This is a genomic window from Pseudomonas sp. LBUM1641, assembly GCF_059716235.1.
Map to the genome: position 1 here is coordinate 3,938,224 of NZ_CP166815.1, position 115,343 is coordinate 4,053,566.

Below are 115,343 nucleotides of genomic sequence, written 5' to 3' on the forward strand. Positions count from 1 at the left end.
ATGACACAGATCCAGACGCCCCTTCATCCTTGCCCATGCGCAATTCGCCCCAGGGCATCCTCTGGACACTGGCTGTGTGTGTGTTCGGCGAAAGCGGAATTGCTCCCTCGGATAGGTCATTCGGCTTATCCAACACTGCTCCAGCGCTCACCAAAAACCAATCATCCTCTTGCTGCCGCAGACAGTAGCGAAACACGCCGACACCCACCTGATCACCATACAACGCGAGCTTGCCCACGCAGTCCTTACCACCCACTAACCGCCTCCCCCCCCCTCCCCCCCGCAGGCTCGTGCCCGGCGCCTTCCACAATCAGGGTATGGCGGCATTCAATCTGGCCACCGATCCGCAACAGGTCGCCTTGCAAACTAGCTAGGTCAGCGCTCATCAAAAAGCTCCCGGTGCCACTGAGATTTCCGTCAATGTTAAGGTGCTGAAAGGGCTATCGGTGTAGCTCAGTTGCCCGCTCGCCATATATAAATTGCCGATCTGCGAGTCACCGGGCATCTGCAACACGCTTTCATCCTGGCTCAGTTTGTCCAGCCCCTGAACCGCGCCCATCAGGCTGGAGTGGTCCTGCAAGAATACCGCGGAGTTCAGCGCGTCGATCCAACCCTTGCAGGCACTGAGGGAAATGCTGCTGACAATGCTCGATCAACTGCTGTGCAAGACGCTGCCGCTTGGCTTCGCTCAAGTGATACAGTTGTTCTGGGGTCAGGCATAACCAAGGCCTTCCGTATATTGCGCGATGGGCTGCTCAGGGTTTTCCTGACGAATAAATCCGGAGCTGTGAGCGAATTTCGGCAGCACAATAAGTCGGATTGGCCCCATCAATCGATCACGCGCCTGAGGTTCCAGGCCAGTCAGCCACAAACGCGTGATTCGGGGGGCGTAGTAACGAAAAAGGACCGTGGCATCGCCCTCGACCCGGGTGTGAATCAGGCTGCGCAGGCGCTGAAATACAAAGTCTTCATCGGCCTCTGACTGCAGCCAAATACCCGCCGTTGCACTCCACTCCACTCCAGTACAAAGATGTGGGCCAACGGGCTGCTGGGGGAAACCGGCACCAGTATCGGGCAGATATCCGCCAGCTCGCTGTAGCAAGTGTGCTGATACAGCGACTGAAACTTAGTGTTTTCTCTCTGATCCCGCAGGCGCTCGGACAGGTTGTCGATCTGAGCATTATTCAGCAGCAGATAAGCCTGACTCATGCATTCAACTCCACGAGTTTTGACACACCGCACAGACTGTCACGGCGTGACGTGCGGCCTGAATCAACGCAGATGTTTGCGTGGCCAGTGACGGTGCAGCCAACGCCTCGGCGACCATCGGTATGACCGAAAGGGCCGGCGGCGCAGGAACCCTCGAAACCGGTGCACCGCCCTGAACGATGGGCACGCTGCTGAAAATTCCACCGGAGGTGATGAGAATATGTTGACCGCCGGCCTGAAGCATCAGGTTCATTCCGGCGTTGATAACCACATTAGCGGCGGTATCGTGCTGCTGTTACCGGTGATGCTGACCAGTTCGTTACCACCAATCACCGTGTTACGCAGACCTTGGGGGGGGGTGCAGTTCGTCACATTTGATCAAGCTGGAACTGTTATTGCCCACCTGCTCAAAACGGTCATGACAGATCAGGCTGTGACTGTCACGAGTAATTTGCTCGTGGCGGTCGTTACGGATCTTGGTATCGCTATCGTTGAGGATTACCTGTTCGATAGGTGTGTTGGCTAGACGCTTACTGTGCCCCGCCAATCAGCAACGTTTAATTGAGCGGCCCAATCAGGCCGTGAATCAAAACTATTCGGGTTAAATTAGGTGTCTATTTTTCCGGTGGTTTGCTTGAGTTCCTAATCAAGCAAGCACTGAATGCATTTTGCTTGATCTTCTGCTCTGGCTCTTTGTCAGAGCCGCCCACGTCTGGTCTGTAGCGGGCGGTCCCAAGTATCTCACTACCTCCTGCGAGGAAGAGACTACTAGAACCGGCGAAACATATACGTAGTCGCATGCCTTGCTTTTCCATCTGGATCCCATGCGAAATCCGGGATGACTCCTGCAATCTCGAATCCTAAAGACGCATAAAGCGGTTCGGCAACATCGCCTGCACGTGTATCGAGGGTTACAAGTGTTTTCCCCAACTCGCGAGCGTGCTCAAGGGCCTGGCTCATAAGGCCGCGGCCAATGCCAAGTCGGCGGGCTCGTGGATGAACGATCATCTTCGCCACTTCGCAGCGGTGGGGCTGATTGGGCGGCATGGCCGTCAGAAGCTGTACTGTTCCGAGTAGCTCGTCCCCACGTACAGCACCAAAAACAACCCTCCGTCCAGCGGCGACCTCAGGCTGAACATTTCTCGACCAGAACAGACTAGCATCATGGTAGGACAGTGGAGCCATGAAGCTTATTGACGCTCCTGCAGCCACGCTGTCGGCGAGGATGCATGAAAGAGCCTCCAACCTTTGCTCGATTGCTGCGCCATCAAGTTCGATAATACGTATTTCCATGGGTTAACACCTTAGGCCATTGTGAGGATGTAGTGTGCGGGCTGGTCGCCGGTTTCAAACGACGATGCTCCTCGCAGCCGATACCGCAAGCAGTCGCCCACGTTCATGTTGTACTGAATACCATCAACCATCAGGGAGAGCGTTCCCGAAAGCAGCACCAAGTGATGCTCGTGGTCAGGCAGCGCGGGACGATCGTACGCAATACGTTGATGGGGTTCGATGACACACTCGATCACTTCGAGTTTCAGTTGCCCACTCGAAGGGGAGATCGAACGTCGAGAAAAACCGTGTGAACGATCAAGCCAGACGCTCTGATCAGCATATCGAACTAGCGGTGGAAAGTCGGGCTCAAGCGGCGCCAGAAGCTGTGAAAGAGGCAGCGCCAAGGCTGATGCCAAGCGACCTAAGGTTTCGGCCGTAGGGCTAACGTCGCCATTTTCGATCCGCGAAAGGGTAGCTCGGCTGACACCACTGTTTTCTGCCAGATCCTGCAACCTAAGTCCACGATCAGACCGCAGCTTACGAAGGTGCCTGGCAAGGATTTGGTTTTGGTCTATCAGATGAGCTTCCATATGCGGGAAAATATCTCATATATGGAATTAATCAAGCTATTTTAATTTTTTTCGCGGCTACAGCGGTACCCGAGGCAGTAGTTCCGCGCTTATCGGTCTGTGTGGGAGCAGCAACGTCAGGGTCGTACCTAACACGATCGTTTTTAATTCAAATCAGCCGCCGAAACAACGCGACAGCTTTATCGAAACGCTAAAACTCTCGAGTTACAAGCCAACGCAAACACTCACGCCGCTCTACTTTCCGGATCCGAGTGCCAAACGTATCCGTCCGGCCAACACACCTTTCTGACCCCAACGCCAAAGGGCGATGGTGTGCACTTAAATTTAAGTGCACACCACTTTTAGCCTTTTTAAGCGGACGCCCATGCCACAAGAACGCCGTTCCTACTCCAAGTCTTTCAAGGCCCAAGTCATTGCCGAATGCGCGCAGTCTGAAAGAGTCGATTGCCAATGTCGCCCTGACTCACAACCTCAACGCTAACCTCGTCCATAAATGGATTCGGGCGCATGCGCAGAAAACTCTGACGCTGCAAACCGCCTTCATCCCCATCAAGGCATCGCCACAGATAGCGACGCATCAAACTCTTCCCGCTACGATCCAAATCGAAGTGCCTCATTCAAAAGGCATAGTCGTGGTGAGTTGGCTGGCAGAAAATGCAGCGGCGTGTTCCGCTTTCTTACGAGACCTGCTGCGATGATCCGCATAGACTCGATCTGGCTCCCGAGCCCATGGACATGCGGGCCGGCACTGAAACCGCGCTCGCGCGAGCTATCGCGGTGTTCGGTGCGGCGAAGCCGCACTGTGCCTATCTGTTCGCCAACCGTCGCGCCAATCGCATGAAAGTGCTGGTGCATGACGGTGTGGAGATTTGGCTTGCAGCCCGGCGTTTGAATCAAGGGCGCTTCTTTTGGCCTGGTGTGCGACACGGCTCCGAAGTTGAGTTGGATGCCGAGCAACTTCAGGCCCTGGTACTCGGCTTAGCTTGGCAACGCGTCGGTGCAGGCGAAATTATCTCGATGATTTAAAACCCGCCATGGAGCGCTTTCCAGTGCAATTGGCCCATCAGTCTATCGCCGCCATTAGCCCTCTCTGGCAAAATCGGCGGCATGACTTTGCATCCGAATCTCGATCAATTAAACCCTAAAGAACTGACTGCATTGGCGGCGCAGTTGATCCAGCGCGTCCAGAGGATGGACAAGCCAATCACTTATCACAAGTCGGTCAACGAGAAGCGGGCCCACGAGATCGCTCTGCTCAAACGCTTCAAGTTTGCCAAGCGCAGCGAGCAGCTAAGTCCGGATCAAGCCAGCTTGCTCGACGACTTGATCGACACCGATATCGCGGCTATCGAAGCCGAACTTGAGGCTCGGCAACCGGTAGCAGTCGAAGCCAAAGTTCGCCAGCAACCCAAGCCCGCTGCGCTGCCATCGCAGTTCCCTCGCACGTTGATCCATCACGAACAGGAAAACAGCCACTGCCGGTGCGGCTGTGCCTTAAAACGCATCGGCGAAGATGCCAGCGAAAAGCTCGAATACACGCCCGGCGTGTTCACGGTCGAGCGCCACATTCGTGGGAAATGGGCCTGCGAACAATGCGAAACGCTGATCCAGGCGCCGGTACAGGCGCATGTTATCGACAAAGGCATACCGACAGCGGGCCTACTCGCCCACGTCATGGTTAGTTCGCCGACCATCTGCCGCTGTATCGCCAAGAGAAAGTCCTCGGACATGCCGGGTTGCCCATCGCCCGTTCGACCCTGGCGCAATGGGTTGGCGCTTGTGGCGTGCAGCTACAGCCGCTGGTGGATGCATTGGGCGAAGCGGTGATGCCTGGCGCGAAGAAAACTCATCGCTTACGTCTGGGCCTACGCCACGAGTCAGTTCCTCGAGCTGGCGTCGGTTGTTTACGACTTCAGCCCCAGCCATGCGGGTGAACACGCTCGAAACTTCCTCGGCCACTGGAGCGGCAAGCTGGTCTGCGATGACTTCGCTGGCTACAAGGCAGGATTTGAGCTAGGGCGACCGCAACGGATCTTTGGAATGGATGATCCTCCAGAGTAATTACACGTAACGTGTAAATAGGCATTTGAAGGGATCTCTTAACGCTTTTTTTCTAATAGGCGGCTAAAGGCATCCTTAGCCGCCTAATCGAACTATCGCGCCTTAACGGCTGATAAACCATTTGAAATAATCACTTCCACTCGACGATTAAGTTGCCGCGAGCTTGCAGTGCCATTCCCGGCTACCGGGAATTCCTTCGCCGTAACCTTGGGTAGAGATCCGGGCGGTTTCAACGCCTTTCTGGGTCAAGGCAGACGCGACAGAATTGGCACGCTGCTCGGACAATGCTTGGTTCAGGCTTTCGCTTCCTACGGTACCGGTAAACCTTCGACGCGAACTTTACGTTCAAGGTTATTCTCTAGAAAATCGGCCAACTGCTGAATATCACGACGCGAACCCGATTTGAGGTCAGACCTGCCCGTATCAAACAGTACGTCGCCCAAGGCGATAACTTCGCCACGTTGGGTCGATTTTCTATTAAGTGCCTGCAACGCCTTGAGCTGTTCGGTGCGAACATTCAGCTGAACTTGGGTGCGCTCAACGTCGATATTGGCAAGGCCGTCGCTGGCCTCACGCCCCAAGATGGCCTGTTCAGCAAAGGTAACTTTCTGGGTGGCAAGGTATGCCAATTGATTAATACCTGCTGCCTTATGATCTGAGTTGGACAGTACATCGGACTTGCTCAGCGCTGTGAACGCCGCCTGGGTTTCGATTGGCGCGAGCGTGCTCGCTTTAGCGTTGCTCTGGACATCCGAGAACTGTTTGCGTGCTTCAACCAGTTGAGCGTTTTCAGGAGTGTCTGTACAGCCCGCCAGAACCAACGCAACATCAGCTGCTAGCGGTAGTACGCATGATAAATCCTCAGCGGGTTGGGGGAGAAGCGGGAGCAATACCTGCTGCCGGCGCTTGTAGCATTTCTTGTTTAAGAACTTGAATGCCAGCTTGAGCATCTTTGAGGTCTTTCTGTGCCTTCACGGTGATGGCTGTGCGTTTCGCTAAATTGGCGTCCACCTGATTCTGTTCTGCCAGCTACTTGACCTTCACATAGTGCTTTTCCCTGATTTTCTGTTCCATCAGGAACATCTTGTCTTGCGCAGTTTTGATTTGAAGTGGCGCGAACTCTGTTGCCCTAGCAGATACAGCGCGGGCGACAGCGTCTTTGGAGAGTGAAATTTGATCATTTGGAATTGGGGCGCTAGCACAGGCGATTAATGTTGCTGCGGTGATCAGCAACATTAACGAGGCGGATGCTCGGGTACAGTGGTTTCGATGATTCATTCAATTCTCCAACCACTTTAATTTAACGACTTCCGGGCGAAACCCAGTCAAATATTTTGCACAAGTAAATTGTTGAAATAACGACGAACCGGCCTGCGACTTTGTAGGAACATCCCCAGTGACAACGAAGCGAAATTCGGCCGTTCAAATTGCGAAAAAAAGACCCGGCATTAAGCCGGGCCAAACGAGCGAGGTTTCTTACCAGAGATAGCGATAACCGAGCGTCATACCCCATGGCTGCTCAATGTCATCGCCTTTAGCATATTCAGCGTCTAGGGAAATCTTGCTCTTGGCACTGATTTGAACAATGGCGCCAAACCCAACTTCGCCCCGGTCACCGGCCAGTTCGGTCTTGAACCGGTTTCCGTTGACCTTTACGTGGCTGTTGCCGGCATGCTCATTGATATACGACGCCTTGACGTACGGCTGAATATTCAAGCCATTGTCCAGAGTCAGGTTGCGCCCCAGCAAAGAGCCGACCCGGCTTTGCAACGAGTCCACTCGCTGGGCATCCACCTGAAGCCCGTTGCTGGCGGTGAATTGCGCGCCTTGGGTACGGGTCGCCGTGAGTTCCAGTTGTGGTTCGACAAACCAGCCATCCTTAAGCGCGATGTGCTTGCCTACCTCAACGTCCATACCTATCCCATGGCTGCCATAGGAAGATTTGACCGACGACCCGAGATTGGTGGGCGTCTTGATATCAGTGTCGAAATGGCTGAACTTCAAGACAGTGTCAACATAGATGCCGTTGTCATTTAGGTACGTTGCATAAGCGCCGATCATTTTGCTGTCGATCGACCCCAAGGCCCCCTCACCGAAGTTCAGATCTGAGCGCCCTGCCCCGACCATGCCGCCGACGTACACCTTGCCACTGACCAGGGGAATTGCCTTGTCAGCACCGACTTCCACACCGGTATTGTTCTGCGTGAATACGCGGCTGGCGTTTTCGCCAACATTAAAACGGCCACCAATCGCACGCATCCATACACCACCATCATCCTGGCCCATACGCAGCTCGCCCAAACGCTTGACCAGCACGCCCATCTGCGAGTTCCACAATGTCGCTACAGCAGTCTGGGACGCGATAGCTGCGTTACTACCCTTGGACAGGTCATCAGGGCTACCCGGTACCGCCCCGCTATTCACCAAAAACCAATCATCGCCTTGCTGTTCCAGCGAATAGCGAAACGCGCCAGCATCCACATGGCCGCCGTACAACCCGAACTGCCTGGCGCCGCCATTGCCATCTACCAGGCGCAATTCGCCACCTGCAGCAGCCGGCTCATGTCCGGTGTCTTCCACAATCAGGGTATGGCTACCTTCAATCTGCCCACCTACCCGCAGAAGGTCACCTTGAAGACTCGCCAAGTCAGAGTTCATCAAAAAACTGCCAGTGCCGCTGAGGTTACCGTCAACTGTCAGCGTGCTGAAGGGGCTGCCAGCAAAACTCACCTGCCCGCCCGCCATGTTCAATTGGCCGACCTGCGAGTCGCCAGTCATCTGCCAAATACTTTGATCCAGGGTCAGGCTATCTAGCCCATGAACCGTCCCCTTCAGGCTTGAGTTATCGTGCAACGACAGTGCGGAGCTGAGTGCGTCGACCCGAATATCCCCAAACAGGTTTGAGCGCCGTGCGTTGATCTGCACATCTTGCGTGTCCACATAAGAACCGTCAGCGAGCCGACGCTGCTCCACTACCAGCAGGTCTTTGCCACTGATCTGCGAATCGCTCAGGTCGATGGTGGCGGTGCCGCCCTGCACGCTGATACCACGTCCATTGGCGGCGCTGATCGTGCTGCCATCCAGCACGAAGGTGTTGGTCACGCCTACCGTTGCAAGGGATTGCAAGCCGATGGAGTTATCGCGATCGGCGCTCAAACCGACGTTATCCATGCGTACGGTGCCGCCATTGGAGGCTTGAACGCCTCGGGCAAACTCGCCGGTCAAGTTGACGACGGAGTTGCTGATATCGGTGCTTGAACCGCTGGATGTCACCAACCCGATTGCATTGTTGCTGCCGCGAATATCCATGCCTTCCAGGGTGATCTGCGAGTTGTCGCAGGCAAACGCACCGACGCTGTTGCCGCCGAATTGCAGCTGCATATTGCGAGCGTCAATCGACGAGGTATTGCCAGCATACAACGCGTATGAATTGCTGCCGGCGGTGCGGATCTGGCCGCCGTCCAACGTGGCCGTGCCGCCCAACTGGGTAAACACGCCAATGGCGCCGTCGCCTTGAGTATCGATGGTCACGTCACGGGCGATCAACTCGCTGTCAGCGTCCGGCACCCAGATACCAAACGCATTGGCGCCGGTTGTGGAGACCTGCACGTTATCGAGGGTCGCCGTGGCATTGCGGTTAACGTTGATCCCGATCGCGTTGGCGTCAGAGGTGCGTACCGATACGGTGTCCAGCGTCGCCACTGTTCGGTCGGTGGCGTCAGTGCCACGTAGATAAACACCATGGGCCGTGGCGCCGGAGGTCGCGATCGTAGTGTTTTTCGCATCGAACGTTCTGGCACCCAGCACGTTGATCGCCGAGGAGAACTGACCCTGGGTGGTCAGCGCCAGGCCGTCCACCTGGATTTGGCCGCCCTGGGTCATATTCAACGCAAACGCGTTGTCGCCCAGGGTACTGATCTGGGTGTCGGCGACCACACCGTTGTTGCGTGTCCCGGAAAAGCTCAAGCCATGGCTGGCATTACCCAGAGTCGAGGGCGTTGAGCCGCTAACTTGCACGGTATTGTCATTGCCACGAATCAGCACAGCATGGCTGGCCTGCCCATCGGTGGTCACCGAGCTGTCAATGATTTGCAGGCTGAAGTTACTGTCGGGAACGCTGATGCCCGGCTTGTTATCGCCGGTATCGTCAATGATCACTCCATCGTAAACCGGATCAGCCAGCGTGGAAGCTTGGGCCACGCAGAGGCTTGAACGTCGAAGGTGATGATAACTGCCGCACCAACCATGCTCAGTGCGACTTTCGGTAGAGGAGTCATAAGAATTCCTTACTCTTTTTCGATATGTGCAAGCCCGCATCACCAGGATTTCCTAGGCGACGGTGTTATGGAACAAACTACGGGAAGTCAGCCCCAGTTGGCGTTTCAAGCGATTGCAAACATTGAGCTAAAGTTGGTATTTATTAAAAGCACTGCATACCAGTCGTATAGCTAACTGAACCCCAACATCTCAATTCAGACGATTTATATCAAAGCTCCCACCGCCTTCCCATGTTTCTTCTGAACGGGCGCGCGTGTCCTTGGAGTCGACGTAAGTTTCCACTTCTACCTGAAGACTCAATCGCTCGCCTGAAGCAACTTTTGAGCCCTCATAGGGAATAAGACCGACACCAGGACGTAAAAGCGAGCTCGCGCTCCCTCTGGAAGTACCTACTGCGGATGAAGAGACCATTCGTACTGGCCTTCCATCAAGCTGAGCACTTAAAACTCTTAAGCTAAATGTGCCATGTTGACCAAACCGAAATCTGGAATCGTCTACTGCTTCACCTCGAAATACAATTTCTCTTTCAGCCTTCGTCTCACATACGGCATTAAGTGTAAACGTACGTTTCCCCAAAAGTACCTGCCGCTGATGAAGCGCGCCTTTTAATAATTGATCGCGGGTAGTCCTTCCGTAGTCGACAAGAGGTTCGCTTACACTAAGAGCACACGTATCATCTGCACCTAGGGCATGACGCGAAGAAAAAACTGATGTTATAAAAGCGCACAACAACACACAAGCAATAAGAACCGCTGAGCTTCTTACCTTTAGTCTAATCATTTTATACACCCGCACGAGTATTCAGCCTTGATGAATTACACACCGCATCGATTGACTCAAAATATGAGGTACTGTCGGCTTTGCCTGGCAATGTGTAATCGAGTACGCAACTGGTGCCGTTAGCCAACTCAACGGAAAGACGGATTCCTGGCTCAATATTAGGAAGAAAAATTTGACCGTTATTCACGACCGTAGACAGATATTGTTTTTTTCCATCCAGAACTGCTAAGCCTTTCTCCAGTAATTTTCCGTCGACCGTTTTAGCCGTGAGTAATACTCGACGGCTCGACACCACGCCAAAGTCAATACTACTGACGGAACCTCTACCCGCCTGGACTTCTTTGAAGCCGTTTACAATATCAACGTTACGGGGCAAGCTTTTAGCTGAAATTTCAAGTCGGTTGTTGCTGTAAGGCCGCAAGCTCGGAGCAACTGCTTTACCGCGATAATCAGTCCATACCGGCCCTTGAGGCGTAGATATTTTCACACCTGATACATCACCCACGGTCAATACACTAAATGTATCGTCAATCGCGTAAGGAGAAAAGGTTACGCCTTCGCCGTGCGCAACGATTCCGCCGCTCAAGCTGCCATTGATGGTAGTTGTGTCGGCGCCGCTACGTGAATAGCCCAAGGTGGTTTGAGCGTAACGAGGCAACACATTTGTCATAACCGAAAAATCAGTTTGATTATTTGTAAGGTCTTTTTCGGTTTGTAGTCGGTAGCCTATATTATCGCTGATCTTTTCATTCAACGTGACCCCCATACGGGTACGATCACTGTCAGCGTTTACATAAGTTTTAACAGTTCGGCCGCCAATCGGGAAACTCACCGACACGTAGGCTGAGTCTCTACCTCCGAAGCGACCGGTTTCTCCCAACGTCTTTTGTACGTTTACAGAGACATTGGCATGTTTGAAATTTTTCGACCAAGACCCGATTAAGCGCTGAGTTTTCTCATCATCAAAATTACTGGAGTAAGAGTGCGAAAGACGAAATCCACCCAAGGTCTTGTCAGACCACCCGGCCGATACCGTATATTGGTTACGATAACGGCCACTATAACGCTTATCATTATAGTCTTGAAAATAATCGTCATCAAAGTTTTGACGACCTTGTTCTTGCGCAAGATAGGTCGTGTCCACCAAGTCTCGATACCCAGTAGTTTGCTGAGTCGCACTCAAACCTAATGTAATTTTATCTGTCAATGAAGAATCTAAAGTAGCACTAATCTGGGTACCCTTGACATTATCGTCACGAGCGTTTGACACAAGCTGACGTACACCCAAACGAGTCGTCGGGGTCAAGGCACGATCTGCCGCCCACCCAGCTGCTTGATAACCAGTAGCGCCCATCAGCCCTGCCGAGGCATTTGTATCTTTATCCAGCTTCCAGGTGCCTGTCCCTGTTAATAGGGTAGGTTTTTTGCTTTCAATACCCCCGTAAGGGCGATACCGACCTGCCGCGAAGGAATATCCAGGAGCCGCGCCGAGCGTCCCGCCACCCAAACTGGCTGCCGAAATCGAAAAGGTCTGTCGGGAACCATTGTCCTCGATAACCGTGACGTCAAGGTCACTATTGCTGCTGAGCAAACGAAGCCCCGTCAATGTAAACGGGCCGGCAGGAACGACGGACGTATGAATGAGTGCGTTATTCTGACGGACTTCTACCCGTGAAGTTGAATTGGCGATACCCTCTACCACTGCGCCACTTGCCTGAGGATCACCACGTAAACCGGCCTCAGGCACAATTTGCACACCAGTAATTGCATCGCCAGCAAATAGTGAATTGGCGATGTTGATTTCACCACCTTGCACTATGGATTTGAGCTCTGTGAAGGTTTTTTGGCCATATGTATAAAGGTGTTCGACCCGACTCTTATCGTTTTGAATTGTGTAGGTCTGACGACTGCGAACAATCCAGTCTCCCGCATTGAATCCAACGACGGTGTCTGCAGATCTATATTTGCTGGATCCACTCGAAAAACTGCTGTTAAGCCCCAGCAAATTATAATTAAAAATAGCCGCCGTGCCGCCACTGTTGAAACTATCGGAGTTGACCTCTAGACTGCGCAATGCGTCGGTCGGCACGACAAGATACACCTCTTCCTTACCTGGCTTAAGCGTGACAACCGTGTTTGGGTAAACGTCCAAAAAACGATAAACTATTTTCGAGTTATCTTTTTCACCTAACAAAGAGTAAGCAAATGATTTTTTTATGATTTTCAATCCGGCTTTTTCAAGGAGATCGATATCAAAAACCAACTCGCCATCAGAATCAAAACTAGCATTGAGCTGGCCTTTTTTAACACCATTAACAAATAAAGTTACAGGATGAACCCCCTCCCGAAATCGAGGTGCTTGGGCAAAATACTCAGCGACTTTAGGGTCGATACCGCGCTTGCGTAGCATGTCCTCATCGAACGAAACAGATGCGAGCATATTCTGCTGATCGCGGGGAGCTATACGCTTTTTCGATTCCGATGTCCCTGCTTGTAAAGAGGTGCTAATAGAAAAGCAGGAGAAGATGGTCAACGCGTAGAAATTGGCCTTACCAAATACTGAATCAGACAGAGCAATCATATTGTGTTACCCAGGCATGGAGTCGAAGCAAGAGACAAGCCCTTATTCGTAGGCTTCATGTCGGAAAGCTTGCAGCAAAAAAGATATTACTTAGTCAATGGCGCGTCATAACTCTCAACCGCGTAGCCATAGACTGTGGCAGGATACAGCCGTACAGTTGTAGTATTGCTTACAGCATCATCTGGGGCATTGATTGAAAATGTTTGGCCCGGAAGAATATAAAGCCTTGGCAACTCCACTACTTTATTAGAGGGCAGTAAATTGATAGTCCTGGCCAACCGAACAACGTAAGAGCTTGGATTGTTGACGATTAACTTTCCGTCTTGTAGCGACCATTTCAAACGAAGCCATGGTGCGCGATCTTTGTCCAACCCCTTAGGGTTTATGATTACAGGGATATTCTGACGAACATTCAATCCGATCTTAACCCCGCCAGTAGTATCTTTGGGAACGATCCCCTCAAAAGTAGCCCGTCGCAGTCGTTGAACATCAATCGGTTTTTTTGACTGCAATAGGAACCTGATTGATTGACTTTCACCCGCTTCGACACGGGCTACCGGGGGTGTTAATACGAGCAGATCCTCATCATCACCCTCTATATTTTGAATCGAGCTGTAAAGTAGGGATGGCTGGGCGTCTGAATTTTTTACGTTGATGGTCGCTTCACCATCGCTTTCCTGAATGATTACAACGGAAGTTTCAGGGATCATTCCTGCAGCATTAGCCGACTGAAATAAAATTAAAGAAACCATCGGAAAAATCAAAATAGCCGATAGCATTATTGAAAATTTATATCTCATAACTTACTTCACCTCTCAACCTGAGCGCGACACTGAAGAAACACAGTTCAAAACCTATGACGGCTATAAAGATAAGCGTGTTTATTTTACATGCACTATAGATAAATCTGACTCAGCCTCGACCAACCAAGCGCTATCGAGGCCAAGTCATTACAACAATTTAAGGATAGGTAACTTCAATAGTCGCCAAGCCGTCAATAGTGATGTCGCCGGTGATAGGCAGGTTTTCGGACTTATCCAAAGCAGCAACAATGTTCATGCCTACGTCGACTGAAGTATGAGGCGCTGGAACACTGCCTGTACCATCGGTAAACCCGACGAGGTAACTACCATCGGCAGTTACAACACCACCAGAAACTCCCCAAGTAACACCGTTATCGAGGCTACGAACACGACTGGATGTCCCGGTATCGGGAGTAACGGTTGTAATCTGCAAAGTCCACGCGCCAATATTAGTCCCCCCAGAGGCCCCCAAACCGTTCTTTTGAGTCGGGCCTGCACCAGTGATAGTATTGAGAGTAGTGATCGCAGTCGCAGCGCGCTCATCTGTTGTGGACAGGTAGAAAGTTGCAGGAGCGTTACAAGTAACATTCAACACAGTTGACTTTGCCGGTAACATGGTCTGCGTGGCCACATTCAAAGAGCCGGCAGGGATATTACCGTAGTCGATGGTGCCACCACCGGTAAAGTTTGGAACACAGGCCGCAGGAGTAATGGTGCCGATCAATCTCAAATCAGCAGTTGCAGCGTGCGCTGCAATAGGCGAGAAAATAGCAGCGCACAACAAGCTTACAGCTAGAAATTTTTTCATGATAGCTCTCGGGTTTGGATATAGTTTTGCCATGAAGTTAAGCTCGAACATTTGTTAACCAGAAGCAAATCTATTATCGTTGTTCTGCCTAACAAGCAAGCGATAATTATAAGTCTTTCTGCGGAAGGAAAAATCGGCCGTTTCTCAAGTGATTGTAGGGAATTTCCTATCGGGATCAATATACTTAAAACCAAGACATCCATATTCAGATGCATCGACCAACGCGAATGACAAATATAAGTTAAACCCTCGCCCAATCCGCTCTCAAGAAAAGCACCTACTTAATTCAGGGCTACGCTTGTTGAAATAACTTAGCACATCTTTTCTTCTTATTTCGCTTCACAAACTCGTGACAGATAGTCAGAAATATTTCTTTCCGAGAATCCGAGGTTACTGGTGAGACACTAGGCAGGAGACTTTACCAGTCAAAATTTAATAATTGATTATGAGTTTGAGCTCGTGCGAATAGCCGTTCCACGCCAATCTCATAAAGGACGCGCCTCTTGTACCTAAAATAGTTATTTTATATCCTTTACCAAACCACCACCTAACAATTACCACTCACTTATCTCTTAGGTAATCATCGATAATTACTCCGAGCTCTCTCATATCCTTGTCCAAGCCTGCGACCGCTATTTCTAGCGCCTCATCATTTGCAGCCCCCTCACATACCATTTCCAGTTGCTCGCAAGCTGCAATGAGTCCATGAGCCTTGATGATCCGCGCCCCACCTTTGATCTTGTGCGCGAGGTCGATAAGTCCCTGAAAATCCTCTTCAAAGAAAATCGCCGGCAGCCGGGCAAGATCCTCAGTATTACTTCGAGCCGGGTCGCTCAATAAGCCTTTTATTGCTTCAACATCGCCACCTACCAGTTGCTCAAGATTGCTGAAGTCGAAAGCGGCGGATAGGTTAGGCTCCCCCTCCTCCATGACTTGAGATACATGTGCAGCGTTGGCCAGGGATAACCTGTTGCTGAAAGCCTTGAGACTGATTGGTTTGAATAAGCAGTCGTCCATGCCTGCGTCCAAGCACCGGCCTTTTTCATCTGGCTGCGCATTGGCTGTAAAGCCGATGATCAAACAACGCGACATATCGCGCTCTTGTTCCTCCACCCGAATAGCTCTGGCCAAAGCGTAACCATTCATAATCGGCATGTTGCAATCGGCAATGACCACATCAACCCGACCGTTACGCCAAGCGCGCAGACCGTGCGCACCGTCTTCGCACTCGATGACCTGGTGACCCAGATAGGCAAGCTGCTTGGACAGCAACTGACAATTGGCGGGATAGTCATCGACGATCAAAATGCTCAATACCTGATGAGTCTTGTTCGGCTCGATGTCAGTCACCTTCTGCTCAGGTAATGCCTGGAGAATGGGCAACTCAAGTAGCATTTCAATCTCTGTACCCACACCCAACTCGCTACTCAAGCGCAACGCCCCGCCCATCATTTCACACAGAGTTTTGCTGATGACCAAACCAAGTCCGGAACCAGCTCGCGCCGACTGAGTGTTATTGCTGGCCTGAGTGAATGGGCTGAACCGACGCTCCTGATCTTGCGCTCTTACTCCCATCCCGGAGTCCTCGACCCGCAGGCAACAAGATAAATATCCTGTGGCGCTTGATGGCAGCACTTGAAGGTTCAGCCGGACATGGCCCTCCGTAGTGAATTTGATGGCATTGCTTAGCAAATTGGAAACGATCTGTTTGAAGCGAAGTGGATCGATCAACACTTCTCAATTTATACGAACGTCTAAATCCAGTAGCAACTGAAGGTGCTTCTGACGTGCCACCCCATCAAAAATCCGCACCTGGGATTCAATCAGCTCTCGCAGATTGGCTCTTTCCGGGGCCAGCGAAAGCTTGCCTGATTCGATCCGCATGATGTCCAAGATGTCGCCAATCAGATCCTGTAATCTTAGCGCAACACCAGAAGCGACTTCGATTGCAAAGCGATCCCGCACACCTTGATCTGCCTTTTCAAGAGCAAGTTCCAGCATGCCGATCACGGCGTTCATTGGCGTCCGAATCTCATGGCTCATGGTGGCGAGAAATGTCGTCTTCGCGCGGTTGGCGTCGTCAGCGATATTCCTGGCCTCATCGGCTGCTTCTCGTGCCTCCTCAACAAGCACAGGTAAACGCTGACGCTCACCGATATCCATCCATCCTGCAATGAGGCCAATCACGGAGCCTCCGACATCTCGATACGGAAGCATCCAGTGATAGATGTTCAGGACTTTCCCGTCAGGCAGCGTCAGTACGCGGTCACTACGCCGTTTCAGGTCATACCCCCCCAGACCATCCAAGACCCCTTGAAGGAACTCCACCCAGAGCTCCGGGTGACCCAAGTGCGCTAAAGGCGTGCCCGCTAAAAGAGAGAAAGTACTCGGACATTGACGTCGCAAACATTGAAAAGTCGGTCGAGGCCGACTTTTCTCAACAAGTCGGGTATTCGTCGAGCCGCAGTTTGGGCAAGTTGCCGTTTGGATCGTCAGCATGCTTTTGAGCCAGCCAATGACCGCTTGCCGCTGATTTTCTATTTGCTCAGCCGGTTGCAGATTTTGGCGATCCTGCCGGGCCGACCACCACTGATGCAACTCGGGGAAGTCCTGCGCCATAACCTCCCTGGCCGCACGTACCCAGCGATAAAACGCGTTACAGGAAATGCCAATGAGCGGTGCTGCGGTTGTGCCAGGCCAACCGCCAGCAGGTACACCGCAAAGGTTGACCACAGGTGCATATGTTCCAGTCGGGCAAACGGCGTTCCGTTCAAACTGTTATAGCCCTTGCGGCAGGAACTGCATCTAAAAGTCGGCAGGCGAAATCCTGGTTGCACACCTTTTGAGAAATGCACATTGGAACTGTCGCAGTGCGGGCAGCATCGATACTGCTGGTAGGGCAGCTCATGCAAATGGCGGATGAACATATCCGCCACAGGACGCAGATTGACCGGCAAACAAACATCATAGTCGGGCAACCCATTTTTCCCCGACGAGGGCGATATCGAGCGTATTGGCATCATGGTTTCTTCTGGTCCACAGAAACACGGACACCGCGCTGCCAGTGGCCATGGGGTTAGGAATAGAAAATCAACTTTTCAGTATGAAGGCTGCAAAAGTCCGGCAGCTCACCATCAAGCTAGCTCTCGTACCATCTGCGCCGCTAATTCTGCCTCACACGTGGCGATGGCTACTTCCAACTCCGGGGATCGCTTGGCCCATTGCTCTGGAGGCAATGGCTTTGACCATTCGACGATGGCGGCATAGTCGAGGTCTGGTGGCGGTGATAACTTCCATGTTTGCAGCATCATTGCGACCGGGGCACCAAGGAGTAAGGCACCGATCACCAACCAAATTGCTTGACCAATTTCTTGAGCCATTAAGTGTTGCCTGATTCCATCAAGGTACTCAGAGCAAACGCCCCAAAAAACACTGCTACCGCGCAGTTTTTCTCTCCCCCCCTCAAAATCATTGGTAATCGGCATAACCTCTGGCCCAATCTCCATGTAGCTGCGCACGCACTCCCACAACGCCATGGCGGTGGTGCCGCCACCACAGTTAAACCCGAACCAAAAATGCTTGTTATCGTCCTTGGCCTGCGGATCAGGATTCTCAAAGCCAATGATCAATAAGCCCATTGTAGCTTTACCCGCCTGACTCACCGACGACTGCTGCGCGGCCGCCGCCGTCACGCTTTCCCATGGGACAATCCAGTACTCGCCATCCTCTCGTGGCACGCACACCTCACGGCGTTGCCGATTAAAGCGCACGGGCAAGGGGACATCGCGAAATAGGCCCTGAATTAGAAAAAGCGTGGGAATCCCAATGATGAAGGTAGTCATGATCGCAAATATGTGCATATCGTCATGATCATTTCTGAACAGATATCCCATGAATGCAAACAGCATCACCATCGGCCACAGCACCATCACCGCCGAGCCGATACTGTAGTTACCAATGTCGAGGAACACCTCGTTCTTGCGCCAAATGATGTTGAGCACATCCGACGGTTTTTCACCGGTGGGAATGGGCAACGGCGCTAAGTAGTCATTGCGCGAAAACATCCTTTTTTTTGTGGTGCCTGCCGGTGGCGTACTCATGCGCGGTCCTTGGGTTGCAGGTAAGTAGAGCCTGAACGCTCACTGTCGAGCGGGTAGCTTGGCACGCGATCCAGTTCCGGTGTCGGATCGTCCCGCAGGGCAATCACGTCCCCGCTGCTACTCACGGTAAAGGCCACACCGAGTTCGCCGCCGATAAAGTTGCGGGCGCCCAGCAGCGCAGTCAATGGCGTGCGATACCGCAAGCGCAAGGATACCGTGCTGGGTGGTTCGCTGAGGACACCCTGCACCGAGCTGAAGGGGCCGCTCAGGCGTAAACCTTGGCCTTCGTTAGCGGGTATCCAGCAACAGGTACTGCCGGGCAGCCAATGAGGTGCCATATCCCGCCATGGGCGAGGTGGTTTATAGGCGGAGTACGGGCTGTTTTTGATCAGGTCGCGAGACGCCTGAGTGTCGACCGGATCGCCGATTAGGCTCAGCTCCAGATAGACACTGCCAGGTTCGGCGCCGGGCAAGTCGATGGTCAGGGCATTGATGACGCTCTGGGAGGCTAGCCCGGAAGGACCACTGGAACCGACCATCACCGAGCTGCTTTCTGCACTGACGCGGGGGGTATACAGGATGCCGTACAGTTGGTTGAGTTCGTCTTGTTGGGCCTTGGCCGCGATAGGCTCTAGATTGCCAGCTCGGGCTTTTGACCAGCAGCAATAGTTGAGGAAGTTTTGCAGTGGGGTTTGCTGAAAGAACCAGGTGATCAAGTACAGCACGCCCAGCGCGAACATGATCCAGTTGAGCGGGCCCATGCATAGCGAGTAGCGCATGATGGCGGTTTCGACTTCCACCAGTCCAGCTAAGGTTCTCATCGTGTAGGTAGCCCCCAACAGAGCCTGACTACCATAAGCCGCTATTTGTCCACCAACCACAGCCTGGCGCATCTCCAGCCACGGATCGATATGTGATTGCGCGCTTTCCATCTGTTTTTGCAGCGATCTGAACTCCTGGTACGCAGCACCCGCTGACAATCCACCAATCACCCCGCCAAACAGGGTGAGAGTCGGAGCGTTCCCCACCCAGCCATTAGGTAGCTTGACAGAAAAGGTTGTGAGCCTAAGCCCCTGCCGCACCTGATTATCAATCACCGCCACCAACGCAGCAGCGGCATACAACGAAGCGGAAGCGGTATCGTTAACTCGCTGGCGGTCGATCCCCTCCACGGCTCCGGCTTGACTCAAGTAGTTATCCGCATTAAGCGTATTCAGCAGCAAGGCCGCCAACGGCACCACGCCACCGCTGTTGGTCACAAAGGATGAGTTCACGATGCTTTTCACATGCCCGGCACCGATGGCATCCCCCGTGGAGCGCGCCCATTGCGTCAGCCCCTCGGCTTTTTGCCCCACCAATTTCCACACCGCTTGGCCGCCCTCAATCACAGACTGCAAACGGGCCTCGCTGCCCAGGCGAGCAGCAACGAAGACGCCCAGCCAGGCACTGCTGAAGGTTTTACCGCCTTTGAGCAACAGCAACGACGCAGACAGACGGTTGACCAGCACGCTCCATGCGCCATGGGCGTCTCGGCCCATGCTCGCGAGGTCGTCCAGAATCGGCATGGCCAGTGGCGCAAGTGCCTGATGGGTAGCCGCGATATTCTCAGAGGCCAGTGCGGCCATTAGCTCGCCCAGGCGAGTGCTGTTGTTAATGCCCGCATCGAGCGAGGGCGTCCAGGCGCGGAACAGTTGTGTCAGTGCGCCGCCATCGGCGGCCCGCACGTAGTCGGCGTATTGTTCGGCACCTTGGGCACGAATGCATTGGGCGGTCAGGCAACCGGTGGCCAGTTCGGTTAACCAGTGCCGAGTATCCAGGTCATAGTAATCCACAAACCAGGTGCCGTTGACTGAACGTTTGAGGTATACCTCGCGGTCGGCAAACAGTGCCTGGTGACGTTGTTCGACATGCTGGAAATGCGCTGGCGCGGTGGTATCGAGCCAGCTGTTCATCGCTGTCAGATCGATATACTTGCCGACCTTGGCACTGAGGAAATCGTTGTCGAGGTTGGCCTGCTTTTCGGCACGGTACTCACGCACCACGAACTCTGCCTCGTTGTACAAATCGGCCGGAATAAAGGCCTTTACGGACGCAACGATACTGGCGATTCGCGCATCACGGGCGGAGGCTTCGCTCGCGCTCGGCTGACCGCCGTATTGACGGGCCTGGGTTTCATCCTTGAGCGCATCATCCAGCTGGTGCTGAGCATCCAGCATGACCTTACCCTGCTCAGGCGTAAGGGTGATGTCACGGCTCTTGTAGCGATAGCTGAGAGTGCCCGCCAGTTCAGCCCCATCTTCGCTGACCAGACTGCGAATAAACCCGCCGATGCTTAGGCGCAGGTTGTTATCACCGATCCACTGTTCGTGGCGCGCTTCCACCCATTCCTGCTCATGGTTGATATCGCGCAGTACACCCAAGTCATCATCCAGGCACGCGAAGACAGGGAACAAATTTTTGGCCTGTGCTTTGGCGATCTCCAGCCAATCCTGAGTGCTCTGACCCTCCCACCGTTCGGCACTCCACTCGCCCGGAGGCTCATCGCTGGCGTCGGGGTGTTGGGCGATGACTTTCTCCCGCTCACGAGCACAGTGCATCGCTTCGGTGTAGGCATTGATATTCGGGGTCGTCGGGTCTTTCATCGCGGTCGCACCCAGTGCATCCGTATCCTCACCGCCGTGTTTTTGATCGGCTTTCATCGACCGGGCATAGATGGCCGGGATGAGTTCGGCCATGACCTGATCGGCTTTGACCAGCGGTGGGCAATGAGGCGCCTGTAGCTCGTTGGCCACCGTGCGCAAGGCAACGTGACGCATGTGCGCACTGCGTTTGGTGCTGCTGTCGCTCAGCACCTTGCAGTGTTCTGGATTCAGTGGGAACTCGCTGTAGAGCATCCAGGCGTCATAGATTTTCTTCAGGGCCAGACCTGTCAGGGTGCCATCCAGCACGACGGTGGCATCGGCCTCCAGCGCTTGTTCACTCAGCAAACCAGTCGGCCCGATGGCATAGCGCTTGAGAGGCCCTTGGTCCTGCCACAGATAAAGAAAACCTCCCCGCAGGCGGCGTGCCGCCATAGGGTGGCTTTGGGTAGCTACGCCAGGCCCGCAGCAAGGATGGGCGGCTTTTTCTTCCGCCAGGGCATACCGCACGGGCACTACGAATATGTCGGGTTGGTGGGCTGGGCAGGGCGTAATTGAACTGTTGATATCTTCGTGGGGCATCGCCTTGGCGGCTCGGTCAGCCTGAGCCAACTGGTCAACCATGGCCAGTTTTTCAGCACTCATACGGATAGTTCCTTATCGGTGAGTTGCTGACGCTTTAGTTCAGCACTTAGGTTGTCCAGGCGTTGCTCAGGTAAAATCCCTGGTTCGGTGAGAATCTGTCGGTAAACGGCATGGCCGGGAGCGTCCGGAAAGTCATTGCCTAGTAAGGCGTGAAAGCCGGCCCAGCGGGTGACTTCATCGGCGGCACCGAAGCCTTGCCGTTCAGCGCTGAGCTGACAGGTCGTGACCCACTGCTGCTGTGCGGCGTGATCCAATCCTTGCAGGCACTGAGGGAAGTGCTGCTGACAATGTTCGATCAAGTGCTGGGTAAGGCGCTGCCGCTTGGCTTCGCTCAAGTGATCCAGTTGTTCTGAGGTCAGGCATAACCAAGGCTTATCCGTATACTGCGCGATGGGCTGCTCAGGGTTTTCCTGACGAATAAATCCGGAGCTGTGAGTCAATTCTGGCAGCAAGATAAGTCGGATTGGCCCCATCAATCGATCACGCTCCTGGGGTGTCAAGCCAGACAGCCACAAGCGCGTGATACGGGGGTCGTAGTAACGAAAAAGGACCCTGGCATCGCCCTCGACGCGGGCATGAATCAGGCTGCGCAGGTGCTGAAATACAACGTCTTCACCGGCCTCTGACTCCAACCAGATACCCGCCGTTGCACGCCACTCCAGTGCAAAGGTGTGGGCCAACGGGCTGCTGGGGAAAACCGGCACCAGTATCGGGCCAATATCCGCTAGCTCGCTGTAGGCAGTGTGCTGATACAGCGACTGAAACCTAGTGTTTTCCCCCTGCTCCAGCAGGCGCTCGGACAGGTTGTCGATCTGAGCACCATCCAGAAGTAGATAAACCTGATTCATGCATTCAACTCCGCTAGTTTTTGACACACCGCACAGACCGGTGCGGCGTGACGTGCGGCCTGAATCAACGCAGATGTTTGCGTGGCCAATGACGGCGCGACCACCGGTATGACCGAAAGGGCCTGCTGTGCAGGAACCCCCGCCATAGGTGCACCACCCTGAACGATGGGCACGCTGCTGAAAATCCCACCGGAGGTGATGAAAATATGTTGACCGCCGGCCTGAAGCGTCAGGCTCATTCCGGCGTTGATCACCACTTTAGCGGCGGTAACATGCGCTTGGGTACCGGCCTGAATCACCAGCGTACCGTCTGCTATCGTGCTGCTGTTACCGGTGATGCTGATCAGTTCGTTACCACCAATCACCGTGTTACGCAGACCTTGGGTGGTGTGCAGCTCGTCACCGTTGATCAAGCTGGAACTGTTGTTGTCCACCTGCTCAAAGCGGTCATGACTGATCAGGCTGTGACTGTCCCGGGTAATCTGCTCGCGGCGATCGTTACCGATCTTGGTATCGCTATCGTTGAGGATCACCTGTTCGATATCGCGCTGAGCACGCAGGTAGATCAGCTCCTGCCCAGCGCGGTCTTCAATCGACAGCTCGTTGTAACCACCACTGTGGGGGGAGCTTTCACTGCGCAGCACAGTTTTGGTTTTGTTCGCGGGTAACGGGTACGGCACGGGCGTGCCCTTGTTAGGTACGCAACCGGTAATCAAAGGATTGTCGGGATTACCTTCCAGGTAGGTAACCACCACTTCCATACCAATACGCGGAATGGTCACCGAACCGAAACTTTCTCCCGCCCAGCTGGATGACGCTCGAAGCCAACAACTGCTCTTGTCGCTGCCAAATTCGGCGCGGTCCCAATGGAACTCGACCTTAACGCGCCCGTACTCATCGCAATAGATTTCTTCCCCTTCAGGACCAGTGACACGGGCGGTCTGGCTGACCAACACCGATCTGCGCGAGGCCAACGGAGGACGGTAGAACACGCCCCAGGGAATCGCGCTGAAGCTGTTGCGGTAACCTTGGGTAAAGCCCTCGTCGGGTTTAACGTCGCGGGTGATCGCTTCCTCAAGTGACTGAGGTTGCTTTCCTGAGTGAGTCACACTGACCAACAACCACAACGCGTTGCACCGTTGACGCGGATGTTCAGTCAGGTTGAAGAAGTGGCCGCTGCGCAGGGTGGGCTGGTCGCTTTTACCCTCGGCTAACTGGTAGTCGGTACGGTGCCGCTCCAGGGCCTGGCGGGCAAGCTGCTGACCGAGCTTTTCATTTTCGATCAGCACCGGGTAGCGGTAGTCTTCGAGTGCAGGACTGAACTCGGCAGTGAATTGGCTTTCCCGCAACTGGCTTGGGCTTTTTAAATCATAGCCCCTGCGCGTGACCATGCTGGTTCGGGTGTCGAAACGCATGGAGAACTGGCTGACCACTGGATGCTCCGCCGCCAGGCCGGTAGCTTGTTGATACGGCGTGTCGCCCAGCTTAGGAAAATAGGTTTGGTCGTCGGTAAAGACCAGGTGGTGGCCGTCCGCTGAATGCTGGTGGTGCCAGGCAATCCCGTCTTCACTGCACAAGCGCTGGATAAACTCGAAGTCGCTTTCCCCGTACTGCGTGCAGTATTCACGCTCAGCGCTCGTGCTGACGTTGAAAGTAAACGCGTCGCCCTGAATCCCGTGCTCGTACAGCACTTGAGTCACGATCTGCGGCGCGGTCAGGTGCTGGAAAATCCGTTGGTTATGGCTGAACTGCAAGTAATGCAGGGCCGACACCAAGTGAACCTCGTAGCACGTCAGGCGTTTTCCGACCTCACCGACGGCCACATTCTCAATACGGCCGTGAATTCCTTCGCCATTGAGGCCAAACTGGAGAAAGGCCGACTGATTGAGCAGACTCTCCAGATCGACGTCGGGGTTCTCGCTGACCAGTTTCACCTGTATGGCGTACAGACTGCTGATAGCTTCCGTGCCCTCGAAGGCCAGCACCTTAAAATCGTTACGGAACGAAGGAATAGCGAGCGCGAAGTGCGCCGTATTTGCAGAGGCGAACATATCCATGTCCTTAAAAACTAAAGCGCGGTGCAACAAGCCTGGAACGGCTCAAGCGTGGCGCACAGCCAACCAATGATGGTAATTAGTGCACGCTACCAACTGACGTCATGCCCAGTCTGTAGGACGCTTCTGAAAATGGCATACGCACGCGATGCCAGCACGAGGGAGGACGCGGAGAGAGAGGCGATGGGAAAGTGTTGAAAAACCACCTTGTTCTGAATATCCGGCAGTTACAACACCTTGTATCCGAGCATCAGTGCACTTGCGGCTCCGTAGCGCCACAACCGCCACATTGTGGGCTTCCACACTTACCGTTCGCGATAATCCCACTAGGATGAAAGCTTCCCCCTAGGCAAAACACCGAACCGCTCACCCAACGCCTGAACCTAGGTCTCGCACAGCATGCCTTCAACTAGGAGCCGGAGTTTGCATGCCGTTTGCTCCTGACAGCAAAGCGTCCATAGAATGGGCTTCAATTCTAATGTCCAAGGAATGAGCGATGCGCTGCGAAATCAGATTGATGGATAGCAACGGCGACCCATGGTTCGTGGGATCCCGAGAAATGCCAGGTGAATACATTCTGAAATTAGCCGCCGAACGGAAGCCTTTCCATATGCAGAAAGGTCTTGAATTCGCGCAAGGCGCAATCACCGTTTTTGCTGGCGAGCTTGTCAAGGCAGTCAAGGCTGGTAGAAGAGAAGAAACGATTGATAAGGCGATGATTGAATTGGTGCTGGCCACCGTTACGGCTGAAAGCTGTTTAGGGGTCGAGGACAGGGTATTGCTCAATCACAATTTCAACCTGGAGGTCTATGATAACGGCGCTGTTAGGTACGACCGCCTGGATGAACGACAAGACTAACGTTCCATGTATCGCGTATCGGGCTTTCCTCGATGCGAACTTGAAAGCCCCTGCCCCTCGCTACCCACGTTAGTGCAGAACATCAAAGGTGCGAATCACCATCGGGTGCCTGAAGGTTCGGCTGAAACCCGTGTGCTGGATGACCACTTGAATAGCAGGGTCTAGCCCGGCTTACAAAGCTCCCATGGCCCCGCTATTCGACTTTGATCTCAAACGCGTGTCATGCCAGCATTACATCACTGGAAGGCTGCGATCAATTTCCCACGCCCTGGAAGCACTTCGGATGGATGGCGTTTCTTCTCGTATTTTGATCGAAAATCTGGCGTTACGAAGGTGTCGTTAGGCGCAGGTGGAAGCTTGCCTCTGCACGCAATAGCGCTTCTGACGCTCCACGCAATACCGAGTAACAGAAGGAGACGGATGTTGAGTTTCTTGAAAAGACTACAGTGCGCAGGCACGTTCAGGTGTTCGACTCAAGGAGCGTCAATGCAGAGCAATCTAGATTTTTTCACCTTAGAGCAAGGCGACATCGAAGGCCAGGACTTGGCGGATCTCGTCGCGTCTCTAGCCGGGCCGTTTTCGTTCAGCGGTATAGATTTCTCCGAACAGAATCTAGCGCGGCTCGACCTACGTGGGGCACGCTTCGAGCGCTGCCTGTTGGCGAACTGTGATTTCACTGCCGCCAAGCTGGAAACCACCCAGTGGCTCAACTGTCGAGCCGCTCAGGCTGTTTTTGTCTCGGCTACGTTGACCGATGCGAAATTTTTTAGCTGCGATCTGAACAACACTAAATGGAGCCGAAGCAAGCTGGCTCATTCCCGCTTTGATGGCTGTAAGCTCACTGGGGCCAACGTTGCCGACATCTCCAGCCTAGGCCTCCATTTCGATGACTGTGTGCTGCGGAGCGCCTGTCTTTCAGGCATTTCGTTTTATAAAACTGAGCTAAACAACCTAGACTTCGCGGAAGCAGATTTGAGCTACTGCGATTTCCGCAACGCGATATTTGTTAATGGCGGTAGCCTGTCGTTAGCACGGGTTAACAACGCTCGCTTTTACCAAGCCGACCTACGTGAAGCGAGCCTGGATGGATTGCGCTTGGTCGACGCTAAATTGTTCAAAGGCGCAATCATCTCCAGGGCTCAGGCCTCAATGCTGCTATCGGGGCTTGGTTTGACCGTGCATTAAACATCTCCGCCCCTTAAAAAGGGACTCAGATTCAACTGCTCTAGTGTACCAGCAGCATAGTGAGTCACTGGCCTGCTTATCGGTGACGATGATATGGAGGTCATCACTGCCGAGCATGGTCACGCCAGTGCGCCGGCAGAGCTCGCCTGAGCGGCTAGGTACAACGGGGCGCGGTAGGGACGGCAGTTGCCTGCCGCCCCCGCACAGATCCGTACGTGCGGAACTACCGCATACGGCTCCTGCCTTGGGTACGTGACGCGAAGCGATCCTCAGGATACGGGTGTGCATTCTTTGGGCTCGGTATGTAGTGATCTGTGAGCAACCCGAAGCGAGACCATTGCAGCCGATTTCGCTGGCTGCGTCGCCCGAGAGCCTGACGCCAATATCGGCATATGGCCTTCCTGAAGCCACTCAATAGCTTCAAGTTTCCTGGCACCGCGTGGTAATTGAAGTAACCACTCACCACCCGAGTGAGCCACTGCCCTTGAACCCGGATGGGCTCATGACGTCGGCGCTTCAGCTCATCCCGAATAGCCAGCAGCGTCGCACGCATTCGCTTCTTGACCGTCAGTCGCAGTATTTGAAAGCCACCGCTTCTGTTGGTACTACTACAGTGCGTGAAGCCCAGGAAGTCAAACGTCTCCGGTTTACCTAAGCCTCGCTTCCTACGATTTCTCGCAGCAAAACGACCAAACTCAATCAGCCGTGTCTTCGAAGCGTTGAGTGATAAATCGAACCTGACCAGCCGTTCCTGCAACTGCACCAGAAACTGCTGAGCCTGCCATTGCGTCCTGAAACCCACCACGCTGTCGTCCGCGTAGCGCACAACAATCACATCGCCACGGGCATGCCGTTGGCGCCACTGCCTTGCCCACAGATCCAGCACGTAGTGAAGAAAGATATTCGCCAGCAACGGCGATATCACTGCACCTTGGGGAGTCCCCTTGGTCGCAGCCACCCTACGGCCATCCTCCATAACACCCGCCTGAAGCCACTTGCAGATAAGCCCGAGCAGGCGCCGGTCTGCAATCCGGTGCCCCAGAAACATCAGCATCCATTCATGGCCGATCTCATCAAAGAACGACGTGATATCCGCATCTAATATCCAGTTCACTTTCTGGCCCTTGAGCGCGATCGTTAATGCATCCAGCGCGTCGTGCTGGCTGCGTCCCGGCCGAAACCCGTACGAGAATCCCAGAAAGTCCTCTTCATAGATCGCATTCAAAACGGTAACGACCGCCTGCTGTACGATCTTGTCCTCCAGAGAGGCAATGCCCAGCGGGCGGTGGCTTTGGGGATATAGACCCGCCGCGGTGGGGTTGCACGGAAGGCTCCACTGTGGAGCCTTCCGTGCAAATCGGTCACCCGCCGGAGAAGACCTTCCTCATATTCTCGCCACGACATGCCGTCTACACCCACCGCAGCATCGCGGCGAAGCGCATAAAAGCTCTGCGCCAATAAGTGCGGTGTGATGTGGTGCAGCAATGCCGTGAACTGTATGCCCTTGTTCCTTCGGGCGGCTTCACGTACACCTTCAAGTCCCATCGACGCGCAACTGATCCGGCTCTGTGTCCGGGACGCGGGGGGGGGGGGGCGTGTCGGTGTTTCCCTTGGCTACGTCCCTTTCCTCCACCCTCTCCGCAGGGCTTGGCCCCATGTTCGATGGCTTCTCAGATACTACGGACGTATCCGACTTCTCAGCGGCGTAGACAGCAGGGTTACGGCTTTTGGCCTTTCCTGCTCCGCCTGGTGCTTGCGCACCGGACGCCGCTGAGATCTCCCAGTTTCTGCGCAAAGGACTTTCCGACGTGCACAGGGTCTCCGACCGCGCGGGATCAGAGCATGACTGGCGTATAACGCCATGCTCCGTATTACCTTCTGCTTCGCTTAACAGCATCAGCATCCAGAATTCCTGATTACGCGGCTCAATGGCTGGCCCATCGGTTTCTCCTGTCAACGCTTCACCCTGCACCTCACGGTGCAACATGCATGACTCGGGGTCTGGTTGATTCGCCATTTCTTACCAGTATCGAACTTTCATCGACTATCCCATGCCAGCTTTAACTGGCGCACTAAGCGTACGGGCATCCCCCCCCTTGTTCGTTCAGGCAGTAATGCCACCAGTGCAAAGACTTAGTTCACTTTTCCGGTTCACAATTAAACGCTAGCGAGCCCTACTCCTTGGCTGCACGCCCGCCGGGCGGTATCGTTGGGCCGCTGCTACTGATTTGGTTTGACTAGGAAAATTCGTGAACTCACGAGCCATTCTGTTCGATAGATAACCCCCTTACACACCGAACCTCAAGTATCCTGGGGTACGCCGAACTGTTCCTGACCGATTTCGGCCATCACATCAAACCAACGACGTTAGTCGACATCACAAATATTATTCTCCGTGAAGACAACGGCGGCTATCTTTCCCCTCAATCTGAATTTTCCTCCATCCGCGAAGCCGTTGGCCAAACGCTTGCCTGCCACCTAGAGTGGTTAGTGAGCAATTTTCCGGCCGCTACCGTCCAGATGCCGGGTGCTACGGGGTTGATCCAAGAGCTGGAACGTAGAGGTTTCAAAGTTGGGATTGTTTCCAATGGTACTGAACGCTCTCGAAGGGAAACCATCGCGGCATTGCCATTCGCTCAGTCGGTTAACGTCGCTATCAGCTCGGAAGCGTTTGGGATGGCTAAACCGGCGTCCGATATCTTCCACGAAGGGGCTACACAGCTAGGTTTTCTTCCCGAGGAGTGCGACCATCCATTGAATGACTATCACGGTGCAAGAGAGGCTGGAATATACGCCGTAAAGACCTCTTCCCTGCGGATGCGCCCGAAGCACTGCCCGTCAATGGATGCTCAAAATGCTCTGCGGGCAGCATTTCTCTCATGCGCTGAGAGTTTGAAATTCCTATACATCAAGGGCTGAAGGGTCTCGGGAAGGTCGATCAGCGGGGGCATGGAAATGTCCGGTCACAGTCAGTGTTTGAATATTTTCAAGGATAATGCTCTGATTGCGCCCGTGACACCCCGAGTTGATGGAACGACTGCATATCAGGCTGGCCGGCAGCCCCGCTTTTTTTCAGAGATACGCCCGAAATGAATAGCCAAGAAACGACAGCCAAGAAACGACAGCCGGGATGTCGACGCCGCCCCACGGCTGCGGCACGGAGCAACGCCTGGCTGACATCGCCGCCACGACCGCCCTGGTCCTGGAAACCAACAACCTGCGCGGTGGCAACGATACCGTGGAGGCCCTGAGCAGCCTCAAGCGCTTGATCGCCCGGTTTGCCCAACAGAGTGTCTCTCCCCAGTCCCTGGCGCAGTGGGTTATCACCCACGACGGCCTCGAGCCGCAGGCGCGCCAGGCGCTGTGCGTCCTGGCCGGACGGCCCCTGGACTTCGTCAAGGTCGATGCCCGCACCGGCTACTACGACGCGAAGAATGTCGGCTTCGACGGTGTCGACCAGGCGCGCTGCCAGTACGTGGTGTTCGCCGATGCCGACTGCCTGCCCTGCGTCGACTGGCTGCAACAATTGCTTCTGCCCTTCGCCGAGCCTGACGCGCCGGTCGCGGTGGCCGGGCGCACCAGTTATGCGCCGAGCATCACCGGCAGCGCACTGACCTCCATCGACTTCATGTACTTCCCCAGCCCGCTACGCAGCGGCGCCACGCGTAATTTCTACGCCAACAACGTGGCCTTTCACTGTGACACCTTCGAGCAGCACCGCTATGAGCCCCTCGATGGCGTGTACCGCGCCCACTGCCAGGTCATGGGCCTGCGCATGCAGGCCGCAGGCGTGGCGGTGGCTTATGCGCCGCGGGCGCACACCGAACACCGCCTGCCCGACAGCCAGGGCGAAGTGATCAAGCTGCGCTGGCTGCGGGGTGGCGACAGCGTCGACCTCACCCCCTACCTCGTACACGCCTATATGCCGGATTGGCTGCAATGGCTGGGGCGCAGCGGGCCGATCGGCCCCTTGTGCGTGATGGCCGGGCGCCTGGGTTACAGCCTGCGGGCGTTGAATCACCAGGACCTGCCGCCCGTGCACGGCGTACGGCGCCTGGCGGCGATGGCCATCGTGATCGGCATGTCGCTGCTGGACACCGCCGGTGCGGTGATCCGTGGCTGCGGCATCTCGGCGGGTCGCGCCAGTGCCCGTCACAGTGAAGCGCTGTCCTATCACCGCAACCTGGATTGATCCCCATCCCTCCCCCTTTGTCGCCGCCCATTAAGTGCCCACAGGAAGTCAGCATGAAACCCCATTCGATTGCATCACTCGGCTATTCCCTGGCGTGCCTGGCACTGCTGACACTGAGCGGCCAGGCCCCCGCCGCGCCCTCGGAGTTCAGCGGGCGCGGGGTGTTCCACTTCGCCTCCGGCACCGGCTGCGCCACCGCCAGCGGCATTGACAACACCTGCAACCGCATCGCCCTGGACGTGGCCGACGCCCGTGCCAGCGTCGATGCCCAGACCCACGCCATCGTGATTGCTGCCGACGCCAGCCATGACAGCAAGACCGTGATCGGCGATGTGCTGCTGCACGGCAGTGGCCTGGCCGCCGATGGCCAGCGCGTGCCCCTGAGCCTGCATGTGCTGCTGCGACGCACGGGCCAGGTGTGGAAGTCTGACACCTACGTGCACTCCCCAGTGCGCGGCAAGTTCAGCGCGATCGAACTCGATCCGTACCAGATCAGCGTCCGCGAGGGCAGCAGCGAACGAGTACTGTTCGCTGCCGAGCAGGCACGCAAGGTCCTGGCCCAGCCGTCGCTGGCCGCACGCGTTGCCAGTTACTTCGTCGCCGTACGCCCCAGTGACGCCAAGAACCCGGCCGCCGATGACATCACCATCGCCCTCGGCGTCGGTCGCGTCTCCAAGTCCCTGATGCGCGCCAGCTTTACCTCGGATCAACCGAACAGCGCCGAATTGAACCCACTGCTGGCGAGCGGCACTTGGAACCTCAAGTTGCAGGCCCTGAGCGGCCAGATCCCGGTCTGGGTGGTGCAGCGCCAACTGTTCGTGTTCGGCCTGGAAGACAGCCCGCTGCTCAAGGACGTGCGCCAGCGAGGCTTCAACAAGCGCGACACCCTGGAAATGGGCGCCGTCAACGGCAAGGGTTACCTGCGTTACAACGGTGTTGAAGAAAGCTTTCCGGAGGCTGCTGCCTCAGGTGCTGCCTTTATGCGCGACAGCTTTATCGGCCTGATCCTGGCATGGCACCGCAGCCCACAGGTTGCGACTTCGGTGGCCAGCGGCGGCGCGCCGCAGCCCGCCCCATGACTGTGCTCGAACACAGCGTTGACACCGCTGACTTCAGTTGCCTGGCCATGCCCCGCCCAGAGGGTCTGGGCGGGCTGCAAGCGCGCCTGGTGGACCGCATCAAGCGCGCAGCCCTGTCCCGCCTGCACCGCAGCCCTCGTGGCGAGCGCCTGCTGCTGCGCATGTACCTGGCCGGCGAAGACGCAACGGAACGCGCGCTTCTCGACGAATTGATGCCGCAATCGCCGCCCTGGCTCGAACGCCAGGTCGAACAGCACCTGGCCGATGAACGCCGGCACGTGGCGCTGTTCACCGAGGCCTTGCGCGCGGTCGGCGACGATGGCGCCACACACCTCGAACCGGACTGGCTCAGCCGGCGCAAGATCCAGCGCTGGCAACGTTTGGCCCATGAGTACGCCGGGCATTTCGAACATGGCCTGCTGGTGCCCGCCTATGCCACCGGGCTCTGCGCCGAGCAGATGGCTGAGCGCGTGCTGTGCCGTCACTGTGGGGTGATCGGTGCCGAACACGGCCTGTACCCGCTGTTGTCTCGGGTGCTCGCCGATGAAAAAGGCCATGTGCGCCTTTGCGAGAACACCCTGCGCCGCATCGTCGCGCCCCGGGAGCTGCCGCATCTGGCGCGCTTGCTCAAAGAAATTCGTGCCGTCGACGCCCGTTTTGGCGTGACCGGCGCGCTGGCGATGTATATCGCCGGCTGGGTGTTTGGCGGCTTGCGCAGCACAGGCGGCCATGCCCGATGAGTTCACGCATTCTGTACCTGGCGACTGCCGACGCCCGCGGCCACCTGATGCGCGCGCAACTGCTGGTGCACGCCCTGCGCCGAGCCGGGGCGCAGGTCGACGTACTGACCACCTCTGAACAAGGGCAGCGCTTCTTGCAGCGCTTTGGTGTCGAGTCCGAGATTCTGTCCGAGCACTACGCGGTGCAGTTCGACAGCGAGCAGAACATGCTGCGCAAGGCTACCAACCGCAATGTCGCCCATTACCTGTTCCGCCCCGCACGCATGCTGCGTGATATCGGCCGCCTGCGTCGGCGGCTGCAGCACGCGGACCTGGTGATCAACGACTCCTTCCACCCGGCGCTGCTGTACATGGGCATGCTGCCCGGCTGGCGGCGCAAGGTGGTGCATGTGTACGGGGCGAGCCTCAAGGTCGCCCTGATCAACAATTTCGAGGGCATGTGGCCACGTCAGTTCGGGCGCCTGTTCGGCTGGATTGTCGGGCGCCAGATCGACACGGCGCGCGCCTCGATCGAACATGACTTCGCCTACGACATCGACGACACCCAGGCCCCAGCCCTGTATCGCCTACCGACCCCAGTGGCCCTGGCCAACCCATTGCCCGCCGAGACCTGCGACGGTGCGGCGGTGTACCTCAACCCGCATTTCAGCGAGCCAGCCCTGGCCGACGCCTTGAGCGCGGGCCTGGCGGCTGCGGGCCTCGGCGCGCACCGGGTAGGTGAAGGTTATGCCGGGCGCGACGGCTGGCTGGCGGTGGACCCGGACTGGGCCAGCCGTGCGGCGCAAGCGCAATTGATGGTGTCGGCACCGGGCATGGCCGCGCTGTCGATTGCCCTGGTCTACCAGCGGCCGATCATCCTGGTCCTCAGCGACCAGCCCGAACAAGCCACCAATGCGGCCCGCGCCGCCCAGTTGCAAGTGCTGCACCGGGTGGTGACCTGGCGCGGCGATGGGGCCGACTTCCAGCGCCAGGTGACGCATGCCGCGACGCAACTGGCCGCCGCTGCCCCGGGCCCCGCAAGCGCGGCAGGCCCGGAACGCGCCCAGGCGCGGATCGACGCCTGGGTCAGCCGCCTGCTCAGCCTCTGAGTCCGCCGCAATGTACCAGCCCTCCCCGCACCGCCCCTTGCCGCACCGAGTCCCGGACTATCGCCAGGCACTGGTGGCGTTGCTCGGCCTGCTGCTGGGCCTGGGGGTTTTCATCGCCCTGGAGCACATCATTACCCCGCGCTATAAATGGGTCACGTCGCTGGATGAACTGATCCCGTTCATCCCTCATTCGTGGTGGCTGTATGTGCTGTTTTTCCCGTTTGTGGTGCTGGCGGCGGCCTACACCAGCGCCGACGGCTTCAGAAGCTTGCGCACCGCCACCGGGCTGGCGTTCATGGTCGCCCTGCTGTGCTTCTGGCTGTTCCCCGAGTTCGTGCCCCGACCCGATATCGGCGCACTCGACAATGCTTTTCTGCAACAGCGCCTGAGCCGGATGTGGCAGCTGGACCTGGCGTCCAATGGCTGCCCCAGCCTGCACGTGGCAGTTACCGGCCTCGCCTGTCGGGCGCTCTGGGATCATCCCCGGCGCTGGCTCACCGCAGGCGTCGGGCTGCTGATCTGCCTGTCGACCCTGACCCTCAAGCAACACACGCTGGTCGATGTCGCCGGCGGTATGCTGCTGGCCCTGGCCTGCGCCCTGGCCACCCAGCGACAAGGAGGCAACACCCGTGTCCCCGTCTAACTCCCATGCCGGCAACAACCAGGCGCTGAATGCCTTTGCCCCGGCCGCCGAGCTGTTTGCCCTCCAGCCCTGGATCAGCCTGCTGGCGCTGCTGGCCGACTGGGGACTGATCGCTGTGGCATTCGCCGGCGCCATCTTCTGGCCGCACCCCGTGACCTATCTGCTGGCGGCGCTGCTCATCGCCCGTAGCCAGTTGGCGCTGGCGGTGATCATGCATGAGAGCGCCCATGGCGTGCTGCTGCCGCGGCAGAAGCTAAACGACCTGCTCGGCCAATGGTGCGCCGCCGGCCCGCTGTTTATTTCGATGGCGACATACCGCGCCGGGCACCTCAAGCATCACCTCTACCCCATGCAGCATGACGACCCGGTGGTCGCGGTGTTTGGCCTGGGAGACTACCCGCTACCACGGGGCAAGCTGGCGACGCGGCTGCTGGCGGATTTATGCGGGGTGGCTTACCTCGTCAGCGCCTTCAGGTTCGCCCGGGGCGACTACCGCGCGATCATGCCCAAGGTCGACAAGTCGCCGCGGCAAGTGCTCTCGGAAGTCGGTTCCATGCTCGTCAGCAATGGGCTGTTGTTCGGCCTGCTGGCCTGGGCCGGACACCCCTGGCTCTACCTGGGTTTGTGGTTGCTGCCAGCGATTACCCTGCTGCCGCTGATGGGCCGGGTGCGGGCGATCATGGAACATGCCGGCCTGCCCGCCTGCGACGATCAGAGCCAGAACGCGCGCAGTATTGTGCGGCCGAACTGGCAGACCTTTATCTTCGGCCCCCATGGGATCCACTACCACATCGAGCACCACCTCTATGTGAGGCTGCCCTTCTACCACCTGCAGCGGGTGCATCGGCAATTGGTAGCGCAACAGTTGGTGCCGAGCCGCAATCTCTATAACGGCTACATCGGGGTCCTGCGGGACGTCAGCTACCCGGCAGCGAAATCGCCGGCCTGACGCCCCGGGTAAATCAGCCCGCCGAGCGAGCGAGGCGGTGCATGGCCACCCCGTAAAACAGCAGGGCCAGGGCCGCCAGCGATCCACCGCCCAGCCCTATGTAGGCGAAGCCAAGCTGACCGCCGACCCAACTGCCTAGCAGTGCGCCGCCGCCAATGCCGATGCTGTAGATAGGGAGCCTGCAGAATTGGGAAAAAATCGTATGCGTGCGACGTGAAGTCGCACCAGTTATTCTCTCACCTCAATAGAGGTATTGAGACTCGTTGTTCTCTCAACGGTAGCCTACCGGTGCAGGCGAAGCTGGCAACGGCTTGATCTGAAGCCACCGGGACAATCAAGTCCTTCGAAAGAGAAGGAAAAGCCGCGAGGATTCCAACCGCTACCAGCATCAGGTGGCGAGGATGCTTGGCTGGATAATATGACCAACATAAGTGAACTGTTGATAAACCTCGTTATTTTTAACAAGCCAAAGATGCTGACAGGCTTGGACCAAAAGGTCAGTGGTGGGTTGCTCGATTACGTACTGCGGGCACAGGGACAAGAACACCACCGGGGGAAAGACAGGGTCTACGTTATTCATGTAACTGGTGTGGAACACGGTAAGCCCATACGCACCTGGTAGCCCGCACACTTCACAACGTTCTATTGATGGTGAGCATCGAGCTGCACCCGCATAGAACGGCTTTGCCACTGTTGGGTTTTTTCATCCGAGACATTCTGCCGCTTGGGCTTTAGCGGCATTTCAAGATGTGGATGACGGAAGATGATTTTATGCACGCCTCCGCACGCCTCAATCTGCTGGTCTACAACACCAAGCACGGTTACAGACGCTCCTTGAGTTGGCTGCAACGGGTCAAGATCATGCAAAGCTTGCTCAAAGGCGATTTCGGGATGGATGTGCAGTTCGCAATGGCCCCGCAGTTCGATCTGAATGATGAACTGGAGATCCCAGAGGCTGTTGCCAAGAATTACTGGCGCGCAGCACGACTACGGGAGCAGATCATGAATGGACGATGTGAAGCATTCCCTCCGACAGAACTCATTCTCTAAGTCAGGTTCGTTATGTCTTTCACGGCACCGCGCAACTGAGAAATGAGCTCGACATAACGTTCTCTGTCTTTACCGCTCTTTGGCGGAAGATTCCGGATTCTTTTGGGACGTTTCCTACATTAATTCCTTTTCCGCTTTGTTAGCGTGCGTGCCTATTTATATTTTCGGGCCCGGTATGACTCCAACTGTCGCTTTTTTTGTTTGCCCTGCCTGCGCACCAAAGCCTGCCCTACGTGGGCAAATATGGCCCTCGTGGGCTTTTATCAGAAGCGCCTTTGGCCGCTATCCGAAAAATACCAGCAACGGCATAAAGAAGTGACATGGGGACTGCTCGGATGAGGCGTCGTTATTCTGCCGTGGAGCTGTTGGGTGCGGTGTTACTCCGCTGTGGGGCCTGTGCTGTACACCCCGAGGGTACTCAAGTGCGTGGCCGGTCTAGGAATTACCTTAACTCCGGCAACTAAATGGAGCAACACCATGAGCAAACATAAAAAAGACGATGTGACGATAGAGTGTGAACCTGCCCCGCCAAGGCTTGAAGTAGAGGGTGAAACCATTGTTCCGTGGGACGACCAAGGCATGTTTATGGAAGCTCATTCATATGGCGACTTCGTGGAAAGAATTGAGGGCGGTGTGAGGGGCATAAGTCCTGACGGTGTAACGATAAGCATGATTGACGGTGATATCACCATCGAAAATCTTATCCCCAAATCGGTACGCATCCTGGATATATCCGAAACCGAGTCATTGGCAGTGCGAACGGTGGATCAAACACGGATTTATCGCATGGACTTTTTTGATGGTGGCCGTATCGAGGTCGCGCATTCACAAGACGGCCAAGTGAAGGGGGTCACCGGTCGAAACTTTAACCAGACACTCAACCAAAACAACGAATCTATTGTTAGCCGGGGCTATTCGGCAAATCATCAAGCGCACTGAAATAACGGCGCGCCAGACAGTGGTGATGACTAAACACTCTTTACAGTAAATGAATACGAGGAAACATCATGCGTATGTTGACACGACGGATAGCTCGCCTCATCAGCCAATGGTTGAGCGCGGCGGGTCTCGGTCTAATGATAATGGTGCCCCATGTACAGGCTCAAACCACACCGCAAGCAGCTCAAGAGATACAGGGCTTGCTAGATTTTGTCGAACACAGTGAGTGTCGGTTTGTGCGCAACGGGAGCGAATACCCAGGCGCCCAGGCTCGTGCCCATTTGGGAAAAAAGCTGCATTATCTCGAAGGCAAGAACATGGTGAGCAGTGCAGAAGACTTCATCAATCTAGGGGCCACTAAAAGCAGTGTGACTGGCACCGCCTATGAGGTTCGATGCCCGACAGGCGTACAACCGACGAGCACTTGGCTCACCACAGAACTAAAAAGGCAACGACAGCTCCTACAGTAGGTTGTGACACGGGAGTACCGGTTGGTCATGACCAGCCGCGTGTTCTACCCAACACCTGCCCTAGTAGGGAAAAAGCTATGGATGTTCATCGCCCCCCCCCCCACTCATGCGCGTCAGCCTGATGTGCATGGCTTTGCAGATATAGCAAGCTTGAATGTTGGAATCGCGATATATACAAAGATGGCAAAGAAACCTGGCCATAAACGAAGTCTGATGCTATCTCACGTGTCCTAGGGACAGCCTGTAGGGCCGACAGCTTTAAATTTCAATTTTGAGCATCTGGATATGACTGTAAACAAGCCGAAGCACAGAGCAAGTCAAATTTTACGGCATCAGCAAGCTGCAGTGGTGGTATAGCTAGGTAGTTATTCCATACGCAGTTATTAGAATAGCCATACGTATCTAGTTTCGAGCGAATATGAATACCTTCCCATTAAACAGCATTAGTGATTTTGTATTATTTGGTATTTTAGATTCTTGTGTAAATGCCGCCACATCTCCGAATGGAGTAAATTTCACTCATAAAGAATGGCAGTTAGTTTGCGATAATACTCATAATTGTCGGGCGGCCGGAGCAACCAATAACGCACTGGCGTTAATAATCACTCGCGATGCCGGCCCGAATCACTTATTAGCCCGGTAGTCCTGGGCGTGGCGCAGAACATCGTCTGCAATCGCAGCCTCTGCCTTAGGTGTTTCCTCGTTTTTTGAAGCGCCCCCCCCCACGTTCCAGCCCTGTTATATTTGCATACAGGCCGCGAGTATCGTTGCTTAACGGCGACAATGGGTCATCCCTAACCATCAACCATTTCCCTCGACTTATTGTCTCAAGAATTATTCGCCTGTAGCTCTCGTCCTGGCAGTTGGCAACCGTTAGTCCACTGATATGGATCAGGTCAACTAAGCCCGGCAGTTGCCATGGATTGAGTAGCGCTTGAGCGACAATTTGTACCGCAACGAAGGGCGATTCAATTTTGTTGAAGCCAATCTCACCACGAAAATCCTTGTGTATGATTTGCATTGGAAATGCCTCTCGCCCGTTTTTTGTATTAAATGCATTGAGCATCGTTCCTAGCGTCTGAAACGCAGGGCGAATATATGCATCAGCGTTGTTGACCTGTCTGTAGGATGAGCCTGAATCGTTACGGGCTTCTTCTATGTCTCAGTACTGAACGTAGCTGGTCGGTTTAAGTGCACTTTCTGTTCCGTTGCTTCCCAAACGCCAATCTCAAAAACGCATGCCTTCATTGAAGGCGCACGACGTAATTCGGGTTTTCGATTATTTGAATAAGCCTGCGCGCGCGCCCTTTTGAGACGCATGACAGATTGCCGTAACCGGCCAGCCAACACACCTTCCTGACCCCACCGCCAAAGTCGAGGGTGCCCACCTATTTTAAGTGCACACCATGTCTTGGCTTTGCGGGATTGAGGAGATGAGTTGGCCGGACGCATAAAGTTCAATGACCTGGCTTGGGGTTTAAAACTGATCAAGCTCGTTTACGTAGCTGCCCGCGAGTTTCTAAAAAACAGGTACACCAAACCAACCGGGGCGATAAAAATCGCTAGGGACCAGCAGAGCGACATGGTGAATACTTTCACTGCCAGCATCAGCAGCGCATTTACGAAAAACACATTCTCTCCCATGATGTACCCGACGATGCTTTCGTATACAAACCGCGAATAAGGGTATAGCAGACTACAGATGAGAGTAAACACGATCATGCCGGACTTCGCCCACACACCACCGGGGCTACTTGCCAACATAGCGATAAACAACACTGCGAATATCAGTCCGAACAGCAACTGCCGAATGTAGTAGCTGGTCGTCAGGCCGCCAAACGCTCTTACCAAAACTGATTGCATAATGCATCCTTTTATATGCTTAAAAATATCCGTGATATCGTGCCCGTGCAACGCGGTACTTGCAGGCCCGAATAGAGATTGGATAAATACATGGGCAGTTCTCGACACGCCACTCTGAATGCCCCCTGTCAGAGCCGTCACGCAGCTAATATTTGGAACCTAAGTATGCCGCACGAAATTTTTATGAATTTATTCATGATCGTCTCCACACCAAGCATTTGATCTTTGAATAAACAGGCGAGCTAATCTTTCAGCTTTCTGAATGTTTTTTATGTAGGGCATTTCCCAAATGTGCTCAAGTCATTTGGAATTTAGTAGGCTCGCTCATCATTCGTTTCCTGAACACCGTACGGGGTTTAGCTGGACAGCCCAGATGACAGACTTTTTTCATGTCTTGGCTGGGACGCCGGCACCGAAAAAAGTGACCATACGACCCCAGGCTCGAGACAGCGGCGGCAGCGATATGTTGAATAGTACAACCGCACAGATCAAAGTCCGCTGACCGGGACAGCTCAACAGCTCATACCATCTCCAACCTTGTTGACCCGGGTCGCAAAGGCCACTGTCGACGACACCCTGCTTGGTCACCGCTGCGATTGCCTACTCGCCTGAACCGGACGGTTGGATGTTACTCATGCCCAGTACGCTCTCATTGGTTGAGTGATGCGGTATCGTTCTGGCGGCCGGTCTGGATCAGCTTTATTCTGTTGAGTGTCGTGGGATTGAGCGGGCCAGCCTGAAAAGCAGCGCCTAACGCAATCGCCCGTCAGCGACATTCAGCGGGGCACAACATTATCCGCAGATGATCAAAATGTGAAAGGCCGGGCCCTCTCAATGGCTGCCGCCGCAGCCAACGCCAGATGCTCGTGCCAAGGCCGCGCCACGATCTGCACCCCTACCGGCAAACCGGCATCGCAAGTCCCGGCACGAATCACCACGCAAAGCCAACCTGCCAAGCTGTAAGACAGCGTGTGACTGAACAGTCCAGGGCGCGACGCGCCCAACCGCGGCGCCGGGGCGGCGTCAACCGGACACAGAATGAGGTCGTAGTCCGCCATGAATCCGAGCATGGCACTCCGAAACTGATCCCAGTCTGAAAGCAACCGTACCGCCTCCTCCCCCGTACCTGTGTTCATCGCCCAATAGCGTTCGGTGATGTCTCGGGAATTAGCCAGTGCCGCCGGGAACGCCGAAAAGAGTGAGGCGCCAGCGGCCGCCAATAGGTTGGCCGCCAACTGCAGAGTCGTCTGTGTTACCTCATCAACCGGCGTAATACCACCATCGCTGTACCAGGCCACCCTCAAGCCGTTCAGGGTGCCTGCGAGGACACCAGGGAGCCGCATCGGAATCACACCGGCGTCCCGACTGTCCTCACCGGCGATCACCTGGAGTACTAACGCCAGATCCTCGACATACCGGGCCATTGGGCTGATCTGACTACGATAGTCACTGAGCCCACCAGGGTGATTGAATACTCCGGTGTTGGGCACACGCCCACTGGTGGGTTTCAACGTGCAGATACCGCAAAAATGAGCAGGTACGCGCAAGCTTCCACCGGAATCACTTCCCAACCCCAACGGTGATAGGCCGGCGGCAATCGCAGCGGCCTCGCCACCACTGCTGCCTCCAGGCCCATGAAATAGACCATGCGGATTACGCGTCGCGCCATATACCGGATTGTCAGTCACGCCGCCCCCGCCGCCTGGTGGGCAATTGCTTTTGCCGAGCAAGATCGCGCCAGCGGCTTTCATCCGTGCCACGACTACCGCGCCCTGGTTGGGAACATATCGCGCCCGATCAACCAAACCTGCCGCTGACACCACGCCCTGGGTATCGAATACGTCTTTCACAGTGAAAGGGGGACGCCGTGCAGGACTCCCCAGCATTCACCGTTGGCCACTGCACAATCAGCCTCCCATGCGCGCTCTAGCGCCGACTCGCCGCACACCTGCACCAGGGCGTTGATCGATGGATTGAGCTTCTCGATACGTGCGAGGTAGGCGGACACAATGGCTGTAGAGGAGAGCTTGCGCCGTTGAATCAATTCGGCAAGCTCGGTTGCGGAATAACGGAGTAGTGGGTCCACAGTCGACAATCGTATCGCTCCAATAAATTTACCGACTTATAACGTCATGGCAGCACCCAGTATCGGCGGAATCTGGCACGGCCTACCTATCGAGATGTTCATGACGCCCAAAACAGCCACGTCGTCGAGGAAAATCATCTTACGAGCCATCACCTTCGAACCCCACTGCTATGCTGTTTTTCTTAACTGGAGGCTAAGCCTATGCGCAGCGGGTATTCGCTATTCGACGTGCTGGAGAGGATGTATCAAAATCAAATGGCATTAGAGGCGGCAGTGATGGAGCTGACGCTCCAGGTAGAAGCTCGCGGGCTGGCTGAGACTGGAGACAATGTTCGCGGTGCCCTTGAGACGATTGGTGAGAACGCCGGCCACATCAGGCAGGGCCTCGCTCGCCTGAGAAATCGCCCATGATGAACCTCCATCCGACGCAGACTTCAAATGCGTCTACCGCCCGATCTACGATGCTAGCAACGCTGCGATAAACGTTCGAGCTGCCGGAAGCACAACGGTTGGGTGCTATTGCCTGTCGCCGCTTGATCAAGACAGCGGTGTGGCGACGGCTTCTCTGGTCAGTAACGATGCGCCGGAAAGCCCCCGGTCATTGAGCGACTCAACGATAATTCACGTCACAGGCCAACCAACAAAGCGCAGATGGCTTGTAAAATACCGGGTTCCATTCATGACAGCTCAGGTAGCTGCAGACATAAGGGGGACGTGAGCATCCAGATACGGTAACGTCGCGATTAATGAGTGCCCCCCCCTGAAACAGCGAATCAGCATCTCCTCCTTGACCGTCTGGCGAGTAAAGTACCAACACCTTCTGAGCGGTAGCTGCAACGCCAAACATAACTAGCGTACCTCACCAGTGAAAATAGCCTATTGACGCCTCTGCGGAGGATTCTCCGACTGTATACGACAATCGCCTTAACCTTACACAGTATTCCGCAGCGCCTTAGAAGTCGGTTAATGGACAGCAGCACTATACGTCGCATTTCCAATGTGTGTTTTTGAACCGTGCCCCTCAACTAAGTCCATGAAATCCCTCATCGACCTATAATCGGGTGCCTGGATCAATGATACGTGGACGGACTGATCAAACGACGCAGAGCATTTCGGTGATCGAAGTCTGCCATCACTGTAAATCAACGAATGGTAGATCTGAGGGTTATACTCGCAAAAATGAGAGATATTGATACCCTCGTAGACTGCCAACAACGAGTCAACAATCACCAAATCAAAAGAACCCACCGGCGGCCTAGTTAAGGCGACCAACTCTTCATACGACCCTACCGGGGCGATACAATAGTACCCCATATGGTTCAGCATCTTCTCTATCATACTTCTCTGTACATGCCGCCTATCGGCAATGAGGATACGCAAACCTTTATTTGGCATGGATCAACCCTCCACAAACCCGGTGAGCTCCTTTAAACACCACTCACGGTACAAGTTGCAAATTCCTGGTGATATGGCTAAGCGCTGGAGAAGATCTCCCCCATTCATTGGCATCGCAAAGCAATAACCCTGCCCAGTGACACATCCCAACTCACGCAACCTTGCACGCTGTTCTTGGGTTTCAATCCCCTCAACTACCACGGACATTCCTAAGGATTCTCCCAGCGCCAGAGTGCTGATGATTACCGCTTGCCCAGTTTCCTGATCAAGACACCGGACGAACTCCGCATCGAGCTTTATTTCGTTGAAGGGCAACTGACACAATCGTTGAAGCGACGAAAAGCCGGTTCCAAAATCATCAATGGAGAGGCGACAACCCATCATGCGCAACCGATACAGGTTTTCAAGGCTGGTAATGGGGGTATCTATGATCCCGCTTTCTGTCAGCTCAAAGGTCAGACCCGAACCAGGGATGCCAAAAACGGTCAGCAGCGCCTTGATTCGGTCAGTCAGATCGGTATTGCTCAACTGCGCCGCGTGCAGATTAAACGCAAAGTTCAGTGAATGGCCCTGGTCGCTAATGTAACGTTGCAACGCCAGACTCTGCCTCAGCTGATCAAAGAACAGTTCATCCTGCAGCCCATAGCGCTCCAGCAAGGGCAAGAAAAAGGAGGGAGGCAACACACCCATTGACGGGTGCAGCCATCGTGCTAGTACCTCTACGCCTTCTATTTGGCCCGTACCCAAATTGAACTTTGGTTGAAAATAAGCTCGAAACTCATTCGCCTCAATGGCGCGCTGCATATCCTTTTTGCCGGGGGATTTGATTGGCGTTACAGTGGCCGTTTTGAAGCAAGGTTTGGGAGAGTATTGTTTTAGCACCTTGCCTAAAATCGGCAGGCTAAGCGGCTTCCCAACATCCCCCAATAAATTGATGCCAAGCAGCGTGATCAGACGTTTCACCATGTGCCGCAGATCCGCAGGAACAGCGCTACTGACGACCAAGGCTTTGACAAGCCCTGAATCAGCGACTTTTTTGAAGAACGCGACACCGTCCATGCCCTCCATTTGCAAATCACACAGTGCGACATCTACCGCCCCAACGCTATTGAGCACCGCCAAGGCTTCTACACCATCAGACGCTTCGAATACCTCTGTACAGCCCAAACGACGCAGCATGGCGACGGCTACGGAGCGTTGGAATGGATGATCTTCCAGGACAAGCACACGGAGCGGATAGATAGGCATTTGCGACTCTCTTAAAGCGCTTGACTAAAGGCGACCAAGGTTATCCCTGCCCGCCTCATCGGCCTATCGCGCCTGGACGGCTGATGAACCATTTGAAACAATCACTTCCACTCGGCGATTAAGTTGTCGCGAGCTGGCGCTACTGTTCCCAGCTACCGGGAACTCTTGGCCGTATCCCTGGGTAGAGATCCGAACAGGATCAACGCCTTGTTGAATCAAGGCAGACGCCACCGAATCAGCACGCCGTTCGGACAATGCCTGGTTCAGGCTTTCGCTGCCGACGGTATCGGTGAAACCTTCGATGCGAACTTTGCGCTCAAGGTTATTCTCTAAGAAACTGGCCAGTTGTTGGATATCCCGGCGCGACGCTGATTTGAGGTCAGACCTGCCGGTGTCAAATAACACATCTCCCAAGGTAATGACCTGCCCACGATCTGTCGGCTTGGAGTTCAACGCCTGCAACGTTTTAAGCTGCTGAGTCCGCACATCCAGCTGCACCTGCGTGCGCTCCAGACCAATATTGGCAAGTCCGGCGCTCGCTTCACGGCCCGAAATAGTCTGTTCCGCCAAGGCAATTTTCTGAGTAGCTAGATACGCCAACTGCTCAACACCCGCCGCGCTACGGTCCGAGTTGGACAGTAAATCAGCCTTGCTCAGCGCCAAGAACGCGGCTTGGGTTTCGATAGGCGCAAGCGTGCTCGAATTGGGGTTGTTCTGCAGAGCAGAGAATTGCTGACGCGCTTCGACCAATTGAGCGTTTTCGGGAGTGACTGCGCACCCGACCAGTACCAATGCCATTGCACAAGTCAGCGGTGCCACCAAATAAGTACGCATGATTAATCCTCAGCGAATGGGAGTAGGAACGGGAGCGGTGCCTGGTGCGGGCGCTTGCAACATTTCCTGCTTAAGTACTTGAATGCCATTTTGCGCATCCACGAGGTTCTTCTGTGCCTTCACAGTGGTGGCGGTACGTTCAGCCAGATTGGCATCCACTTGAATCTGCTCGGCCAACGCCTTGACCTTTACATAGTGCTTTTCCCCAATTTCCCGCTCCATGAGAAATAGCTTGTCCTGCGCGACCTTCATCTGCACGGGCGCATATTGGGTCGCCCCTGCCGAGACAGCACGGCTGACAGCATCTTTGGAGAGCGAAATTTGATCTTCAGGGATAGGGGCACCAGCACAAGCACTTAAGGTTGCGGCACCAATCAACAGCAAAAATGGGCCGGTTGCTCGGGGGTAAACACTTCGATAATTCATTCAATGCTCCAACCACTGTACGTGAGGACTTCCTAGCGAAGCCCTGTCACAGATATTGCCCAATCAAAAGACTGAAATAACGACGAACGAGCCTGCACTGCCGTAGGGAATTTCCCAATGACGAATTAATGGGCGCCCCGAATGCTCAAAGTGCGGAAAAAAAGACCCCGCATTAGACCGCGGCGAAGAAGCAACCTTCCTTACCAGAAATGGCGACAATCCTGTGCCCTTTCCATGGCGTGAACTCTGATGTATTTCTATTAGTGTTGACTGGCACTACGGAGCCAAATCCGATCTCGCCACAACCAACTCCAAGGCCAGTATTGAAACGGTCACCAATGACTTTCACTTGATCGTTGCCAGCGGGCATCATTGATGAGCGCGCTGTGTTGCCGACTTCAACGTCCATTCCAACCCTTAGGATTTGCCCCCCATGCACAGGCAGCTGGCGCCTTGATGCCGGTGTCAAATTTGTTACGCATGAGGACTCCGTCGACATAGATGCCGTAGTCATCAGCACGTCGCATGGCACCGATCGCTTTGCTGATGATCACCCCTGGAGCGGACGCACACGTTGCCAACAGCCAAGAGAATCGCCTTCTTGGCACCGAATTCCATCCAGGAGCCGTTCTGAGTGAATGCGCGGTTGGCGGTTTCGCCGACATTGAATCAGTTGCTAATTCCACGCGCCCATACACCGCCTTCATCTCGACCCATGCTCAACTCGCTCAGGCTCTTAACTCGCACGCCCATCTGCGAACCCCACAACGTCACTACGAACGTCGGGGACGCGATGGTGAAATTACTGTGCCGAACAGGTCTGTAGTGTTGACAAAAAACCAATTGGCGCGCTCCTCTGCACAAAGAGTGCAGAGGAGCGCGCCGGCATCTACACGCGCGCGATATAAACCAAGCCAAACCACCCCCGCCACTGCCACTGCCACCATCCACCATCCACCAGCTGTAGCTCGCGACCCACCGAAGCCGGCTCACACGCACCACCATCGACGACAAACCCATGATCGTAACTACCCACCCACAGCAGATTGCCTTGCCCATGGGCCAGCTCGGTACTCATCGAGAAGATACCGACACCGCTGAGGTCGCCCTCAATGGTCAGTGAACTGAAAGGACTGCTACTGAAACCTACCTGCCTGCCCGTCACGGCCAATTGGCCGACTTGTGAATAGCCGGTCATCTGTCAAATGCTTTGATCCAGGCTCAAATTTCCCACCCCATGAACCGTGCGCCCCAGGCTAGAGCCGCCGCGCAAGGAAAACTAGGAGTTCAGCGCGTCGATACGAATAGCAAAAACACATAAGCACGGTGCGGCTTTGCCGCGACGAACACTGCAATCACTCTGGCCAACGCAGTTATGCGTGGCGGCTCGCATGTCCATTGCCTCAGTGGCGAGACCGATGGAGACGATGCGGATCTTCGCAACAGGCCTCGAAGAATGGACGCACAAGCAGCAGCACTCTCAGTTGGCCAGTTCACTTGACGGTGCCGCGCGGGTGCTGAATCTCGACACGGATATTCGTAACCGCCCGGGCACCACACCTTTCCTGACACTATCGCTTGAGGCGATGGTGTCCACCTAAGAAAACTGAAGAAGACCTCCAAGTCTGGTGAAATACCGGCCTGACATAAAACTGGTTCGGTTACAGCGATCCGGCGATGAAAGAAGCCCTCTAAGAGACCACAAGCCTGCGCCAGTTTTCGGGAATTTATTGAACTAAGCTCATTTCAGCTTCGACTGAAACGTTTTCCAACAAATAGCTAACGCGAGCGTTCGCACCGAACACTCACGACAGTTAAAATCAACGCATGCACTCTGCCCATGCAGGCGAACCGTGTTCATGTCGTCGCCGTGATCGGTTGTATACCTCGCTGAGTCCCGTTCACCGCGGAAGAGACACCTTCAGAAATCCCCTACATTCACTGCTTTTTGCCTTTGTTACTCTTTAGCGGCTAATCCTAAGTTCCCTCTGAGCTGTCCTTTGGCGCAGTTCTTTGGCATCCGGAGCTAACTACGCTTGATCATCACCTGAAACCGGCACACCGCACGCAGGAGCTTTTGATTCAGTCAAATCAGATGATCGATGGCCGATCAGAGTAGCGAGTAGAGCGATAACCCGAATGCTTCGTCCGTGACGGGAGAGTATTTTTTTGGCGCCCATGTCTGGTTGGCTGACACCAGTATCTGGCGCGCCTTGTAAGTTCAGGGACTCCTTGGGCCGTCGGTACGAGCGGCGTTCGTGGTATTGCGGGAGGCTTGCCCAGGGGATCCCCGCCCCGTGATTCTCAATAGATCGCAGTTCATGGCGTATCAATCGATACGCTCAGCCGCCAGTAAGCGTGGAGGTGGTGCCTCCTGCAATGGAGGAGACGGTAAAAACGCGGGCGTTGGGGGCCGAGGAGCAATGGAGCAGCAAACGCACTTAACGACCTTGGTTTAGTACGATTTTGTCCGATTTTTGCTGGTTCCCGAGGGAGAGTAGGAATGATTGGCTGGTGGATAGTGATTGCAGCACAAACGCCGGAAGAGCGCGATACTCTAAACAGCAACCGCAAGGCCGCTGTGCTGGCGAACTGGGAAACCAGTGTCGGCGGTATCGACTGGGTGACAAAGCTCACCAAGGAAGGCAAGGCCACGCAGCTATCTAGCAGTGGCTACCCGAACCGTTACACCGCTAAGGCTGGCGACGTGTTGCCCATACTTTCGAAAGGCATCCCCGACCATAGCGATATGACGATCATCGGTGGCGACTACGTGATGCCCGCAGGCTGGAAGGGCAACATCATCATGCACCACGAAAAAATCGACGGCTGCAAACCTGACCAAGTTCTGACGATTGAGGTATGGGATCAGTCGTAAATAACCTACGAAGTCATACCATTTTATCCGTTACAACCACACAGGCTCTGCATATGCGGTTGATTATTTCCCTAATTCTCCCTTGGCTAACCTTCTTCACGATAGGCCGCGCCATTGCTGGCGTCATCTGTCTAATTCTGCAATTCACTCTCATCGGCTGGCTTCCGGCAACGATATGGGCGGTGTACGCATTGAGTCAGTACAACACCGATAAGAAGATCGAAAAAGCTCTCAGCCAAGGGAGCGCGTAAATGAAAACACGTATGATTTGTGCGGCAGTTTTAGGTGCTCTTTGGTTGGCTGGTTGCGGTAGCAAGCAGGACGCGAATGAGAAAAATTTTGGCTTAGCCATCAGTCAGTACCTTGACAAGAAAGGCGAGCTTTGCCTGCAGCACAACAAGTGGCCTGTCGATGTGACGGAGATGGATTTGCGCATGTGGAAGACCATGCCGACAGGAACGGCTGGGCAAATGGAAGCTCTGGCGGCTATTGGATTGGTGTCCGGCGCAGACACCGAAGTCGATGAACTTGGTGGAATAGGTCCATCCTACAACAAGCCAACAGGCCGAAAAATCAAAGTGAAGCGGTACGTGCTGAGCGACGCTGGCAAGAAGTTTTACAATGAAAAAGAGGTGATACAGATCAGTTTTGATGGCATAAAAAAAATGATGCAAGGCGATATTTGCTACGGCAAAAAATCACTCGATAAGATCGTGAAATGGGAAGGACCAATGAAGTTTGGCGCCTACCAAGAAGCGAAAGTTAAATACCTGTACAAGATAGACGGACTGGCCGACTGGACTAAAAAACCAGAGTTCCAACTCGCATTTCCTTACATTGTTGAAATTATCAATGCTGCGAGTAAAAAAGAACAGCAGCACGGCGTTAAGTTGACGAGCCTTGGCTGGAAACCAAAAGGGCTGGGGACTGAAGTATTTATCCGTAATTCAATTTAATAAAGAGAGCTTTATGAAAATGACTTACCTTCGCCGTGCCGTTGTCACATCGGTTGTCGTGCTGGGTGGACTTGTCGTTGGCTGTGCATTCGTTGCCGTGACAAGTGATGCAATCAAAAAAAAACCGCCTTTGCTCTTAGCCTTGAAGAAGACACTTTCACGATTTCAAATTGAGAAGATGACGGCTTTAAATCAAGCTATTTGGTAAACACCAATACAGGCAAAAGCAACCTAGGCCTGGCGTAACAGAAAACTGGCAATACAGCTGAATCGATCTGGACCAACCTCAAGGCCACCGCGCTGGCTGCCGGCGCCAATGCAATAAAGTAGGGCGCAAGCTAGCAACAAATTCTCAGATTGCGAGGCGCCTTAATCAAGTACTCGGCGCGGTATTCATCGGTTGGCTTGCCGTTTGGCACTGGTGTCAGGGAGATAGGTTGCTAGATGCACGGGGGGGGGCTCCGGCCTAGCGGCCTTCATGCACGGCTAAATTGTTCGCCACCTATGCGGCAGCAGCTGCGTTGGCAGGCGCGCAAGAACATTCTTCAGGTACGCATACGGATCATGTCCATTGAGCCACGCCGACTGTCAAGTTCATAATCGCTGCCGCCCGTTTGCCACTGCGTAACGACCCTGCGAAGAGCCAGTTTCTGCGCCCAATAGTCCATGGCCTGATTTGGATTCCGGCCCAATTGTTGTCTATAGGTACTGCCCCGTCGTCAAGGTAGCGCTGACAGCGTTGCCCAGCGTTTCAGGCTGTAATCGAGTGCTTTGCTGATCGACGAACCTTCGAGCACGAGGTCACGCTGGGATCATCCAGGCATGCAGCATATCCATCACCGACACGGCTTTTTCTTGCCGTATTCGGCGCCGTAAATCCGGCTCCAGGTCGCGGACTTCACTCTCGATTTCGAACAACAACTGAATATGGCACAGGGTTTGTTCGGCGAGCGTGCTTTTGTTCGTGGCTGGCAGTTCGAAAAACTTACGCCGCGCATGAGGCATGCACTCGATTTCGGTAACGCCAAATTCGAAGCTGGCGTTGTAACCGCCAAAATCATCGCAGACCAACTTTCCTTTCCAGTCAGGCAGGAAGTTGCGAGCATGCTATCCGGCACGACTGGGGCTGAAGTCGTAAACCACCGCTATCAAGTCCGAGAACTGTATCCATCCGGCCAACACACCTTCCTGACCCCGACGCCAAAGGGCACATGCACTTAAATTAAAGCGGACACCATTTCTAGCCTTTTAAGCGGGTCTTTCATGCAACCACAACGCCGTTCCTACTCCAAATCCTCCAAAGGCGGTGTCATTCAAGAGTGCTCCGAACTTGCCGCCTCGATTGCCAGCGTCGCGCTGAGCCACAACCTCAACGCGCCCCCTCCCCTGTCACAGAATACGAAATTATCGCCTAAACGCTCATAGCCAAGCAGGCCTACGCCAAATCGACAGGGTAGTACATTGCCGATCACACATAAGAACACAGCCCCTCAAGCTTCTAGTTTCAGTACTGAATTTTACGAAGTAGAAGGCCCAACCAATGATCACTAGAATCACACATACGCACAATATCGTTTGCGCATCATAGCTTTCAGGATCACCTCCTTTCACGAAACAGTCCTCATATCAACATGCCGGGCAGTCTCAACCAGCCTCGCGTCATCGCCCCACAAAGTCGTACAGCGCTGAATCACCCACACCTCGGGGTCTGGTTCAGTCAGCGAGTCAACCCTCATAGCGGTATCGGAGCTTTCATCGCCCGCACCACCAACTGTCGCCAGTTCGCTTATCAGTGATACATCTTCAATGCACCCCGCCGCCCCATCCTCTACAACATCTGCCCACAACTGCGTTCTGCCTGATTGAGGAAAGGAGCAGGCCATCAGCCCTATGATGACCACTGCGAGGATGATCACTTCAAGATGCCCGACTCGGAAATTTTTTAGGTCAACCATGCCAACTTCCTTATGAGAGTGTTGGCAGGACCATAGGACGCCAAAGGTGAACGCTGGGTTAACAACGGCAAAAAGCGACTTAAGACAGGCTATGCTGGTCAGCATATTTGGGAGGTCGATAACGTGCCAGTAGCGCGCCAGCTATCAAAGCCTGAGGGAGCACCTATGTATATCAGCGTTCTGGTGGTCGAAGACAATATCGATTTGGCGACGACCTTGATTGAGTACCTGGAAATCAATCGCATGGTTTGCGACCACGCCGGCGACGGACGCACGGGGCTGCACCTAGCAAGCACCCAGCACTACGACGTCATCCTTCTGGACATCATGCTACCCAGGCTAAATGGCCAACAGGTCTGCCGTTCACTGCGCGAGAGTGGCGTACAAATCCCAACACTTATGCTGACCTCTCTGGATGCCTTACAAGACAAGCTGGACGGTTTCGCCGCAGGCGCCGATGACTACCTGGTTAAACCCTTTGAGTTGCCAGAGTTGGTCGCAAGGATTCATGCGTTGAGCCAGCGGCGCAGCGGCCAGAACAGCGTCCTACAAGTCGCGGACTTGTACATGGATCTATCCAGTCGCAAGGTCTCGCGCAACGGTGAGCCTCTTCATGTCTCACCAACTGGCTGGCGATTGCTGGAGTGTCTTATGCGCGCGAGCCCGGAGCCGGTGAGCAGGCAGCGTCTGGAGGTGGCCATATGGGGGGACGACTCACCGGACAGCAATAGCTTGAAAGTCCATATGTTTCGGCTACGTCGCACTATTGATATAGGCTTCAGTAAATCGCTTATTCATACCCTGCCCGGTGTTGGTTTCAGGTTGGAGGCGTTGTGAGAAAAGGCTTGAGTCTTAAGTATGTAATCGGTGGCGGCGCATCGTTGGTGATTGGGACTTCCCTGGTGATTTACATCCAGATAGTACTGGCTTATTCCGGGTACGGATTGGACTACATCACCGGTCTGTTGATGGAAGAGGAGGCGCTATATTTTGCCGCTCGCTACCAAAAAAACCCAAATACACCGTTGCCCCACAGTGCAGCGTTCAGTGGCGTCATTGATAAAAACAGCTTGCCCGAGAATGTGCGCCAAGTCATGCATTCACCACCGTCACGAAGGATCGGTGCGATGCAAGTTTTCGATGGTGAGTTTCCAGAGTCAACGCGCCTTCAACTACAGCCGCTTTACGATGGGAAAACCTTGTTTCTCTATGAGAACCAGAGCGCCGAAGTCCCAGACTCCGAGAAGCGCTTGTCCGACGAGTACATCGAAAAAAAACTAGTGGACCTGCTGATCATAAGCCTCTTTGTTCCATCGATGGCCTTGTTGCTGATCATGGTTCTAGTCTGGCTGGTCGTTCGCCCATTGCGACGCTTAGCCCAATGGTCGATGACCCTGGCCAACCCGGCCGCCGATATCGTCCAACGCCCAAGTTTCAATTATCGGGAGCTCAACATCCTTGCCGAATCATTGCTGCATAGCGTCCAGCGAGTAAAGGCGGCGAGCCTTCGTGAAGAGCGTTTGCTGCGATATACCAGCCATGAGCTACGCACGCCCCTGACGGTGCTTAAAGCCAATCTACAATTGTTGGAATGTAGCGCCGAGGGCCAACTTTCGCCGCCCCTGATGCGCATGAAACGCTCGGTGCTGAACATGCAAGGCATCACGGAAACCTTGTTGTGGATGAGCCGTGAACAGCAGACCAACCTGACCACGTCACCTTTGAACATGCGCCGATTGCTTGAGGAACTGCTGGAGGAAAATCAATATTTGATCAACTCCCGCCCCATTACGGTGGTGATCAATACCCATGATGGGCTCTACCCTTTACCTGCGAACGCGACACGCATAGTCATAGGCAATCTGCTACGCAATGCGCTCCAATACACCGATGAGGGCCTTATCGAGATCACCTGCACTCCGTCGCAACTGTGCATAGAGAACCACACAGGGGATCAAATAATCAGGGCGGATTCGGCAGATTTCGGTTACGGCTTGGGCCTAGAACTCTTGCAGAACCTATGCGAACGACTCGGCTGGAAGATTCAGTACCGCAATGCAAATCAGAGTTTCACCGTGCTAGTCAAATTTCTTAGCGAAACCGCTACGCCATGTTCAAGCTTTCCCGATTAAAGGGAGAAGGGATTCGAGCGTGCCTCTATATCAGCGTTTGCGGCCCCAGAAAAGTCCATGACGGACGTTAACCCGGCATTAACCTCTTAGCGTTTATCGTGTGGCCCTCTGACTAATTAGCCCCTCGCAAGGCCATACCAATAACTTGAGTAGGAATCCATCATGATCCAGACGTATCGTGCGCTGCTCGCTACTTTCACCGCTTTTTTGCTGGTAGGGTGCGGCACCATCAATACTGTATTTCGCACTGATGACGTCGCCCGTCAGAATCTGCGAAAGTGGAATACTCATTGCGCATCCATTCCACGGGTTTACAGCGGGGTATTTTATAACCTCTGTATTTTGCACAGCTCGCCAACTACTACCCCCGGCCTCATCACCGCCAATGCTATTCCTCTGCCCCTTTTGGATTTTATCCCCTCCAGTATTTTAGACACACTACTGCTGCCTTACAGTGTGTATCAGCAAGGTATGCAAGGCAGCATCAGCATTAATTGAGCTTCAAGCTTCCTAAGCGCAGCGAGCAACTGAGCCGGATCAGGCCAGCCTGCTTGACGACCTGATCGACACTGACATCGCAGCCATCGAAGCCGAACTTGAAGCGCTGCAACCGGCCGCAGTCGAACCCAAATTGCGCCAGCAGCCCAAACGCGCGGCGCTGCCAGCGCAATTTCCTCGCACGCTGATCCATCACGAGCCTGACAACACTCACTGCCCAGGTGGCTGCGTACTAAAGCGCATCGGTGAGGACGTTAGCGAGAAGCTGGACTACATACAGCCCGGCGTATTTACCGTTGAGCACCATGTCCGTGGTAAGTGGATATGCGATGACTGCGAAACGCTTATCCAGGCGCCGGTTCCGGCGCAGGTCATTGATGAGGGCATCCCGACCGCCGGGCTGCTTGCCCACGTCATGATCGCCAAGTTTGCCGAACATCTTCCGCTTTACCGCCAAGAGTCGATTTTCGGTCAAGCTAGCTTGACGATTCAGCGCTCAACGCTGGCTCAATGGGTTGGCGTAACTGGCGTGCAGTTGCCGCCTCTGGTCGACGCGCTGCGCGACGAACTTGCGCCGCGCATGGGCCATGCAGCCGATTTCAGTCATTCCGAGGGGAAATGAGGCTTTGTAGCCTCCGAAGTCGTCGCATACCAGCTTGCCCTTACAGCCCTGCAAGAAGCGGCGAGCGTGTCCCCCGCACGACTTGGGGTGAAGTCGTAAACCACCGCCTTGATGTCGGCAAACGCGCCGCTGCCGTATGCCCAGACATAGGCACGATGGGTTTTCTTCGCGCCCGGAGTGAGCATCTGCACCGGAGTTTCGTCGGCGTGGATGACATCTTGCCCAAGCACCACCTCTCGCAGTGCGTCGATCAGAGGCTGCAACTGCACACCGCTCACGCCAACCCATTGGGCCAGGGTTGAACGTGGGATGGCCAAACCGGCTCGACCAAAAATCGATTCCTGACGGTAAAGGGGCAAATGGTCGGCATGCTTCGCGAGCATGACGTGGGCCAGCAACCCTGCTGTCGGTGACAATTGCAGGACCAGGCGGGACGTGGCAGAGATTACAGGATGGAAATCGCGATGCCTGGACCGACTCTTTGCCAAGGCAAACCCAGCACCAGGGCATGCAGTTGCTCGGCGGCCAACTCTATCTGCGAGCCGTGCCGAGAACCGGGCCAGAAAAACTTGCCCTGATGCAGGCGGGGGGCCGCCAGCCAGATGCCCAGCCCATCATGCACCAGCACTTTCATGCGATTGGCACGGCGGTTGGCAAACAGATAAGCACAGTGCGGCTGCGCCGCACCGAACACCGCGACCACCCGCGCGAGCGCGGTTTCGGTGCCGGCGCGCATGTCCATGGGCTCGGTGGCGAGCCAGATGGAGTCGATGCGGATCATCGTGTCAGACCGAGAACGAACCGGGCACATCCTGCCGGATCGGCAGCGGGCCATGTAAGGGTCAGAACCCCTTGTTCGTAAGGCATCTCGATACTGACCGATGACTAAGGCTTTGTCTGGTCCGCGGGGCAAGCTGTAAAGGCACAAAGACGGGCAAATTCACGACCGCATTATTGCGCTTGAGCGGCAGCCATCTACGGACGACATTGGCATTGACTCTTTGTCTCAAGGCGACACTGGAGACGGAGACGCCAAGTTACTCCACTTTAAAAATCGTGGACGCTATCGCCTTTATCCTTCTTGACGTACTGATCGGGTAGATGACTTCGCCGACTGCTTACGATCAAACTACTCCTCGATAAGCTTTTAGACTCATGGCGAGCCCCAGCATTTCAGCGTTCATACTCGCGACCGCCAGCTCCAAAACCTCATCACTAGAACAGCTTTCACACGCCGATTCCAACTGCTCGCACGCCACGATCAAGCTCTGAGCTTTAATAATCCGTGCTCCGCCCTTCACTTTATGGGCGAGGTCAGAAAGCGCTTGAATATCTTCCTCAAAGAAGATCGCCGGCAATCTGGCCAAATCATCCTCATTGCTCTTGGCTAGGTCGCCCAATAGCTCTTGAAATAGCCCAATATCTCCGCCGACCAATTGCTCCAAATGACCGAAGTCGATACTTCCATCTTGCACAAGCGCAGTATCCGGCACCTCAACCGCAGTGGTGCCTGAGGCCAAGGTTAAGCACTCGCTCAGAACTTTCAGGTTCGTGGGCTTAAAAAGACAATCGTCCATCCCAGCATTCAGGCAGTTAGCCTTTTCATCAGGCTGCGCATTGGCTGTGAAGCCTATGATCAGGCAACGACGCACATCACGCTCCTGCTCCTCAATACGTATCGCTCGAGCCAACGCATAACCATTCATAATAGGCATATTACAGTCAGTAATGACGACATCAACAGCTTGAGCCCTCCAGGCGCGCAATCCATGAGCACCATCTTCCGCTTCAATGACCTTGTGCCCCAAGTAACTCAGCTGTTTGGAGAGTAGAAGGCGATTGGGGGGGTAATCATCGACCACCAAAATGCTGAGCTCGCGCTGTTTAACTTCCTTGTTGACCGCCGAAGATACCGCCTCGGCAAACGGCTCGAGCATCGGCAGTTCAAACAGCATTTCGATTTCGGTGCCCTTGCCCAGCTCACTGCTCAGACACAATGTCCCTCCCATCATTTCACATAGTGTGCGGCTGATTACTAGTCCAAGACCAGAGCCTACACGTGCAGATTGATTGTTGTTACCGGCCTGGGTGAAGGGACTGAATAGTCGTTGCTGATCCTTAACGGAAATGCCGATACCGGTGTCTTCGACTCGCAAACGCACAGACAAATGCCCCTCAAGCGCTGAAGGCAAGACTTCGAGGGAAAGATGTATTTCTCCCTCGGCTGTGAACTTGATTGCGTTACTAAGCAGGTTAGAAACCACCTGTTTGAAGCGCAGTGGATCAATCAATACATCACCATAGGCACGTGCATCCAAATCAAGTACAAGGCGTAGATTTTTCTGTCGAGCCAGCCCCTCAAAAATCCGCACCAAGGATTGAACCAGCTCCCGTAAATTAGCCCGTTCCGGGGCCAATGAAAGTTTTCCTGATTCGATTCGAGCGATGTCCAGAATGTCGCCAATCAAGTCCTGTAAACCGAGCGCTGCGCCGGAAGCAACTTCGAGTGCGAAACGATCAAGCACTCCCTTGTCAGCTTTTTTGAGCGCGAGCTCAAGCATGCCAATCACGGCATTCATTGGCGTGCGAATCTCATGACTCATGGTGGCTAAAAACGTAGTTTTCGCCCTATTAGCGTCATCAGCCACATTCCTGGCATCCTCTACCAACCCAAGTAAGCGCTGCCGTTCGCTGATATCGATCCATCCCGCAATTATGCCGATCACCCCTCCACCAATATCGCGATAAGGCAGGACCCAATGATAAATGGTGATCGTCTTGCCGTTTGGCAATGTTAAAGTTCGGTCTTCGGTACGCGAAACTGCTTCGGCAATGACCTGGAGATACTCCGCATGGTAAGCCATGGCTTCGATGGGATCGGCAAAATCACTTTCGGTGATAAATTTGCCCACGACCTGCTCATGCCGGAGGCCAAACACCTCAAGATAAGCGTTGTTGCACACCAACATGCGCGCTTCGCGATCTCGTACATAAATCGGGTGCGGAGTGCCGTCGATTAGTACCCGCATGAATTCTAATTGATTGCTGAGGGCGTTTTCTGCTGCTTTCCTGCGCAGGATCAGGTTTCGCAGGTACGCAATCCATGCAAAAGCAATCAGTAAAAGCAAGCCCGCTATGCCAAACCCTTGAAGAATGACCGCACGATTTCGTAGCCAATAACTGTCTTCAACCACCACTTCGCTGTGCCAACGATTGGCCAGCTCCCCCATTTCTTCTGGCGAGATACTCAGTAGTGCTTTTTCCAATATTGAGTACAGCTCTAGTGACCCACGTCCAGTCGCAAACGAGACGCAAGCCGGCACGTCGCCAACCGTGCTGGACACCTGCAACCGCTCTCGATATTGACGTGAAATCATGTAGCGGGCGCTGAGCAATGTATTAACCGCCCCGTCAACTTTTCCACTGGCCACTAACGCCATGGCTTGTGCGGCGTTATCTACACTCACGATCTGAATCTGCGGAAACCGAACGCTGAGAAACTCGTACAATACATTGCCACTGATCAATGCTAGTTTTTTACCTGTCATCTCTTCAAGCGTGCTGGGGCTTCCTGCCGCAGCTCGGGTGACCAGTACATAGGGCACGGTCAAATAGGGGCGGGTAAAACGCATATCCTCTTCGCGTTCGGCGCTCGGAGTGATAGCAGCAACTACCTCGGCATTGCCTTCCCGCAATTGCGCAATAACATGGGTCAGTGAGTCACTTCGCACAATGTCGAACTGCAACCCCGTCCGCAAGCTGATTTTTTCCAGTACATCAGCACTGATACCCCGTAATTCGCCCCTCTCGTCAAAGAATGACATCGGCAAGAAATTTTCGACCACTGCAACTTTAACCCGAGGGTGCTCATCCAGCCAGCGCTGCTCACGTACGGTAAATTGCAATGGATGCTGGCCCGGCATGCGAATCTCCGTAGCCCCCCAGCGACGCAAGATGGCCAAACGTTCATTCAACGGAATGGCCGCGAGCGCCGCATTGACCACACGCTGCAACGGGCGATGCTCGCGAAGCATGGCGAACGCAAAGTGACTACCCTCCATACTGGAGAAACCAGCGAGCTGTACGTTGCTCAAATAATTACGGCTGATGAGATAGTTGGCACTGATGGCATCACTTAGATAAACATCAGCTTTGCCAAACGCAACGGCGCCGACTGCATTGAGCGTCGACGAGTGAAGTTGTAGATCGGCATCCGGGTAAAAATCGTGCACCTGTTGTGGTGGCAGGTAGTGATATAGCATTGCAATTTTCTTACCTGCCAGGTTTGGCGGCAGCGGTGTTCGATCACCATTGCGAGTTACCAACGTGGGCTGATCATCCGCGTATGCCGCCGACATCAGCAACTCAGGATCGCTCCCCTCAAAGCCGTTTGCAGTGCCCAGTAGGTCCACGTCCCTGTTTTTCAGCGCCTGAACTAGCTCAGCACGAGAGCCGAAACGAATGATCTCAATTTGAACGTGGAGCAGCTCGGAAACCAGCCTTACGTAGTCCGCAGTCATCCCTTCGTAATTACCATTGCTGGTGATGTCAAACGGTGGATAATCCGGTGCAGAGACGCCTAGCCGCAACGTACCCTTTTCCCTCAACCAGCGCCAATCCATATCATCAAGCGAAGCGCTGTAATGCTCGACTTTGGACCGACCTAGCAGTTGCAAGACGTCCGTTTGCGCGGCAATGGGTATCGCGAAGCAAGTCGCCCCAAACACAGCCAACAGTGCAAGGCAATTCCTAAGCACGCAATGCATTAGATAACGCCGTTACGCTTGGCGAACTCCGCCAAATGGATCAACGACGTGATATTGAGTTTTTCGATAAGACGAGCCTTATAGGTGCTGATAGTTTTGTTACTGAGCAACATCGCTTCACCGATCTGCTTGTTGGTTAGACCATTGGCGAGCTGTTGAAGAATTGACAATTCACGGTCAGACAAGCTTTGTATTAACGTCAATTCAGTTGACTGGGCGTCATCCTTGCGTACCGAGTTGAGAGAAAGGTCAGGGAAGAACGTATAACCCGATTTGATCGCATTGATAGCCTTAACTAGCTCACAAAGATCATTTGACTTTGAGACGTAACCAGAGGCACCGGACTTCATGCAACGCAACGAATAAAAAACCGCCGACAACGAGGTCAGTACCAAAATCTTGGCCGAGATTTGAAGTGAGGCGATTCGGTTCAACGCATCAAGTCCGTCGACACCCGGCATGGCAATGTCCAATAAAATGAGATCGGGCAAATGCTCTCTGGCGAGCTGAACAGCATCAGCCCCATTTCCCGCCTCAGCTACGACATCATATTTTTCTTGCTTGAGGATCATCCTGACAGCAGAGCGGATGAATGGATGATCATCCACAATCATTGCTTTAAGCATTTGAACCTCTGGAAACAAAGTGGGTAGCGCGTGACGTGGCTTATGAACAGCAGGCCGTCACACGGCACCTGCGGCCCCATTGGAAATCATAGGCCGATGCGACCTGAACCGCTGACTAATTTTTGTTAAGCCAACTTATCAGTTGATGGGATGTCATCGGATATGCGTGGTGGAAGCCTTGCCCAAGGTGACAACCCAAATCTATGAGCGTTTGGCACTCTTGAGCGTTGCTGACGCCCTCGATCAACAATTCCACACTCAATGAGCACGCGAGCGCTAAGGCACCGCTGATAATTGCCTGACTGCGAGGCTGATGGATGGTCTGAACAAACTCTTCATTGAGTTTTATCTGCGTAAAAGGCAGTTGACAAAGTGACTTTAGCGAAAAAAAACCAATGCCGAAATCATCGATGGACAAGCCACAGCCCATCAATCGTAAGCGAATCAGACTTTCTTGGATGCTGTGTTTGGCCTCCAACAGACCGCTTTCCGCCAACTCGAAGGTCAAATCTCCCCCTGGTAGACCATAGCGCTCGAGCGCACGATAAATATACTCGGCCAGGCCGTTCCCGTGCAATTGTGACGCGCTCAAGTTGAAAGCCAAGCCTAGCGAATGATTACTTCGATGTAACACGCTAAGCAAACTCAAGCCCTGTTCGAAAAGCTGCTTGAACATCTCATCGATCAAGTCGTAGGCCAGCACTGCGGCGAGAAAATCCTTGGGTAACAAGAGGCCCCTGACGGGGTGCTGCCATCGAGCCAATACTTCAGCACCTGCATCTTCCCCACTGCCGAGTAAAAATTTAGGTTGATAGTAGGCTCGGAACTCTCCCAGATCGAGGCCACGGCGAATGTCTTCTTCGCTGGGTAACACACAGGGTAACTCGCCAGTGGTCGATACGATCAGATCTGTTAGACTATAACGTTGTAGCACTTTTTCTAAGGCTTGGGTTTGGATTGGAGGACTGAGAACGCCTAACAATTTCAAGCCAGAGAAATTAACCACATGATCCAAGGCTCGACGCAAAGGCGGCTGCAACTTACAGAATAAAACAACCGCCTGAACCAAACCCAACTGACCGGCACATCTCAGAAACTCGAGCCATACAAGGCTATGGTCACCTAGGTCGCAAAGAACGATATCAACACCGCCCTCCTTGTTCAACAACGCCATTGCCTGCTCGGCTGAATCGGCCCGCAAAATATCGGACACTCCCAGCCCTCTCAGTGCAGCAACGACTGCATCATCTCGAGAAGGGTGATTTTCTAGAACAAGAACGCGAAGGGAAGTCATCAATTATCTGCCAATTACTCATAGGCGAAGGCAAGTAATGATACTAAAAAAAACCTCACCCACAAGACAGAACCTTCCCACAAAGCCGTAAGGAAATTCCCAAGAAGTACCCTTTTCCGCTGACTAAAAGCATGGGCGCCAGATCCAGCAAGGGCTGCACGCGCCCTTTTATCTGAAGCGATTGCCATGATGGATCGCCCACGGGAAGTTCGCCAAGCGCCGATTACGTGATATCAAGGCTTAGCCCCCTCATAGCCGGTGAAACCACACCTTTTTTGCCCAGGCGCGCGCCTGCTTTTTACACACACGCTTCCGTGAATAAGGGTTTTGTTCCGACAGGGGACAGAATCTGTAGTGGTCAACTAATCCCGGACACGACGTTAAGTTTTTTCTCTGCCTGAGCTGGGGCCAGTCCGTTGTTGAATTGGTGCGGTCTAATCCAGTTGTACCGATGCATCAGGTAATGACTGATGTCGCGGTGCGCTTCTTGAGCTGTCATGTAGCCCACGGTCGGTATCCATTCAGTTTTCAAGCTGCGAAACACACGCTCCATCGGCGCATTATCCCAACAATTTCCACGACGGCTCATGCTTTGGCGCATGCGGTAACGCCAGAGCCGTTGGCGAAACTGACGGCTGCCATATTGGGCGGCCCTGATCCGAGTGACACATTAGCCCTTGAGGCCTGCCACGCTGCTCGTAAGCCATGTCCAACGCCTTGATGACCAGATCCGCATCCGGCTTGTTTGACAGCGCCCAGCCCACAATCCGGCGTGCGTAGAGATCCAGAACGACTGCCAGGTAATGCCATTTCCCTTGAGCCCAGATGCAGGTGATGTCGCCACACCAGACCTGGTTGGGTGCCGGAACATCAAACTCTCGATTCAAGATATTCGGAATGTCAGGCCGCTCGACCGTCGCTTGTTTGTAGGCATGTGATCCAGGTTGTTTGCTGACTAGCGCCAGTTCCCGCATGAGGCCTCGCACCTTAAACCGCCCGATCTGCTCGCCGTCTTCTTGCATCATCGACACGATACTGCGGCTACCGGCAGCGCTTCGACTTTGCGTGAAAAGTTCGTTGACCCGACTGCGCAACCGAAGTCGCTCAACGTCGGGATTTCGGCGCCTGAGGCGGTGGGCGTAGTAACACGAACGAGTGACATCAAAGACTGCGCAAAGCCAATCGACCGGCTCTTGGGTACTTAACTGATCAATCAGCGTGTGCGCTCGTGCTCTTCCGACATCAAGAGCGCGGTAGCCTTTTTTAAAATGGATTTCTCCCGCTCAAGACGAGCAATACGCGCTTCCAGTTCTTGGATTTTCTGCTGCTCAGGCGTCAGCGCTTTGCTCTGCGGAGTAACGCCGCTGCGCTCCTGCTGGAGTTGGTTAACCCAGCGACGCAACGCGGACTCGACCACTCCAAGCGAGCGGCTGGCTTCGGTATGGCTATAGCCTTGATCGAGCACGAGGCCTGCGGCCTCGCGTTTGAATTCAGCGGAAAAGGAACGACGTTGTTTGGTCATCAGACACCTCTATCTGGCGAGCATTCTCGCCTAAATGGGTGTCCGGTTTCATTAGACCACTACATGCCTAACATCGCAAAGACGGCGATGAATACGATGTAGATGAGTAGCATTACACTGATCATCGCTAAACTGCGCCTCCATAGACCTAATACGAGCAGGTGAATAAGGCCAAAGAAAAACGAGGCAACGTTGAAGCAAACTAATTGCTTCTTTTTGAATGGCAGTTTTTTACTGCAGCTGTAAACGGTTTGCTGCTGGGTGCGCCATGAGCATCAAAAAAGGCAAAACGTTCTTGCCATTTCTTGCTGTACTTACTGGCACCTTCCGGTTGTTCAATCGCGCTCACGATATGAATCCCTATTCGTTTCTAAGCGGTTATTCAGAGCTTACTTATTCCGCGGATAACGCTTCGATGAAGTTACCGGTATGTGTTTCGGGGCAGTAATTCCGAAGGACACCGACTCACCATCAACCTTGATCAACTTGATCTGAATATCATCGTTAATACGCAGGCATTCGTTGGGTTTTCTTGCGATAACTAGCACGGACTTTTCCTTTTGGCCGCTGATTGATATTCGGTTCATTATTTGTCATAGATGAGGCCGAAAGATGTAGGATTTTTCTTTTTTTTCGTACGGAAAAGCCTTATTTAATAGGCGTCATTAGGTGTCGCGGATCTTTTCCTAGCTGCTCTCAAGGTCAGCAAGGCACGGAGCCTGCCCTATTGTCGAAGCGAGTACCCACGCAATGAAAGCCATAAGGCTCGGTTGATGTGAATGCAGTCGAGCTACATGTGCGCGGGAAATGGGTCTGCCGAAAATGTGAAACGCTGACTAAGTCTCTGGTTCCGGCCCAGGTCATCGACAAGGGCGTCCCGACCGCAGGACTGCTGGCCCACTTGGCGGCGGTCAAGTTCTCCGATCATTTACCGCGGTATCGGCAAGAGAAAATCTTTGGCCGCGCGAGCCTGGCTATCGCCCGCTCGGCACTGGCGCTATGGGTTGGCCAGGCCGGCGTGCAGCTCCACCCCTTGATCGACGCACCTCGCAAAACAGCGCTTGCTCAAAGCGTGATCAACGCAGACAAAACGCCGGCACAGATGCTCGCGCTAGACCAGAAGAAAACCCACGGAGCTTACGTCTGGACCTACTGCACTGAGCCATTTTCGGCGCTCAAGGCAGTCGCGTACGACTTCAGTCCGAGCCGCGCGGGGGAACATTCACGCAACTTTCTTGGACCATGAAATGGCGAGCTGGCTTGCGATGATTTTCGTGGTTAGAAAGCCGGATTCCCGAAAGGAGCCACTGAAATCGGCTTCATGGCCCACGCCCGCCGGAAATTCTTCGATCTCTACTCCACGAACAAAAGCCAACTGGCCGAACAGGCGCTGCACTGAATTGGGGGATTTGACGAAGCTGAACGGTAAGCACGAGAGATAAGCGACGAAGATCGCTGGCGAATAAGTCAGAACAAAAGCGACCCTAATTATCGACGCGCTACAAACGGGATGCTGGCTCTGCGTGATCTTGTGCCCGAAGTGTCGGCTATCGCCAAGCTCTGGTTTACAGCCTCAAGCGCTGGATGGCACTGACTCGATAACTCGAGGACGAAGCTGTGCACATAGATAATAACGCAGTCGAAAATCAGTTATGGCTGTGGCCCCTTGGACGTTCGAACTGGTTGTTCGCCGGGTCTCTACGCAGCGATAAGCGAGCTGCTGCGATCATGATCGTCAACCCGTATGCGTATCTCAACGATGTGCTGACGCGGCGGCCGAAGCAACGAGCGAGCAAGATCGCCCCACTGCCGCCACATTAGTGGGGTATCTGCGTGAATCGTGCAAAATGACTTCGGCAGACGCTTACGCTTCATCGATTATCTATTCCTCGGATTTCAAAGACCGACGTTTTTCGCCCTATCGGCCCTAAGTCGCTATTGGTAGGCGCCTGACGCAGGCGCTCAATTCCAGAACTAGGGGTACGTGCCTTGAACAAGGCTTCGTTTAGGTGGCTGCACTAGGAACCTCGCCGTTGCCCGGCTAACTTCTTCAGTTTTCCAGTGCCATCATCGACGTATGCAAATACGCGCAGAAACGCAGCTAGCTGGAGAGCGAGCTGTTTCTGTTGGTTGACTTTTTCCCGACGACACGGGAAGCGATTAACAAGCGCCCGCTTTCATACTCGACATAACTGCTGTAGGGCGCGAGAAAAACAGCCTGGTGGCCGTCGGGTTTGAGCACTACTCGCAGCGGTGTGCGCTTCGTTAGCCGATACCCTCCAAGGAAAGCTACGCCAGACGACTGTACAGTCAGTGAAGCACGCTCGCTGATATCTCTGCCCAGTTGATATACACACCACATCACGACAAGGCTAGCGAGGATGATGCCCGGCCATCCCCTCCCAGGTAACGAAGGCCCGGTCGATACACTGATACAAAAGACTGCCGTGATGCCCCAGGATGTCTGACGAAGCAGCGGGACAAAGAACAAACGACCAATACCGATCTTCGGTCGGATAATGAAAACCTCGTTGAAGCCAGGTGATGTCATCAGTAATCTCGCCATTTTAGTGCTCACCGGAAGTAGAGGTCAGGCAGCGAGGGCAACTTTCTGTTTTTTTGAGGGGCAACGCTATGTTGCGGGTAGACGTGGTTCGGCGAACGCAGAGTCAAATGCAGGCTCCAGGGGCTTTGGCTCGCACTCACTACCACAGCCCCCCCCCCATTTAAAACTGACAACCCGTCCATCAGACACTGCTTTCTGCACATCGTTATGGATAACTAAACCCCTTAACCAACGTCAACTCCCCCACCGCCCGCATCGGTACCAGAAAAGTCTCCATCTTCTCGTTCGACGTCCCTTCCTCCGTAATCACTGTGACCTGCGCAGTCGTCAGCGGCTGAACCGCGTCCTCTGCGCCGCCCTCATCAATGCGATATCCACCACCAAAGTAATTCACATAAACCAGGTATTGACCTTTGATGGGTGCCGGCATGGAGAAAATTTCCGGGCCATAACCCGTGGTGACGTCAACATCAAGTGCTGCACCATTGGGGGCCTCGCGGTCGCCGTACCAGATGTGCACGCCGTCTGGGGTGATAAGGTGCAAATCGAGATCAGTGTTGTCGCTGTCCCACGACAACAGCACCCGCAGTTTGGCCGGGGTGGCGCCACTGCCGCTATGGAGAAACTGTGTGCGATGCCGTAGCTGACCATTCGGGCTACGAACCTCAACGCTGTTACTGCCATTGGGAAATGAGTACGGGCGATCAAAGCCGCCGGAGGCATCGATTTTCAGCGGCATGCTGATGCCGTTGACGATCAAGCGGCCAGGCTCATCATTCTTGGGCGTTACTTTGATCTGGCCGCTGATACGTGCAGTATTGGCTTTGCCGACCGGTGTATTCACCGAAGAGGCCGGGTAATTGACGGTCTGGCGGTAGTTCTCACCCTCCCCCTCAACTGCACCGGTTCACCATCCTCCCAAGGAAGGCGCGGAGAGTAGTGATCACTGGATGTGTTGATGACAATTGTATTCAGCCCCACCTAAAAATTTTCCTTCGCGCAACACACTGTGTGATGGCAATGGCGAGAACGCACTCGGCAGCTCGCTGAGCGCCTTCCAAGCCAATACCTGGGTATCTAGCTCAGCGACAACGGAGCCCCTCTGGTTGTTCTGAGTGATGAGCCCGATCACGCGCCCACTGACATTCTCCACCAGCTCATCGACAAATAGCCCGTCTTCTCGCGTCACTGATGTGACGCTCCAAATCCCGTTTTCGCGCTGCAATTCAGCGCGGGTGGTGACCCTGAACGCCACTTCGGAATAATCACTCTCCGGCTTACTGGCTCTGAAGCGCTGGGAGACCCAGATAATGGCGCGGTGCGCGTCCAACTGAGTGACATGGGTTGTGACTTCACCAATAGAGTCCGACCTTTCGGTCCACTCAACAATTTCTGGCCGTTTGGCCTGAGCGTATTCGGCGCTGAGCAAAAATGAATGCTCAGCGGGTATCCGCGTGGTACTGACACCCCCATTGGCAGAGTAAAAACCCCGGTTGAAATCAAACCTTCGACGCCCTCTCCTGCATTACGACGCTCAGCCCCCCCCCCCCAGGCCCAGACATCATCGCGCCCGTGGAAGTAAAGGTTAAGGTTCCAAGCCAATGAATTGGCATCCGGGAAAAAGCCTTCACGCAGCCACGCCCAGCTTTCACCCTGATCACGAGAACGGTAAACCACGGTCTGCCTAATAGCGATTTTATCGGCACTCGCCTCCTGAGGCCGGTCGACACCAGTCAGCAGGTATACGCTCTCCCCGTCAGGACTGGCGACCAGACAAGCCACCTCACCGACGTGAGCTACCACCTGAAAGCGCCCCTCTGCATCAAGGCGCGAAACGACCGACACCTCGTTGCGGCCACCGGCAGAGGCGCCAAACAACCAACCGGAGACTTCCTCCTGAGGTACGTTGTCAGGGCGATCAGCCTGGAGAATGCCATCCAGATCGACCGCCTCAGCTGGCAAGTTGAGATCCTGTACCTGAGCCTCTAGACGAGCCACTAGCCACGTCCCCCGAGGGGTGACAACTACCCCCGTGCAGAACTGCTCCATGGCCCGTTGTTTGATGTTCTGAACGGTGCCCAGTGTTTGCTGATCAGGGTGACTGCCACTCAACTCGTACTTAGCACTTACAAGTAACCAAATATACGAAAATCCTAAGATAACGATAAATACCGCGAGTAGTTTAACAAGCAATTTTGAACGAAAAATCGACAAACACTTCAATGATCACCCCTACAACTGGTGGACACCCGCCCAATCACTATAATAGGTAGAACTATCCGAATCGGCATATCAGATCGTACACGGTGCTACCCTGCTCTTCGATACCAAGTTCATGTAAGACAGAAGTACAACACCATACCAAAAAGATAAAGTGTTGCACTTAGCCACTACGGCGATCTATGACAACAATTGCCACGCAGTATAATGGTTGTTGAATACATAGAGACTACATCGAGTAACGGTACCCTAGATTGATTGTCCAAGGTTCCATAACACCATTGCCTTTGCTGTACTCAGCATCTAGAGAAATACGGCTATCACCCGCCTTCAAAGCAGCACCAAAGCCCAATACGCCACGATCGCCAACCAGTTCAGACTTGAGCTTAATATCATTTACAGCCACCTGACTGGCACCGGCATGCTCGGTGATCCAAGAGAGCTTGGCATAGGGCTGCACAGTAACCCCCCGATCCAACTGAAAGCCCTTACCAACCATCGCCCCAACCCGACTTTGCAACGTATTAATTGCATCGTAGCGAACTTTAAGGCCGTTACTGTCAGTATACCCACCGCCTTCAATTCGCGCGGTAGAAATTTGAACTTGCGGCTCAACGAACCAATTATCATCTAGCGTAAAGCGCTTGCCTCCTTCAACACTTACACCGTACGCGTTATTTTCAAATGACCCCTTAACACTGCGACCAAGATTCGTTGGCGTTTTTACCTCAGTATCAGATCGACCCATTTTCGCCACCATGTCAATGTAGATACCGTCATCCTGCAGGTATGTGGCGTACCCCCCCACCGTTTTGCTCTCGATGGACCCTTTGGCACCCTCTCCAAAATTTTGCTTGGACGTTGACGCCCCAAACAGCGCACCTACCCGCAACGTGCCAGCAGCACGATCAATAGTCTTATCTGCCCCCACCTGCAAACCATCAATGCTCTGATCAAAAGCGCGACTATTGCCATTGTCAAATTTAAAGCTGTTATTCATTGTTCTGACCCACACCCCGCCGGCATCCTTTCCAAGCCGAAGTTCGCCCAGACGCTGGATCAACGTATCATTTTCAGCAGCCCACAACCCTGCACGGGCCGTTTGAGTCGCTACAGCAGCATTCGTACCCTTACTCAGCTCCTCAGGTTTTGGCTTAACGGGCTCATCGTTTCCAAGCACCCAGTCCTGATCTTCTTTTGCCAACGTGTAACGGTAAGCCCCTGCGTCGACATGGCCGCCAGCCAACGTAAAGGTACCATCGCCGCCATTGCCATTTACAAGGGTCAGATGCCCGCCCGGAGCCAAAGGCTCTTTACCCGAGTCTTCGACTACCAAGATATGGTCACCGAGCGTTTGACCTTCAACTCGAATCAAGTCTCCCTGAAGGGTAGATAAATCGGTATTCATCCAGAACTGCCCGCTACCCTCTAAAGAGCCTAAAGTTAACGTTGAATATCCTCCCGCCACCCGATCGAAGACGACCTCACCTCCTGTCGTTTTAAAAGAGTCAAAATGGTACTCCCCTCGACCCAAACTATCTTCAGCCCTGTCTAAGAAAATCTTACCCTCAAGATTTACATTGGCTTCGTTAGAAACAACTTTATCTGATACAATCAAACTACCAGTTTTACTGACAAACATATTTCCCTGGAGTGTCGCTGCAGCCGTCACGCCATCTGCGCTACCACCCAATGACATTTGACCATCAACCACAGTACTCCCGGTAAGTACACCACCCAAAATATAGGCGCGACTATCGACCCCAATATTTAAATTATTGGAACTTGGCAAGCCGCCCCCCCCGACTTTCTCACCGGCTTCCCCGCCCATATGATAAACACCGCCATTATTGACAATGGTATTGTTATCGTACCCACCCAAATTCCAGAACTCCCCGCCATTTACCAGTGTATTTAACGCAGTACCTTCTTTCAGGTACAAGCGGCCACCGTTCAGAGCGCTATCTGCGATCGTTGCTGTCGAGGATGAAAGTTCCACCACCCCTGTGGCACCAACACTCCACCCTTCAGCCAAACTATTATTGTAAAGGTAAGCACTACCATCCATAATCGCGCCGGTCGAGTGTGAAACCCCTTCAATCACATCAACGTCGTCCAAATACCCTGCAGTGTAAATCGCACCCTCCTTGATGACCGTACCATCATCAAGCCCGCCTTGGTTTCTCATGGTCCCATAAACGACACTTTGAATAGCAGTACCCCAAGCAGGTTCAGGGTGTTCCGGGGAACCACCGATATGCGAATAATTGACAAGCAATTCCCCGCCCGAGGAAATAAGGCTATTATAACTGGTACCACCGTTATCAACGCTTTGCACTCCTCCTTCATTAACAACCGCATTAAAAGATAAGGCAGTGTGGACCCCGAAGAATAGCCCCCCCCCTCCCAACCCAGTCTGCAGCAACCCGCCCGCATTAACTACAGTGTCACGATCTATCCCAGTCCTATTGAGGAGAGTCCCACCATTCAACACCGTACGGTTCATTTCCGCGTCGTCAGTAGCGCCCCATAGCTTATCGCCATTAAGAACGGCCAATCCTCCACTTTGTATAACAGCATCATTCACAACACTATCAGCTACAGATAATCCTCCACCTGACATCACAGTTGGGGCGTTTGAAATCGAACCAGAGTCAAGCCATTGTTGCCCTTGCACAAGTGCTCCGTTAGAAACAGCACCATGCAACCACTGAATTCCCGACAAAATATGTGTATTATTTACCGTCCCATACACGTTCTGCGCAACTGAGTTGCTGTCCGGGGCATCTATCACCTCATCATTAACCACTTCTCCAACATTTACCACTGGAGTATATGCGACTGCCACGCTGGTTTCTGCAACACTTCCTAACATAATCAACCAAGCAAGCCTATTTACCTTAAACACAACCTAATACCTCTATCCGTTTAGTCCAGACAAGAGCGTATTCAAATCCAAGGCAATACACCATAAGACCAATCTGCAACGTGCGTAGGAAACATATCGCTTTTATGTAGGGGCTTTCCCACGTCGCCCAGACTGAAATATATAGAGAATCTCGAGTATCAACTGGGTCGCAAATACAATTACCGATAATCGTTATGATTTTTATAAAACTCGTCCATCGCCTGTTTTGCTACACAGCGAGTCAACATGCAAACCAACGTTACTGACGCTTCCAGCAATACATCTCGGCATTGCGACCGAAGCATTCATCGTCACCAGAAGAGGCAATTATCGACGCGCACTAAAAGTAGCGGCCTCTGCGCTTGGCCGATCGAGGGCTCAGGCGACCACTGACTTAGCCCTGTGTCAAGGTTGGACAGCGCCTCGATACGAAGCACGCAAATCCCGCTGGATTCTAATGCCGATGGTATGCCCTTGCCTCGCAGCCAGTGTGCTGGCTCGCGGCACAGTCATGTTACGCATCAAGTAGTATTTAGAATCGATGCCTACTCGGGAAACGAACAACACCGCTCAATCACTTCAACGCAGTCTGGGAATGGGGGGGGGGGCAAGCCTTAGACTGACGATGGCAAAGGACTGAACATGTTCCATATACACCGCCTGCCTGCAGGCGGCCTGCAAACCTTTTCTGCAGGCCTGACAGCGATCGGCTAAGGTGCGGCCTCCGATAAATCCTCAGCATGCTAAATACGATCACACCACCTGAGGCGAGCCGCCCAGGGAGTCAGATACGCTAAGCGCCTCTAACAACAAACATGGCGCATACGGCTCCTCACGCAGATGGATCAGGTAACGCCTTATAGCAGAGTGCTCCCTACCGGGCGAACAGTCCTATCTAAAGGTTGCCATGGCCGCAATCAATATTCACCGGAACCCATAGTGCACCCACCTCATTGATTGAGGCCCACATAAAAGAAGCTGTCGCGCTTACGCGACAGTGCTGGATTGGCCTCCTCGCTGCTCGCCCATCAGGACGCTCAGGCATCTGAAATCGTCGCCCGACGCTTCTGCCGATACGACTCCAGCCAGACCAGCAAGAGCAACAGTCCACCTCCCGCGATCAATAAGCTGAGCAGCCAACCCAGAGTTTCGGACAGCTGAGTGAAAAATAGGGTGTACAACTGGATGATCAAAAACGTTATGCCATACCCCACCAGCATACCGAACCGCAGGCGCAGGCCCAACGCCAACACACCAAGACTGACCACGCCCCAAAGCAGGTTGAACATCAGCAGTTCACCGCCCTCGGCAAAATGCCATGGCCCGTCGATCAAGTCATAGCTGCCAAACAGCGACAGCAGCCACAGGGACATTTCGCCGACAAACAGACCGCAGGAAATCCACACCTTGGCAAACCCGCCGTAGCGGACCAACAACCCGGCCTCACACCGCAGATGCACGGCCCCTGCAGCCACCAGCACCGCCGCAGCGCCGAGAAAACGCAGCGGGTAATTCATGCCAAACCAGTAGGCACCCCAGCCGGACTCATAACCGCTGCGGCCACCAAACCAGACAAAAAACAACACGCCGCACAACGCCAGCAGCAACACATTGCCCAAAGCATAGCTGAGCACCAGCAGCACCAGCAGATCGATCAGCAGCAGCGCCGGCCAATTGCCCGAGCCATCCGAATAGATCATGCCCACCACAAAACTCACACCGATCAGCGCAAAGCCGCCCAGCAATTCGGTAGTGCTGCCCAGCATTCTCAAGCCTTTGCCGGGCAACCAGCGCCCGGCGGCGAACAGGCCCAGGGTCAGCACCGACAGACTCATCGCCAGTTTGGCCAGGGTGAACGTCAGGTGCTCGCGCAAAAACAGCAACATACCGGCCGCCAGACTGATGGCACCGAAGGTCAGAAACCAACGCCCGAGTGAACGCCAGTCCCATCGGGTCAAGGGATACAGCTCACCGATACGGCTATGCGCGACCGGATCGATCCACCCCTCCCGCAGCCATTTATCAAGGGCTTCGTGGACCTGTCGATTGCGGCGATCCGGACTCATGACTGATCCTCCTTGGCACGTGTCGCCGCGCGCTCAAACACCCATCCCAGCAAAACACCCACTGCCCCGGCCACCGCGAAGAAAGCCGCGACACTCAGGCGGTCCAAGGTGTATTCGTAAAAGCGCGTGTACACATCGATACCCAGAAACACCACACCAAACCCGGTGAAACTGGGGTTCTTGAAACGAGCGCCAAGCACTAACTGACTGATGGCCCCCACGGTGAACACCAGTATCCAGAGCCCTGATTGGGACGAACTGTAATTATCCAGACTGAGAAACCACAGCGAGCAGTTGAAGTAGAGCAGTCCGAAAATCACATACAAGCGCCCGAAACCACTGAAGGAGCGCAGCGGCCCTTCTTCGGCGCGCTGGTGCCACAGCCCCATGAGCGCTGCTAACCCGGCGATCGCCGCCATGGCGCGCGGGTCCTGGATGTCGAACACATACGAGCCACTACCGGTATAACGCTCCCAGGAACCCAGCCCGTGAAAGGCGTATAAGAGCCCTAGCAGCAATGGCCAGCGCAAACGATAAAAATAGGCTGTGGCAATACCCATCAACGCAGTGAGCAGCAGCGCCAGACAAGTACCACTAACGACGCCCTCCTCTCCGGCAGCGCCGCCGAGTATCAGGCCGTTACCGATAAGCATCAGGCCGACGGTCAGAATGGCAGTTCCGGTCAGCCGCTTATCGCCAACAGGATCACGCGCCAGGCGCACCCCGCCCCACCATAAAACCACGCCAGCGAAAAAAAACAGTACAGCGCTGATGATGAGCGACCGAGTGAGCTGAATGAGCAGACCCACGCTGTCAAGAACGGCCATACCCATCAGCAATACCGCGCCGACGCCCAGCCATTGCAACATCGGTGATAATAATTGGCCGGGTTGCTGATAAGGCGCACTCAAATGATCTTGGGTTTGCCGATCGATCAACCCACGGTGCTGCCAGCTAGCAATTTCTTGAAGCAAGACCTGCTGAATGGTTTTTCTCACGCGTCTAAATCTCTGTGTGATCGCTCAGATGATGAGGCGATGCTTCATGAACAGCTCATGCTGCATCTGTTCGCGCCCGTGAACTAATCCTCGGCTAAGTCAGTGTTGCGATGAGCCGGCCTAGGCGTCGTTGCTAGCAGCAGGATCAACATGAAGAACGACACTACAGCTAGCCTATTCCACCGGAATACGCTGAGCACTATTTGCCTTGAGATTGCTCTAGATAATCAGTAAGAAAATACTCAGCATTGCCTGTCTCGCTAAGTTTGGAATCATAGCTAACTCGCATAGGACTCAGCTCTCCAGGTAGATATAACTCGCCAGAGCCATTATTTAAGATCAACACAACATAAGGCTCACCATTCACTTGAGTCGCGTAGCGCACATCCTTGGACGTTTTCTCGGCGTTCATTTTCTGGATACGCCTATCCCAATCATGATCGATACCGCTGACTTGCACCAACGCTTGCCGGGCAGATCGCTCACCCACACGCAGCGTCCAAACCTGCGTGCCATCGTTGCTACTGTAGGCTTGTACTTTATCATCAATGGACGGGCGGGGAGTTTCACCCATCGAGAAGCTTGGAGTCATCGCCAAGAGGCTTAGGGCAATCACGAGAACATTATATTTCTTAAACATTATCCAACTCCAAAATCATCAAAAAAATCGGTACCAGCATTAGTGGCCACATACTATTTCGATAACACAGGCATACTTTTTATGATCGAAAACGCCTATCACCACCCTCACCCCGACTCTTAAATCCCCTAGCACTGACTACTACGTACCATTTAAACGTTCAAGTAACTGAAAGCGTGATCAACAGCAGGCCACTGATCACGCCTGGCTGGCCGACGAAAGCCGTTTTTTGTCAATGACGCTTGCCCAAAACAACCATTCTGTGAGACAGGCGAGACCGCCGAATATTGAGTATCAAGCATCAGGCCCACCGGTGTATGTAGGATATTTCGCAAGAAAATCCTAACGTTGAAAACATCCCCGAACTCCGGAGCAGGCCTGGAGGTGCAGCCCGGCAGAGTATTCCGTGTGCCTCAAGGCCACCCGTGCCGTCATGCGCTAGATCGTTCATCACGCTGACGCGGCGATTCGCGAAAAGACAGACACCGTGCGGTTTCGCCAAATCCCCCGCACACAATACGCCTCTCTGCTAGCGTGCACGCCGTCGGTTCAGCGGCGAGTCCGATGGCATCGAGGCGGATCAATGTGTGAGCGCCGGTATGAAGTGGGCCCACCCTCTAGGATTGAAAGTTGGCCATTCCACTGCGAACGCTCGCTGCCCGACTGTTAGTTCGATGTTCATAGAGGGTTCCGACTGAGGCTTGGGATCGGCTTTCGTAGAATTAAGACTGACGTGAACGTTGCTTACTTGATATGGCAGCGGGCTTCAAAACTCAAGAAGCTCCAGCGCAAGCTTGGGAAATTTCCTACATGAAAATCATAGATTATTTGGTAAATATGCTCGCCCAGATTTTTTATGGCGAGACTCTCAATGAGCAAGATGATTTTTCGGAGCTTTTTTTTATTGCAGCTGGCGGCCCTTTCAGGCATGGCCGATAGTGCTAACTCTTTAGATAACACAAGACGATTGACGGAGAACACTAGAAGCTTTGAAACTTGCCCATCACCTTTAGATATCAAAAACAAAAACGGAATATTTACTGCTTCAGCTAATCAGCATGCGACAAAGTGGACAGGTGTACTAATTGATAGTGAACATGACTACGCTATAAAATTCAAAAAGGCTTATTTTTTCGTATTAGACAGGGAAACAGAAAAGCTAGGTTTTTTAGACAAATGCACATATTTGACTTTTTCGGGAAACCATCTGGATTTACGCCTTTCCATTGACAGTTTAGATAGGAAATTTATGAGGGTCGGAGACACCTCATGGAAACCTTCACGAGACATTCCTTCACCTCTAGTTTTTGAGTGTACTGCGCAGTTTCGAGATGCATGTAGCGTCTCATTGCAGACTAACTCTCCGCCTTCGAATTTATAAGCATGGTGACGATAAACAAGCTTGAGACTCAACAACAGAACTAATTTTTTAAGCCGAGTAATGATTGATGAGTGCTAGCAGATGGCGTACATAAACGCGAGACTGTCGAATCAAATCGGCAAGATTAGATTGTGAGCCTCGCTAATATTTTCCGACTTATAACTATGCTGGTCTGAAATTTTCCGCACTGCTAATTGCATCAAGGACCATTATGATACTCACCTGAAAATTACAGAGCAATGGATTTTAGCTTATACCCCAAGGAGCTAGCTTGTTTACTTTTTTATGAAGTCGGATGTATCAGACGGGCTAGGCTCTGGGCCTGACACATGTGTATGTAGCCAATCGCATGCTCAACTGCTGTACCACGTCTATTAATGTGCACAGAACCTGCGATACGTTTACTTTTCAGATTCCAACCAGGTCTTGGGCGCTACCAGCCTCTGACTGCCTGCCGCCAGACTCTCGCGCAAGCCCTCAATCCTTTCCTCCATACGCTACCCACCGTGGCGTTGTGCTTCTGCCCCAGCACCAGGTTCAAGCCCCACCCGGTCGCCTGGTGCAGACAGTTGCCGTCGGCGTCGATGCGCTGCTGGCAAGCCTCGCTCTGCTGCCACACCTGATCACCTTTCGGGACGCTGGGCATGCTCAGGCCGTAGGCAAAGCACACGACAACCTGGGGCCTTCTTCAGGGAACGCGTAAATACCCATTTCCTCGCCACCGATGGGCAGCGGTAAAGGCACGCCGGCAAGGATCGGCAGTTTGGTGTCTGGCTTGCCGTCCGGCCCCATGACCTCGATGCCGACCCCGCAGCCTGGGCGAAAGTCGCCGCAGATCCCGGCGCCGGCGGGCGCATCGGCCACGGCCAAGTGATCTGGCAAATCGCAGCGCGCCGCCGCACCTATTCCAGGTGTACAAACGAAGCTTGCTGCACCAGGCCAAGTGCAAGATCGAGTACTGCAAAGCTAAGACACGAGCCACGGTCGAGCGCCGGTTTCGGGTGATCAAGCGCCAGTTTGGTTACGTTGTACGGACCGAACAGGTTACGTGAAAGGACGCTTCGTGGACGGATGAAACACACGGCTCAGTTGACCACGCTGTTCACCCGGTCAAGCCTGTAGAAGGCTCGAAAACAGCTAATGGGTATGGGCGAATTGCGCGCACAACACGGAAGACCGGGCGAAAAGGTCTTCAATTAACGACACATCGGCCGCGTTTCGGCACATAGCGGTGCGGGGCGTTTTCAACTTGCCACCGCCGTGCGACAAGTTGATCGGAGCATCCTTAGGGAAACTCTGAAAAAGACTTTCAGATTTGGTGAAATACCCGCCTCACACGAACCACGGTTGAGCCCCGATGAAGCAGATGTCCTTCGCCGATGCCGAGTACGCCGGCAAACGTAAGCAGACCCGCCGCGAGCGCTTCCTGATCGAGATGGATCAGGTCGTGCCCTGGAAGGGTTTGATTGCCTTGATCGAGCCGTATTACCCGAAGGGCGACGGTGGTCGTCCGGCGTATCCGTTGATGGCCATGTTGCGGGTTCATCTAATGCAGAACTGGTTCGGCTACAGCGATCCGGCGATGGAAGAAGCCCTCTACGAGACCACGATCCTGCGCCAGTTTTCGGGGCTGCATCTGGATCGGATTCCCGATGAAACCACGATCCTCAATTTCCGGCGCCTGCTGGAGAAACATGAGCTGGCGGGCGGGATTTTGCAGGTCATCAACGGCTATCTGGGTGATCGTGGTTTGATGCTGCGCCAAGGCACGGTGGTTGACGCAACGATCATTCATGCGCCGAGTTCGACCAAGAACAAGGACGGTAAACGCGACCCTGAAATGCATCAAACGAAAAAAGGAAATATGTATTTCTTCGGGATGAACGCGCACATCGGCGTCGACGCCGAATCCGGCTTGGTACATAGCCTGGTGGGTACGGCGGCGAATGTGGCGGACGTGACACAGGTCGATCAGTTACTGCACGGCGAGGAAACTTACGTGTACGGTGACGCGGGTTACACCGGCGTGTACAAACGCCCGGAGCATCAGCTACGCACCATGATCTGGTCAATTTCCGCCCGGCCCAGCAGCTATAAAAAGTACGGTAAAAAGAGTTTGATCGGGCGCATGCGACGCAAGATCGAATACGCCAAAGCGCAGGTGCGGGCCAAGGTTGAACATCCTTTTCGCGTGATCAAGCGCCAGTTTGGTTATACGAAAGTACGCTTTCGTGGTCTGGCGAAAAACATCGCTCAGCAGACGACATTGTTCGCCTTGTCGAACCTCTGGATGGTGCGAAAACGGTTGATGGGTATGGGCGAGGTGCGCTTGTAATGCGGGCTAATCGCCCTGAAAAAGCTCGATTATTGGAAATAACCATGAGTTAAGAGCAAAAAAGGTCTAATTATTCGACCGAGTTTGATTTTTTGAACCTCAGGCAGCGAGGGCATCAAAAATCGGTGGGTACTTCAGACCTTCCTTAGAGAGCTTGAGTTCCCTGAACCACCGCGCGCTCATCTATGGTCAGTTATGCAAGGATGGGATGGCTCCGCCAGCGGACTGCTGAGTCCCATCACTTCGAGTTGTGGCGTGGTAGTTAATTTTTCAATAGAAAGATTCTTGCTTAAACTCTTGCCGCTTCCCCACAGCCCCGTCAGTGCAATAACCAGGCTCTCTTGGTTTTTCCAACCGAGAATCGCCGCCGCAAGGTTTGCAGCAAAAGCAGGCCGCCCTAGCAGGTCCTTCTCGGCAGCTCAAATCGGCTGGTCATTAGCGAAGCCCAATTCATCCATTGTACATTCCTTGTGTCGTGGTATTCCCAGCCGCTGAGGCTCAGGCGCCTGACGCTGAAGATTTAGCGGGCCGTATTTACTTCGCGGGCATGGGCTCCGGTTTCTTTCTAACGCGGGTCTTGCGCTCACTGAACGGCGATGAGCGGAATTGTACAAGCTGCTGCTCCAGCGTATCGCCACGCGCTTGCTGTGCGGCGGCGTTTTGCAGCGCTTGGCCCAGCGCAGTTTGGAGGCCTTCAATCCTTTGCTGCAACTGCTCAAGTTGGTTACCGACTTCCTTCAATTGCGTGGTCGTGCGCTTGCCCTCCTCTCGGGCACGATCGACTTCACGATGCGCACGATCCTCAACACTGCGCACGTAGGCCTCCTGCGCGACACGTTCCTGCTCGGCCTTGAGTCGTAACGCCTGCAGTTCCTGTTGGGCGTTGAGTTGCAACTCCCTCAGTTCCCGTTGCAATATCTGGTTGCGTTGCTGCGTGTCACCGTGCTCCCGCAATAGGCTGTCGCGCTGCTGCTGAAGGTCTTGAATCTGTGTCGCACGCTCTTCCAAAAGCAGCTCCAGGTCCGCCAAGCGAGTCTCGCTAACTTGTTGTGCAGCCTGTGCGGCCATCACATGTTTCTGAGCGAGTGCGGCGTCCTGACGAGCCTGGTCCTCCACGGCGGCGGCCCGCTCGTGCTCGGCAGCCAAGACCTGACGTTGTTCGAACACCGCCTGCTCAGCAACGCTCTGTGCCATATGGATCGCCTGTTGCCACACGGCAACAAAGGCCTGCGAGACCTCCACCGGCAACGTCGGCAGACGAGTCTCGCCGGTCAGCCTTTCGGCCAACCTCGCCCACCATTGATCGAGTAAACCACCGACGCGGGCCGGGCTGCCGCGCCCCAGTTCCAGGCGGACACGTTCAACCGTTGGCCGTTGGCCACGTGCCAACACCGCATCCGCAGCGGCAAATACCTCGTTTTCTGGTACCCCTACTGCCATGGCTGATCTCCCGGTATATTAGGTCTGATAATTAAATGTTATCCGATCTTAATTTTCAAAATATGGATTAATAATACGTTGAACGTATTAAATATTACAGATCAGCTATCACTGGTCGACGAAACGCCGCTGAACCCGCACTTTTTGGCACTCAACGCCCAAGAGGCGGCCGCAGCCTTTATTGCTGCCGGCACCGCGGCCAATACCGTGCGCAGTTATCGCAGCGCCCTCGCCTACTGGTCGGCGTGGTTGCAACTGCGCTACGGACACGTGCTAGGAGATGCGCCCTTGCCCCCCGCAGTCGCGATCCAGTTTGTGGTTGATCACCTTGCCCGTCTGACAGCCGACGGCGAATGGGTGCATCTATTGCCAGCGCCCATTGACGCTGCACTTATCACCGCAAAGGTCAAAGCCAAGCCCGGAGCGCTGGCCTATAACACCGTCAGCCATCGTCTGGCGGTGCTTGGTAAATGGCATCGACTGAATAGTTGGGATAGCCCCACCGAAGCGCCTTCGCTCAAAAGCCTGCTACGCGAGGCACGCAAGACGCAGTCTCGCCAGGGGCTATCGGTGCGTAAGAAGACCGCCATGGTGCTCGAACCTTTACAAGCGCTGTTGGCCACCTGCACCGATGGCCTTCGGGGCCAGCGTGACCGCGCCCTCCTCCTGCTGGCCTGGAGTGGCGGCGGCCGAAGGCGTTCTGAAGTGGTGAACTTACAAATTAGCGATGTACGCCAACTGGATACAGACACCTGGTTGTATACGCTGGGTGTGACCAAAACCAATACCGGCGGGGCGCTCCGAGAAAAACCACTGCGCGGTCCAGCCGCACAGGCATTAGCGACTTGGCTACAGATGGCGCCGGCAGAATCAGGTCCATTGTTTAGACGCATGTACAAAGGCGGCAAGGTCGGAATAACTGGCTTATCTGCCGACCAGGTGGCGCGCATTGTTCAGCGCAGAGCCAAATTGGCAGGCCTCCAGGGCGATTGGGCAGCGCACAGTTTGCGATCGGGATTCGTGACAGAAGCCGGGCGCCAAGGCGTGCCGCTCGGTGAGGTGATGGCCATGACCGAACACCGCAGCGTCAACACCGTCATGGGCTACTTTCAAGCAGGCTCTCTACTGAATAGCCGCGCCTCCTCACTAATGCCTTTGTCCGAAGCTCCAAAAAAGAGCGAATTGGAAGATTTTCAAGAATACTGAAATAGCGAACACATTATCAAGCGCAGATAAGTAAATGGAGCAGGCAACATTATCAACATCAAGGGCCGATGTCAGGTTACGCATAGGGAAACAGTCTAAGCATTAGGTGCTTTCATTCCTGACCGCTCACCGCAAGATCTCAGCCCCCCCTAATGGCAACAAGCAGAATCAGCCATGATACTGATCATTTAATCGCTACTCATATAACTTTACTTAGACAGGATGGCTCCGAATCCGATCTTGATCAGTTGAACCAAACCAGACCTCTGCAGTCGATAGACAAGCAGGATAGTGTTGGTAATGAAGTACGCGGTAAGAGATGTATGAGACTGGCTCTATAAGCGCAACTAGCCAGAGTGATTTTCGTGGCGACTGAACTTGCTCCAGCAAGCAGGTATCCGGTATTGATGATGGGCGATCAATCATACGAGCGATCGTCGCAATACATTCCACAACCCAGTCGCAGAATTGGTGCGCACGAAACCAGGCAGTGACACTCAATGGTACTGCGTATGCATCGGCACTATTTACGCAACCACGAAGCCACCTATTGATCACTGAGATCGAGTGGGCCCTTTCCCTCCTGCCTACACGCCCGTACGGCTGATTGTAAATTCCATACCAATGTCTTAATAGCAAGCGATAGGCTTGCTCACGGTGCCATTGCAAGCCGACTCGAACGCTCATAGACTTCCCTATATGCCAGCGCTTACGCAGGTTGCGTAAAATTGACTTCAGGCATTGCGCCATGGTGATGGCGATTTCACAGTGCGAGCTCGCGGCATCAGCCGCGTATTGATTACGGAGTGATCTAACTCGCGCGCCCCTAACCTGAACGTAGCCGGCACTGACGCTCCAATTCCTATCACTCCAATCGCGTCCATACAGTGGTAATTTCGCCATGGCACGCCATTGATTGAAGTCACCCCCACTGGAGCCACAGACGACATAGCCAGGGCACTCCTCATTCGCACCGGGGCTTGATGGCCGTACGGCGGCTTTATCTCCGCTCGCCCATGCTATGCGGTTAGCACGCGCTAGCGAATGCAGATCGAAGAAAACAACGTTTCCATGTCGGATACCTAGCGGCTCACTGCAGTGAGCGCATCGAAATGGGTGACTCAATAGTTTACTATTCCAATTATAATAAACAGCCTCCCCACAACAAGCACAATTAGTTCGAAGTGGAATGAAGTGGAATGGACACCTACCAATCAATTCATTTTGAAATACTGTGTAATGCCTGTGTACGCTGGCGCAGATTGAGCAGTATCGAAGATACATACAGGAAACAGGCACCCTCAATCCAGGACGCCATGACAAAAACATTTCATTCAGCTGCAAATCACTCACACGCGTTAAACGCTTAATCTGCTCAAGATCGAACAAACCCACATTACTCAATCCTCTAGCCAAACCATATCTAGCCAGAGCTTTCGCCTTAAACAAATCCATCAATTTCTGCTTTGGCAACGTGTTCACTATGGCAAATCGTGACAGTACCGCATAGATAGACTCATATCGATCGACAGCTCCACCTGATGAATAACTTAGTTCAGCCAAAAGATTTGAAAAGCCGATATTTATTGACCGCTGAGGACCATTAGCGCACATAATCCCGCCTCGACGGACTGGAGAGGGTCTCCAGATATACTGAAAAACCTACTTCACTGATCAAGAAATCAACAAATTCTTTATCAATTTTGAAATCGGGCGCATCTTTAAAGCAGTGTTCTTCGTACATCATCTCAACCAACAAAGTGAGATGCTTCATTGGGATCCAGCGCTCTAAAAGTTTATCGTTGGAGTCAATAGCGCTGACAAATGAACTCCATATCACTTCAGTCGCCTCTACAAGACGAAAGCCAGCTAAGTAAGCTTGCGGAAAGAAAAAGCGAGTAAATGGCCACGCGGGGTCAGACTCTATGATGTCGTCATACCCGCTTAGTACGACCTTGAGTTCATCAGGATCTCGGATACCATGGAATTCGATGGCTTCTCTCATTAGGCGGTCAATAAGTACCCCATTCCCTCGGTCAATGTAATTTTGCCTGAACGCAACGAGTGTACTCTGACCGACCATCACAGAGATTAACCGGACATTGTGCCGATCTAATTTATCATATATTTCACAAACCCAATTCAGCTGTAGATCCGTCCATTTTTGAGGCTCGTCTATAAATAAGAGAAATAAGCGTTTTGTGTTGCGCTCCCCCATCGAAATCATTACATCCACCGCACGTCTTTTACATTCGCCAGAGGATCCACCTGTACTAACCCCTAGCTCTTTGCATAGATCTGCATAAAAATCTCGCTCCGAAATATATAGTTTCGTTTCGCCATCCAGCGTCGCGGTAAATAGACCCTTGTATTTAGTTTGAGCTACATTCCGCAAATACCGAATTGCCGACGATTTACCTATGCGCCAGTTTCCCCATATGATAAAACCACCTGAGCGCCTACGCAGTGTCTTATCTAAATATTCCCAAACCAAGGAAATCGAATCTGTAGGTACGAGATAATTACATGAGCACAACGGGTGATCTTCAATCGCCTTCGGCCTTATAACAGAACCGTTTAAAGCACTCACTTTTTATCACCCTTTAATATGTACCCCACCGTTAATCTCTCAGCTGGTCTAGCAATAGACTTAACCGGCTGCTCGGTGTTTTTAGGTAAGATCTCTCCTCCTAGATGTTTGAGATTATAAGTTGTTACTTCGCGATCTTTCCATCCTTCCGAAGCTTGCAATGAATGTAATAAATCGGGTATTGAGTCACCCTCTCGATACGCGATCTGACCACTTTTTAGACTACGCTGAAGTCTAAGTCGTAATTTCTCACTATGAGGAGTACTCCAAAGACTCGGCGGGAAAATTTCACCTAAATAGCCTCCCTTCAAGTCATAAACCCGAAGGTACGATATGTTCATTGGGTCCCATTCAATCATTACTTCACCATCAACTGAAAAACTCAGGACGGGTAAATTTCTATATCTGGCGCCTTTAAAGTTTATAAACGCACTTTGCGGCCCATCCTGGTGAACAGTAACTATAGCGGTCCTACATGTAAACTTACGAATATCACGATTTTCGGGCAGCAACTTAGGAAAGATCAGATCAAACTCTACAACCGAACGTAAAAAAAGCTCAAGGGGGCTGTGAGGAGTAATTCCCGTGTGCGGCCTGCCATTGTAATCAGATATCACCACATCTAAAGCGTGATGCAATTCCCCCGTAGTTAAGAGTAGAGACAAATCTCCACCTTTCGGCGCCAAACGCTTGATAATTTCATCATTTGGACGCGCGCCGGTTGTGCCTACTATCCGATGCGAAAAATTGTCCACTAAATAACGGAAAAACGTTTCTACAATGGCCCGCTCGTTTGGTCGATGAGGTGGGCCAAAGTCATCGATGCAGCACACAACTTCACGGAGTTTAGCCTCTACGTCTTTAGCCTTATGCGACATCGCATTATCCAGCTTATAAATCAACCCACAGGACCAAGCCAGTTCAGAATTTTTATCACTTGGAAATCCACCTTGCACTTTATAAGCAAGCCCTGGCACAACAGAGGGAGGTTTTTTATGAGGCGCTAGAGAATTATATATAGCAGTTAGTAAATCCGTCTGATCGTAATTCTTGCCTAGTGCCAAGCTGTAACCCAGTACACATCGAGTAAATACATCTATAACCAAAATCACCCACAACGTTAGAATTTCCGACAAACACGCCAAACCAAAAGTATCAACTTCTTTTACAGTCAAGCGCAGGTCAATATTATGTCCATCGACCTCTATTTCTTGGAGCGGTTCGATAGGAGGAAGAATGGCAAGATCTTCGACACGCCTATCTTGGGCACGTTTTTTTTGAGCTATTTCTGTCGCTTTATCGTGTAAGTGTCTGCTAAAACTTCGTAGAGCCCTGTCGTCGCTTGTGAAGGGATATTGAGGATCATAGATACCAAGCTCTTCACACTTTTTCAAAAAACCAGCATGAAAATCTACAAGCCTTTTTGCGCCCCCCTCTTTCCGAGCTTTGTACAGACTTGCGTAACGGCACATCAAACTGTCAAGTTCAGGATAACAGCGCAGCAAATGCGAGAAAATACCGGCTTCGCCGTTCATTCTCTCTTGATGTTGTTCATTCGTTAATCCAATGCGACATTCATTGGGCTTTACTCGAAACTGTAAAATAGCGGCTCGATAACCTATATACTCCCCGTCCTGATCGGGCTGACACGCGCGCTCTATCATAAGATATAAAGAAGATTTCGCCACGCCATACCTATTTTGTATTTCTTCACAGCTCGCACCCTTTAGCAGGAATGCTTTCAAAGCGAATACTCGATTTCCAATTTTCTGTTTAAGATCTTCTGAGAACATACGCAAGTCAGGTAGCTGCCAATCTTCAAACTTTATACCTTGCTGTAGCAGCCTAGACTTAGAAAATCGCTGTTTAGAGTCGCTCATTACTTGTCTCCTTTCGAAGAACATACAACTACAGTATTTCTATTGATCAATCGCTCGTGCATTGAGGGCAGTTTAAATCTACCAATTCGAACCATTTCCAATGCGAACGCAAGCCCCTTACCATCGCTGAATCCCTCGACATGATCAAAACTACTGAGAGCGCATGAAGAGCAACTCCGCAGACCGAGTGTAAATTTTTTGATATTCTGAGCAGTAATATCATCCTTCCAACGAGAAATAAATGCTAAAATCTTAAAGCGATTCCACACTTCAAAGCTTTCGTCAGCAGCTACTTTTTCTCCAAGACGCTTACTCGACATTCCAATTGCAGCACAACATTGTCCGAATGCCTGTTCAACCTTATCCATACCCAGCTCAGCGATATATACCAAAATTTCGGAATTCAGATATACCAGCTTGAATGCAACAAATAGGCGCCCTTCAGTCGTTTTGAAAACTTTATTTACGGGAACAAAACTTACCAACGCTGACTCAAATTCTAGACGAACCCACTCTATTAACTGCGTCCTATAAAAAAACTCAATCGGGCGTCTATTCATAATGCTGTAAACGCGAAACAGATGCCCACCCTTTGGTCGTAATATATTTTTGAACGGCTCGTTCTCAAGAAATCCTAAACTCTCACCCAGCATAGCAATATCCTCCTAATAAGGAGAGATACTCATTGTGTATCTGTCTTTTATTTAAAATATATTTACATGATTGTAGGCGGCGAAAGTAAACGCAAAGCAGCACTAAGTAATTCGAGAATGGTTGGCGCGACCTGATCAGTTCAAATACTTCAGAATTGATTTTGACCCCGAACAACCTAAGAAAAATGGGCGGACGAGTGTTTACTGTAAAAAATAAGATAGGGGTAAATAACAGTTCAACTAACAAGCAGCATCGACTTGATCTGCTATCTCTTGCGGTTCCAAAGAAACGGTGCGGCGAAAAAAAAGGCATACCTTACCCCTAAGAAACTAATTCTTCGGAAGCAAGGGCTGCCTTTATCCTCTTATATGGGGGCATCCTTACGCACATCTCAAACCACGCTATCAGACAACTCGCAGTCCAGGCAATGAGCTTTATCTTTCAAACCCACACGTCTAAAAGAATAAATCTATTTACCTGATTACATTTACATCCCAAAACCCTACTACACTCAATCAAATCAATAACTTACACATTCAGAGCCACCGCCGATAAAAAGTCCACACTTGATGTCGCAGCGACTAATATTACATTTTTTCTGTCGCAAGACTTTCTCTGCACTGAACTTTCCGCATCAAGAAAGCGGACAAAACATCTCTTTTTTATAACTAATTATCTTACATTCGCCCGCTTCTTATATCTATGCACCCACATTGCACCTACAAAGTTCAACACTGATAGTCCAGCATTTTCGTCGGTGTGGGCTGCTAACCGATATGAGCCAGATGAATATCGCCAACGTCGATCTCAACCTGCTGAAAACCTTCGAGGCCCTGCACGACGAATCCAGCGCCAGCCGGGCCGCCCTGCGCCTTGGCGTCACGCAGTCGGCGATCAGTGCCGCACTGCGCCGCCTGCGGGATGTATATGGCGATCAATTGTTCGTGCGTACCGGTCGTGGCCTGGCGCCGACCTTGCGCGCCAACCAGTTGAAACCGGTGATCAGCGAAGCGTTGGATCGTTGCCGCCAAAGCCTGGCGATGGTCGACCCGCAGGGCAGCGAGTATCAGGGCCGTTCGGTGGTGCTGGGGTTATCGGATGATTTCGAAATCGCCTACGGCCGCCGACTGATTGAAGAGATTGCCCGGCGGGCGCCGAAGCTGCGACTGATTTTCCGCCAGACCCACAGCCAGATCGTTGCCGGTGCCCTGCTCGATCGCAGCCTGGACCTGGCGATCACTGCCGGCGGGTTTGCCGAGCGCCGGTTGAGCCGGCAGGTATTGGGGGAAGGCCATTATGCGTGCCTGGTGGACCCCGCCAGCCTGGCGACGGGGCAACAGAGCATCGACCTCGACGAGTTCGTCAGGCGAGAACATCTGCTGGTGTCGTCTGGCGGGTTTATCGGGATTACCGACGAGGGTCTGGCCGCGCAGGGGCTGAGCCGGCACGTAGGCGCCTCAACCACACACTTCGCAGCGCTGCCGTTCTTGCTCAAGGGCAGCCAGGCGGTGGCAACGATTCCCGGACACGCAGCCCAGCCCATCGCGCAGATGACCGGGCTGAAGGTGCTGCCCTGCCCGCTGGCGTTGCCGCGTTACCCGGTGGAACTGGGCTGGCGCACCCAGGCACAACGGGATCCGTTGCTGCTCAAGGTGCGCGAAGCGATCGAGGCTTGTTTTACTTCGCCGCCATCAGGCGATTGACTTCACTGCGCACCATGTTGGAAAACTCCGGCGGTGACATGCCGTCCAGTTCCGCACGCACCCATTCGGCCCATTTGCCCTTGCGCTTGGCGCGCTCGCCAAACAGGCGGGCGGCCTCGCCCTTGGCTTTGCCCAGGTTGCTTTGCCACAGGTCGTAGAGACGGGACTTTTCATCTTCCAGCGCGGCGCGCTCGGCAAGGGGCTTGTTGGCCAGATTGAAGCTCATGTTGAATTACCTGCTGCACAAATAGGTGACATCTTACACTGTAGGTCGAAATTTCCTGGCCTGGATTTCACCTAAGCTGACCGTAGGAAAAAAACCTGCAACTTTTGCCAGCTTCAAACACTCCATTCTTCATCAAGCGCATTCATTGCCACATTCACCCGCAAGGAGTTAACCCAATGGCCCGCAAATCTGCCGCACAAGCCGTCGAAGAACAAATCAAGGATCAAGCCTTCAGTGAGTTGACCGCGCTGATCGAAGAATCGGACAAGTTGCTCAAAAGCAGCGCGTCACTGGTAGGGGAAGAAGGTGAAACCCTGCGTGAGCAGGTCGCTATCAAGCTCAAGCAAGCCCTGGACTCGGTGTCCAACGTGCGCGAGCGCAGCAAGCCGGTGGTGGATGCCACTGAAACCTATATCGGTGGCCATCCGTGGCAGACCGTGGCGATTTCCGCCGGGTTTGGCCTGGTGGTCGGCCTGTTGCTGGGCCGCCGCAACTGATCTGATGTAACGGCTGCGCCCTCCCCGGGCGCAGCTCGCTTCACGCCTGTGCCAACACCCGCAACCGGCTCAATTCTGCCGTTTCGATCTCAATCCCGCCTGCCAGCGACTTCGCCCGTGTGCGATGACGCCGGTCTCCCGGCAAACGCCGCAACCCTGCCGCATGCATCTGTCGCACCAGTTCCTGGCTGCGCTCGGCGAAGCTCTGCCCGGCGGTCTTGCTCGGGTCGATCAGAATCAGCAGTTGGCCGGTCCATGGCGTGCGGGCGCCGGGGTGATCGGACCAGTTGAACTCAAACGAGAAATTGCCACCGGTAAGGGCCGCGGCCAGCAATTCGACCATCATCGACAGGGCCGAGCCCTTGTGCCCGCCAAACGGCAACAGCGCGCCGCCTTCAAGGATCGCCTTGGGGTCCTGGGTCGGCTGGCCGAGGCTGTCCACGCCCATGCCGGGTGGCAGGCGCTCGCCCTTGCGCGCGGCAATCTGTACGTCGCCGTGGGCGATGGCGCTGGTGGCCAGGTCAAACACGATTGGCAGGCCATCGGCGCGGGGCGCGGCGAAGGCAATGGGGTTGGTGCCGAACAGCGGGCGGTCGGCGCCGTGGGGCACCACACAGGTCATGCTATTGACCACGCTCAAGGCCACCAGGCCCTCTTCGGCGAAGGGCTCGACGTCCGGCCAAAGCGCCGCGAAGTGATGGGAGTTATGGATCGCCAGCAAGGCAATCCCGGCACTGCGGGCCTTCTCCACCAACAATGGGCGGGCGGCTTGCAGCGCGGGCTGGGCGAAGCCATTACCGGCATCCACCCGCACAAACCCGCTGGCCACGTCCTCGACCACCGGCACAGCCTTGCCGTTGACCCAGCCACTGGCCAGCGTCGAGACGTAACCGGGAATACGGAATACACCGTGGCTGTGGGCGCCGTCGCGCTCGGCGCTGGCGCAGTTCTCGGCCAGCACTTGGGCCACTTCGGCCGAGGTGCCATGGCGCACGAATACCTGGCGCAGCAGGTCGGTCAATTGCGCAAAACTGAGTCGCTCTGATGAAGACTCGACATCCAAAGGCGATGCAGACATCTGAAGCTCCCGTTTAATTATTGGAATGGGCAACAGCGTACAAGAATCGGTCCGTCGATTAGACAGGGTTTGCCCCATGGCTGTCGACAGGGAGCGCCAGACATATCTAGCCCTTGGGGCCGCCGAGACTGGATAGCCTCCCGTGTCGTACTTCCCCAAGGATCGCAGTGATGAGCCAGACTCCCTATTTTTTCCCCGAAGCCATGCGCGTGGGCTGGAGGGCGTTGGACCGCGAACGTCAGTTGAACATCGACAGCAAGGACATCGAGTTCCTCGGCAAGGTGTTTTTTGCCAGCGATGCTGGCCGTCGCCAACAGTCGCCGCCGATGATTGCACAGCGCATCTGGCTGAATAAAGGTGCCGCCGACGCAGTCGAACTGGCGGGCAGTTTCATGATGAGTTCAACCAGCGCCTACCCCCATGCCTGGCTCTACACCCCGTACGGCGGCCTGGAGAAATTCGACAGCCCGGCCCTCGTACTCACAGCACTGAAAGAGCGTTTGAAAAAGCCGGCTGACGCCACGCAACTCCTGTGCTTCCTGCCCTTGATGCAGCAGGCCTCGCAGGTACTCGACGATAGCCTGGTGCTGACGCCGGAGTTCATGGTCGATGACGTGTTTGGTGAGCAGGAAAATACCCTGAGGCACTATCAGGGTAAAAATCGCCAGGCATTGCTGGCTGAGTTGAAACAGCTCCCGGCATTGGGTTCCCTGCTTTCAAAGCTGCTCGAAAGCATCTGCCGCCCGCTGTTTCCAGGGCTCGACGCCGGCCAAGCACATGTCAGCTTTTTTGCCAGGCAACCTGCCGGTGATGCGCTGCCTCGTTGGCTCGACTCGTTGCAACTCAATGACGCGGTGCTGTTGTTCTACCGTGAGCAGGCCTGGCCTGCGGGGCAAACCCGGGAGTTCTTCCATCCCAAGCAACCCGCCGACGCCAAGGACCCAGAACGCAAGGCCCGCGATACGCAACGCTGGGAAAGTGCGATCAAGCAAGCGGCCGGCCAACTGATCCCGTTCCTGCACAGTGCACTGGAGACATTCTGGAACACCGAGGTTTCGCCGGGTGTTTCTCGCCGGGCCTGGTTCGCCCAGGCCATGGCCGCCAATGCACGCCTGGATTTGCTGCTCAAGCGCCAGCAATCCATCATCAGCCCCGAGCAAGGCCAGGCATTGGCTGTGCTTTACGAGTCCGAAGGTAAAGAGGCTCTGCGTAACAGCCACGTACTGCGCTTTGAGAAGGTACTGGTCTGGGAACATTCGACCAACGTCGTCGAGCTGGCCAGCACCTTGATGATCGGCAATTCGCAGACCTTTCTCTATACCCCGGACAAGGGCTTGCAAGTCCTCGGGAGCTATGACGACCTGATGGAAGCCCTAAGGGCGATGGTCAAGGCGCCAGGGTATGAAGACGACCTGTACAACCTGATGTCACTTGAGGAGCGGGCGTTGTTTATCGGTTTCAAGGTGCCGCAGTTTTCCGGCAAACCCATCGCCGGCAATCTGTTTGAGCATCTGTTCGAAGCCATCATTGGCAAGCAACAACAGAACCTTCGCTACGCCCTCGATCTGTACCGACGCACCCGCGCCGGCATAGAGCCCTCGGCCCTGGTCGACCACGCGCTGGATGTGCGCTGCATGGTCGACAGCCACCTGCCGGGCCTGGATACAGCGGGACGCTGGACGCCGCACTCGGTACTGGCCGACCCGACCCGCCCGGTCTCACTGGCTGCCGAACGGGCCTCTCTGCTGCAAAAGCAGTTGCTCGGTATCCGGGACACGCTGGCCGCCCAGATACGGGCGCAACCCACCTTGGAAAACACCGTCAATCAGGCACTCATCTCAGAGTTCAGCCGCAGGGGTTTGGCGGGTCGGGATCCTGGGAGGATCTACATCAATCGATACACCGGCACCGCAAGCGCCAAACCAGCCACTGCGCCCCTGGAAAGCCAAAGCCTGCGCAGTTACTTTCTTGCGCGCCTGATCCACGGGCGCGAGCCGATTCCGCAAACCCCGGACTATGGTCTTTACGACGGCGCAGGCAGTGGTGTTGCAAAAAAACTGACCGTCCTGGACATATCGCAAGCAAACGCGATTCTTGAAGCCACGCTGATCAAGTTTCATAACTACAACATCACCGATATTCCTCGCGAACACCTGGAGCAGCTCAAGGCGCCGATGGCCCATGCCATGGCGGTGGCGATCCGGGGCGAAGCCGGGCTCAGGCGCCTCAACAACAGCCTGGACGCCCGTGATGAGGCGATCGTGCAAACGGTGTTTGATCTTCAACACCCCGATCGCCGCCAGCGCCAGGGATTGGGTGGATTCATCCCGGATGCCTATGCGTTGACCGTCGAACCCCTGGGCCTGACGCAAAGGGTGCCCCTCGCCCACTGCCTGATGCTGACCGAACGCGGCGGGCTGGACCCGTCGCACTCCGGCCGGGCAGTGTTATGGACGCCGGCGCGTGGCCTGGAGAGTTTCGCCAATGTGAGCCAATTGCAGACGGAACTGAAACGCCGGCTGGCCGCCCCGGCCCTGCGCATGCAACTGCTGGCCAATCTCGATCCGCGCTATCTCAAGCCGCACCAGCCCTGCCCCCTCGGCCATTTCATGCAGATCAACGGCGCGGTCGCGCAACACCGCCAGCAGTCCTGGATTGATCATTACAAGGCACAACGGGCCCACTGCCTGACGCTGAAGCTGTCAGGCGATGCGTTGCTGAAACGCCTCGAAGAACTGGAAAAGGCGCTGCCGGCCAACGACCTGGACCACGCCTCGCAAATCGCCCAGACCCTCATGGCGCAACAATCACTGCCGGCCTGGCTGGGGATGGCAGCGGTCAGCCAACAGCGGCGCCATGTGGAAATACTTGAGCAATACCGCCATAACCTGGACGGCAACAAGGACTACCTTGACGGTTTCGTCCCGCTGTCACAGTACCTCAGGGGCAAGCTTGAGGAGCTGTTGGAAGACTATGACGTGCTCCCGCAAGACGTCTACATCCTGCCCAAACTGGTGTTGGCCGGCCAGCGGCAAAATCTGGTGGACTACGCACTCAACCACATCAGCCAGCAGGCCGCTGAGTTTGATGTGGAGTCCACGGCCACTGGCCTGACGCCCACTATTGTCCGCCAGATACTCGCGCGCCTGCCCCTTAAGCAGGACAACAAGGCTTACCTGGCCGAAAAACTCACGCCGGGCAAGCCGGGAGCCGAAGCACGCGAGCAACGTTTTATTCGGCAATTGCCCTGGCAATTGCTGCAAAACGCCCACGCGCTGAAACTGCAGGAACTGTTATCACCCACGGGCTTGAGCCTGATCGAACAAGTCCTCGACATGCCGGATGCTATCGCCCGGGCAGCGGTCAAGGATGCGACCTCGACTCTCCGTCCCCTGGAGTTGATCGCCACCGCGGGCGCCCGCACCATCAAGGCCCTTGGGGTGTACGTGTTCAACACTATCGAAAAGGCGCCGCTGGTGATGTACGCGCCCTACGGTCCGCAGCAGGCGTTCCAGGAGTTCGAAAATGAGGCGGATTTGATACGCAAGCTCAACCTGCCCGGACCGTTGCAGGACTGGGTGGTCGGCCGCCTGCCAGCGGCTGAGCAAGCCACGTATAAAAACCTCTGGACCAGCACGTTTGGGAAAACCTCCGAAATCACGCTGGCGTCCAATCCGATCAAGGGCCACGCGCTCAAGCAGTTGTACCGCGACAACATTGAATTGATTTCGAGCCTGTTTGAACAGCAAACCCAAGCCAATGGCCGGTCAGCCTGGGACACCCTCAAGGCGTTGTTTACCCATGGCCTGCAACAGGCGCAAGCGTTGTTGCCGGGCAAACTGATGGTGCCGCTGGTGATCTGGCAAAGCTACAAACTGTTCAAGACCTCTGCCGAAGACTTGCAGCAACACCGCTGGCGCGACGCGCTGGAGACCTTTATTGGCGGTGTGGCGCAAATGGCTTCAATGCGCGAGTTGATGGATGAGCCTGCGACGGCAAGTACCGCGACACAACCCGTGCTCACGCAAACAGCCAGCGCCTGGCACGACATCGATGTCACCGCCCAGGCCCGCACCCGGCTGCAAGCGTACGAAGCCTGCGACATCAGCCTGGAGAGCCTGAAGGTCGGCAACTCCGGCGTCTACACCTCGACCGATAATCGGCACTACCTACCGTATGCCGGCAAGGTCTACCGAGCCAAACAGGCTGAGGGGCATTGGCGACTTTTCAGTGCACGGTCCAAGGGGCCTTTTGTGCGCCTCGATAGCGAGCGCAAATGGGTCCTGGACCCTGGTGCGTCGGTACGCCGCCACGGCCCGGGTTGGAGCGCCATGATGGAACGCCGGGGGGTGAGGTCAGAGGTGGATCGGGTGATGAACGTCGAAGCCCGAGGCCTGGCCGAGATTCGACGTGTTGCGCCCCACAGGGCCCAGGCGATCGTCGAGGCACTGGACCTGGCAACCTTTTACCTGCACAACTGCCAGCAGAACCTGAAACTGCTCGATCACAAATACCCACCCGTGACCCGAATCCACCGCTTCATCAATCGCTTCTTTGGTATCCCGATAAACCCCGACACCGGCCCGCCTACCTTTCCGGAAGCTCTTTCGCAAAAGCTCATGGACACCGTCACCGCAATCCTCGATGAGGTGCTGGAGCCGTCACTCTACTCACTCAACTCCCGGCGCTTCGTCTCCGGTGTTCACCTTGCCGAACCCGAACGGCACTGGGCGTTTACCATCGACGACGATCCGGATCGGCGCATCTACCTCACGGAAAATTTCTTTAACCCACCGACGGCCGATTTCGAAGGGCGCTTGATCAACTACTTCGATCAAAGAACCCACGCGCGCGCGACCACGTTGATTCACGAGCTGACCCATATTGTGAGCAATACCGCCGACGCCGCGTATCTCAATTCGGTATCACCGTTTGCCGACCTGATCGAAGTAGAAACCCCAGCCGGTCGCGATCTTCAAAAACGACTGCGAGACCTGCAGGAAAATGGCTACTCGGTGAGCACGCCCATGGGGCAATTATTCAAGTCGACAAGCCCGTCCGGCGCCGCAGGCACTGATATCGGAACGGAACCGGAAGATGACTACATCAAGCAGCAGATTCTCACCACCACAGGCGGCGTGGACTTGAGCAATGCGCGGGGGATTTTCAAAACCAACCTGACTCAGCGCTTCAACACACAAATGGATAACGCAGACTCATTGACCTTGCTGATCACAACACTAGGGCGCCAACTGGACGCCGTGCCCTCGATTGCCGAAGGCACGCCGTAAAAAACGGGTGCAGGCTACACGCCTGCACCCAGCCAGCGCATTCAGTCTTTCTGGTCACGCAACACGTTGCCCGAGGCACCGTCGATGCGGAACTCATAGACGATGCCATCGGACTTGCGCCCCTCACCTTCCCAATAGCCATCGTTATCGGCTTCGATCTTGTAGATCTCGGTATAACCGGCCTTGGTCTTGGCGGTTTCGATGGCTTTTTCAATGGTGATCCAGCCTGCGCCCGGTTTGTCCGCCAGGGCGGCTCCGGCACTGAGCAGGGCCGAAGTTGCAACGATGGCGGCTAAGGTTTTCTTAAGCATTTTCGTACTCCATACAGGGATTGAATGTTAGCTGTCCTGATTTTTAGGGCCTTGCAGACGAGAATTAGTTCCAATTGATGTGCAATCGCCATGATGGCTGTTCTCGCCGTCCTGCTGTGGAGGTTAGAATGTGGGAAATCAGGATGAGTTAATGACAGATAAGTCCCTTTCAGAAGCCGAATATGACGCCATCACCGATGCCGCTGCGCACTGGTGCATGCGTCTGCACGCCGGCGATTGCACGACGGCCGAGCGTCAGGCGTTCGAGCAGTGGCACGATGCACATCCACTGCATGCCTTTGAATATGCCGCAATGCTGGAGATCTGGGACGTTGCCGATCATTTGCCCCGCAGCGAACCGACGCCTGCCTTGGTTCGGCTACAGCCTCGCAAGCGTTTGAGCAACTACGCGGTAGCGGCGGCGATATGCCTTGTGGCCTTGCCATTGGCGGCCTTTACCGGCTGGGAAGCGGGCTGGCTGCCCAGCTCGTACAAACATTACGAAGCTGAGAGCAGCCTGCGTCAGATCACCCTCGATGACGGCAGCCAGGTTGAACTGAACCTGGGTACCGAGCTGGTCTACAGCCATTACAAAGACCAGCGCCGGGTCACCCTGAAAAAAGGCGAGGCGTTTTTCAACGTTAGCCATGACGCGCAACACCCCTTCATTGTCCACGCCGGCGACGGTCAGGTTCGGGTGACCGGCACTCAGTTCAACGTCTGGAAGTACGAAGACCATGTGCGGGTGATGCTGCTGCAAGGCTCGGTACTGGTGAGCAGCGACGACCTCCACAGCGGCCTGCGCCTGTCACCCGGGATGCAGGCCAGCTACAACCGTGGCGACGCCAGCCCCCTGGCCCAGCCAATTGCCCCGGGCGACACGGCCCTGGCCTGGCGCGACGGCAAGCTGATCCTCGACAACCTGGCCCTGGCCGACGCGTTGCCGTTGATCAACCGCTACCTGAGCAAACCGGTGATGCTGGCCGACGCCGGTACCGGCGCGATCCGCATTGGTGGTATCTACAACATCAACGAGGTGTCCAACCTCGTCCCCTCCCTGCCCAAGGTCCTGCCGGTCTACCTGACCCAGAACCAGGACGGCAACCCCGTACTCAATTCGATTCCGCGTAAAACACCTAAGGGCTGATCCTGGGGACAGGGCGCATGCCCTGCTCCACGGACGTTCTCTGCCTGGAACTGTCCACTTTTGAAACACTTGTAGCGGCTGAGCTGACAGCCGGCTGCGGACTGCCCGGTTTATGGCGATCAGTGTTTCACTCCTGAGACACCTGCCGAGTGAGTTGAACTCAGGCCTGTTGTCTCACCGTTGAAACACACCCCGCCTGCCTTTCTTTTTAATCCTTCCCAACTCTTTGAATTTATTAATAAATTCAAAAGCGGCACAGCTCCTGCTCTCTTCCTGACAACGCTGTTTAGGGTCAGCGTAAAGAATAAGGAATGCTGCCGTGAAAACACTCAATCCAGGCTCACTGAGCCTACTGCTGATCAGCTGTGTATTCAGCACCAGCATGAGTCTTTCGGCCCTCGCGGGTGACGGCACCATCGTGGTTGGTCGCACCGTACAAGGCCACATGGCTGGCCGCTCCTCCTTTGCCCCGGATCGCAACCCCAGCACTGTCAATGCAAACCCCTCCAAACAAGTTTTGAGCGCCACGACTGGCGAACTCAGCGACCTCGACATCGCCGGGGTCAGCAGCGGCTCCAGTATCACCCGCGCCATGATGCCCGGCGGCAACCTTCCTGGCCTGAGTAACAGCCTGGGCGCAAGCACTTCAACCCTGGGAGCTGGCGCATCCGCCGGCCATGGCGGTGGTGGCAGCAGCATGGCCGGGCAGATCAATGGTTCGATCCAGCGGGGCATGGCGCCGCTGAACAACATCGGCAGCATGATGGGGGGCCAGTAATGAATCGCTCCTGGCTCATCATCGCCGCACTGAGTTGCACATCGGCCATGGCCGACAACAACGCAACGATCAATAACAGCGGTCAGCAATACAGCGGCGTCGCCTCGGTCAACCAGTCTGCCGGCAATCAGCAACAGCAGATCAACAGTCGCGCCATCGTCGTCGGCGGACAAGCCCACGATTCACTCGTGCAGAAACTCGATGGCAAGGTCGATGCTTCCCTGAACGCCAACGCGGCGATCCAGGGTTCCTCTTTCAGCAATGGCAACGGTGTGCTGGGCGTCAACCAGTCGGCCGGGGCCAATACACAGATGATCAATGCCGTGCGGATCAGTATCAATCCCGGTCCGCAAAGCATCGATGACAGCGTTTTGTCGCAGCAGAACACGACGCTGTTAACAGACTCAGGGCTCACCCCCACCACTGGCAGCCGCCAGGTCGTTACCAGCGACCAGGCCTTCACCGGCAGCCGAGGAGTGGTACAGGTGAACCAGAGTGCGGGGGTGGGGAACCGAGTGGCTAACACCCTGGCTATCACTATCAAGTAACAGCTTGATCAGTGTTTGTTAGTTAGACCGTACCAACACTTAACCAACTAATTAGAAGCAAGGAGATACACCATGAAACCTACAATGGCTCTTAAACCACTGGTTTTCGCTCTGACTGCGCTCATGGCTGTTGCTGCACAAGCAGGCGGCTGGCACCCAACCCCAGTGGCTACCGGCACCGTGGCTGCCGTCGTGACGGATACCCAAGTCAGCAAAGACAACAAATTCGACGACACTAAAACCACTAACAACGCCTCAGCCACTGGCTCGCTCAACGGCCATTCCGGCAACCTGGGCGCCAACGTCGCTTCGGGCTCGGGCAACCAGCAGGACAATGCTGCTGCAATCACCAGCAGCGCCGATGATGCTGCTTCGGTATTTGCCGTCGCCGACATCTATCAAGAAAGCCGGAGCAACAAGTTCGACAACAAAGGCACGCAAAACAACGCGTCTCTGAACAACTCGGCCAACAACAGCTCGGGTAACACCGGTGTCAACGTTGCAGCCGGTCAAGGCAACCAACAGAAAAACAACCTGGCTATCGTGACTGCCGACGGCAACAACGTGGCCGCTGCTTCCAACACCGAGCAACAATCGTTGGACAACCACTTCCTCAACGCAGCCGCGTCTACCCATGGCTATGGTGGCCAGTCTACCTATGTCAGCAACAACGCCAGCCTGAACAACTCTGGCAACTATGGTTCCGGCAACATCGGGCTCAACGTGTCCGCAGGTTCCGGCAACCAACAAAGCAACACCCTCACACTGGGCAGCGGTTGCACCCAATGTGCAGCGGGCAGCGGCGTTCGCTTCTGATGCAACGGGGCCTTGGCGACAAGGCCCTTTTCTATTTCCAGTGTCCAACAGGTCAGACGATCATGCGCCTCGTGACGCTCACCCTCTTGTTAATGCTCACCGGCCCGACCTGGGCAGGGCAAATGGCAATTTCAGCCATGCCCGGCGGTGGCGTGATATTCAAAAAGGTCGAGAGCATTCGTGAGCGCCGCTTCGCCAACCTGGTGGAACAGAAAACCGATTTCAGCTGCGGTGCTGCGGCACTCGCAACCATCCTGCGTCAGGGCTATTGGCTGGACGTCGACGAAGCACACATCATCAAAGGCATGCTGGTCAACGCTGACCAGGACTTGGTACGTACCCAAGGCTTCTCCATGCTGGACATGAAGCGCTACCTCGAAAGCATCGGCATGCGTGCCCGAGGCTACAAGATCGGGCCAGATACCTTGGTCACCGTGAAAATCCCCGTCGTGGTACTGCTGGAAATTCGCGGCTACAAGCACTTCGTGGTCATGCAGCGAGCCGACAAGAACTGGGTCTATATCGGCGATCCGGTGCTGGGGCATAAACGCTATTCGCATGACGACTTCGTCAAGGGCTGGAACGGCATCGTTTTCGCCGTACTCGGTGAAGGCTACGACAAGACCAACATCCTGCTCGACCCACCCACCCCCCTGACGGCGAAAAACAAAATGAATGAGTTCAGGCCCGTGGGTGATGCAGAGCTGATGGACTTCGGTTTTATCCAGAGCGACTTCTTCTAGAAGCGCAATAAGGAGCAGGACGCTCCAGGAGCCAAAGATGAACACCTACCGCTGGCTTACGGTCATGTGCCTGGTAGCCTCAATGCCTGTTTATGCCTCCTCCGGATTTAAACCGATTGAAGTCAAGGATTCGGAATTGGCGGAACTGCGCGGGCGCTATGTGATGCCTGGGCGGATTATCAGCTTTGGCATCGTGATGAGCAGCACCTGGACCAACGCCGTTGGCGACTCGATCACTGGCAAGGCCAGCATGCAGATCGACTCATCCACTATCACCCCCCAATTCTATGTACAAACCACTGGCGGGACGGGCACCGGGACCGGTCAGACCACCGGCACAGGCACCGTGACTGGCGGCGCCGGACTGGGCACCGGCCAGGGCGTGGTTCAAAGCGTGCGCGCTGCGGGCGACGGCAACACGGCGACCAACAACGTCGGCATCAACATCAACGAAAATGGGCTGGCGCCGGCCAATCTTGTGCAGTCAGGGCAAGTGCTGGTGGCCGGCGGTACCGTCACGGGGACCAGTGGGGCTGGCAACGTCAGCGTCTCAGCCACCAATGGCGGCCTGCAAATGGCTATCCAAGCCAATCACAACCAAGGGAATACCGTGCAGCAAATCGGCGGCGGCAATGTGCTACAGGGCACTGTTTTGCAGGGCAACAGCAATTTCGTTAACAACATGACCCAGCTGAACGTGGTCATGGGCAGCAACGGTTTGAACAATGGTGCACTGAACTGCAACCTGGACCAACTCAAAGGCCTACGCACCCTTGGTTATTGAACTACGCTGTGCCTCGACACTTGCGCATTAGAAAGGGACGGCTTATTTCATGCATCGATCGCTATCGTTACGTGCCGTAATTTGCTTGAGCACGCTCCTGCCCGCATCCATGTTGTATGCCGCGCCGGACACCGACATCGACACATTGAAAAAGGAACTGCTGGAACTCAAGCAACGCTACGAAGTTCAGCAAAAAGCACTGGCGGTGCTGGAACAACGGGTGCGCCAGGTTGAAGACCAGCCGGCGGCCCCACCTCCCAAACGCCTGGCCAAATCCCCGGCAGACTTCCAGAAAGGCGGCACCACGGTGGCCGGTAACACGCCCGGCGTCGGTGCAGCTGCCGCCTCGGGCGGTGCAGGCGGCGGCGCATCCTACGGGCAGTCGCTCAAGGACGACTCGGCCCCGGCACAGAGTGTGAGCAACCTGTACAACGAGGCGAGCGGCTTCTTCGGCGATGGAAAATTCAGTTTTGAAACCGGTGTTACCTATGCTCGTTACGATGCCCGTCAGTTAACCCTCAACGGTTTTCTGGCGCTGGACTCGATCTTCCTGGGCAATATCAACCTGGACCGGATCAAGGCCGACAACTGGACGCTGGACTTAACGGGACGCTACAACCTCGACAACCGCTGGCAATTCGATGTCAACGTACCGGTGGTTTATCGTGAATCGACTTATCAGTCCGGTGGTGCCAATGGCGGCTCCGGTACGGCGACGTCAGAGGAGTCGGTCAGTCGTGACCCGACAATTGGCGACGTCAACTTTGGCGTGGCCTACAAATTCCTCGACGAAACGGCCAGCCTTCCGGATGCCGTGGTGTCGCTGCGCGTCAAGGCGCCTACCGGTAAAGAACCGTTTGGCATCAAGTTGGTACGTTCACCTAACAACACCAACCTTTTCGTGCCGGAAAACCTGCCCACCGGCAACGGCGTCTGGTCGATTACGCCGGGCATCTCGCTGGTCAAGACTTTCGACCCAGCGGTGCTGTTTGGGTCGCTGTCCTACACCCACAACTTCGAAGACTCATTTGACGACATCAGTTCCACAGTCAATGAAAAAGTCGGCGGCAAAGTGCGCCTGGGAGACAGTTTCCAGATCGGCGTTGGCGTGGCCTTTGCGCTCAACGAGAAGATGAGTATGTCGTTTTCAGTCTCCGACTTGATCCAGCGCAAGAGCAAGCTAAAGCCCGATGGCGGCGACTGGCAATCGGTGGTTTCCAGCGACGCCAACGCCGGCTACTTCAACGTCGGCATGACGATCGCGGCAACCGACAACCTGACGATCGTGCCGAACCTGGCCATCGGTATGACGGATGATGCGCCGGACTTTACCTTCAGCCTGAAATTCCCGTACTACTTCTAAACAGAACACTGTAGGAGCGAGCTTGCTCGCGAAAAACCTGAGAGCCACGCGGGGAACCATAAACCCCGCGTTATCGTTCACGAATTTCGCGAACAAGCTCGCCCCTACAGACAAGGAAAAGCCCCGCAACGATAAGGGTCGTTGCGGGGCTTTTCGGTTTACCCGCCCTAGCGGATCTGGTGTTTGTGCAGCAACCGGTAGAACGTCGGCCGGGAAACTCCCAGCACACGGGCCGCGACACTCAGGTTGTCGCTGTGCCGGTTGAGCACATCGCACAGCGCCTGACGTTCGGCACGGTGCTTGTAATCCTCCAGTGTAGCCATCGGCAGCGCGATTGCCTGCTGGCTTTGCAATCCCAGATCAACGGCTTCGATTTGCCGCCCCTCAGCCAGTACCAGCCCACGCCGCACGCGGTTGGCCAACTCCCGCACATTGCCCGGCCAGCCGTGCTCGCCCATGGCCACCAACGCGTCTTCACTGAAGCTGCGTGGGCGCCGGCCGGTTTCCTGGCTGTAGAAGTGTGAAAAATGGTTGGCCAGCATCGCCACGTCACCATGACGCTCGCGCAACGGCGCGGTCACCACTTGCAGGACGTTGAGCCGGTAGTACAAGTCTTCCCGGAAGGTGCCCTTTGCAACCGCGGCTTCCAGGTCGACGTGGGTGGCCGCCAATACGCGCACGTCCACCGGAATCGGCTGGCTGCCGCCGACGCGCTCGATCTGTTTTTCCTGGAGAAAACGCAGCAGGTTGGCTTGCAGCTCCATGGGCAAATCGCCGATTTCATCGAGAAACAACGTACCGCCATGCGCCGCCTCGATCCGCCCGATCTTGCGCTGGTGGGCGCCGGTGAAGGCGCCCTTCTCATGCCCAAACAATTCGGACTGGATCAGGTGTTCAGGGATCGCCCCGCAATTGATCGCTACAAACGGCTTGGCGTGGCGCTGGGATTGGCGATGCAGGGTGCGGGCGACCAGCTCCTTGCCGGTGCCGCTGTCGCCACGAATCAGCACCGGGGATTCCGTCGGCGCCAGTTTGGCCAGCAGTTTGCGCAGTTCGCGAATGGGGCGGCTGTCGCCCAGCAACTCATGTTCAGGCTGGCCGGCAGGCGCGTTGTTGCCCTTGCCCCGCAGGCGCGCCATGCCAAAGGCACGGCCGAGGGTGACCTGCACCCGGGACACATCGAACGGCAAGGTATGGAAGTCAAAGAACCACTCGCAGACAAAATCGCCGACATTCTGCAGGCGCAGCACTTCTTGGTTTAGCACGGCAATCCACTCGGTGCCGCTACGGCTGATCAGCTCCTTGACCGCTTCGGGCCGCTCCAGATGAAACGGCTGCAGGCGCAGCAATCCCACATCGCAGGAGCGCTCACCCACCGACTCGAGGGCACAGCTGTCCACGTCCCACCCCGCCGTACGCAAACCCGGTAATAGCCCGTGGCAGTCATCACAGGGATCGACCACAAGCAGACGGCGCGGAGCAGGTGCAACAATCATGACTATTCCTTGGCGTCAAAATCGTTAAAGTTATTTAAAAACAGTTATTTGGAAAGCCTGCTGGCAACACTAGCAAGATTTTGACGCGGCCTTTGTACCCATTCGTTATAAGCCGCGCACAAACCTGTCCTTTTCCACCAGTCGAGTGCGGTCAATTGTCGCGGCGTAACTTTCATGAGGCTTTCAACATAGCCCCTTACATGATTTTAATCAGGGAAAGTTAAAAAATCTTCTTCTAACATGTGACCTGCACCCGGTGATCGTGCATCAGTACAAGTAACCAGTCGTTAGGCACGCCCAACCAACGGCTTCACTTGAATGGGCATTTAGAGAGAAGACCCCATGAACGCCCCGCTCCGCATCAACGAAGCTCTTTTGATCGCAGACCGTGCTTTCCAGCCCTTTCAATGTGTGGCCTGGCACGATGGCAACGGCGCCTTGAGCCTGAGCGTCATCGACCGCACCAATACCCGTATCGGTAGCAAGCAGCTGTCTTCCAGCACTTATTCCGACCCGGCACAGCTCGAGAACTTGCTGTTGCAGGCCCGCGCTGAACTCGATAAAGATGGCTATCAGTTGCAATCCTGGGCAATGCCCAAGTAACTGAAACTCGCGTGAGGCGGCACCAGAAAGTGTGCCGTTTGACGGCGCAATATATTGGCCAGCAATAACACTAGTAGGTAGTCAGCGATGCAAGTTGCAACTTTGCATAGCTGACTACTTATTAGTGTGGTTGCCAATCAATCGGCCGAGAGAATAAATCGCTCAATGGCTTCCGCCGCACCGTCGTCGACATTACTGCCGGTCACGACGCTGGCCTGGCGCTTGACCACTTCTTCGGCCTGGCCCATGGCAATCGACAACCCTGCCACGTGAAACATCGCCGGGTCGTTGCCGCCATCGCCGATGGCGGCTGTCTGTTCCAGTGGCACACCCAGGTGCGCAGCCAGGGTCTTCAAGGCTTCGCCCTTGTTGGCCTTCATGGCGGTCACATCCAGGAACACTGGCTGCGAGCGGGACACCTGAGCCAAACCCTCGACCCTCGGCTGCAACTGCGCTTCCAGCTCGATCAACAGTTGGGTATTGGTACTGGCCGCGACAATCTTGTCGACCCGATCCAGGAACGGCTCGAAGCTCTCCACGACGATTGCCCCATAACCCAGGCCATGTTCCTCGCGGACCGCCATCGGCCCGCCAGGATCGCGGCGCAGCCAGTCACCGTCGGCAAACAGCCAGACTTCCACGTCTGGCTGCGGCGTAAACAATGCCAACGCCACCAACGCCGCTTCTGCCGGCAAGTGATGCGCCACCAGAATACTGCCGTCGGGATTGACCAGCGTGCCGCCGTTGAAGCCGGCAATCGGTATGTCAATACCGAGTGCTTCGACCTGCTGCATCATGGCCTTGGGTGGTCGCCCGCTGGCCAGGCTGAAAAACACCCCGGCCGCGCGCAAGGCGCGAACCGTATCAATGGTGCGTTGACTGAGGCTGTGATCCGGATGCAGCAACGTGCCGTCCATATCACTCAACACAAAGCGGATGGGTTGACTCGGCAAGTCGCTCATCCGAGGCTGTGCCAGGTACGGCCATCGCGGGCTAAGAGTGCATCGGCTGCCGCCGGACCATCTTCGCCTGCCTTGTAGGCCTGGATGCCGTCATCCTGCTTCCACGCATCGAGGAATGACTGCACTGCACGCCAGCCGTTTTCGATGTTGTCGGCGCGCTGGAACAAGGTCTGGTCGCCGGTCATGCAGTCGTAGATCAAGGTTTCGTAACCCGTCGACGGCTGCATCTCGAAGAAGTCCTTGTAGGCAAAGCCCAGCTCCACATTGGCCATGTCGAGGGTCGGCCCGGGCTTTTTCGCCAGCAGGTCGAACCACATGCCTTCGTTCGGCTGGATCTGGATCTTCAGGTACGTCGGCTTGAGTTCATCGACCTCGGTATCACGGAACTGCGCGTATGGCGCCGGCTTGAAGCAGATGATGATCTCGGTGTCGCGGATGCTCATGCGCTTGCCGGTGCGCAGGTAAAACGGCACACCCACCCAGCGCCAGTTGTCGATCATCACCTTGAGGGCGACGAAGGTCTCGGTGCTGCTGTCTGGCGCAACGTTAGCCTCTTCGCGGTAGCCCGGTAGTTGCTTGCCGGCGACTTCACCGGCGGTGTACTGGCCGCGCACCGAGTTGGCCCGAGCGTCTTCCAGCGACCAGGGCCGTATGGCCCCGATCACCTTGGCCTTCTCGCCCCGCACCGCATCGGCGCCAAAGGCGGCTGGCGGTTCCATGGCGATCATCGCCAGCAGCTGGAACAGGTGATTGGGCACCATGTCCCGCAGCGTGCCGGTGTGTTCGAAGAAGCTGCCACGGGTTTCCACGCCGACGGTTTCGGCGGCGGTGATTTGCACGTGGTCGATGTAGTGGTTGTTCCAGAACGCCTCGAACAGCACGTTGGAAAAACGGCTGATAAGGATGTTCTGAACGGTTTCCTTGCCCAGGTAATGGTCGATGCGATAGATCTGCTTCTCGCTCATCACTTTGAGCAGGCAGGCGTTCAGCGCTTCGGCAGTGGCGAGGTCCGAGCCAAAAGGCTTTTCGATCACCACCCGGCGGAACGCCTCCGGGGTTTCTTCCAGCAGGCCGGCAGCGCCGAGGCGCTGCACCACTTCGGCAAAGAAACGCGGCGCGGTGGCGAGGTAGAACACCGCGTTACCGGTGCCACTGTCAGCGATCTTCTTGGCGATGTCGGCGTAGGTGCCGTCGTCAAGGAAGTCGCCCTCGACGTAGCTGATGCCCTTGGCCAACTGGGCCCACAATTGCGGATCCAGGGCGTCATCACCCTTGCCCTTGACCTTGCTGGCAGCCTCGGTGCGAATGAAATCCTCGAGTTTCTTGGCGAAATCGGCGTCGCTGATGGCGTTGTGATCAACGCCCACAATGCGCAAGCCATTGCCCAGCAGCCCATCGCGACTGAGGTTGTACAGCGCCGGCATCAGCAGACGCTTGACCAGGTCACCGTGGGCACCAAACAGAAACAGGGTGGTGGGCGGAGCGGGTTCGGCCTTGGGTTTCTTGCCGTTGGCGGTCATTTTTTGGGAGTCTCCACATGGCCGCCAAAGCCGAAGCGCATGGCAGAAAGCATTTTGTCACCGTAGGTGCTTTGCTGGCGGGAGCGGAAGCGTGCAAACAGCGAGTTGGACAGCACCGGAACCGGTACCGATTGCTCCATGGCGGCTTCGATGGTCCAGCGGCCTTCGCCACTGTCAGCGACCGAGCCGGAATAACCGTCGAGCTTCGGATCGGTGGCCAGGGCGTCGGCGGTCAGGTCCAGCAGCCAGGACGACACCACACTGCCACGACGCCAGACTTCGGCGATGTCGGCGACGTTAAGATCGAAGCGCTGGTCTTCCGGCAGGTTTTCCGAATTCTTGGTCTTGAGGATGTCGAAACCTTCAGCGAAGGCCTGCATCATCCCGTACTCGATGCCGTTGTGGATCATCTTGACGAAGTGCCCCGAGCCGGCAGGCCCCGCGTGGATATAGCCACGCTCGGCACGGCTGTCAGCTGCAGCAGAACGGTCCTTGGTGCGCGGGATGTTGCCGATGCCCGGCGCCAGGCTTTCAAAGATCGGGTCCAGAAGCTTAACGGTCTCGGCGTCGCCGCCGATCATCATGCAGTAGCCGCGCTCCAGGCCCCAGACGCCGCCGGAGGTGCCAACGTCGACATAGTGCAGGCCTTTTTCCGACAGGGCCTTGGCCCGGCGGATGTCATCCTTATAGAAGGTGTTGCCGCCGTCGATGATCACATCACCGTCTTCCAGCAGATGGCTCAATTCTTCAATGGTGTTTTCGGTCGGGTCGCCTGCCGGCAGCATCACCCAGATCGCCCGGGGCTTCTGCAGCCCGGCCACCAGGCCCGCCAGGTCGGCAACGCCCGTGGCGCCCTCGCCTGCCAGACCTTTTACGAATGCTTCATTGCGGTCGTAAACCACGGTGGTATGCCCATTGAGCATCAGGCGTCGCGCAATGTTGCCACCCATGCGGCCTAGTCCAATAATCCCCAGTTGCATGTGCTGATGCTCCTTACTACGAATAAATGTGTGTCACAGTTTATAGCGCAATGAGGCTAATGAGGGTTAGTCCAGAGCGGATTGGCATAGTTTCATGACAAAAAGTGGCCATCCTTTAGCCTTCAGTGGGAAAAAAGTCACAACGACCATCAAAAATAAAAAAGTTCCCTTCGCTTAAAAAAGAATTCAGAATTGCGCCGACTGTTGCCGAGAGCCTCGAATCAAGCGCTCTGGCACCGCGATACACCGGCTATTTGCGAGGTAAGCAATGAGCACTGCACACATGACCCGTCCGCCACAGACCCTCTACGTCACCATTCGCCGTGATGAATTGCGCCAGTTGAAAGACGAACGCGACCAACTGCAACAGGAAGTCATGCGCCTGCGTTCGCACTTGCAGGGTCAGCTCAATCAACCATCCGGCACCCAGCCCGCACTTTGCTGAACGTGAGCTGAACGAACCGTTCAGGAATAACTCACGAAGTTTTCACATCCTCATCCCGATACTCCCGCCGAATAGGGCCGCGCCACGTGCGCAGGCCCTCTGTTGCGCGCGTCCGTGCGCGTCGACACTGAAAAATTATCGGGTTGGAGCGCTGGATGGCGATGTTCAAACGCAGCACTACGTCTGCGAAAGGTTTTGATTGGGCCGGCCTCGGCTGGATGTTCCTGTTCTTCTGGTATTTCTCGGGTATCACCCAACTGCTGATCCAGCTGACCGGCACCTCCGGCTTCAGCGGTTTCCGCCAGGCATTTTTCATGAGCGCCCTGTGGTTGGCGCCGATGCTGCTGTTCCCGCGTCGCGCGCGCCTGGTGGCAGGGTTGATTGGTGTGGTGCTGTGGGCCTGTTCCATGGCCAGCCTGGGATATTTTTTCATCTACCAGCAGGAATTCTCCCAAAGCGTCATCTTCATCATGTTCGAGTCGAACATCTCTGAAGCCGGCGAGTACGCCACCCAATACTTTGCCTGGTGGATCGTGCTGGCGTTCATTGCCCACACGGCCATGGCCGTATTCCTGTGGACTCGCGTACGCCCGGTTTACCTGCCACGTGGCCAGGCCATGCTGGCGGCTGCCGCAATCGTGATTGCCATCGTCGGTTACCCGCTGGTCAAGCAGATCGCCAAGAGCGAGACCATGGAACTGGCCATCGACCGCTTTGAAACCCGCATCGAGCCGGCCGTGCCGTGGCAGATGATCGTCGCCTACCGCCGCTACACCGAACAACTGGACAACATGCAAGGCATGCTGACCAGCGCCAGCAAGATCCCGCCCCTGACCAACCTCAAGGACAGCATGGCCGGCCAGCCGTCGACCCTGGTGCTGGTGATCGGCGAGTCCACCAACCGCCAGCGCATGAGCCTGTATGGCTACCCGCGCAACACCACGCCGGAACTGGACAAGCTGCGGGACCAACTGGCGGTGTTCGACAACGTCATCACCCCGCGCCCCTACACCATCGAAGCGCTGCAACAGGTGCTGACCTTCGCTGACGAAGAAAACCCGGACCTGTACCTCAAGACGCCATCCATCGTCAGCGTAATGAAGCAGGCCGGCTACAAGACCTTCTGGATCACCAACCAGCAGACCATGACCAAGCGCAACACCATGCTCACGACCTTTTCCGAACAGGCCGACGAGCAGGTGTACCTGAACAACAACCGCAACCAGAATGCGCGCCAGTACGACGGCGACGTGCTGGAGCCGTTTGCCAAGGCGATGTCCGACACCGCCGAGCGCAAATTCATCGTGGTGCACCTGCTGGGTACCCACATGAGCTACCAGTATCGCTACCCGCCGACCTTCGACAAGTTCACCGATCGCCAGGGTGTGCCTGCCGGGGTCAGCGACGCACAGTTGCCGACCTACAACAGCTACGACAACGCGGTGCTGTACAACGATTTCGTGGTATCGAGCCTGATCAAGGACTACGCCAAGACTGACCCGAACGGCTTCCTGCTGTACCTCTCCGACCACGGTGAAGACGTATTCGATTCGGCCGGCCACAGCACCCTGGGCCGTAATGAAGGCAAGCCAACGGCGCCGATGTACACCATTCCGTTCATGGCCTACGCGTCGCCCAAGTGGCGTGAAAGCCACGACTGGAGCTTTGGCGGTGACTTGCAGCGGCCCTACAGCAGCTCGCAGTTGATCCATACCTGGGCCGACATGGCAGGGTTGAGTTTTGATGAACTGGACCACAGCAAGAGCCTGGTCAGTGACAGCTTCAAGCCGCGGCCGCTGCTGATTGGCAATCCTTACGAACGCCAGCAAAAGCCCTTGATTGACTTCAGCCTGATCAAGCCGAAGAAAACCGACTCGACTGAGGTGGTCATCAAGTAGGTCCCATAACCCGGGTTTCACCTGCGCAATGCGGTGAAACCCGACTTGGCAGCAACACCAAGATAATAATTATTCTCGTTTAGCGCTAAAGTTCCCCGCCTCCTTTCGTCTTTGAGCCAATGGCATTTTTCATAGACGACAAGGAGTTCGCCGCGATGTTTGCGCCTTTTACCCGTTCCATGACCTTGACCCTGGGCCTTTTCAGCGTGGTTCTGAGCCCGGAGCTGCTGGCTGAAAACGATCCTGAAAAGGAATCGCACACACCGGCCAATGCCCTTGAACTGGGCAGCACCAGCATCACCGCCGAGGGCCTGGGCGCCAACACCGAACACACTGGTGCCTACACCACAGGCTCGATGAGCACCGCCACCAAGTTGAACCTGTCCATCAAGGAAACGCCGCAGTCAGTCTCGGTGATCACCCGCCAGCAGATGGACGATTTCAACCTCAATACCCTCACCGAAGTCATGCGCCAAACCACCGGCGTGGTGGTGCAACACCTGGACTCCGACCGGGTTGGCTACTCCTCACGCGGCTACGGCATCAGCAACTTCCAGATTGACGGCATGCTCAACACCTTCGGGCGCATGAAGTCGGATGCCGACACCATTATTTACGACCGGATCGAAGTGGTACGCGGCGCCACCGGCTTGACCACCGGTGCAGGCGACCCTTCGGCAACCGTCAACATGGTGCGCAAACGCCCGACCGCACAGTGGCAGGCAAAGACGGGCATCAGTGGCGGCTCCGATGACAATTACTACAGCTACCTGGATGTTGGCGGCCCCTTGGCGTTTGATGGGCGCCTGCGGGGCCGTACGGTGCTCGCCTACCGTGACACCCAGTCCTATCGCGACAACTACGCGCTGCAACGGGAAGTCGGCTACGGCATCCTCGAAGGCGACCTGACCGACGACACGGTGCTGGCGGTGGGCTTCGATTACCAGAACAAGCACGTGCAGGGTACCGCGTGGGGCACCTTGCCCTACTGGAACAGTGACGGCAGTAAAGCCAAGCTGCCCCGCTCCGCCAACATCGCGGCCAAGTGGAGTTCCTGGCCGCTGAAAGACGAAACCACCTTCGCCACCCTCGACCACCGTCTGGCCGGTGACTGGCATTTGAAGGCTGCCTACACCCACCGCGAAAGCGACACGGACGGCAAGGTCTACTACGGCGGTTCAGGCTTTCCCAATGCCGACCGCAGCGGCATGACGGCCTGGACCAGCCATATGATCGGCACTTCAAAAATGGACGTGGTCGACTTGAACCTGTCCGGCTCCTATTCCCTGTTGGGGCGTGAGCATGAATTGATGGTGGGGTATGGCGAATCCGAGCAGCGCGACGCTTCGCCACACCTGCGCGACGGTCCGGTGCCGAAGAATTACACCAGTATCGACGACTGGAAACACATGGGCGGGATCGGCAAGTTCCCCGACTCCAATACCGGCCTCAAGGGCTCGCAAGGCAGCACCCGCCAAAAGGCCGGCTACCTGGCCACCCGCCTGAACCTGACCGAGCGCCTGCATGCCATAGTGGGCAGTCGTTATGGCAGTTGGGAGATCGAGAGCACCACATACGACTACGATAAAGACACCGACCAGTTCCTCGGCACCTCAAAATCCAGCCAGACCCACAACGACATGTTGACGCCCTACGCCGGCCTGCTCTACGACTTGACCCCGGAGTACACCGTCTACGCCAGCTACACCGATATTTTCAACCCGCAAGAGCGGCGTGACGCCGGCAAGCAATACCTGGAGCCGGTGGTGGGCAGCAACTATGAAGTGGGCATCAAGGGCAGCCTGCTGGAAGAGCGCCTGAACCTGGCGGCCGCGTATTTCTGGAGCAAGCAGGACAACGTCGCGGAACTGGACAGTTCGACCCCACCGGATCCAGAGACCGGCGAGCAGTTCTACACGTCCGGCGGCAAAGGCAACAAAGTGCAGGGCTTCGAGGTAGAGGTTTCCGGAGAGGTGCGCCCCGACTGGAACCTGACCGCAGGCTACACCTACACCCACTCCCTGAGCGGCGACAAGCAGCGCAATAACACCAATCTGCCGCTGAACCTGCTGCGGGTGTCCACGGCCTATCGCCTGCCCGGCGAATGGCATGCGCTGACAGTGGGCGGCGCGGTGAATTGGCAGAGTGACTTCTATGACTTTGCCAATCGCCCGGCTGGTCGGGACGCCAACGGCAAGCTGATCACCCAAAGCACCCGGATCACTCAGCAGGCCTACACCGTGGTCAACCTCATGTCCCGCTATGAGTTCGATGACCACTTATCGGCATCACTTAACATCAACAACCTATTTGATAAAAAATATTACGAACAGGTCGGCTTCTATAACGGCGTGTATTGGGGAGACCCGCGCTCCATCAGCCTTGCAATGGATTGGAAGCTCTGAGCTCGTCGCTGCGAAAGATTGGAAGTTAACGAAATCGTTAACTTTCGGTCAGCGCTAGGTTAACCCTTACTTAATATCATTGGCCCATAGTCTCCTCATCCCGCCGCTGACACACCGCGCGGAACCCAACACACTTAATGAGACACTGCCATGAAAATTTCGACTGTTATCCTTGCTGGCCTGATGACCATGACTTCCGTAGCAGCCTTCGCAGAAGGCGGTTCAGAGCGTTCGAAGGAGTTCTACAACAACTTCACCTTCGTTCAGGAACAAACTCACGGCGCTGCCCAGCAAACAGCAATGGCTGACGGCAAGACTGCAAAGCCCGCCACTGCCGATCAAACTACCACTACACCTAACACCTGATTTACCCGCGATACCCTGCGCTATTCCGCTCTGATAGCTAAGGTTTATTTGGCGCCACTTGCTGGCGCCTTTTTTGTGTTAATTAAATAAACATTAATTAAAGCGGCTTACTCCAAAACAACATCCGGCCATGCTCCGGATCAAATACTGCATCTTCGAAACCAAACTTGCGATACGCCGACTGTGCGACGCCATTGCCTTCAAGCACCTCGAGGGTGATCTTGCAGCAGCCGCGCTGGCGAGCGATTTCCTCGACCTTTTGCAACATCTTCTGGCTCAAGCCCAGGCCGCGGAATTTATCCATCACCACCACGTCGTGGACATTGACCAGCGGGCGGCAGGCAAAGGTGGAAAACCCTTCAAAGCAATTCGCCAGACCCGCCGGCGTACCGCCGACAAATGCCAGCACACTGAACGCATGAGCACGCTTGGCCAGCTCCGCTGGCAATTGCTGCAAACGGTCGGCCGGCAGGCTTTGGCCACCGCCCATGGGGTCTTCTGCATAATGATTGAGCACCAGGCCAATGGCCTCGGCGTGTACCGGATTGGTGTAGCTGGCTTGCAGCACCAGGATGTCTGGGGTGTCCATTTCCTTCCTCATTAACGGTGCAACAGGGACTCGCTCCCCGTAAAAGGGCTCGATTGTAAGCGTGGAGTGGGCATTAGATGAAGGAGATTAACTACATTTGCCCGCGTGAAATTACGCCTGGATCGCCGAATCGCGCCAACTGCATCTCCTGCAAACGGCTCAGGGTGCGGCGGAATGGGAACTCCAGGTAACCCTCGGTGTAGAGGCTTTCCAATGGAACCCTGGCCTCGATGTACAGCGGCACCTTGCGGTCGTAGCACTCGTCTACCAAGGCAATGAACCGCCGGACGCTGTCGTCATGCACGGACAGTTCCGGCAACTCGCGATCACCCGCTTCCACTCGCTGGGCGGCGTCTTCCGTACCGCGTGCGATTCGTCCAGGACGCTTTTGCGCGCTGAGGTTGGGGACCTCACCCAACAAAATGGCCTTGAACCGATCACACAACAGCATGAAATCCATGGCGGCCAGCGGCTGTTCGCACAGATCGGCATAGCGGCACCACAGTACTGTTTCACTGGACTGCACGGCCACGATGGAGCGGTATCCGACCGCGACCGGTCCACTGCTCACCGCCTGCCCTTCGCTCAACTGGCGAAATACCTCGGCCAGCGCTTCGGGCTGATCGACCCAGTAACGCTGCAGCGTGGTGCCCGGATGCAGGCGATGATCTTCCCCGCCATCCACCGCAACCACTCGCATATGCTGCTTGATGGCCTCGATCCCCGGCAGGAAGCGATCACGGTTAAAACCATCGGCATACAGTTGATCTGGCGGTTGATTGGAGGTGCAGACCATCACCACACCTTCTTCGAACATCACCTGGAACAGCCGGCCGAGAATGATCGCGTCACCAATGTCATTGACGAACAGCTCATCAAAACACAGCACCCGCACTTCCCGGCTCAGTTCACGGGCCAAGGCCTGCAAGGGGTCGTGGGTGCCCGTCAGTTGGAACGAGCGCTGGTGCACCCAGCCCATGAAGTGATGGAAATGCTGGCGCCGGGCAGGCACTCGCAAGCTTTGGTAGAACTGGTCCATCAGCCAGGTCTTGCCCCGCCCGACCGGGCCCCACAGGTACACCCCGGTGATGGGCGCATGCCCGTGGTGCAGGGCTTGATGGCAATCTTGCAGGGCTTGCACCGCCTCACGCTGGGCGTCGTCGGGGACGAACCCCTGTTCGGTGATGGCGTGCTGGTAGGCGGCGAGTGGCGAGTCGAAAGTCATGCCCGGCATTATGCCATGACGGCTACAGGGAAATATCCAATCGGGAAATCTTGCCCTGCTCATTGAGGCGGAAGGTATAACGCAGCTCCAGCGGGCTGCCGGGAAAGCTGCCGGTGATCAGGTTGCTGACCAGCACCTTGCCGGTGCGGTGCTGCACATTCAGCACCTGGACCTTGGGCTGGTAGCGGCGCCCGGTGTCTTCCATCCAGCGGGCGATGGCGGCGGTACCGACCTGGTGCTCGCCTTCATCGAACACGTTGGCATCTGCGGCGAAACAGTCGGCCACCAAAGACGTGTCGCCGGTATTCGCGGCGGCAATGTAGGTCGCGATCGCCGGGGCCAGTTCGGGGGTGAGTTGAGACATGAGACAGCTCCTTGTTGGTGATTTATGGAACCATGCTAAAGCAGTGCTGTGTCAGTTCTTGTCAGGAGTGAATGGCCCGGATTCGTTCTGTTCCATCAGCTTGCGCCAGGCCCGCAACCAGTCGCTGCGACGTCCCGGATAACGCTCGCCGTGAAGGCTGGCAGCCGCTACCCGGTCGGTGCGGAAGGTGCGATAAGCCCCGCGCAACTCGCACCACGCAACGATCACCCGCACTTCGTTGAGAAAGCCCAGGGCCAGGGGCCAGATCAGGCGCTGGCTGGCGGTCTGGCTGGCATCGGCATAATCGATGTGCAGTTTGGCCTGGCCGCGAATCGCCTCGCGAAACACATTCAGCGGCACGCGGTTTTCCGGGTAGCCAAATCCTGGCGGGCCGGGCAACAAGGTCGGATTGCGCAAGGCTTCCTGGGCGGCCGGATCGAGCACGTCAGCAATCTTCGCCAGGGCATTCGCCGCCGCCTGGCTCAGCACGTCATCGCCACGCTGATCGACATACCGCAAGCCAAGCACGATGGCCTCGGTCTCGTCCGCATTGAGCATCAGCGGCGGCAGGAACAGACCCGCACGCAGCACGTAACCCACGCCCGCCTCGCCGAAGATCGGTGCGCCCAAGGCGGTCAATTCGGCGATGTCGCGGTACAGCGTGCGTTCGGATATCTCCAGTTCCGCCGCCAGCACAGCGGCCGTCACCGGGCGTTTTTTGCCCCGCAGGACTTGCAACAAGGTCAGCAGACGAGTGGTACGCGACACGTTTGATTACACTCGGAAAAGGAAAGGTGGCGAAGCTTAGCAGAGGCCTCTGTCAGAAAGTGTCAGGAGCGGGCGCCCTTCCCTTCAACGGCAAAAAAACCCTCTTGACGAAATATATGACTCGCATCATATTTAATAGATGTTGCAAAACATTTAAATCAACCACAGCGTCAGGAGTTCTCGTATGCGCAATAAAGTCTTTGGCCGTCGCAGCGGCCTGCGGGTTTCGGAGCTGGCCTTGGGTACCGCCAACTTCGGCACAGGCTGGGGCCACGGCGCCGAGCGCGAAGAGTCCAAGCGGATTTACGACGGTTACCTGGAGGCCGGCGGCAACTTCCTTGATACCGCCAACGGCTACCAGTTCGGCCAATCGGAAGTACTGCTCGGCGAGTTTATTGCGTCGGAACGGGACCGCCTGGTGATCGCCAGCAAGTACACCTTGCGCACCCAGCCTCAAGACGAAGGCACCCTCAAGCTCGGCAATAACCGCAAGAACATGGTGCGCGCTGTCGAAGAAAGCCTGAAACGCCTGAACACCGACCACATCGACCTATTCTGGGCGCATATCAGCGACAACGTCACGCCGA

The 115,343-nt window shown here is 55.0% G+C and carries 102 protein-coding genes and 10 pseudogenes (2 of these 112 only partly in view); 47 read left to right on the top strand and 65 right to left on the bottom strand.

Going from position 1 to position 115,343, the window contains the following annotated elements; genetic code table 11:
• The 5 genes from ACA046_RS18055 to ACA046_RS18075 all read right to left on the bottom strand — a co-directional run.
• On the bottom strand, positions 1-11 hold the 5' end (the start) of the coding sequence (locus tag ACA046_RS18055) for an autotransporter outer membrane beta-barrel domain-containing protein (RefSeq protein WP_497677104.1). It extends 244 nt beyond the left edge of the window; the window shows 11 of its 255 coding nt (coding positions 1-11); the start codon lies at positions 9-11; its stop codon lies beyond the left edge, outside the window.
• Between the two features lie 234 nt (positions 12-245).
• Positions 246-386 carry a hypothetical protein gene (locus ACA046_RS18060; RefSeq protein ID WP_497674576.1) on the bottom strand — a complete coding sequence of 47 codons (141 nt, stop codon included), beginning with the start codon at positions 384-386 and terminating at the stop codon, positions 246-248.
• Positions 386-559, bottom strand: coding sequence for a hypothetical protein (locus ACA046_RS18065; protein ID WP_497674577.1), 174 nt, complete (start codon positions 557-559; stop codon positions 386-388). The genes ACA046_RS18060 and ACA046_RS18065 overlap by 1 nt, the downstream gene beginning before the upstream one ends.
• 153 nt (positions 560-712) lie before the next feature.
• Positions 713-1,018 (bottom strand): DUF4123 domain-containing protein, encoded by a 306-nt coding sequence (locus ACA046_RS18070; RefSeq protein WP_497674578.1) that lies wholly within the window; start codon positions 1,016-1,018, stop codon positions 713-715.
• Positions 937-1,209, bottom strand: coding sequence for a DUF4123 domain-containing protein (locus ACA046_RS18075; RefSeq protein ID WP_497674579.1), 273 nt, complete (start codon positions 1,207-1,209; stop codon positions 937-939). Before ACA046_RS18075 ends, ACA046_RS18070 begins: the two co-directional genes overlap by 82 nt.
• A 220-nt stretch (positions 1,210-1,429) precedes the next feature.
• On the opposite strand from ACA046_RS18075, the gene ACA046_RS18080 reads away from it, so the two are divergent.
• Positions 1,430-1,735, top strand: a complete 306-nt coding sequence (locus ACA046_RS18080; RefSeq protein ID WP_497674580.1) for a hypothetical protein — start codon at positions 1,430-1,432, stop codon at positions 1,733-1,735.
• 242 nt (positions 1,736-1,977) lie between these two features.
• On the opposite strand, the gene ACA046_RS18085 is transcribed toward ACA046_RS18080, so the two are convergent.
• Complete coding sequence (locus ACA046_RS18085; RefSeq protein ID WP_497674581.1) at positions 1,978-2,502, bottom strand: GNAT family N-acetyltransferase; 525 nt, start codon at positions 2,500-2,502, stop codon at positions 1,978-1,980.
• Positions 2,503-2,513: 11 nt separating this feature from the next.
• The gene (locus tag ACA046_RS18090; protein ID WP_497674582.1) at positions 2,514-3,074 is read right to left on the bottom strand and encodes a helix-turn-helix domain-containing protein; all 561 of its coding nucleotides are present in this window, start codon (positions 3,072-3,074) and stop codon (positions 2,514-2,516) included.
• A gap of 413 nt (positions 3,075-3,487) precedes the next feature.
• On the opposite strand from ACA046_RS18090, the gene ACA046_RS18095 reads away from it, so the two are divergent.
• From ACA046_RS18095 to ACA046_RS18105, 3 genes and pseudogenes are all read left to right on the top strand, one after another.
• The gene (locus ACA046_RS18095; RefSeq protein ID WP_497677158.1) at positions 3,488-3,772 is read left to right on the top strand and encodes a hypothetical protein; all 285 of its coding nucleotides are present in this window, start codon (positions 3,488-3,490) and stop codon (positions 3,770-3,772) included.
• A complete protein-coding gene (gene tnpB, locus ACA046_RS18100; protein WP_497674583.1) occupies positions 3,729-4,100 on the top strand; it encodes an IS66 family insertion sequence element accessory protein TnpB in 372 nt (123 codons plus the stop codon). Before ACA046_RS18095 ends, tnpB (ACA046_RS18100) begins: the two co-directional genes overlap by 44 nt.
• Before the next feature lie 81 nt (positions 4,101-4,181).
• Positions 4,182-5,093, top strand: a pseudogene (locus tag ACA046_RS18105) (IS66 family transposase); the annotation flags it as partial.
• A gap of 189 nt (positions 5,094-5,282) precedes the next feature.
• On the opposite strand, the gene ACA046_RS18110 reads toward ACA046_RS18105, so the two are convergent.
• From ACA046_RS18110 to ACA046_RS18170, 13 genes are all read right to left on the bottom strand, one after another.
• Positions 5,283-5,420, bottom strand: coding sequence for an OmpA family protein (locus ACA046_RS18110; protein WP_497674584.1), 138 nt, complete (start codon positions 5,418-5,420; stop codon positions 5,283-5,285).
• Between the two features lie 23 nt (positions 5,421-5,443).
• Positions 5,444-6,085 carry a DUF4398 domain-containing protein gene (locus tag ACA046_RS18115; protein ID WP_497674585.1) on the bottom strand — a complete coding sequence of 214 codons (642 nt, stop codon included), beginning with the start codon at positions 6,083-6,085 and terminating at the stop codon, positions 5,444-5,446.
• A gap of 79 nt (positions 6,086-6,164) precedes the next feature.
• A complete protein-coding gene (locus tag ACA046_RS18120) occupies positions 6,165-6,413 on the bottom strand; it encodes a hypothetical protein (protein ID WP_497674586.1) in 249 nt (82 codons plus the stop codon).
• Between the two features lie 198 nt (positions 6,414-6,611).
• A complete protein-coding gene (locus tag ACA046_RS18125) occupies positions 6,612-9,335 on the bottom strand; it encodes an autotransporter outer membrane beta-barrel domain-containing protein (RefSeq protein WP_497674587.1) in 2,724 nt (907 codons plus the stop codon).
• An 859-nt stretch (positions 9,336-10,194) separates the two neighbouring features.
• The gene (locus ACA046_RS18130) at positions 10,195-12,774 is read right to left on the bottom strand and encodes a fimbria/pilus outer membrane usher protein (protein ID WP_497674588.1); all 2,580 of its coding nucleotides are present in this window, start codon (positions 12,772-12,774) and stop codon (positions 10,195-10,197) included.
• Positions 12,775-12,860: 86 nt separating this feature from the next.
• Positions 12,861-13,574, bottom strand: coding sequence for a fimbria/pilus chaperone family protein (locus ACA046_RS18135; protein ID WP_497674589.1), 714 nt, complete (start codon positions 13,572-13,574; stop codon positions 12,861-12,863).
• Positions 13,575-13,734: 160 nt separating this feature from the next.
• A complete protein-coding gene (locus tag ACA046_RS18140) occupies positions 13,735-14,385 on the bottom strand; it encodes a DUF1120 domain-containing protein (RefSeq protein WP_497674590.1) in 651 nt (216 codons plus the stop codon).
• A gap of 561 nt (positions 14,386-14,946) precedes the next feature.
• Complete coding sequence (locus tag ACA046_RS18145) at positions 14,947-16,116, bottom strand: ATP-binding protein (protein WP_497674591.1); 1,170 nt, start codon at positions 16,114-16,116, stop codon at positions 14,947-14,949.
• Between the two features lie 6 nt (positions 16,117-16,122).
• Positions 16,123-17,004 (bottom strand): histidine kinase dimerization/phospho-acceptor domain-containing protein, encoded by an 882-nt coding sequence (locus ACA046_RS18150; RefSeq protein ID WP_497674592.1) that lies wholly within the window; start codon positions 17,002-17,004, stop codon positions 16,123-16,125.
• A gap of 515 nt (positions 17,005-17,519) precedes the next feature.
• Entirely contained in the window at positions 17,520-18,485 is a 966-nt protein-coding gene (locus ACA046_RS18155) for a hypothetical protein (RefSeq protein WP_497674593.1), read from the bottom strand.
• Positions 18,482-21,769 carry a toxin VasX gene (locus ACA046_RS18160; RefSeq protein ID WP_497674594.1) on the bottom strand — a complete coding sequence of 1,096 codons (3,288 nt, stop codon included), beginning with the start codon at positions 21,767-21,769 and terminating at the stop codon, positions 18,482-18,484. Before ACA046_RS18160 ends, ACA046_RS18155 begins: the two co-directional genes overlap by 4 nt.
• Positions 21,766-22,617 carry a DUF4123 domain-containing protein gene (locus ACA046_RS18165; protein WP_497674595.1) on the bottom strand — a complete coding sequence of 284 codons (852 nt, stop codon included), beginning with the start codon at positions 22,615-22,617 and terminating at the stop codon, positions 21,766-21,768. Before ACA046_RS18165 ends, ACA046_RS18160 begins: the two co-directional genes overlap by 4 nt.
• Positions 22,614-24,668 carry a type VI secretion system Vgr family protein gene (locus ACA046_RS18170; protein ID WP_497674596.1) on the bottom strand — a complete coding sequence of 685 codons (2,055 nt, stop codon included), beginning with the start codon at positions 24,666-24,668 and terminating at the stop codon, positions 22,614-22,616. The genes ACA046_RS18165 and ACA046_RS18170 overlap by 4 nt, the downstream gene beginning before the upstream one ends.
• Before the next feature lie 499 nt (positions 24,669-25,167).
• On the opposite strand from ACA046_RS18170, the gene ACA046_RS18175 reads away from it, so the two are divergent.
• Together ACA046_RS18175 and ACA046_RS18180 are read left to right on the top strand one after the other, a co-directional pair.
• Entirely contained in the window at positions 25,168-25,530 is a 363-nt protein-coding gene (locus ACA046_RS18175) for a hypothetical protein (protein WP_497674597.1), read from the top strand.
• A 486-nt stretch (positions 25,531-26,016) separates the two neighbouring features.
• Positions 26,017-26,715 (top strand): pentapeptide repeat-containing protein, encoded by a 699-nt coding sequence (locus ACA046_RS18180; protein WP_497677105.1) that lies wholly within the window; start codon positions 26,017-26,019, stop codon positions 26,713-26,715.
• A 223-nt stretch (positions 26,716-26,938) separates the two neighbouring features.
• On the opposite strand, the gene ACA046_RS18185 is transcribed toward ACA046_RS18180, so the two are convergent.
• Positions 26,939-27,994 carry a reverse transcriptase domain-containing protein gene (locus ACA046_RS18185; protein WP_497677106.1) on the bottom strand — a complete coding sequence of 352 codons (1,056 nt, stop codon included), beginning with the start codon at positions 27,992-27,994 and terminating at the stop codon, positions 26,939-26,941.
• Between the two features lie 1,211 nt (positions 27,995-29,205).
• Between ACA046_RS18185 and ACA046_RS18190 the strand changes: the two genes are divergently transcribed.
• The 10 genes from ACA046_RS18190 (at position 29,206) to ACA046_RS18235 (ending at position 37,865) form a co-directional block, all read left to right on the top strand.
• On the top strand, positions 29,206-29,634 hold the full coding sequence (locus ACA046_RS18190) for an HAD family hydrolase (protein ID WP_497674598.1): 429 nt from the start codon (positions 29,206-29,208) through the stop codon (positions 29,632-29,634).
• Between the two features lie 211 nt (positions 29,635-29,845).
• Positions 29,846-30,907 carry a glycosyltransferase family 2 protein gene (locus ACA046_RS18195; protein WP_497674599.1) on the top strand — a complete coding sequence of 354 codons (1,062 nt, stop codon included), beginning with the start codon at positions 29,846-29,848 and terminating at the stop codon, positions 30,905-30,907.
• Between the two features lie 53 nt (positions 30,908-30,960).
• A complete protein-coding gene (locus ACA046_RS18200; protein ID WP_497674600.1) occupies positions 30,961-31,986 on the top strand; it encodes a hypothetical protein in 1,026 nt (341 codons plus the stop codon).
• A complete protein-coding gene (locus ACA046_RS18205; protein ID WP_497674601.1) occupies positions 31,983-32,726 on the top strand; it encodes a hypothetical protein in 744 nt (247 codons plus the stop codon). The genes ACA046_RS18200 and ACA046_RS18205 overlap by 4 nt, the downstream gene beginning before the upstream one ends.
• Positions 32,723-33,814, top strand: coding sequence for a glycosyltransferase family protein (locus ACA046_RS18210; RefSeq protein WP_497674602.1), 1,092 nt, complete (start codon positions 32,723-32,725; stop codon positions 33,812-33,814). The genes ACA046_RS18205 and ACA046_RS18210 overlap by 4 nt, the downstream gene beginning before the upstream one ends.
• A 10-nt stretch (positions 33,815-33,824) precedes the next feature.
• Positions 33,825-34,457, top strand: a complete 633-nt coding sequence (locus ACA046_RS18215) for a phosphatase PAP2 family protein (protein ID WP_497674603.1) — start codon at positions 33,825-33,827, stop codon at positions 34,455-34,457.
• Positions 34,444-35,406 carry a fatty acid desaturase family protein gene (locus tag ACA046_RS18220; RefSeq protein WP_497674604.1) on the top strand — a complete coding sequence of 321 codons (963 nt, stop codon included), beginning with the start codon at positions 34,444-34,446 and terminating at the stop codon, positions 35,404-35,406. The genes ACA046_RS18215 and ACA046_RS18220 overlap by 14 nt, the downstream gene beginning before the upstream one ends.
• A 753-nt stretch (positions 35,407-36,159) precedes the next feature.
• Entirely contained in the window at positions 36,160-36,456 is a 297-nt protein-coding gene (locus ACA046_RS18225; protein WP_497674605.1) for a hypothetical protein, read from the top strand.
• 477 nt (positions 36,457-36,933) lie between these two features.
• A complete protein-coding gene (locus tag ACA046_RS18230) occupies positions 36,934-37,395 on the top strand; it encodes a hypothetical protein (protein WP_497674606.1) in 462 nt (153 codons plus the stop codon).
• Positions 37,396-37,463: 68 nt separating this feature from the next.
• Positions 37,464-37,865, top strand: a complete 402-nt coding sequence (locus ACA046_RS18235) for a YfeK family protein (RefSeq protein ID WP_497674607.1) — start codon at positions 37,464-37,466, stop codon at positions 37,863-37,865.
• A 688-nt stretch (positions 37,866-38,553) separates the two neighbouring features.
• Here ACA046_RS18235 and ACA046_RS18240 read toward each other — a convergent pair.
• The 4 genes from ACA046_RS18240 to ACA046_RS18255 form a co-directional block, all read right to left on the bottom strand.
• Positions 38,554-38,886, bottom strand: coding sequence for a hypothetical protein (locus ACA046_RS18240; protein WP_497674608.1), 333 nt, complete (start codon positions 38,884-38,886; stop codon positions 38,554-38,556).
• Between the two features lie 476 nt (positions 38,887-39,362).
• Positions 39,363-39,728, bottom strand: coding sequence for a hypothetical protein (locus tag ACA046_RS18245; protein WP_497674609.1), 366 nt, complete (start codon positions 39,726-39,728; stop codon positions 39,363-39,365).
• An 806-nt stretch (positions 39,729-40,534) separates the two neighbouring features.
• Positions 40,535-41,578, bottom strand: a complete 1,044-nt coding sequence (locus ACA046_RS18250; RefSeq protein WP_497674610.1) for an amidase — start codon at positions 41,576-41,578, stop codon at positions 40,535-40,537.
• Positions 41,575-41,814 carry an amidase family protein gene (locus ACA046_RS18255; protein WP_497677107.1) on the bottom strand — a complete coding sequence of 80 codons (240 nt, stop codon included), beginning with the start codon at positions 41,812-41,814 and terminating at the stop codon, positions 41,575-41,577. The genes ACA046_RS18250 and ACA046_RS18255 overlap by 4 nt, the downstream gene beginning before the upstream one ends.
• Before the next feature lie 201 nt (positions 41,815-42,015).
• On the opposite strand from ACA046_RS18255, the gene ACA046_RS18260 reads away from it, so the two are divergent.
• Complete coding sequence (locus ACA046_RS18260) at positions 42,016-42,225, top strand: hypothetical protein (RefSeq protein ID WP_497674611.1); 210 nt, start codon at positions 42,016-42,018, stop codon at positions 42,223-42,225.
• Between the two features lie 987 nt (positions 42,226-43,212).
• Here ACA046_RS18260 and ACA046_RS18265 read toward each other — a convergent pair.
• From ACA046_RS18265 to ACA046_RS18285, 5 genes are all read right to left on the bottom strand, one after another.
• Positions 43,213-44,457 (bottom strand): EAL domain-containing response regulator, encoded by a 1,245-nt coding sequence (locus ACA046_RS18265; protein WP_497674612.1) that lies wholly within the window; start codon positions 44,455-44,457, stop codon positions 43,213-43,215.
• A gap of 63 nt (positions 44,458-44,520) precedes the next feature.
• Complete coding sequence (locus ACA046_RS18270; RefSeq protein ID WP_497674613.1) at positions 44,521-45,291, bottom strand: OmpA family protein; 771 nt, start codon at positions 45,289-45,291, stop codon at positions 44,521-44,523.
• Between the two features lie 9 nt (positions 45,292-45,300).
• A complete protein-coding gene (locus tag ACA046_RS18275) occupies positions 45,301-45,717 on the bottom strand; it encodes a DUF4398 domain-containing protein (RefSeq protein WP_497674614.1) in 417 nt (138 codons plus the stop codon).
• 172 nt (positions 45,718-45,889) lie between these two features.
• Entirely contained in the window at positions 45,890-46,126 is a 237-nt protein-coding gene (locus ACA046_RS18280) for a hypothetical protein (RefSeq protein WP_497674615.1), read from the bottom strand.
• Positions 46,127-46,606: 480 nt separating this feature from the next.
• A complete protein-coding gene (locus ACA046_RS18285) occupies positions 46,607-46,915 on the bottom strand; it encodes a pertactin-like passenger domain-containing protein (protein WP_497674616.1) in 309 nt (102 codons plus the stop codon).
• A gap of 193 nt (positions 46,916-47,108) precedes the next feature.
• On the opposite strand from ACA046_RS18285, the gene ACA046_RS18290 reads away from it, so the two are divergent.
• The 5 genes from ACA046_RS18290 to ACA046_RS18310 all read left to right on the top strand — a co-directional run bounded on the left by ACA046_RS18290 (position 47,109) and on the right by ACA046_RS18310 (position 49,759).
• Entirely contained in the window at positions 47,109-47,318 is a 210-nt protein-coding gene (locus tag ACA046_RS18290) for a hypothetical protein (RefSeq protein WP_497674617.1), read from the top strand.
• A 902-nt stretch (positions 47,319-48,220) separates the two neighbouring features.
• Positions 48,221-48,595 (top strand): hypothetical protein, encoded by a 375-nt coding sequence (locus ACA046_RS18295; RefSeq protein ID WP_497674618.1) that lies wholly within the window; start codon positions 48,221-48,223, stop codon positions 48,593-48,595.
• 53 nt (positions 48,596-48,648) lie between these two features.
• A complete protein-coding gene (locus ACA046_RS18300) occupies positions 48,649-48,846 on the top strand; it encodes a YqaE/Pmp3 family membrane protein (RefSeq protein ID WP_497674619.1) in 198 nt (65 codons plus the stop codon).
• Positions 48,847-49,551, top strand: coding sequence for an SEN1982 family lipoprotein (locus ACA046_RS18305; protein ID WP_497674620.1), 705 nt, complete (start codon positions 48,847-48,849; stop codon positions 49,549-49,551).
• Between the two features lie 13 nt (positions 49,552-49,564).
• Positions 49,565-49,759 carry a hypothetical protein gene (locus tag ACA046_RS18310; RefSeq protein WP_497674621.1) on the top strand — a complete coding sequence of 65 codons (195 nt, stop codon included), beginning with the start codon at positions 49,565-49,567 and terminating at the stop codon, positions 49,757-49,759.
• Positions 49,760-50,037: 278 nt separating this feature from the next.
• Here the strand turns inward: ACA046_RS18310 and tnpC (ACA046_RS18315) are convergent.
• Both tnpC (ACA046_RS18315) and ACA046_RS18320 read right to left on the bottom strand, forming a co-directional pair.
• A pseudogene (gene tnpC / locus ACA046_RS18315) lies at positions 50,038-50,712 on the bottom strand (IS66 family transposase); the annotation flags it as partial.
• A 446-nt stretch (positions 50,713-51,158) separates the two neighbouring features.
• Positions 51,159-51,506, bottom strand: coding sequence for a hypothetical protein (locus tag ACA046_RS18320; protein WP_497674622.1), 348 nt, complete (start codon positions 51,504-51,506; stop codon positions 51,159-51,161).
• A gap of 165 nt (positions 51,507-51,671) precedes the next feature.
• On the opposite strand from ACA046_RS18320, the gene ACA046_RS18325 reads away from it, so the two are divergent.
• The 4 genes and pseudogenes from ACA046_RS18325 to ACA046_RS18340 all read left to right on the top strand — a co-directional run.
• Positions 51,672-52,343 carry a response regulator transcription factor gene (locus tag ACA046_RS18325; RefSeq protein WP_497674623.1) on the top strand — a complete coding sequence of 224 codons (672 nt, stop codon included), beginning with the start codon at positions 51,672-51,674 and terminating at the stop codon, positions 52,341-52,343.
• Entirely contained in the window at positions 52,340-53,638 is a 1,299-nt protein-coding gene (locus ACA046_RS18330; RefSeq protein ID WP_497674624.1) for a sensor histidine kinase, read from the top strand. The genes ACA046_RS18325 and ACA046_RS18330 overlap by 4 nt, the downstream gene beginning before the upstream one ends.
• 162 nt (positions 53,639-53,800) lie before the next feature.
• A complete protein-coding gene (locus ACA046_RS18335; protein ID WP_497674625.1) occupies positions 53,801-54,136 on the top strand; it encodes a YceK/YidQ family lipoprotein in 336 nt (111 codons plus the stop codon).
• Positions 54,137-54,141: 5 nt separating this feature from the next.
• Positions 54,142-54,701: pseudogene (locus tag ACA046_RS18340) on the top strand (IS66 family transposase); the annotation flags it as partial.
• Here ACA046_RS18340 and ACA046_RS18345 read toward each other — a convergent pair.
• From ACA046_RS18345 to ACA046_RS18385, 9 genes and pseudogenes are all read right to left on the bottom strand, one after another.
• Positions 54,702-55,168: pseudogene (locus tag ACA046_RS18345) on the bottom strand (IS66 family transposase); the annotation flags it as partial.
• A 35-nt stretch (positions 55,169-55,203) separates the two neighbouring features.
• Positions 55,204-55,539, bottom strand: a complete 336-nt coding sequence (tnpB, locus tag ACA046_RS18350) for an IS66 family insertion sequence element accessory protein TnpB (RefSeq protein WP_497674626.1) — start codon at positions 55,537-55,539, stop codon at positions 55,204-55,206.
• A 343-nt stretch (positions 55,540-55,882) separates the two neighbouring features.
• Positions 55,883-59,524: a transporter substrate-binding domain-containing protein gene (locus ACA046_RS18355; protein ID WP_497674627.1), complete on the bottom strand. Its 3,642-nt coding sequence runs from the start codon at positions 59,522-59,524 to the stop codon at positions 55,883-55,885.
• Positions 59,524-60,150 (bottom strand): response regulator, encoded by a 627-nt coding sequence (locus ACA046_RS18360; protein ID WP_497674628.1) that lies wholly within the window; start codon positions 60,148-60,150, stop codon positions 59,524-59,526. The genes ACA046_RS18355 and ACA046_RS18360 overlap by 1 nt, the downstream gene beginning before the upstream one ends.
• Positions 60,151-60,265: 115 nt before the next feature.
• Positions 60,266-61,444, bottom strand: coding sequence for an EAL domain-containing response regulator (locus tag ACA046_RS18365; protein ID WP_497674629.1), 1,179 nt, complete (start codon positions 61,442-61,444; stop codon positions 60,266-60,268).
• Positions 61,445-61,802: 358 nt separating this feature from the next.
• A pseudogene (locus ACA046_RS18370) lies at positions 61,803-62,966 on the bottom strand (IS3 family transposase).
• 59 nt (positions 62,967-63,025) lie between these two features.
• Positions 63,026-63,193, bottom strand: coding sequence for a DUF2628 domain-containing protein (locus tag ACA046_RS18375; protein ID WP_497677108.1), 168 nt, complete (start codon positions 63,191-63,193; stop codon positions 63,026-63,028).
• Positions 63,169-63,315 carry a hypothetical protein gene (locus tag ACA046_RS18380; protein ID WP_497674630.1) on the bottom strand — a complete coding sequence of 49 codons (147 nt, stop codon included), beginning with the start codon at positions 63,313-63,315 and terminating at the stop codon, positions 63,169-63,171. The genes ACA046_RS18375 and ACA046_RS18380 overlap by 25 nt, the downstream gene beginning before the upstream one ends.
• A gap of 40 nt (positions 63,316-63,355) precedes the next feature.
• A complete protein-coding gene (locus ACA046_RS18385; protein ID WP_497674631.1) occupies positions 63,356-63,553 on the bottom strand; it encodes a carbon storage regulator in 198 nt (65 codons plus the stop codon).
• Positions 63,554-63,741: 188 nt separating this feature from the next.
• Here ACA046_RS18385 and tnpC (ACA046_RS18390) point away from each other — a divergent pair.
• A pseudogene (gene tnpC / locus ACA046_RS18390) lies at positions 63,742-64,787 on the top strand (IS66 family transposase); the annotation flags it as partial.
• A gap of 950 nt (positions 64,788-65,737) precedes the next feature.
• On the opposite strand, the pseudogene ACA046_RS18395 reads toward tnpC (ACA046_RS18390), so the two are convergent.
• The 6 genes and pseudogenes from ACA046_RS18395 to ACA046_RS18420 form a co-directional block, all read right to left on the bottom strand.
• Positions 65,738-66,454 (bottom strand): annotated as a pseudogene (locus tag ACA046_RS18395) (YfaP family protein); the annotation flags it as partial.
• Positions 66,455-66,475: 21 nt separating this feature from the next.
• Entirely contained in the window at positions 66,476-66,961 is a 486-nt protein-coding gene (locus tag ACA046_RS18400; RefSeq protein WP_497674632.1) for a hypothetical protein, read from the bottom strand.
• A gap of 1,020 nt (positions 66,962-67,981) precedes the next feature.
• Complete coding sequence (locus ACA046_RS18405) at positions 67,982-70,660, bottom strand: autotransporter outer membrane beta-barrel domain-containing protein (protein ID WP_497674633.1); 2,679 nt, start codon at positions 70,658-70,660, stop codon at positions 67,982-67,984.
• Positions 70,661-71,697: 1,037 nt separating this feature from the next.
• The gene (locus ACA046_RS18410; RefSeq protein ID WP_497674634.1) at positions 71,698-72,726 is read right to left on the bottom strand and encodes a DUF2157 domain-containing protein; all 1,029 of its coding nucleotides are present in this window, start codon (positions 72,724-72,726) and stop codon (positions 71,698-71,700) included.
• Positions 72,723-73,724, bottom strand: coding sequence for a hypothetical protein (locus ACA046_RS18415; protein ID WP_497674635.1), 1,002 nt, complete (start codon positions 73,722-73,724; stop codon positions 72,723-72,725). The genes ACA046_RS18410 and ACA046_RS18415 overlap by 4 nt, the downstream gene beginning before the upstream one ends.
• Before the next feature lie 199 nt (positions 73,725-73,923).
• Complete coding sequence (locus tag ACA046_RS18420; RefSeq protein WP_497674636.1) at positions 73,924-74,364, bottom strand: hypothetical protein; 441 nt, start codon at positions 74,362-74,364, stop codon at positions 73,924-73,926.
• An 871-nt stretch (positions 74,365-75,235) separates the two neighbouring features.
• Here ACA046_RS18420 and ACA046_RS18425 point away from each other — a divergent pair.
• Positions 75,236-75,745, top strand: a complete 510-nt coding sequence (locus ACA046_RS18425) for a DUF3757 domain-containing protein (RefSeq protein ID WP_497674637.1) — start codon at positions 75,236-75,238, stop codon at positions 75,743-75,745.
• A 229-nt stretch (positions 75,746-75,974) separates the two neighbouring features.
• Here the strand turns inward: ACA046_RS18425 and ACA046_RS18430 are convergent.
• A pseudogene (locus ACA046_RS18430) lies at positions 75,975-76,537 on the bottom strand (hypothetical protein).
• A 75-nt stretch (positions 76,538-76,612) separates the two neighbouring features.
• Here ACA046_RS18430 and ACA046_RS18435 point away from each other — a divergent pair.
• Both ACA046_RS18435 and ACA046_RS18440 read left to right on the top strand, forming a co-directional pair.
• Positions 76,613-76,867, top strand: a pseudogene (locus ACA046_RS18435) (IS5/IS1182 family transposase); the annotation flags it as partial.
• Positions 76,868-77,102: 235 nt separating this feature from the next.
• Positions 77,103-78,080 (top strand): IS5 family transposase, encoded by a 978-nt coding sequence (locus ACA046_RS18440; RefSeq protein WP_497674638.1) that lies wholly within the window; start codon positions 77,103-77,105, stop codon positions 78,078-78,080.
• 179 nt (positions 78,081-78,259) lie between these two features.
• Here the strand turns inward: ACA046_RS18440 and ACA046_RS18445 are convergent, their stop codons facing one another.
• Together ACA046_RS18445 and ACA046_RS18450 are read right to left on the bottom strand one after the other, a co-directional pair.
• Positions 78,260-78,484: a P-loop NTPase fold protein gene (locus ACA046_RS18445; protein WP_497677109.1), complete on the bottom strand. Its 225-nt coding sequence runs from the start codon at positions 78,482-78,484 to the stop codon at positions 78,260-78,262.
• A gap of 130 nt (positions 78,485-78,614) precedes the next feature.
• Entirely contained in the window at positions 78,615-79,520 is a 906-nt protein-coding gene (locus tag ACA046_RS18450; RefSeq protein ID WP_497674639.1) for a DNA-binding protein, read from the bottom strand.
• Positions 79,521-79,598: 78 nt separating this feature from the next.
• Between ACA046_RS18450 and ACA046_RS18455 the strand changes: the two genes are divergently transcribed.
• Positions 79,599-80,726 (top strand): site-specific integrase, encoded by a 1,128-nt coding sequence (locus tag ACA046_RS18455; protein WP_497674640.1) that lies wholly within the window; start codon positions 79,599-79,601, stop codon positions 80,724-80,726.
• A 1,603-nt stretch (positions 80,727-82,329) separates the two neighbouring features.
• Here the strand turns inward: ACA046_RS18455 and ACA046_RS18460 are convergent.
• Genes ACA046_RS18460 through ACA046_RS18470 form a run of 3 tightly spaced genes read right to left on the bottom strand, consistent with a single transcriptional unit; the run spans position 82,330 to position 85,849 of the window.
• On the bottom strand, positions 82,330-83,316 hold the full coding sequence (locus tag ACA046_RS18460) for an AAA family ATPase (protein WP_497674641.1): 987 nt from the start codon (positions 83,314-83,316) through the stop codon (positions 82,330-82,332).
• Positions 83,313-85,196 carry a Mu transposase C-terminal domain-containing protein gene (locus ACA046_RS18465; RefSeq protein WP_497674642.1) on the bottom strand — a complete coding sequence of 628 codons (1,884 nt, stop codon included), beginning with the start codon at positions 85,194-85,196 and terminating at the stop codon, positions 83,313-83,315. The genes ACA046_RS18460 and ACA046_RS18465 overlap by 4 nt, the downstream gene beginning before the upstream one ends.
• Positions 85,196-85,849, bottom strand: a complete 654-nt coding sequence (locus tag ACA046_RS18470; RefSeq protein ID WP_497674643.1) for a hypothetical protein — start codon at positions 85,847-85,849, stop codon at positions 85,196-85,198. The genes ACA046_RS18465 and ACA046_RS18470 overlap by 1 nt, the downstream gene beginning before the upstream one ends.
• 786 nt (positions 85,850-86,635) lie before the next feature.
• Between ACA046_RS18470 and ACA046_RS18475 the strand changes: the two genes are divergently transcribed.
• The gene (locus tag ACA046_RS18475) at positions 86,636-87,553 is read left to right on the top strand and encodes a LysR family transcriptional regulator (protein WP_497677110.1); all 918 of its coding nucleotides are present in this window, start codon (positions 86,636-86,638) and stop codon (positions 87,551-87,553) included.
• On the opposite strand, the gene ACA046_RS18480 is transcribed toward ACA046_RS18475, so the two are convergent.
• Positions 87,528-87,779: a hypothetical protein gene (locus tag ACA046_RS18480; protein ID WP_003217960.1), complete on the bottom strand. Its 252-nt coding sequence runs from the start codon at positions 87,777-87,779 to the stop codon at positions 87,528-87,530. The two genes, ACA046_RS18475 and ACA046_RS18480, sit on opposite strands and share 26 nt — an antisense overlap.
• 176 nt (positions 87,780-87,955) lie before the next feature.
• On the opposite strand from ACA046_RS18480, the gene ACA046_RS18485 reads away from it, so the two are divergent.
• Complete coding sequence (locus ACA046_RS18485) at positions 87,956-88,276, top strand: ElaB/YgaM/YqjD family protein (RefSeq protein ID WP_010172915.1); 321 nt, start codon at positions 87,956-87,958, stop codon at positions 88,274-88,276.
• A 40-nt stretch (positions 88,277-88,316) separates the two neighbouring features.
• Here ACA046_RS18485 and ACA046_RS18490 read toward each other — a convergent pair whose 3' ends face one another.
• Complete coding sequence (locus ACA046_RS18490; protein WP_497674644.1) at positions 88,317-89,354, bottom strand: Ldh family oxidoreductase; 1,038 nt, start codon at positions 89,352-89,354, stop codon at positions 88,317-88,319.
• 170 nt (positions 89,355-89,524) lie between these two features.
• Between ACA046_RS18490 and ACA046_RS18495 the strand changes: the two genes are divergently transcribed.
• Positions 89,525-94,645, top strand: coding sequence for a dermonecrotic toxin domain-containing protein (locus ACA046_RS18495; protein WP_497674645.1), 5,121 nt, complete (start codon positions 89,525-89,527; stop codon positions 94,643-94,645).
• A gap of 41 nt (positions 94,646-94,686) precedes the next feature.
• Here ACA046_RS18495 and ACA046_RS18500 read toward each other — a convergent pair whose 3' ends face one another.
• A complete protein-coding gene (locus ACA046_RS18500; protein WP_459021422.1) occupies positions 94,687-94,956 on the bottom strand; it encodes a PepSY domain-containing protein in 270 nt (89 codons plus the stop codon).
• 151 nt (positions 94,957-95,107) lie between these two features.
• On the opposite strand from ACA046_RS18500, the gene ACA046_RS18505 reads away from it, so the two are divergent.
• The 7 genes from ACA046_RS18505 to fapF all read left to right on the top strand — a co-directional run bounded on the left by ACA046_RS18505 (position 95,108) and on the right by fapF (position 101,135).
• Complete coding sequence (locus tag ACA046_RS18505; protein ID WP_497674646.1) at positions 95,108-96,103, top strand: FecR family protein; 996 nt, start codon at positions 95,108-95,110, stop codon at positions 96,101-96,103.
• Positions 96,104-96,422: 319 nt separating this feature from the next.
• Entirely contained in the window at positions 96,423-96,881 is a 459-nt protein-coding gene (gene fapA, locus ACA046_RS18510; protein ID WP_076014835.1) for a fibril amyloid chaperone protein FapA, read from the top strand.
• Positions 96,881-97,429, top strand: a complete 549-nt coding sequence (gene fapB / locus ACA046_RS18515; protein WP_258345297.1) for a fibril amyloid subunit FapB — start codon at positions 96,881-96,883, stop codon at positions 97,427-97,429. The genes fapA and fapB overlap by 1 nt, the downstream gene beginning before the upstream one ends.
• 72 nt (positions 97,430-97,501) lie before the next feature.
• Positions 97,502-98,245, top strand: coding sequence for an amyloid-like fimbrin subunit FapC (gene fapC / locus ACA046_RS18520; RefSeq protein WP_497674647.1), 744 nt, complete (start codon positions 97,502-97,504; stop codon positions 98,243-98,245).
• 62 nt (positions 98,246-98,307) lie between these two features.
• On the top strand, positions 98,308-98,988 hold the full coding sequence (gene fapD / locus ACA046_RS18525; RefSeq protein ID WP_076014838.1) for a fibril amyloid maturation endopeptidase FapD: 681 nt from the start codon (positions 98,308-98,310) through the stop codon (positions 98,986-98,988).
• A 37-nt stretch (positions 98,989-99,025) separates the two neighbouring features.
• A complete protein-coding gene (fapE, locus tag ACA046_RS18530; RefSeq protein WP_497674648.1) occupies positions 99,026-99,772 on the top strand; it encodes a fibril amyloid subunit FapE in 747 nt (248 codons plus the stop codon).
• A gap of 49 nt (positions 99,773-99,821) precedes the next feature.
• Positions 99,822-101,135, top strand: coding sequence for a fibril amyloid transporter FapF (gene fapF / locus ACA046_RS18535; RefSeq protein ID WP_459021432.1), 1,314 nt, complete (start codon positions 99,822-99,824; stop codon positions 101,133-101,135).
• Here the strand turns inward: fapF and ACA046_RS18540 are convergent.
• Positions 101,133-101,231, bottom strand: a pseudogene (locus tag ACA046_RS18540) (outer membrane lipoprotein carrier protein LolA); the annotation flags it as partial. The gene fapF and the pseudogene ACA046_RS18540 overlap by 3 nt on opposite strands.
• Before the next feature lie 71 nt (positions 101,232-101,302).
• Entirely contained in the window at positions 101,303-102,631 is a 1,329-nt protein-coding gene (locus tag ACA046_RS18545) for a sigma-54 dependent transcriptional regulator (protein ID WP_076014841.1), read from the bottom strand.
• 342 nt (positions 102,632-102,973) lie between these two features.
• Here ACA046_RS18545 and ACA046_RS18550 point away from each other — a divergent pair, with 342 nt between their 5' ends.
• Entirely contained in the window at positions 102,974-103,234 is a 261-nt protein-coding gene (locus tag ACA046_RS18550) for a DUF1652 domain-containing protein (RefSeq protein ID WP_010172941.1), read from the top strand.
• A 137-nt stretch (positions 103,235-103,371) separates the two neighbouring features.
• Here ACA046_RS18550 and ACA046_RS18555 read toward each other — a convergent pair whose 3' ends face one another.
• Genes ACA046_RS18555 through gnd form a run of 3 tightly spaced genes read right to left on the bottom strand, consistent with a single transcriptional unit; the run spans position 103,372 to position 106,720 of the window.
• On the bottom strand, positions 103,372-104,196 hold the full coding sequence (locus tag ACA046_RS18555) for an HAD family hydrolase (RefSeq protein WP_497674649.1): 825 nt from the start codon (positions 104,194-104,196) through the stop codon (positions 103,372-103,374).
• On the bottom strand, positions 104,193-105,716 hold the full coding sequence (gene zwf, locus ACA046_RS18560; RefSeq protein WP_497674650.1) for a glucose-6-phosphate dehydrogenase: 1,524 nt from the start codon (positions 105,714-105,716) through the stop codon (positions 104,193-104,195). The genes ACA046_RS18555 and zwf overlap by 4 nt, the downstream gene beginning before the upstream one ends.
• Positions 105,713-106,720 carry a phosphogluconate dehydrogenase (NAD(+)-dependent, decarboxylating) gene (gnd, locus tag ACA046_RS18565; RefSeq protein ID WP_497677111.1) on the bottom strand — a complete coding sequence of 336 codons (1,008 nt, stop codon included), beginning with the start codon at positions 106,718-106,720 and terminating at the stop codon, positions 105,713-105,715. The genes zwf and gnd overlap by 4 nt, the downstream gene beginning before the upstream one ends.
• Before the next feature lie 244 nt (positions 106,721-106,964).
• Here gnd and ACA046_RS18570 point away from each other — a divergent pair, with 244 nt between their 5' ends.
• From ACA046_RS18570 to ACA046_RS18585, 4 genes are all read left to right on the top strand, one after another.
• A complete protein-coding gene (locus tag ACA046_RS18570) occupies positions 106,965-107,141 on the top strand; it encodes a DUF6026 family protein (protein WP_177046542.1) in 177 nt (58 codons plus the stop codon).
• 155 nt (positions 107,142-107,296) lie between these two features.
• Positions 107,297-109,039, top strand: coding sequence for a phosphoethanolamine transferase CptA (locus tag ACA046_RS18575; RefSeq protein WP_459021442.1), 1,743 nt, complete (start codon positions 107,297-107,299; stop codon positions 109,037-109,039).
• 155 nt (positions 109,040-109,194) lie between these two features.
• On the top strand, positions 109,195-111,444 hold the full coding sequence (locus ACA046_RS18580; protein WP_497674651.1) for a TonB-dependent siderophore receptor: 2,250 nt from the start codon (positions 109,195-109,197) through the stop codon (positions 111,442-111,444).
• 150 nt (positions 111,445-111,594) lie between these two features.
• Positions 111,595-111,810 (top strand): hypothetical protein, encoded by a 216-nt coding sequence (locus tag ACA046_RS18585; protein WP_076014847.1) that lies wholly within the window; start codon positions 111,595-111,597, stop codon positions 111,808-111,810.
• Positions 111,811-111,907: 97 nt separating this feature from the next.
• Here the strand turns inward: ACA046_RS18585 and ACA046_RS18590 are convergent, their stop codons facing one another.
• The 4 genes from ACA046_RS18590 to ACA046_RS18605 all read right to left on the bottom strand — a co-directional run bounded on the left by ACA046_RS18590 (position 111,908) and on the right by ACA046_RS18605 (position 114,756).
• On the bottom strand, positions 111,908-112,399 hold the full coding sequence (locus ACA046_RS18590; RefSeq protein WP_497674652.1) for a GNAT family N-acetyltransferase: 492 nt from the start codon (positions 112,397-112,399) through the stop codon (positions 111,908-111,910).
• Between the two features lie 91 nt (positions 112,400-112,490).
• Positions 112,491-113,624, bottom strand: coding sequence for a cell division protein ZapE (gene zapE, locus ACA046_RS18595; RefSeq protein WP_459021447.1), 1,134 nt, complete (start codon positions 113,622-113,624; stop codon positions 112,491-112,493).
• 22 nt (positions 113,625-113,646) lie between these two features.
• On the bottom strand, positions 113,647-113,988 hold the full coding sequence (locus ACA046_RS18600) for a nuclear transport factor 2 family protein (RefSeq protein WP_076014850.1): 342 nt from the start codon (positions 113,986-113,988) through the stop codon (positions 113,647-113,649).
• 51 nt (positions 113,989-114,039) lie between these two features.
• Positions 114,040-114,756, bottom strand: coding sequence for a helix-turn-helix transcriptional regulator (locus tag ACA046_RS18605; RefSeq protein WP_076014851.1), 717 nt, complete (start codon positions 114,754-114,756; stop codon positions 114,040-114,042).
• A 184-nt stretch (positions 114,757-114,940) separates the two neighbouring features.
• Here ACA046_RS18605 and ACA046_RS18610 point away from each other — a divergent pair, with 184 nt between their 5' ends.
• A protein-coding gene (locus tag ACA046_RS18610; protein WP_497674653.1) for an aldo/keto reductase crosses the window boundary here: on the top strand, positions 114,941-115,343 show its beginning. It continues 653 nt past the right edge of the window; only the first 403 of its 1,056 coding nucleotides appear in the window; its start codon is at positions 114,941-114,943; the stop codon falls past the right edge of the window.

Coding starts and splice junctions, on each gene's coding strand:
- ACA046_RS18450 (WP_497674639.1), bottom strand. CDS start 79,520: ATGGCAGTAGGGGTACCAGAAAACGAGGTATTTGCCGCTGCGGATGCG.
- ACA046_RS18550 (WP_010172941.1), top strand. CDS start 102,974: ATGAACGCCCCGCTCCGCATCAACGAAGCTCTTTTGATCGCAGACCGT.
- ACA046_RS18200 (WP_497674600.1), top strand. CDS start 30,961: ATGAAACCCCATTCGATTGCATCACTCGGCTATTCCCTGGCGTGCCTG.
- ACA046_RS18065 (WP_497674577.1), bottom strand. CDS start 559: ATGGGCGCGGTTCAGGGGCTGGACAAACTGAGCCAGGATGAAAGCGTG.
- ACA046_RS18425 (WP_497674637.1), top strand. CDS start 75,236: ATGAGCAAGATGATTTTTCGGAGCTTTTTTTTATTGCAGCTGGCGGCC.
- ACA046_RS18085 (WP_497674581.1), bottom strand. CDS start 2,502: ATGGAAATACGTATTATCGAACTTGATGGCGCAGCAATCGAGCAAAGG.
- ACA046_RS18240 (WP_497674608.1), bottom strand. CDS start 38,886: ATGCAAATCATACACAAGGATTTTCGTGGTGAGATTGGCTTCAACAAA.
- ACA046_RS18545 (WP_076014841.1), bottom strand. CDS start 102,631: ATGATTGTTGCACCTGCTCCGCGCCGTCTGCTTGTGGTCGATCCCTGT.
- ACA046_RS18130 (WP_497674588.1), bottom strand. CDS start 12,774: ATGATTGCTCTGTCTGATTCAGTATTTGGTAAGGCCAATTTCTACGCG.
- ACA046_RS18505 (WP_497674646.1), top strand. CDS start 95,108: ATGACAGATAAGTCCCTTTCAGAAGCCGAATATGACGCCATCACCGAT.
- ACA046_RS18325 (WP_497674623.1), top strand. CDS start 51,672: ATGTATATCAGCGTTCTGGTGGTCGAAGACAATATCGATTTGGCGACG.
- ACA046_RS18275 (WP_497674614.1), bottom strand. CDS start 45,717: ATGAATTATCGAAGTGTTTACCCCCGAGCAACCGGCCCATTTTTGCTG.
- ACA046_RS18485 (WP_010172915.1), top strand. CDS start 87,956: ATGGCCCGCAAATCTGCCGCACAAGCCGTCGAAGAACAAATCAAGGAT.
- ACA046_RS18285 (WP_497674616.1), bottom strand. CDS start 46,915: ATGACCGGCTATTCACAAGTCGGCCAATTGGCCGTGACGGGCAGGCAG.
- ACA046_RS18480 (WP_003217960.1), bottom strand. CDS start 87,779: ATGAGCTTCAATCTGGCCAACAAGCCCCTTGCCGAGCGCGCCGCGCTG.
- ACA046_RS18495 (WP_497674645.1), top strand. CDS start 89,525: ATGAGCCAGACTCCCTATTTTTTCCCCGAAGCCATGCGCGTGGGCTGG.
- ACA046_RS18135 (WP_497674589.1), bottom strand. CDS start 13,574: ATGAGATATAAATTTTCAATAATGCTATCGGCTATTTTGATTTTTCCG.
- ACA046_RS18500 (WP_459021422.1), bottom strand. CDS start 94,956: ATGCTTAAGAAAACCTTAGCCGCCATCGTTGCAACTTCGGCCCTGCTC.
- ACA046_RS18365 (WP_497674629.1), bottom strand. CDS start 61,444: ATGACTTCCCTTCGCGTTCTTGTTCTAGAAAATCACCCTTCTCGAGAT.
- ACA046_RS18440 (WP_497674638.1), top strand. CDS start 77,103: ATGAAGCAGATGTCCTTCGCCGATGCCGAGTACGCCGGCAAACGTAAG.
- fapB (WP_258345297.1), top strand. CDS start 96,881: ATGAATCGCTCCTGGCTCATCATCGCCGCACTGAGTTGCACATCGGCC.
- ACA046_RS18140 (WP_497674590.1), bottom strand. CDS start 14,385: ATGAAAAAATTTCTAGCTGTAAGCTTGTTGTGCGCTGCTATTTTCTCG.
- ACA046_RS18290 (WP_497674617.1), top strand. CDS start 47,109: ATGTCCATTGCCTCAGTGGCGAGACCGATGGAGACGATGCGGATCTTC.
- ACA046_RS18075 (WP_497674579.1), bottom strand. CDS start 1,209: ATGAGTCAGGCTTATCTGCTGCTGAATAATGCTCAGATCGACAACCTG.
- ACA046_RS18490 (WP_497674644.1), bottom strand. CDS start 89,354: ATGTCTGCATCGCCTTTGGATGTCGAGTCTTCATCAGAGCGACTCAGT.
- ACA046_RS18295 (WP_497674618.1), top strand. CDS start 48,221: ATGATTGGCTGGTGGATAGTGATTGCAGCACAAACGCCGGAAGAGCGC.
- ACA046_RS18170 (WP_497674596.1), bottom strand. CDS start 24,668: ATGTTCGCCTCTGCAAATACGGCGCACTTCGCGCTCGCTATTCCTTCG.
- tnpB (WP_497674583.1), top strand. CDS start 3,729: ATGCAGCGGCGTGTTCCGCTTTCTTACGAGACCTGCTGCGATGATCCG.
- ACA046_RS18280 (WP_497674615.1), bottom strand. CDS start 46,126: ATGGACGTTGAAGTCGGCAACACAGCGCGCTCATCAATGATGCCCGCT.
- ACA046_RS18570 (WP_177046542.1), top strand. CDS start 106,965: ATGAGCACTGCACACATGACCCGTCCGCCACAGACCCTCTACGTCACC.
- ACA046_RS18555 (WP_497674649.1), bottom strand. CDS start 104,196: ATGAGCGACTTGCCGAGTCAACCCATCCGCTTTGTGTTGAGTGATATG.
- ACA046_RS18215 (WP_497674603.1), top strand. CDS start 33,825: ATGTACCAGCCCTCCCCGCACCGCCCCTTGCCGCACCGAGTCCCGGAC.
- ACA046_RS18335 (WP_497674625.1), top strand. CDS start 53,801: ATGATCCAGACGTATCGTGCGCTGCTCGCTACTTTCACCGCTTTTTTG.
- ACA046_RS18080 (WP_497674580.1), top strand. CDS start 1,430: ATGTTGACCGCCGGCCTGAAGCATCAGGTTCATTCCGGCGTTGATAAC.
- ACA046_RS18575 (WP_459021442.1), top strand. CDS start 107,297: ATGGCGATGTTCAAACGCAGCACTACGTCTGCGAAAGGTTTTGATTGG.
- zapE (WP_459021447.1), bottom strand. CDS start 113,624: ATGACTTTCGACTCGCCACTCGCCGCCTACCAGCACGCCATCACCGAA.
- ACA046_RS18165 (WP_497674595.1), bottom strand. CDS start 22,617: ATGAATCAGGTTTATCTACTTCTGGATGGTGCTCAGATCGACAACCTG.
- ACA046_RS18410 (WP_497674634.1), bottom strand. CDS start 72,726: ATGAGTCCGGATCGCCGCAATCGACAGGTCCACGAAGCCCTTGATAAA.
- ACA046_RS18210 (WP_497674602.1), top strand. CDS start 32,723: ATGAGTTCACGCATTCTGTACCTGGCGACTGCCGACGCCCGCGGCCAC.
- ACA046_RS18265 (WP_497674612.1), bottom strand. CDS start 44,457: ATGCCTATCTATCCGCTCCGTGTGCTTGTCCTGGAAGATCATCCATTC.
- ACA046_RS18475 (WP_497677110.1), top strand. CDS start 86,636: ATGAATATCGCCAACGTCGATCTCAACCTGCTGAAAACCTTCGAGGCC.
- ACA046_RS18245 (WP_497674609.1), bottom strand. CDS start 39,728: ATGCAATCAGTTTTGGTAAGAGCGTTTGGCGGCCTGACGACCAGCTAC.
- ACA046_RS18205 (WP_497674601.1), top strand. CDS start 31,983: ATGACTGTGCTCGAACACAGCGTTGACACCGCTGACTTCAGTTGCCTG.
- ACA046_RS18260 (WP_497674611.1), top strand. CDS start 42,016: ATGCGCAGCGGGTATTCGCTATTCGACGTGCTGGAGAGGATGTATCAA.
- ACA046_RS18235 (WP_497674607.1), top strand. CDS start 37,464: ATGCGTATGTTGACACGACGGATAGCTCGCCTCATCAGCCAATGGTTG.
- ACA046_RS18585 (WP_076014847.1), top strand. CDS start 111,595: ATGAAAATTTCGACTGTTATCCTTGCTGGCCTGATGACCATGACTTCC.
- ACA046_RS18465 (WP_497674642.1), bottom strand. CDS start 85,196: ATGAGCGACTCTAAACAGCGATTTTCTAAGTCTAGGCTGCTACAGCAA.
- ACA046_RS18195 (WP_497674599.1), top strand. CDS start 29,846: ATGTCGACGCCGCCCCACGGCTGCGGCACGGAGCAACGCCTGGCTGAC.
- ACA046_RS18320 (WP_497674622.1), bottom strand. CDS start 51,506: ATGGTTGACCTAAAAAATTTCCGAGTCGGGCATCTTGAAGTGATCATC.
- ACA046_RS18310 (WP_497674621.1), top strand. CDS start 49,565: ATGAAAATGACTTACCTTCGCCGTGCCGTTGTCACATCGGTTGTCGTG.
- ACA046_RS18230 (WP_497674606.1), top strand. CDS start 36,934: ATGAGCAAACATAAAAAAGACGATGTGACGATAGAGTGTGAACCTGCC.
- ACA046_RS18090 (WP_497674582.1), bottom strand. CDS start 3,074: ATGGAAGCTCATCTGATAGACCAAAACCAAATCCTTGCCAGGCACCTT.
- ACA046_RS18150 (WP_497674592.1), bottom strand. CDS start 17,004: ATGGCGCAGGACTTCCCCGAGTTGCATCAGTGGTGGTCGGCCCGGCAG.
- ACA046_RS18270 (WP_497674613.1), bottom strand. CDS start 45,291: ATGCGTACTTATTTGGTGGCACCGCTGACTTGTGCAATGGCATTGGTA.
- fapF (WP_459021432.1), top strand. CDS start 99,822: ATGCATCGATCGCTATCGTTACGTGCCGTAATTTGCTTGAGCACGCTC.
- fapD (WP_076014838.1), top strand. CDS start 98,308: ATGCGCCTCGTGACGCTCACCCTCTTGTTAATGCTCACCGGCCCGACC.
- ACA046_RS18420 (WP_497674636.1), bottom strand. CDS start 74,364: ATGTTTAAGAAATATAATGTTCTCGTGATTGCCCTAAGCCTCTTGGCG.
- ACA046_RS18115 (WP_497674585.1), bottom strand. CDS start 6,085: ATGCTCAAGCTGGCATTCAAGTTCTTAAACAAGAAATGCTACAAGCGC.
- ACA046_RS18180 (WP_497677105.1), top strand. CDS start 26,017: ATGCAGAGCAATCTAGATTTTTTCACCTTAGAGCAAGGCGACATCGAA.
- ACA046_RS18360 (WP_497674628.1), bottom strand. CDS start 60,150: ATGCTTAAAGCAATGATTGTGGATGATCATCCATTCATCCGCTCTGCT.
- ACA046_RS18175 (WP_497674597.1), top strand. CDS start 25,168: ATGCGCTGCGAAATCAGATTGATGGATAGCAACGGCGACCCATGGTTC.
- ACA046_RS18470 (WP_497674643.1), bottom strand. CDS start 85,849: ATGCTGGGTGAGAGTTTAGGATTTCTTGAGAACGAGCCGTTCAAAAAT.
- ACA046_RS18160 (WP_497674594.1), bottom strand. CDS start 21,769: ATGAGTGCTGAAAAACTGGCCATGGTTGACCAGTTGGCTCAGGCTGAC.
- tnpB (WP_497674626.1), bottom strand. CDS start 55,539: ATGATCCGCATCGACTCCATCTGGCTCGCCACCGAGCCCATGGACATG.
- ACA046_RS18155 (WP_497674593.1), bottom strand. CDS start 18,485: ATGAGTACGCCACCGGCAGGCACCACAAAAAAAAGGATGTTTTCGCGC.
- ACA046_RS18060 (WP_497674576.1), bottom strand. CDS start 386: ATGAGCGCTGACCTAGCTAGTTTGCAAGGCGACCTGTTGCGGATCGGT.
- ACA046_RS18225 (WP_497674605.1), top strand. CDS start 36,160: ATGACGGAAGATGATTTTATGCACGCCTCCGCACGCCTCAATCTGCTG.
- ACA046_RS18600 (WP_076014850.1), bottom strand. CDS start 113,988: ATGTCTCAACTCACCCCCGAACTGGCCCCGGCGATCGCGACCTACATT.
- ACA046_RS18385 (WP_497674631.1), bottom strand. CDS start 63,553: ATGAACCGAATATCAATCAGCGGCCAAAAGGAAAAGTCCGTGCTAGTT.
- ACA046_RS18305 (WP_497674620.1), top strand. CDS start 48,847: ATGAAAACACGTATGATTTGTGCGGCAGTTTTAGGTGCTCTTTGGTTG.
- fapC (WP_497674647.1), top strand. CDS start 97,502: ATGAAACCTACAATGGCTCTTAAACCACTGGTTTTCGCTCTGACTGCG.
- ACA046_RS18120 (WP_497674586.1), bottom strand. CDS start 6,413: ATGAATCATCGAAACCACTGTACCCGAGCATCCGCCTCGTTAATGTTG.
- ACA046_RS18300 (WP_497674619.1), top strand. CDS start 48,649: ATGCGGTTGATTATTTCCCTAATTCTCCCTTGGCTAACCTTCTTCACG.
- ACA046_RS18580 (WP_497674651.1), top strand. CDS start 109,195: ATGTTTGCGCCTTTTACCCGTTCCATGACCTTGACCCTGGGCCTTTTC.
- fapE (WP_497674648.1), top strand. CDS start 99,026: ATGAACACCTACCGCTGGCTTACGGTCATGTGCCTGGTAGCCTCAATG.
- ACA046_RS18355 (WP_497674627.1), bottom strand. CDS start 59,524: ATGCATTGCGTGCTTAGGAATTGCCTTGCACTGTTGGCTGTGTTTGGG.
- zwf (WP_497674650.1), bottom strand. CDS start 105,716: ATGACCGCCAACGGCAAGAAACCCAAGGCCGAACCCGCTCCGCCCACC.
- ACA046_RS18590 (WP_497674652.1), bottom strand. CDS start 112,399: ATGGACACCCCAGACATCCTGGTGCTGCAAGCCAGCTACACCAATCCG.